The organism is Mycetocola sp. BIGb0189 (genome assembly GCF_024810155.1).
GTDB lineage: Bacteria > Actinomycetota > Actinomycetes > Actinomycetales > Microbacteriaceae > Mycetocola > Mycetocola lacteus.
The window spans coordinates 114,892-227,691 of record NZ_JANUED010000007.1; the positions used below are offsets into that span (position 1 = coordinate 114,892).

109 protein-coding genes, 1 tRNA gene and 1 pseudogene (2 of these 111 cut by a window edge) are annotated in these 112,800 nt (G+C 66.3%); 55 read left to right on the top strand and 56 right to left on the bottom strand.

The genetic code is table 11. The features are described from left to right. Positions 1-240, bottom strand: the beginning of a protein-coding gene (locus tag M2390_RS12070) for a nitroreductase family protein (RefSeq protein ID WP_259179023.1). The gene continues 351 nt to the left of window position 1, outside the view; the window shows 240 of its 591 coding nt (coding positions 1-240); it begins with the start codon at positions 238-240; the stop codon falls past the left edge of the window. A gap of 238 nt (positions 241-478) precedes the next feature. Here M2390_RS12070 and M2390_RS12075 point away from each other — a divergent pair, with 238 nt between their 5' ends. Both M2390_RS12075 and M2390_RS12080 read left to right on the top strand, forming a co-directional pair. Further along, positions 479-931: a hypothetical protein gene (locus M2390_RS12075; protein ID WP_259179024.1), complete on the top strand. Its 453-nt coding sequence runs from the start codon at positions 479-481 to the stop codon at positions 929-931. 195 nt (positions 932-1,126) lie between these two features. Next, on the top strand, positions 1,127-2,140 hold the full coding sequence (locus M2390_RS12080; protein ID WP_259179026.1) for an Abi family protein: 1,014 nt from the start codon (positions 1,127-1,129) through the stop codon (positions 2,138-2,140). 2 nt (positions 2,141-2,142) lie between these two features. Here M2390_RS12080 and acs read toward each other — a convergent pair whose 3' ends face one another. Then, positions 2,143-4,230 (bottom strand): acetate--CoA ligase, encoded by a 2,088-nt coding sequence (gene acs, locus M2390_RS12085; protein ID WP_259179028.1) that lies wholly within the window; start codon positions 4,228-4,230, stop codon positions 2,143-2,145. A 127-nt stretch (positions 4,231-4,357) separates the two neighbouring features. On the opposite strand from acs, the gene M2390_RS12090 reads away from it, so the two are divergent. Further along, positions 4,358-5,350: a malate dehydrogenase gene (locus M2390_RS12090; protein WP_259179030.1), complete on the top strand. Its 993-nt coding sequence runs from the start codon at positions 4,358-4,360 to the stop codon at positions 5,348-5,350. A gap of 133 nt (positions 5,351-5,483) precedes the next feature. On the opposite strand, the gene M2390_RS12095 is transcribed toward M2390_RS12090, so the two are convergent. Together M2390_RS12095 and M2390_RS12100 are read right to left on the bottom strand one after the other, a co-directional pair. Continuing rightward, positions 5,484-7,040: a right-handed parallel beta-helix repeat-containing protein gene (locus M2390_RS12095; protein ID WP_259179032.1), complete on the bottom strand. Its 1,557-nt coding sequence runs from the start codon at positions 7,038-7,040 to the stop codon at positions 5,484-5,486. Between the two features lie 149 nt (positions 7,041-7,189). After that, a complete protein-coding gene (locus tag M2390_RS12100; protein ID WP_310503984.1) occupies positions 7,190-8,065 on the bottom strand; it encodes a siderophore-interacting protein in 876 nt (291 codons plus the stop codon). Between the two features lie 242 nt (positions 8,066-8,307). Here M2390_RS12100 and M2390_RS12105 point away from each other — a divergent pair, with 242 nt between their 5' ends. The 3 genes from M2390_RS12105 to M2390_RS12115 all read left to right on the top strand — a co-directional run bounded on the left by M2390_RS12105 (position 8,308) and on the right by M2390_RS12115 (position 11,479). After that, complete coding sequence (locus M2390_RS12105) at positions 8,308-9,192, top strand: ABC transporter ATP-binding protein (RefSeq protein WP_259179036.1); 885 nt, start codon at positions 8,308-8,310, stop codon at positions 9,190-9,192. After that, a complete protein-coding gene (locus tag M2390_RS12110; protein WP_259179038.1) occupies positions 9,189-10,313 on the top strand; it encodes an ABC transporter permease in 1,125 nt (374 codons plus the stop codon). Before M2390_RS12105 ends, M2390_RS12110 begins: the two co-directional genes overlap by 4 nt. A gap of 92 nt (positions 10,314-10,405) precedes the next feature. Continuing rightward, on the top strand, positions 10,406-11,479 hold the full coding sequence (locus M2390_RS12115) for a low specificity L-threonine aldolase (RefSeq protein ID WP_259179040.1): 1,074 nt from the start codon (positions 10,406-10,408) through the stop codon (positions 11,477-11,479). A gap of 117 nt (positions 11,480-11,596) precedes the next feature. Here M2390_RS12115 and M2390_RS12120 read toward each other — a convergent pair whose 3' ends face one another. Further along, a complete protein-coding gene (locus M2390_RS12120; RefSeq protein WP_259179041.1) occupies positions 11,597-12,250 on the bottom strand; it encodes a TetR family transcriptional regulator in 654 nt (217 codons plus the stop codon). A 101-nt stretch (positions 12,251-12,351) separates the two neighbouring features. Between M2390_RS12120 and M2390_RS12125 the strand changes: the two genes are divergently transcribed. Continuing rightward, complete coding sequence (locus tag M2390_RS12125; protein ID WP_259179042.1) at positions 12,352-13,818, top strand: DHA2 family efflux MFS transporter permease subunit; 1,467 nt, start codon at positions 12,352-12,354, stop codon at positions 13,816-13,818. Next, positions 13,815-14,558: an SDR family NAD(P)-dependent oxidoreductase gene (locus M2390_RS12130; protein WP_259179043.1), complete on the top strand. Its 744-nt coding sequence runs from the start codon at positions 13,815-13,817 to the stop codon at positions 14,556-14,558. The genes M2390_RS12125 and M2390_RS12130 overlap by 4 nt, the downstream gene beginning before the upstream one ends. Positions 14,559-14,605: 47 nt before the next feature. On the opposite strand, the gene M2390_RS12135 is transcribed toward M2390_RS12130, so the two are convergent. Further along, on the bottom strand, positions 14,606-15,169 hold the full coding sequence (locus M2390_RS12135) for an ABATE domain-containing protein (RefSeq protein WP_259179044.1): 564 nt from the start codon (positions 15,167-15,169) through the stop codon (positions 14,606-14,608). A gap of 122 nt (positions 15,170-15,291) precedes the next feature. On the opposite strand from M2390_RS12135, the gene M2390_RS12140 reads away from it, so the two are divergent. Then, positions 15,292-16,314 carry a zinc-binding dehydrogenase gene (locus M2390_RS12140; protein ID WP_259179045.1) on the top strand — a complete coding sequence of 341 codons (1,023 nt, stop codon included), beginning with the start codon at positions 15,292-15,294 and terminating at the stop codon, positions 16,312-16,314. Positions 16,315-16,373: 59 nt separating this feature from the next. On the opposite strand, the gene M2390_RS12145 is transcribed toward M2390_RS12140, so the two are convergent. The 3 genes from M2390_RS12145 to M2390_RS12155 all read right to left on the bottom strand — a co-directional run bounded on the left by M2390_RS12145 (position 16,374) and on the right by M2390_RS12155 (position 19,396). Further along, positions 16,374-17,381 (bottom strand): aldo/keto reductase family protein, encoded by a 1,008-nt coding sequence (locus M2390_RS12145; protein ID WP_259179046.1) that lies wholly within the window; start codon positions 17,379-17,381, stop codon positions 16,374-16,376. 69 nt (positions 17,382-17,450) lie between these two features. Beyond that, positions 17,451-18,152 (bottom strand): response regulator transcription factor, encoded by a 702-nt coding sequence (locus M2390_RS12150; RefSeq protein WP_259179047.1) that lies wholly within the window; start codon positions 18,150-18,152, stop codon positions 17,451-17,453. Then, the gene (locus tag M2390_RS12155) at positions 18,149-19,396 is read right to left on the bottom strand and encodes a sensor histidine kinase (RefSeq protein WP_259179048.1); all 1,248 of its coding nucleotides are present in this window, start codon (positions 19,394-19,396) and stop codon (positions 18,149-18,151) included. The genes M2390_RS12150 and M2390_RS12155 overlap by 4 nt, the downstream gene beginning before the upstream one ends. Before the next feature lie 112 nt (positions 19,397-19,508). Here M2390_RS12155 and M2390_RS12160 point away from each other — a divergent pair, with 112 nt between their 5' ends. Beyond that, positions 19,509-20,522, top strand: coding sequence for a magnesium and cobalt transport protein CorA (locus tag M2390_RS12160; protein ID WP_259179280.1), 1,014 nt, complete (start codon positions 19,509-19,511; stop codon positions 20,520-20,522). A 40-nt stretch (positions 20,523-20,562) separates the two neighbouring features. Here M2390_RS12160 and M2390_RS12165 read toward each other — a convergent pair whose 3' ends face one another. Further along, positions 20,563-21,939 (bottom strand): M23 family metallopeptidase, encoded by a 1,377-nt coding sequence (locus tag M2390_RS12165; protein WP_259179049.1) that lies wholly within the window; start codon positions 21,937-21,939, stop codon positions 20,563-20,565. A gap of 317 nt (positions 21,940-22,256) precedes the next feature. Continuing rightward, positions 22,257-23,129 carry an exodeoxyribonuclease III gene (locus M2390_RS12170; protein WP_259179051.1) on the bottom strand — a complete coding sequence of 291 codons (873 nt, stop codon included), beginning with the start codon at positions 23,127-23,129 and terminating at the stop codon, positions 22,257-22,259. 77 nt (positions 23,130-23,206) lie between these two features. Here M2390_RS12170 and pyrE point away from each other — a divergent pair, with 77 nt between their 5' ends. Then, complete coding sequence (pyrE, locus tag M2390_RS12175) at positions 23,207-23,755, top strand: orotate phosphoribosyltransferase (protein WP_030147752.1); 549 nt, start codon at positions 23,207-23,209, stop codon at positions 23,753-23,755. Continuing rightward, positions 23,755-26,976 carry a septum formation family protein gene (locus tag M2390_RS12180; protein ID WP_259179056.1) on the top strand — a complete coding sequence of 1,074 codons (3,222 nt, stop codon included), beginning with the start codon at positions 23,755-23,757 and terminating at the stop codon, positions 26,974-26,976. Before pyrE ends, M2390_RS12180 begins: the two co-directional genes overlap by 1 nt. Positions 26,977-27,034: 58 nt before the next feature. On the opposite strand, the gene M2390_RS12185 is transcribed toward M2390_RS12180, so the two are convergent. The 3 genes from M2390_RS12185 to M2390_RS12195 all read right to left on the bottom strand — a co-directional run bounded on the left by M2390_RS12185 (position 27,035) and on the right by M2390_RS12195 (position 29,783). Further along, complete coding sequence (locus M2390_RS12185; protein WP_121687705.1) at positions 27,035-27,847, bottom strand: HAD-IIA family hydrolase; 813 nt, start codon at positions 27,845-27,847, stop codon at positions 27,035-27,037. 194 nt (positions 27,848-28,041) lie between these two features. Further along, positions 28,042-29,022, bottom strand: a complete 981-nt coding sequence (locus tag M2390_RS12190) for a hypothetical protein (RefSeq protein ID WP_259179057.1) — start codon at positions 29,020-29,022, stop codon at positions 28,042-28,044. Between the two features lie 95 nt (positions 29,023-29,117). After that, on the bottom strand, positions 29,118-29,783 hold the full coding sequence (locus M2390_RS12195; protein ID WP_187977229.1) for a metal-dependent transcriptional regulator: 666 nt from the start codon (positions 29,781-29,783) through the stop codon (positions 29,118-29,120). Between the two features lie 153 nt (positions 29,784-29,936). Here M2390_RS12195 and M2390_RS12200 point away from each other — a divergent pair, with 153 nt between their 5' ends. After that, positions 29,937-31,124: an ATP-binding protein gene (locus tag M2390_RS12200; protein ID WP_259179062.1), complete on the top strand. Its 1,188-nt coding sequence runs from the start codon at positions 29,937-29,939 to the stop codon at positions 31,122-31,124. Here the strand turns inward: M2390_RS12200 and M2390_RS12205 are convergent. Genes M2390_RS12205 through M2390_RS12215 form a run of 3 tightly spaced genes read right to left on the bottom strand, consistent with a single transcriptional unit; the run spans position 31,121 to position 33,781 of the window. Continuing rightward, a complete protein-coding gene (locus tag M2390_RS12205) occupies positions 31,121-32,020 on the bottom strand; it encodes a metal ABC transporter permease (RefSeq protein ID WP_259179064.1) in 900 nt (299 codons plus the stop codon). The genes M2390_RS12200 and M2390_RS12205 overlap by 4 nt on opposite strands. Before the next feature lie 31 nt (positions 32,021-32,051). Then, a complete protein-coding gene (locus M2390_RS12210) occupies positions 32,052-32,870 on the bottom strand; it encodes a metal ABC transporter ATP-binding protein (protein WP_259179066.1) in 819 nt (272 codons plus the stop codon). Further along, complete coding sequence (locus M2390_RS12215; RefSeq protein WP_259179067.1) at positions 32,867-33,781, bottom strand: metal ABC transporter substrate-binding protein; 915 nt, start codon at positions 33,779-33,781, stop codon at positions 32,867-32,869. The genes M2390_RS12210 and M2390_RS12215 overlap by 4 nt, the downstream gene beginning before the upstream one ends. 88 nt (positions 33,782-33,869) lie before the next feature. Here M2390_RS12215 and M2390_RS12220 point away from each other — a divergent pair, with 88 nt between their 5' ends. After that, on the top strand, positions 33,870-34,505 hold the full coding sequence (locus M2390_RS12220) for an RNA methyltransferase (protein WP_259179069.1): 636 nt from the start codon (positions 33,870-33,872) through the stop codon (positions 34,503-34,505). Positions 34,506-34,532: 27 nt separating this feature from the next. Here M2390_RS12220 and M2390_RS12225 read toward each other — a convergent pair whose 3' ends face one another. Beyond that, on the bottom strand, positions 34,533-34,892 hold the full coding sequence (locus M2390_RS12225; RefSeq protein WP_259179070.1) for an SdpI family protein: 360 nt from the start codon (positions 34,890-34,892) through the stop codon (positions 34,533-34,535). A 95-nt stretch (positions 34,893-34,987) separates the two neighbouring features. On the opposite strand from M2390_RS12225, the gene M2390_RS12230 reads away from it, so the two are divergent. From M2390_RS12230 to M2390_RS12275, 10 genes are all read left to right on the top strand, one after another. Beyond that, positions 34,988-35,692 carry an AAA family ATPase gene (locus tag M2390_RS12230; protein WP_121687698.1) on the top strand — a complete coding sequence of 235 codons (705 nt, stop codon included), beginning with the start codon at positions 34,988-34,990 and terminating at the stop codon, positions 35,690-35,692. Beyond that, positions 35,692-37,899, top strand: a complete 2,208-nt coding sequence (locus tag M2390_RS12235; protein ID WP_259179282.1) for a YhgE/Pip domain-containing protein — start codon at positions 35,692-35,694, stop codon at positions 37,897-37,899. The genes M2390_RS12230 and M2390_RS12235 overlap by 1 nt, the downstream gene beginning before the upstream one ends. Positions 37,900-37,936: 37 nt before the next feature. Beyond that, complete coding sequence (locus M2390_RS12240) at positions 37,937-38,551, top strand: TetR/AcrR family transcriptional regulator (protein ID WP_259179072.1); 615 nt, start codon at positions 37,937-37,939, stop codon at positions 38,549-38,551. Between the two features lie 258 nt (positions 38,552-38,809). Then, positions 38,810-38,882, top strand: a tRNA-Trp gene (locus M2390_RS12245). Then, a complete protein-coding gene (gene secE / locus M2390_RS12250) occupies positions 38,880-39,197 on the top strand; it encodes a preprotein translocase subunit SecE (RefSeq protein ID WP_396823073.1) in 318 nt (105 codons plus the stop codon). The genes M2390_RS12245 and secE overlap by 3 nt, the downstream gene beginning before the upstream one ends. A gap of 81 nt (positions 39,198-39,278) precedes the next feature. After that, positions 39,279-40,064, top strand: coding sequence for a transcription termination/antitermination protein NusG (nusG, locus tag M2390_RS12255; protein WP_245991912.1), 786 nt, complete (start codon positions 39,279-39,281; stop codon positions 40,062-40,064). A gap of 327 nt (positions 40,065-40,391) precedes the next feature. Beyond that, entirely contained in the window at positions 40,392-41,381 is a 990-nt protein-coding gene (locus tag M2390_RS12260) for an Abi family protein (RefSeq protein WP_259179086.1), read from the top strand. A 220-nt stretch (positions 41,382-41,601) separates the two neighbouring features. Then, a complete protein-coding gene (gene rplK / locus M2390_RS12265) occupies positions 41,602-42,030 on the top strand; it encodes a 50S ribosomal protein L11 (protein ID WP_030147769.1) in 429 nt (142 codons plus the stop codon). A 91-nt stretch (positions 42,031-42,121) separates the two neighbouring features. Further along, positions 42,122-42,811 (top strand): 50S ribosomal protein L1, encoded by a 690-nt coding sequence (gene rplA, locus M2390_RS12270; RefSeq protein WP_030147770.1) that lies wholly within the window; start codon positions 42,122-42,124, stop codon positions 42,809-42,811. 125 nt (positions 42,812-42,936) lie between these two features. Further along, the gene (locus M2390_RS12275; protein WP_259179090.1) at positions 42,937-43,818 is read left to right on the top strand and encodes a dihydrodipicolinate synthase family protein; all 882 of its coding nucleotides are present in this window, start codon (positions 42,937-42,939) and stop codon (positions 43,816-43,818) included. Between the two features lie 148 nt (positions 43,819-43,966). On the opposite strand, the gene M2390_RS12280 is transcribed toward M2390_RS12275, so the two are convergent. From M2390_RS12280 to M2390_RS12290, 3 genes are read right to left on the bottom strand one after another with little or no spacing between them, the layout of a single operon-like run. Next, positions 43,967-44,950: an NADP-dependent oxidoreductase gene (locus M2390_RS12280; protein ID WP_121687691.1), complete on the bottom strand. Its 984-nt coding sequence runs from the start codon at positions 44,948-44,950 to the stop codon at positions 43,967-43,969. A 40-nt stretch (positions 44,951-44,990) separates the two neighbouring features. Beyond that, positions 44,991-46,010, bottom strand: coding sequence for an iron chelate uptake ABC transporter family permease subunit (locus M2390_RS12285; RefSeq protein ID WP_259179093.1), 1,020 nt, complete (start codon positions 46,008-46,010; stop codon positions 44,991-44,993). Continuing rightward, complete coding sequence (locus tag M2390_RS12290; RefSeq protein WP_259179094.1) at positions 46,007-47,047, bottom strand: iron chelate uptake ABC transporter family permease subunit; 1,041 nt, start codon at positions 47,045-47,047, stop codon at positions 46,007-46,009. The genes M2390_RS12285 and M2390_RS12290 overlap by 4 nt, the downstream gene beginning before the upstream one ends. 132 nt (positions 47,048-47,179) lie before the next feature. Here M2390_RS12290 and M2390_RS12295 point away from each other — a divergent pair, with 132 nt between their 5' ends. Both M2390_RS12295 and M2390_RS12300 read left to right on the top strand, forming a co-directional pair. Next, entirely contained in the window at positions 47,180-48,208 is a 1,029-nt protein-coding gene (locus tag M2390_RS12295; protein WP_121687689.1) for an ABC transporter substrate-binding protein, read from the top strand. Between the two features lie 78 nt (positions 48,209-48,286). Continuing rightward, entirely contained in the window at positions 48,287-48,916 is a 630-nt protein-coding gene (locus M2390_RS12300) for a M15 family metallopeptidase (RefSeq protein WP_259179097.1), read from the top strand. Between the two features lie 86 nt (positions 48,917-49,002). Here M2390_RS12300 and M2390_RS12305 read toward each other — a convergent pair whose 3' ends face one another. Both M2390_RS12305 and M2390_RS12310 read right to left on the bottom strand, forming a co-directional pair. Beyond that, a complete protein-coding gene (locus M2390_RS12305; RefSeq protein WP_259179099.1) occupies positions 49,003-52,467 on the bottom strand; it encodes a hypothetical protein in 3,465 nt (1,154 codons plus the stop codon). A 116-nt stretch (positions 52,468-52,583) separates the two neighbouring features. Continuing rightward, the gene (locus tag M2390_RS12310; protein ID WP_051701725.1) at positions 52,584-53,219 is read right to left on the bottom strand and encodes a YqaJ viral recombinase family protein; all 636 of its coding nucleotides are present in this window, start codon (positions 53,217-53,219) and stop codon (positions 52,584-52,586) included. Between the two features lie 146 nt (positions 53,220-53,365). On the opposite strand from M2390_RS12310, the gene M2390_RS12315 reads away from it, so the two are divergent. Continuing rightward, positions 53,366-53,947 carry a hypothetical protein gene (locus M2390_RS12315; RefSeq protein ID WP_259179104.1) on the top strand — a complete coding sequence of 194 codons (582 nt, stop codon included), beginning with the start codon at positions 53,366-53,368 and terminating at the stop codon, positions 53,945-53,947. Positions 53,948-54,129: 182 nt separating this feature from the next. Here the strand turns inward: M2390_RS12315 and M2390_RS12320 are convergent, their stop codons facing one another. From M2390_RS12320 to M2390_RS12355, 8 genes are all read right to left on the bottom strand, one after another. Then, positions 54,130-54,756 (bottom strand): MarR family winged helix-turn-helix transcriptional regulator, encoded by a 627-nt coding sequence (locus tag M2390_RS12320; RefSeq protein ID WP_259179106.1) that lies wholly within the window; start codon positions 54,754-54,756, stop codon positions 54,130-54,132. 9 nt (positions 54,757-54,765) lie between these two features. Next, positions 54,766-56,511: an MDR family MFS transporter gene (locus M2390_RS12325; RefSeq protein WP_259179107.1), complete on the bottom strand. Its 1,746-nt coding sequence runs from the start codon at positions 56,509-56,511 to the stop codon at positions 54,766-54,768. Positions 56,512-56,660: 149 nt separating this feature from the next. Further along, complete coding sequence (locus M2390_RS12330) at positions 56,661-57,338, bottom strand: ABC transporter ATP-binding protein (RefSeq protein WP_259179108.1); 678 nt, start codon at positions 57,336-57,338, stop codon at positions 56,661-56,663. A gap of 23 nt (positions 57,339-57,361) precedes the next feature. Continuing rightward, positions 57,362-58,837, bottom strand: coding sequence for an ABC transporter permease (locus M2390_RS12335; protein WP_259179110.1), 1,476 nt, complete (start codon positions 58,835-58,837; stop codon positions 57,362-57,364). Positions 58,838-58,947: 110 nt separating this feature from the next. Further along, positions 58,948-59,613 (bottom strand): ABC transporter ATP-binding protein, encoded by a 666-nt coding sequence (locus M2390_RS12340; protein ID WP_259179112.1) that lies wholly within the window; start codon positions 59,611-59,613, stop codon positions 58,948-58,950. Beyond that, positions 59,610-60,725, bottom strand: a complete 1,116-nt coding sequence (locus tag M2390_RS12345; RefSeq protein ID WP_259179114.1) for a hypothetical protein — start codon at positions 60,723-60,725, stop codon at positions 59,610-59,612. The genes M2390_RS12340 and M2390_RS12345 overlap by 4 nt, the downstream gene beginning before the upstream one ends. Next, positions 60,709-61,653: a hypothetical protein gene (locus M2390_RS12350; protein WP_259179115.1), complete on the bottom strand. Its 945-nt coding sequence runs from the start codon at positions 61,651-61,653 to the stop codon at positions 60,709-60,711. Before M2390_RS12350 ends, M2390_RS12345 begins: the two co-directional genes overlap by 17 nt. Before the next feature lie 95 nt (positions 61,654-61,748). Next, the gene (locus tag M2390_RS12355) at positions 61,749-62,279 is read right to left on the bottom strand and encodes a hypothetical protein (protein ID WP_259179116.1); all 531 of its coding nucleotides are present in this window, start codon (positions 62,277-62,279) and stop codon (positions 61,749-61,751) included. A gap of 216 nt (positions 62,280-62,495) precedes the next feature. Between M2390_RS12355 and M2390_RS12360 the strand changes: the two genes are divergently transcribed. Both M2390_RS12360 and M2390_RS12365 read left to right on the top strand, forming a co-directional pair. Beyond that, the gene (locus M2390_RS12360) at positions 62,496-63,260 is read left to right on the top strand and encodes a response regulator transcription factor (protein WP_281272267.1); all 765 of its coding nucleotides are present in this window, start codon (positions 62,496-62,498) and stop codon (positions 63,258-63,260) included. 5 nt (positions 63,261-63,265) lie between these two features. Next, positions 63,266-64,876: a cell wall metabolism sensor histidine kinase WalK gene (locus M2390_RS12365; protein ID WP_259179119.1), complete on the top strand. Its 1,611-nt coding sequence runs from the start codon at positions 63,266-63,268 to the stop codon at positions 64,874-64,876. On the opposite strand, the gene M2390_RS12370 is transcribed toward M2390_RS12365, so the two are convergent. Then, on the bottom strand, positions 64,873-66,642 hold the full coding sequence (locus M2390_RS12370; RefSeq protein ID WP_121687682.1) for an ABC transporter ATP-binding protein: 1,770 nt from the start codon (positions 66,640-66,642) through the stop codon (positions 64,873-64,875). The genes M2390_RS12365 and M2390_RS12370 overlap by 4 nt on opposite strands. A gap of 115 nt (positions 66,643-66,757) precedes the next feature. On the opposite strand from M2390_RS12370, the gene M2390_RS12375 reads away from it, so the two are divergent. Further along, positions 66,758-67,342, top strand: coding sequence for a DUF1349 domain-containing protein (locus tag M2390_RS12375; RefSeq protein WP_259179124.1), 585 nt, complete (start codon positions 66,758-66,760; stop codon positions 67,340-67,342). Between the two features lie 12 nt (positions 67,343-67,354). Here M2390_RS12375 and M2390_RS12380 read toward each other — a convergent pair whose 3' ends face one another. The 3 genes from M2390_RS12380 to M2390_RS12390 are packed head-to-tail and all read right to left on the bottom strand — an operon-like array spanning position 67,355 to position 69,371. Beyond that, positions 67,355-67,771, bottom strand: coding sequence for an NUDIX domain-containing protein (locus M2390_RS12380; protein WP_121687679.1), 417 nt, complete (start codon positions 67,769-67,771; stop codon positions 67,355-67,357). A gap of 53 nt (positions 67,772-67,824) precedes the next feature. After that, complete coding sequence (locus tag M2390_RS12385; protein WP_259179127.1) at positions 67,825-68,937, bottom strand: DNA alkylation repair protein; 1,113 nt, start codon at positions 68,935-68,937, stop codon at positions 67,825-67,827. A 59-nt stretch (positions 68,938-68,996) separates the two neighbouring features. Continuing rightward, complete coding sequence (locus tag M2390_RS12390) at positions 68,997-69,371, bottom strand: MerR family transcriptional regulator (protein WP_259179128.1); 375 nt, start codon at positions 69,369-69,371, stop codon at positions 68,997-68,999. A 108-nt stretch (positions 69,372-69,479) separates the two neighbouring features. On the opposite strand from M2390_RS12390, the gene M2390_RS12395 reads away from it, so the two are divergent. Further along, on the top strand, positions 69,480-70,733 hold the full coding sequence (locus M2390_RS12395) for an MFS transporter (RefSeq protein ID WP_259179129.1): 1,254 nt from the start codon (positions 69,480-69,482) through the stop codon (positions 70,731-70,733). On the opposite strand, the gene M2390_RS12400 is transcribed toward M2390_RS12395, so the two are convergent. Beyond that, positions 70,730-71,098 (bottom strand): MerR family transcriptional regulator, encoded by a 369-nt coding sequence (locus M2390_RS12400; RefSeq protein WP_259179130.1) that lies wholly within the window; start codon positions 71,096-71,098, stop codon positions 70,730-70,732. The genes M2390_RS12395 and M2390_RS12400 overlap by 4 nt on opposite strands. 116 nt (positions 71,099-71,214) lie before the next feature. Here M2390_RS12400 and M2390_RS12405 point away from each other — a divergent pair, with 116 nt between their 5' ends. Then, the gene (locus M2390_RS12405) at positions 71,215-72,465 is read left to right on the top strand and encodes an MFS transporter (protein ID WP_259179131.1); all 1,251 of its coding nucleotides are present in this window, start codon (positions 71,215-71,217) and stop codon (positions 72,463-72,465) included. Positions 72,466-72,531: 66 nt separating this feature from the next. Here the strand turns inward: M2390_RS12405 and M2390_RS12410 are convergent, their stop codons facing one another. The 7 genes from M2390_RS12410 to M2390_RS12440 all read right to left on the bottom strand — a co-directional run bounded on the left by M2390_RS12410 (position 72,532) and on the right by M2390_RS12440 (position 79,395). Next, positions 72,532-73,236 (bottom strand): NADPH-dependent F420 reductase, encoded by a 705-nt coding sequence (locus M2390_RS12410; protein WP_259179134.1) that lies wholly within the window; start codon positions 73,234-73,236, stop codon positions 72,532-72,534. A 143-nt stretch (positions 73,237-73,379) separates the two neighbouring features. After that, complete coding sequence (locus M2390_RS12415) at positions 73,380-74,642, bottom strand: enterochelin esterase domain-containing protein (protein WP_259179136.1); 1,263 nt, start codon at positions 74,640-74,642, stop codon at positions 73,380-73,382. Further along, entirely contained in the window at positions 74,635-75,435 is an 801-nt protein-coding gene (locus M2390_RS12420; RefSeq protein WP_259179138.1) for an ABC transporter ATP-binding protein, read from the bottom strand. Before M2390_RS12420 ends, M2390_RS12415 begins: the two co-directional genes overlap by 8 nt. Beyond that, positions 75,432-76,484, bottom strand: a complete 1,053-nt coding sequence (locus M2390_RS12425; protein WP_259179139.1) for an iron chelate uptake ABC transporter family permease subunit — start codon at positions 76,482-76,484, stop codon at positions 75,432-75,434. Before M2390_RS12425 ends, M2390_RS12420 begins: the two co-directional genes overlap by 4 nt. Next, complete coding sequence (locus M2390_RS12430) at positions 76,481-77,491, bottom strand: iron ABC transporter permease (RefSeq protein ID WP_259179141.1); 1,011 nt, start codon at positions 77,489-77,491, stop codon at positions 76,481-76,483. The genes M2390_RS12425 and M2390_RS12430 overlap by 4 nt, the downstream gene beginning before the upstream one ends. Next, complete coding sequence (fepB, locus tag M2390_RS12435; RefSeq protein ID WP_259179143.1) at positions 77,475-78,503, bottom strand: Fe2+-enterobactin ABC transporter substrate-binding protein; 1,029 nt, start codon at positions 78,501-78,503, stop codon at positions 77,475-77,477. The genes M2390_RS12430 and fepB overlap by 17 nt, the downstream gene beginning before the upstream one ends. A 40-nt stretch (positions 78,504-78,543) precedes the next feature. Next, complete coding sequence (locus M2390_RS12440) at positions 78,544-79,395, bottom strand: siderophore-interacting protein (RefSeq protein WP_259179144.1); 852 nt, start codon at positions 79,393-79,395, stop codon at positions 78,544-78,546. 71 nt (positions 79,396-79,466) lie between these two features. Between M2390_RS12440 and M2390_RS12445 the strand changes: the two genes are divergently transcribed. After that, positions 79,467-80,234, top strand: a complete 768-nt coding sequence (locus M2390_RS12445) for an AraC family transcriptional regulator (protein WP_259179145.1) — start codon at positions 79,467-79,469, stop codon at positions 80,232-80,234. Between the two features lie 145 nt (positions 80,235-80,379). Here M2390_RS12445 and M2390_RS12450 read toward each other — a convergent pair whose 3' ends face one another. Beyond that, the gene (locus M2390_RS12450) at positions 80,380-80,934 is read right to left on the bottom strand and encodes an NADPH-dependent FMN reductase (RefSeq protein WP_187977263.1); all 555 of its coding nucleotides are present in this window, start codon (positions 80,932-80,934) and stop codon (positions 80,380-80,382) included. A gap of 248 nt (positions 80,935-81,182) precedes the next feature. Between M2390_RS12450 and M2390_RS12455 the strand changes: the two are divergent. The 6 genes and pseudogenes from M2390_RS12455 to M2390_RS12480 form a co-directional block, all read left to right on the top strand. Then, a pseudogene (locus M2390_RS12455) lies at positions 81,183-81,998 on the top strand (ABC transporter ATP-binding protein); the annotation flags it as partial. Positions 81,999-82,273: 275 nt separating this feature from the next. Further along, complete coding sequence (locus M2390_RS12460) at positions 82,274-82,960, top strand: ABC transporter permease (RefSeq protein WP_030147806.1); 687 nt, start codon at positions 82,274-82,276, stop codon at positions 82,958-82,960. After that, positions 82,953-83,666, top strand: coding sequence for an ABC transporter permease (locus tag M2390_RS12465; protein ID WP_259179150.1), 714 nt, complete (start codon positions 82,953-82,955; stop codon positions 83,664-83,666). The genes M2390_RS12460 and M2390_RS12465 overlap by 8 nt, the downstream gene beginning before the upstream one ends. Then, positions 83,663-84,595, top strand: a complete 933-nt coding sequence (locus M2390_RS12470) for an ABC transporter substrate-binding protein (RefSeq protein WP_259179151.1) — start codon at positions 83,663-83,665, stop codon at positions 84,593-84,595. The genes M2390_RS12465 and M2390_RS12470 overlap by 4 nt, the downstream gene beginning before the upstream one ends. A 170-nt stretch (positions 84,596-84,765) precedes the next feature. Continuing rightward, a complete protein-coding gene (locus M2390_RS12475; protein ID WP_259179153.1) occupies positions 84,766-85,077 on the top strand; it encodes a helix-turn-helix domain-containing protein in 312 nt (103 codons plus the stop codon). 128 nt (positions 85,078-85,205) lie between these two features. Further along, positions 85,206-85,790 (top strand): DUF3887 domain-containing protein, encoded by a 585-nt coding sequence (locus tag M2390_RS12480; protein WP_259179156.1) that lies wholly within the window; start codon positions 85,206-85,208, stop codon positions 85,788-85,790. 349 nt (positions 85,791-86,139) lie between these two features. Here the strand turns inward: M2390_RS12480 and M2390_RS12485 are convergent, their stop codons facing one another. From M2390_RS12485 to M2390_RS12490, 3 genes are read right to left on the bottom strand one after another with little or no spacing between them, the layout of a single operon-like run. Further along, entirely contained in the window at positions 86,140-87,081 is a 942-nt protein-coding gene (locus tag M2390_RS12485) for a sporulation-delaying protein SdpB family protein (protein WP_259179157.1), read from the bottom strand. A 4-nt stretch (positions 87,082-87,085) separates the two neighbouring features. Beyond that, complete coding sequence (locus M2390_RS16210) at positions 87,086-87,661, bottom strand: SdpA family antimicrobial peptide system protein (protein WP_396823050.1); 576 nt, start codon at positions 87,659-87,661, stop codon at positions 87,086-87,088. 11 nt (positions 87,662-87,672) lie between these two features. After that, positions 87,673-88,239, bottom strand: a complete 567-nt coding sequence (locus tag M2390_RS12490; protein WP_259179160.1) for a hypothetical protein — start codon at positions 88,237-88,239, stop codon at positions 87,673-87,675. Between the two features lie 266 nt (positions 88,240-88,505). Between M2390_RS12490 and M2390_RS12495 the strand changes: the two genes are divergently transcribed. Continuing rightward, positions 88,506-89,420, top strand: a complete 915-nt coding sequence (locus M2390_RS12495) for a CPBP family intramembrane glutamic endopeptidase (RefSeq protein WP_259179161.1) — start codon at positions 88,506-88,508, stop codon at positions 89,418-89,420. Positions 89,421-89,506: 86 nt separating this feature from the next. Here M2390_RS12495 and argG read toward each other — a convergent pair whose 3' ends face one another. From argG to M2390_RS12515, 4 genes are all read right to left on the bottom strand, one after another. Beyond that, the gene (argG, locus tag M2390_RS12500) at positions 89,507-90,928 is read right to left on the bottom strand and encodes an argininosuccinate synthase (protein WP_030147813.1); all 1,422 of its coding nucleotides are present in this window, start codon (positions 90,926-90,928) and stop codon (positions 89,507-89,509) included. Positions 90,929-91,129: 201 nt separating this feature from the next. Beyond that, positions 91,130-91,783: an ABC transporter ATP-binding protein gene (locus M2390_RS12505; protein WP_259179165.1), complete on the bottom strand. Its 654-nt coding sequence runs from the start codon at positions 91,781-91,783 to the stop codon at positions 91,130-91,132. Between the two features lie 12 nt (positions 91,784-91,795). After that, a complete protein-coding gene (locus tag M2390_RS12510) occupies positions 91,796-93,769 on the bottom strand; it encodes a hypothetical protein (RefSeq protein ID WP_259179168.1) in 1,974 nt (657 codons plus the stop codon). A 7-nt stretch (positions 93,770-93,776) separates the two neighbouring features. Then, positions 93,777-94,067: a lactococcin 972 family bacteriocin gene (locus M2390_RS12515; RefSeq protein WP_259179171.1), complete on the bottom strand. Its 291-nt coding sequence runs from the start codon at positions 94,065-94,067 to the stop codon at positions 93,777-93,779. Positions 94,068-94,258: 191 nt separating this feature from the next. On the opposite strand from M2390_RS12515, the gene M2390_RS12520 reads away from it, so the two are divergent. From M2390_RS12520 to M2390_RS12530, 3 genes are all read left to right on the top strand, one after another. Continuing rightward, entirely contained in the window at positions 94,259-94,738 is a 480-nt protein-coding gene (locus M2390_RS12520; RefSeq protein WP_030147820.1) for a DUF3151 domain-containing protein, read from the top strand. A gap of 111 nt (positions 94,739-94,849) precedes the next feature. After that, positions 94,850-96,136, top strand: a complete 1,287-nt coding sequence (locus M2390_RS12525; protein ID WP_030147821.1) for an adenylosuccinate synthase — start codon at positions 94,850-94,852, stop codon at positions 96,134-96,136. Between the two features lie 7 nt (positions 96,137-96,143). Further along, positions 96,144-96,893: a signal peptidase I gene (locus M2390_RS12530; protein WP_259179173.1), complete on the top strand. Its 750-nt coding sequence runs from the start codon at positions 96,144-96,146 to the stop codon at positions 96,891-96,893. On the opposite strand, the gene M2390_RS12535 is transcribed toward M2390_RS12530, so the two are convergent. Continuing rightward, positions 96,882-97,787, bottom strand: coding sequence for an alpha/beta hydrolase (locus M2390_RS12535; RefSeq protein WP_259179174.1), 906 nt, complete (start codon positions 97,785-97,787; stop codon positions 96,882-96,884). The two genes, M2390_RS12530 and M2390_RS12535, sit on opposite strands and share 12 nt — an antisense overlap. Before the next feature lie 466 nt (positions 97,788-98,253). Here M2390_RS12535 and M2390_RS12540 point away from each other — a divergent pair, with 466 nt between their 5' ends. The 6 genes from M2390_RS12540 (at position 98,254) to M2390_RS12565 (ending at position 102,876) form a co-directional block, all read left to right on the top strand. Further along, complete coding sequence (locus M2390_RS12540) at positions 98,254-98,826, top strand: alternate-type signal peptide domain-containing protein (protein ID WP_051701715.1); 573 nt, start codon at positions 98,254-98,256, stop codon at positions 98,824-98,826. A gap of 251 nt (positions 98,827-99,077) precedes the next feature. Next, positions 99,078-99,659, top strand: a complete 582-nt coding sequence (locus M2390_RS12545; RefSeq protein ID WP_259179175.1) for an alternate-type signal peptide domain-containing protein — start codon at positions 99,078-99,080, stop codon at positions 99,657-99,659. Beyond that, a complete protein-coding gene (locus M2390_RS12550) occupies positions 99,656-100,384 on the top strand; it encodes a hypothetical protein (RefSeq protein WP_259179177.1) in 729 nt (242 codons plus the stop codon). Before M2390_RS12545 ends, M2390_RS12550 begins: the two co-directional genes overlap by 4 nt. After that, positions 100,381-101,298 (top strand): hypothetical protein, encoded by a 918-nt coding sequence (locus M2390_RS12555; RefSeq protein ID WP_259179178.1) that lies wholly within the window; start codon positions 100,381-100,383, stop codon positions 101,296-101,298. The genes M2390_RS12550 and M2390_RS12555 overlap by 4 nt, the downstream gene beginning before the upstream one ends. After that, positions 101,295-101,951, top strand: coding sequence for a hypothetical protein (locus M2390_RS12560; protein ID WP_259179181.1), 657 nt, complete (start codon positions 101,295-101,297; stop codon positions 101,949-101,951). Before M2390_RS12555 ends, M2390_RS12560 begins: the two co-directional genes overlap by 4 nt. Before the next feature lie 109 nt (positions 101,952-102,060). Further along, the gene (locus M2390_RS12565) at positions 102,061-102,876 is read left to right on the top strand and encodes a response regulator transcription factor (RefSeq protein ID WP_259179184.1); all 816 of its coding nucleotides are present in this window, start codon (positions 102,061-102,063) and stop codon (positions 102,874-102,876) included. Positions 102,877-102,919: 43 nt separating this feature from the next. On the opposite strand, the gene M2390_RS12570 is transcribed toward M2390_RS12565, so the two are convergent. Beyond that, a complete protein-coding gene (locus tag M2390_RS12570) occupies positions 102,920-103,300 on the bottom strand; it encodes an Hpt domain-containing protein (RefSeq protein WP_259179185.1) in 381 nt (126 codons plus the stop codon). A 201-nt stretch (positions 103,301-103,501) separates the two neighbouring features. Between M2390_RS12570 and M2390_RS12575 the strand changes: the two genes are divergently transcribed. The 6 genes from M2390_RS12575 to M2390_RS12600 all read left to right on the top strand — a co-directional run bounded on the left by M2390_RS12575 (position 103,502) and on the right by M2390_RS12600 (position 108,786). Beyond that, the gene (locus M2390_RS12575; RefSeq protein WP_259179187.1) at positions 103,502-104,617 is read left to right on the top strand and encodes a lactonase family protein; all 1,116 of its coding nucleotides are present in this window, start codon (positions 103,502-103,504) and stop codon (positions 104,615-104,617) included. 82 nt (positions 104,618-104,699) lie between these two features. After that, positions 104,700-105,335, top strand: coding sequence for a GNAT family N-acetyltransferase (locus tag M2390_RS12580; protein WP_030147832.1), 636 nt, complete (start codon positions 104,700-104,702; stop codon positions 105,333-105,335). 154 nt (positions 105,336-105,489) lie between these two features. Next, positions 105,490-106,284, top strand: a complete 795-nt coding sequence (locus M2390_RS12585) for an ABC transporter ATP-binding protein (protein WP_396823057.1) — start codon at positions 105,490-105,492, stop codon at positions 106,282-106,284. Beyond that, positions 106,281-107,675, top strand: a complete 1,395-nt coding sequence (locus M2390_RS12590) for an FtsX-like permease family protein (protein WP_259179192.1) — start codon at positions 106,281-106,283, stop codon at positions 107,673-107,675. The genes M2390_RS12585 and M2390_RS12590 overlap by 4 nt, the downstream gene beginning before the upstream one ends. A 125-nt stretch (positions 107,676-107,800) precedes the next feature. Beyond that, positions 107,801-108,103 carry a chorismate mutase gene (locus M2390_RS12595; protein WP_121649287.1) on the top strand — a complete coding sequence of 101 codons (303 nt, stop codon included), beginning with the start codon at positions 107,801-107,803 and terminating at the stop codon, positions 108,101-108,103. 5 nt (positions 108,104-108,108) lie between these two features. After that, a complete protein-coding gene (locus M2390_RS12600) occupies positions 108,109-108,786 on the top strand; it encodes a pentapeptide repeat-containing protein (protein WP_259179196.1) in 678 nt (225 codons plus the stop codon). 59 nt (positions 108,787-108,845) lie between these two features. On the opposite strand, the gene M2390_RS12605 is transcribed toward M2390_RS12600, so the two are convergent. The 3 genes from M2390_RS12605 to M2390_RS12615 form a co-directional block, all read right to left on the bottom strand. Then, positions 108,846-109,775, bottom strand: coding sequence for an AEC family transporter (locus M2390_RS12605; protein ID WP_259179199.1), 930 nt, complete (start codon positions 109,773-109,775; stop codon positions 108,846-108,848). A 150-nt stretch (positions 109,776-109,925) separates the two neighbouring features. Then, positions 109,926-112,079: a YhgE/Pip domain-containing protein gene (locus M2390_RS12610; protein WP_259179201.1), complete on the bottom strand. Its 2,154-nt coding sequence runs from the start codon at positions 112,077-112,079 to the stop codon at positions 109,926-109,928. Next, positions 112,076-112,800 carry the 3' end of an MMPL family transporter gene (locus M2390_RS12615; protein WP_259179203.1) on the bottom strand. 2,092 nt of this gene lie beyond the right edge of the window, so the window shows 725 of its 2,817 coding nt (coding positions 2,093-2,817); the start codon falls outside the window, past its right edge; it ends in the stop codon at positions 112,076-112,078. Before M2390_RS12615 ends, M2390_RS12610 begins: the two co-directional genes overlap by 4 nt.

Genomic DNA, 112,800 nt, shown 5'->3' on the forward strand with positions numbered 1-112,800 from the left:
GCCAACCAGCGAGTCCACAACCTTCTGGAAGGACTCGGTGCCGCGACGGGCCACGATGAAGCGTGCGGGCTGGCTGTTGTTGGCGCTCGGGGACCAGCGAGCGGCCTCAAGGGCCGAGGTGAGCTTGGTCTCGTCAATGGTGGCGCCGGCGGCGTAGGCACGCGGGCTCCAGCGCTGTGCCAGCACGCTGTTGATCGGAGCGGAGGTTTCGGCGTGACGGGAGGTGTCGGTGATGGTCATGGGAGGTCCTTTCGGGCGTCTGAGCTGCCGCATGCGGGAATGGAACCCGCGGAACGATGGTTATTATGTGCGACGTGCGGCGCGATTCCGCGGGGCACGTGTAGCTGTAACCGCACATCCCCGGACCCGTATTCCCCGGATGACGAAAAAAGTTGCATAAGATTTACGAAGACTCTCTATCCCCCCTAGAGATTTCGAGATGAGGCCTCAATTTAGGCTTCGAGCCGGAAGGAAAATCATGTCGGCGGAAACCGAAGCTCGCCCCTTGCGGGCCACCGCGCGGCGTTCGGGACGCTGGTGGAAGATTGAAATTCCCGAGCTCGACACCTCGGGTCAATCGCCCACCGTGCGGGACATCCCGGAAATCGCAGCCGAGATCGCCAGCGAGTGTCTGGCCGTGGCACCCGACCGGGTGATCGTGGACACCGCGATCGAGCTCCCCGGTGACGCCGAAACCCTGTGGGCCGCGGCCGCCGCCCAGGAGGAGGCGGGCCGTGCGGCGCTGACCGAGGCCGCCCGCCTGCGCCGCGAAACGATCCGCGCACTCGCCGACCAGGGCCTGCGTCAGGCCGACATCGCGCGCCTGCTCCGGCTGACCCCGCAGCGCATCAACCAGCTGATGACCACCGAGGGCAACGGCTGCCCGACCGAGGCCGAAGCGGGAACCTGCCCGACGGAGGGCGAACTGTAGTCTGCGGTGGGACGGGATGTCCTACTTCGCCGGCGCTGTTTGCTCGGAGATGAGACGGGCGGAACTGACCACCTGAGTGTGAGTGGCATTCCACCTATTTCGACGGTTTTCGGTGGTTGGTGTGTTAGCTTGAAGGTAATCGTTCAGCCCGCCCAGCTTCTGCTGGTGTGGGCTGGATCTCTTTAACCTGGCAGCATGAGTCTCGTGTCCACTTCGCCGAAGAAGTTTCTCACCCTTGACGAACAGATTGAACTTCTGTGCGGTCGAGGGATGGTGCCGAGCCACGACATAAAACAGTGGCTCCACTCGGTGAACTACTACCGCCTGAGCGGGTACTGGCACACGTATCGGGTACTCGAAAGTAATGGTTCCGGTGTTGTGCGGCGAGCCGAGCGATTTATCGAGGGAACCAGCTTCACAACGATCGAGACCCTGTATGAATTCGACCGAAAGCTGCGCACCCTCGTACATGACGGGATCGAACGTGTCGAGGTCGCCCTGCGGAGTCATCTGAGCTACGTTCTGGGCGCATCATCGCCGATTGCGCATACGGATCGCTCATATTTTCGCGACGGCTTTGATCATGAATCGTGGATGAAAAATGCGACCTCTCGTGTTGACCGCGCGGCGCGACGTTCTCCGGTGATCGCGCATCATCGGGAAAAATATGGCGGGGTGATTCCGATTTGGGTGTTGGTTGATGTGCTCGACTTCTCGGACCTATCGATGCTGTTTGACGGAATGCGCGCGGCCGATCAATTCGCGGTCGCCGAGCGCCTGGGGATCATTATTGATCCCGCGCGGCTCAAACCCAACCAGGCAGTGAGGGCGAAGAAGAATCACCCGCTGGCACGATGGCTTGAGCAACTCACGGTTTTGCGCAACATTGGAGCGCACCACGGCCGCATGTGGAACCGGACCCTCATCCCGACGTCGACGGCTGCGCTGCGAACCGTGGAGGACCTGCATGCGCTGCCACGTGGTCAAAGCGAGCAACTATTTGGCGGGTTGACGCTGATGGCCAAGTTGATCGGCGCCGCCTCTCCCGGATCCGCCTGGGCCCAAAAGGTACGCAGGGAGATCGAACACGCCTACTCCCAGCTACCCGATCGGTCCGAGCGGGAAATGGGTTTTCCCGAGGGTTGGCGCGGGATGAGGTTGTGGTCTAATGACAAACCGGTCACGGCACCAAGCCGTTGTCCGCAGTGAGACTAGCGCTCGGCGAAGATTGCCGCGATCCGGGCGGGGACCGTGTCGTCCTGGAGGCTGGTGACGTCGCCGAGCGGGCGGGCGTCGGCGATGTCCACCAGGAGGCGGCGCATGATCTTGCCCGAGCGGGTCTTGGGCAGGTCGGGGACCAGGATGATCTCGCGTGGCTTGGCCACCGCGCCGATCTGCGCGCGGATGTGCTCCTGCAGCTCGCGGGTCACCTCGGCCGACTTGGCCGCCCAGGCAGCGGGATCCTCCTCGGCCGGACGATCATGGGACGGGATGATGAACGCGGCAATCGCCTGCCCCGTCACCGGATCGGCGATGCCCACCACCCCGGCCTCGGCCACGTGCGGGTGGGAAACCAGGGCGCTCTCGATCTCGATCGTGGACAGGCGGTGCCCGGACACGTTGATCACATCATCCACGCGGCCCAGGACCCAGATGTCGCCATCCTCATCCCACTTGGCTCCGTCGCCGGAGAAGAAGTAGCCGCGGTCGGCGAAGCGCTCCCAGTAGGCGTCGCGGTAGCGTTCGGGGTTGCCCCAGACGGTGCGGGCCAGCGAGGGGCCGGGACGGTCCACCACCAGGTATCCACCCGAACCAAAGGGCACGCGCTCGCCGTGCTCATCCACGATGATCGCGCTGAGTCCGGGCAGTGCGCGGGTCGCCGAGCCGGGCTTGAGTGTGCTCACGCCGGGCAGCGGGGCGAGCACCGCGGAGCCGGTTTCGGACTGCCACCAGGTGTCGATGATCGGCAGCTCGTCCCGGCCGAAGTTGTGGCGGAACCACACCCAGGCCTCGGGGTTGATCGCCTCGCCCACGGTGCCGAGCAGACGCAGGCTGGAGAGGTCGTAGGTGTCCGGCAGTCCCTCGGGGAACCAGCTGGCAAGGGTGCGGATCAGCGTGGGCGCGGTGTAGTAGGTCGTGACGCCGTAGCGCTCGATGATCTCCAGGTGTCGCGCGGGATGCGGGGTGTTCGGGGTGCCCTCGTAGATGACCTGGCTCAGCCCGTTGGAGAGCGGGCCGTAGATCTCGTACGTGTGTGCGGTGACCCAGGCGAGGTCGGCGGTGCACCAGTGCACGTCGCTGTCCTTTGCATCAAACACCGCCCAGTGGGTGAAGGATGCCTGGGTCAGGTATCCACCCGAGGTGTGCACCAGGCCCTTGGGCTTGCCGGTGGTGCCCGAGGTGTAGATGATAAACAGCGGGTTCTCGGCGTCAAAGAACTCGGGCTCGTGGGTGTCGGCGGCCCGGTCCACGCTCTCGTGCCACCAGACGTCGCGGCCCTCGGTCCAGTCGATCTCCGAACCGGTGCGGCGGACCACAAGGACGTGCTCGATGCTGTCCACACCCTCGACCGCGGCGTCCGCGTTGGCCTTGACCGGGACCGCGGTGCCGCGACGGTACTGCCCGTCGGTGGTGATCAGCAGCTTGGCCCGGGTGTCCTCAACCCGGAAGCGCAGTGCCTCGGCGCTGAAGCCGCCAAACACCAGCGAGTGGATCGCACCGATGCGCGCCACGGCCAGGGTTGCGATGATGGTTTCCGGGATGACCGGCAGATAGATGACCACGCGGTCGCCCCGGCCGATGCCCAGCTCGGTCAGCGCGTTGGCGGCACGGGACACTTCGCGCTGTAGCTCGGCGTAGCTGATCGCGCGGCGATCACCGGGTTCCCCCTCAAAGTACAGTGCGATCTTGTCGCCGCGGCCGGCGGCCACGTGGCGGTCCACACAGTTCACCGCGACGTTCAGCGTGCCTCCGGCAAACCAGGTGGTTTCGGGTACCGAGAGGGTCCCGTCCTTCTGCACGGTTGCGGGCTTCCAGGTGTGGACGGTGTCCCAGGGGCGTGCCCAGTCCAGGCGCGCGGCCTGCTCGGCCCAGAACGCATCGGGGTCGGCATCCGCCCGCTCGAACCAGCTCGCGTCCACGTTGGCCGAGGCCGCGAGATGCGCGGGGGCCGGGAACGCCCGGGTCTCGGCCAGCAGTGCGGCCAGCGCGGGCTCGGTGGCCGACAGCACGGAATCGGTTGCCGCCAGAATCGGCTCGAGGATGGACGGGACGGCGGGGACCGCGGGCGAGGAGGACATACTCTTTAGGGTAGGCACCGCGCCGGATGCGTGCGGATCCGTGCGTAACCGGCCGTAACGCGGATGCGCGTACGGATTGTGTAAGGATCCGGGACAGGAGCAACCTTCCCGGCCTAGACTCGGCGGTATGAGTACACAACCGGTCACCATTGCCGTGAGCGGCGCGGGCGGAAACATCGGCTACGCGCTTCTCTTCCGTCTTGCCGCGGGCGATCTGCTCGGCCCGGATACCCCGGTCCGACTGCGCCTCCTGGAGATCCCGGCCGGCGAAGCCGCCGCCGCGGGGACACAGCTGGAACTGATCGACGGGGCCTTCCCGCTGCTGGATCAGGTCAGCGTACACACCGACGCCACCGAGGCGTTCACCGATGCCAACATCGTGTTCCTGGTGGGTGCGCGGCCGCGCACCGCGGGTATGGAGCGCGCCGACCTGCTGGAGGCCAACGCGGGTATCTTCGGGCCGCAGGGTCGGGCGATCAACGATCACGCCGCCGCGGATGTGCGGGTCATCGTGGTGGGTAACCCCGCCAACACCAACGCGCTGATCGCCCAGCGCAACGCCCCCGACCTGCCCGCCGAACGCTTCACCGCGCTCACCCGGCTGGACCACAACCGGGCGGTGGGGATCCTCGCCGCCGAGGCCGGCGTCCCGGTCACCGAGGTCACCGGGATCACCGTGTGGGGCAACCACTCGCCCACCCAGTATCCCGACCTCAGCCAGGCCAGCATCGGCGAGGTGGCCGCGCTCGCCGCGGTGGATGTGGACTGGGCGCGCAGCGCGTATATCGACCGGGTGGCCAAGCGTGGGGCTGAAATCATCGCCGCGCGTGGCTCTTCCTCGGCCGCCTCCGCGGCATCCGCGGCCATCGATCACATGCGCGACTGGGTCCTCGGCACCCCCGGGGATGCCTGGACCAGCGTGGCCCTGGTGTCCGATGGATCCTACGGGGTCCCGGCCGGGTTGGTCTCCTCGTTCCCCGCCCAGTCCATCGAGGGGCGCTGGGCGATCGTTCCGGATATCGACATCGACGAGTTCTCCCGCGCCAGAATCGACGCCTCGGTGGCCGAGCTGATCGCCGAACGTGATGCGGTGGCGGCTCTCGGGCTGCTGCCGGACTAGGCCATCCCGATCCGGCGCATGCCGAGAGCGGCGGCGTCCATGCGGATCGTCACCGGGTCTCCCCGGGGCACCAAAAACACGGCGGCGGCCGGGAGGAAACCCTCCCGGCCGCCGCCGCGTGTGTGGGGTGCGACTAGGCTGCGTCCGCCTGCGAGCGACGACGACGCACCAGACCGAGCGCCGCGGCACCGATCAGCAGCAGGATGCCGCCGGCAACGCCGAGGCCCAGCACGCCATCGGCACCGGTGGAGGCCAGGGCTGCCGGGGTACCGGCGGCGACCGGCTGGGCCGCGGTGACGGCCACGGCGATCACGGCCACCGTCTTTGAGGTCTGACCCTGGAAGACGATGTGGTGCTCACCCGCGGGAAGCTTGGAGAGGTCGGCACCCGCGACCACGACGGCACCGTCCACAACCGGGAAGCTACCGAGCAGGGTCGGGGTCGAGTATGCGTAGACATCCACAAACGCGTCGTTTGCGCTCCACGGCAGGGTTGCGGTGAAGGGAGCGGCCGGGTTGAGCTTGGTCAGGTCGACGCCCGGGGCCGCCTGCACCGAGGCGGTGGTGGCGGCGACGTTCAGGCCGAGGTCCTTGACCAGGTTCAGCAGTGCGTTGGTGTTACCCGCGGGGGCCGGGGCCGGAGCGGCCGGGGTCTCGGTGGGCTTGGGGGTCTGGCTCGGCTGGGTGCTGGGCGTCGGGGTCGGGGTCGGCTCTACCGTGGGCTCGACGGTCGGAGTCGGCGTGGGCTCCGGGGTGGGCTCAACGGTCGGCTCGACCGTGGGGGTCGGGGTGGGCTCCGGCGTGGTGACCGGTGCCTCAACCGTGACGCCCGGCAGCAGGTCCGCGGCAACGATCGCCCGCGGCTGGGCGAGCGCCAGGGTGGCGTCGGCGGCCACGGTGACGGCCGAGGTGTCGAGCACCAGGATGCCCGCCTTGTCCGAAACCGGTGCGGGTGCGGTGCCCACGGTGATGGTGCCGAGAGCAACCGGGCCACCCTGCGCGCCGGTCACCTTGGCGGTGTTGCCGGTGTCACCAAACTGCACGTTGTAGGCGTTGTCGGTGAAGGCGTTGGCCGCACCCACGAAGCTCACGTTATCGATGTTGTCGGTGGTGTTCTGCGAGCTCTTGGTATAGAACGCGATGCCGGCCCAGCCGTTGTGCTGCGCCTGGACGTTGCTGATGGTGATGTCACCGGAGATGACCGGGCTGGTCGGGGTGTAGCGGTTGGTGATCGCGATACCGTTCTTGCCGAACTCCCGCACCCCGATGTCCTCGAGGGTCAGCCCGCGGGCACCGTTGGCGTCGATGCCGGTGGCGTTGGGGCGCGCGGCATCCGAGTCGGCACCGGTGATCGAGAGGTGCTTGAGGGCAACATCGCTCACGTTGGTCAGGTCGATGGTCTTCGAGGACCCGGCCGAGCGGATCTCGGTGCCGCGTCCGGCGGCACCCTCGATGGTCACCGGCTTGCTGATGCGTAGATCCTCGCGGAACGTGCCCGCGGCCAGCTGGAGCGTGGCTCCGGCCGGGGCGGCGTTCAGCGCCGCCTGGATCGAGTCACCCGCGGCCACGGTGATGGTGTCGGCGGGGAGTGCCTGGGCGGTGAGCGGTGCCGCGAGCAGCAGCGCCGCGGCACCCAGGGCGGCGGCCGGCGCAAACGCGCGCAGGGGCCGCCGAATAACGGGGGAGGTCATGGTTATCCGTTCGTTGGGGGAAGAGCTCCGGGTATTCCCGTCCCGGCGCTCCTACCCCAATGAATACTCCCAATATTTCACCGTGTCAATGCGTGCCGTAGCAAACGGTGACCGGCGCATGAACGCCGTGTTTCCGCGGCATTACGGGTCTAGTTCTCGGCCTTACCGATCCGCCAGTATCCCATGAAGGCCACCCGTCGACGATCCACGCCCTGGGCGGTGACCAGGGTGCGCCGTAGCTGCTTAATCACGCCCGATTCTCCGGCCAGCCACGCATAGAACTCACCCGAGTCCTCATCGGTGGGGGTCTCCCAGAGAATGTCGGTGTCAACGTCCACGTCGGCCAGCTTCTGCGCGCGGGGAGCCCGGGCGGCCTCGATCAGGTCGCCGTGTCCGGCGATCCATTCATCCATCGCCCGGATCAGGCCCGCGCCGTGCTCGGCACCCTCGCGGGCGATCAGCGTGACGGTGACACCCGCCGGATGCTCCAGCTCAAGGGCATCCTCGGCGGTGGGGACCTCGATCAGCGCGTCGCCGACCGCATCCGCGGGCAGGTCGCGCAGGATCCCGGCAATCGCGGGCAGTGCGGTCTCGTCCCCCGCCAGGAGGAGACGGGTGGCATCCCCCGGGTGCCAGTCGATGCCGATGGCGGATTCCAGACTGCGTGCGTCCGGCCCCACCAGGTACACCTCGTCGCCGGGCCGCGCGGTCAGCAGCCACTTTCCGGCCGGGCCCACCTCGGAGCCCTCGGGGACCGAGTGCACCACGAAGTCCACATCGACCTCGCCGAGTGCCGGTCGTACGTCGCGCACGGTGTAGGTGCGGAACGGCGCACGCTCCTCCTCGGGGAGGTCGCGCCAGAACTCCCACCAGGCGTTGCCGTCGAGGTTCGGCAGCGTAAACAGGGGCTGTCCGGGCAGCGGGAAAAGGATCTTGATGCGCTGATCCAGCAGGTCGGTGCCGAAGAATTGCAGCTCATCATCCCGGAAGGTGACCCGGGTGAAGTGCGGTGAGAGCTCGGTCACCGCCGAGACTTTGGCGGGCCAGGGGTGGTAGGCGGGGCGATCGGTACGGACCAAAACCTGCGTTTCTCCTAAGCTGAGCATTACCTAACTCTAGGCGAATCTCTGGGGAAACCCAATCCTCCGTTCCGGCCGTTTTATGCCGCGTATCCGCCATTCGGCGGAGGGGGAAAATCCGCCGGGTGAGGGACGACCCGCACGGTGTCGCCCGAATAGCCTGGGGTGACAACACGATTGGAGGGCCCATGCTGGAGATACGCGGCATCAATAAATCCTTTGCCACCCGTCAGGTGCTCACAAACATGAGCTTCACCATCGAGCCCGGCCGGATGACCGGTTTTGTGGGCGGCAACGGTGCCGGCAAAACCACCACGATGCGCATCCTGCTCGGCGTGTTGGAGGCCGACAGCGGCGAGGTGCTGCTGGATGGCTCCCCACTCTCGGAGCAGGATCGCCGCCGAATCGGGTACATGCCCGAGGAACGTGGGCTCTACCCCAAGATGAAGGTCGCCGAGCAGATCACCTATTTCGCGCGCCTGCACGGTCTCGGTGTCGAGACCGCCAAGCGCAACACCGAGCGCCTGCTCGATCAGCTGGGTCTGGGCGAGCGCGGTGGCGACACCATCGAGAGCCTGTCGCTGGGAAACCAGCAGCGTGCGCAGATCGCCGCCGCGCTGGTGCATGATCCGCTGGCCCTCGTGCTGGATGAGCCCTTCTCGGGCCTCGACCCGCTCGCGGTGGATGTGGTCCTCGCGGTGCTCAAGGAGCGCGCAAACGCCGGGGTTCCGGTGCTGTTCTCCAGCCACCAGCTCGACATCGTTGAGCGTCTCTGCGACGACATCGTGATCATCTCCGGCGGTCAGGTCCGCGCGGTTGGCTCGGCCCAGAGCCTGCGCGACGCCCACCGCGGTAACCGCTTTAGCCTGGAGGGCGAAGCGGACGGTGGCTGGGTGCGCGAGGTCCCCGGAATCTCGGTCCTGAGCTTTGACGGTGGACACGTCGAATTCGACGCCGACACCGCCGAGCGCGCGCAGCTGGTGCTGCGTGGTGCCCTCGAACGCGGCCCGGTGCACGCGTTCACCCCCGTTCGTCCCTCGCTCGCCCAGATCTATCGGGAGGTAGTCCAGTGAGTACCACACGCCCAGTAACCCCCGCCACCCCCTCGGTTCTGTCCACCACCTGGCTGGTCGCCGAGCGGGAGATGACCCAGCGTCTGCGCAGCAAGGCGTTCCTATTCTCCTCCGCCTCGTTGATCGTGCTGGTGCTGATCGGTGTGCTGCTCAGCGGGTTTGCCGCGGGCGGCGGGTTCTCCGGTGACGAGAAGACCCGGGTGGCCGCGGCCGGTCCGGTGGCCGCGATCCTGGACACCAAAACCTTCGACGTGGAAAGCGTCGCCAGCAACGAGGATGCCCGCGCCCTGGTACGTGAGGGCAAGGTGGATGCTGCGGTGATCGCCGAGCAGCCGACCCAGAAAAACCCCACCGGGGTCACCATCATCGCCCAGGAGAAGGCACCCGATGCGCTGACCGATGCGCTGACCCTGCGTCCGCAGGTTGAGCTGCTGGGTGGCGACGGCGTGACCGGCCCGCTGCGCTTCATCATGGCGCTGGCGTTCGGGTTGATCTTCATGATGTCGGCGGTCACCTTCGGCAGCGTGATTGCCCAGTCGGTGGTTGAGGAAAAGTCGACCCGGATCGTCGAGATCCTGATGTCCACGATCTCCGTTCGCGTGCTGCTCGCCGGAAAGGTGCTGGGGAACTCGCTGCTGGCCTTTGCCCAGGTTGCGGCGATTGCGGCGGTCGCGATCGTCGGCCTCTCGGCCACCGGTCAGGACGCGCTGCTGGCCGGAGTCGGGGCGCCGATCATCTGGTTTGTAGTGTTCTTCATCTTCGGATTTGTGCTGCTGGCGGCGCTGTTTGCGGGCCTGGCCTCGCTGGTGTCACGCCAGGAGGATGTGGGCTCGGCGATCACCCCGGTGACCATGCTGGTGATGATTCCCTACTTCGGGGTCGCCTTCTTCAACGACAACCCGGTGGTCATGACCGTGCTCAGCTACGTGCCCTTCTCCGCCCCGGTGGGGATGCCCGTGCGCCTGTTCTTCGGTGACGCGCAGTGGTGGGAGCCGCTGGTGGCCCTGGCCATCCTGCTGGTGTCGGTGATCCTGGTGATCCTGCTGGCCGCCCGCATCTACCGCGGATCGCTGCTGCACACCGGTGGCAAGCTCAAGCTCAGCGAGGCGCTGCGCGGCTAGATCCAGGCGCGAAAGTGGCGGCGTTCTTCAGGACGCCGCCACTTTTGTGTTCCCGTGGCGAGCCCGGCAAAATTCGTGATTGCATAGAGGGTATGACCTCCGCACTGCACGATTCCTCCGTTCGCCACTTCGCCTCCGACAACTACGCCGGAGCTCACCCCGAGGTGTTGGAGGCGCTGGTCGCCGCCAACGGTGGACACCAGTCGGCCTACGGTGACGACGTGTATACGGCGCGTCTCGGCGAGGTGATGCGTGGGCACTTTGGCGAGCGGGCGCAGGTGTTCCCGGTGTTCAACGGGACCGGCGCCAACGTGCTCAGCCTGCAGTCGGTGGTGCCGCGCTGGGGTGCCGTGATCACCGCGGCCTCCGCCCACATCAACACCGATGAGTGTGGTGCCCCCGAGCGGGTCGGCGGGCTCAAGCTGCTGCCGGTCGCGACCCCGGACGGCAAGCTGACCCCCGAGCTGATCGCGACCGAGGCTTACGGGTTCGGAGACGTACACCGGGCCGAGCCGCATGCGGTGTCGATCACCCAGTCCACCGAGTTTGGGACCCTGTACACCCCCGATGAAATCGCCGCGATCGCCGAGTTTGCGCACTCCCGGGGCCTCGCGCTGCACCTCGATGGTGCCCGGATCGCCAACGCCGCTGCCGCACTGAACCTGCCGCTGCGCGCCTTCACCACGGACGCCGGGGTCGACGTGGTGTCCTTCGGCGGAACCAAGAACGGCCTGGTCTTCGGGGAGGCCGTGGTGGTCCTGAACCCCGAGCGTGCCCACGGCGTGGACTACCTGCGCAAGATGAACATGCAGCTGGCCTCGAAGCTGCGCTTTGTCTCGGCTCAGCTGGTCGCGCTGCTCGAAGGAGACCTGTGGCTGCGCGGTGCCGCCCACGCCAACGCGATGGCCGCGCGTCTGCGTGCGGGGCTGGAGACGAAAATCGCCGCCGGTGAAATCACCGGCCTGTCCTTCGCCCAGGACACTCAGGTCAACGGCATCTTCGCCTCCCTGCCCGCGGCGGCCGCCGAGAAGGTGCGCGAGTCCTTCCGCTTCTACGACTGGGATGCATCCCTCGAGCAGGTGCGCTGGATGACCGCCTTCGACACCACCGAGGCCGATGTGGATGCCTTCATCGCGGCGATCGCCGAGGCGCTGCCCGCCCGATAGCGGCAGCTAAGGTTCTCAGAATCCCTGATTCACACAAAATCCTCACCGTGTGTGGGGATTTTGTGGTTTCAGCGGCGGATGTTTTGACCGGAACGGACCCGCGAATCGTTACGACGTTTAGGCGTCTGTTCTTTCTCCCGCCACCAGGGCGTTGCGGGCGTTGATCAGGCGGGTGTGGGCGTCGGCCAGGGTTTCGCGGGGGGCATCCTCGGGCTGTTGGACCCAGCCGTCGAATGCGGTGCGCAGGGTGAAGGTGGCCAGGTGGACGGCGATCCACGCCTCACTGATCCCACCGGCGAGGGGATAGCGGTCGGCGATTTCCGCGGCCAGTAGGCGATCGTTTTCATCCTCATGGCGCAGGGATGCGGCGCGCAGACTCGCGTTATCAAGCATCAGCGTGCGCACGCGAATCAGCTGGCTGCGCACGGCACCGTCATAGCGTTCCAGCTCCACCAGGACCGCATGTAGGGCCGCTTCAATCTGAGGAAGCAGCGGTTTTTCGGGCGTCAGGGTGGCCAGCAGGTCGCGCATGATGGGGCCAAACACCGGCTGCCCATCCACCGCGGCCGCCTCCTTGGATGGGAAGTAACGGAAGAACGTGCGCACCGAGATCCCCGCGGCCTCGGCAATATCGGCCACCGTGGTGTGCTCCACGCCCTGGGTTTCAAAAAGGGTGATCGCCGCGTCGCCGATTGCGGCACTGGTTTCCAGGCGTCGGCGCTCGCGCAGGTCGAGGCCCGGGGAGTCCGGGGTGGGGAAGAGTGTGGTCACGATGCTCCTTGCTTGGAATTAGCTTAGCGCAGCATATTGTCATCTTGCGACATCATGGCACGGTGTGACACGGTTAACGCACCAACACCGAAGGACTCCCCATGACCGCAACCCCGCGCGCCCAGATCGCGCAGCCCACCCCACCCGCCTCGGCCGCTCGCGCGACCAATCCGCGTCCGATCATCGCGCTGCTGCTCATTGCCGCATTCGTGATGATCCTCAACGAGACGATCATGGGGGTGGCCCTGCCGCACCTCATGCGTGACTTTGCCATCGATGCGGGAACCGCCCAGTGGCTTGCCACCGGCTTCATGCTCACGATGGCCGTGGTCATCCCGACCAGCGGCTTCCTACTCAACCGCTTCCCGCTGCGCGGACTTGCGATCACCGCTATCGCCGTCTTCACCGCGGGGACCCTGCTTGCCGCCCTGGCCCCGAGCTTCGCGGTGCTCCTGATGGCCCGCGTGCTGCAGGCCGTGGGCACCGCGATCATGACGCCGCTGCTCAGCACCACAATCCTGAACGTGGTGTCGGCCGAAAAGCGCGGCCGCACGATGGGTGGGATCGCCATCGTGATGGCCGCCGCCCCGGCGATTGGCCCCACCGTCTCCGGCCTGATCCTCAACAACCTCAGCTGGCGCTGGATGTTCTGGTTTGTGTTCCCGGTGGCCGCCGCGACCCTGATCGCCGCGATCTTCACGATGCGCAACCTCACCGAGCGTCGCCCGGCGAGCCTCGACATCCTCTCCACCGTGCTCTCGGCGCTGGGTTTCGCGGGCCTGATCTACGGCATCAGCAGCCTGGGCGAGGAGGCGACCGGGCACGCGGGCGTCTCGCCGCTGGTTCCGCTGGGCGTGGGCGTGATCTCGCTTGGCCTGTTCATCTGGCGTCAGCTGGTGCTGCAGCGCACCGATTCGGCACTGCTGGATCTGCGCACGTTCACCAACCGCTCGTTCACCATCGCCGTGATTCTGGTGTTCTTTAGCATGCTGGCTCTGTTTGGCGCTCTGATCGTACTGCCGCTCTTTGTACAGAACGTGCTCGGCCTGACCGCGCTGCAAACCGGGCTGATGATGCTGCCCGGTGGGCTGATCATGGGCATCTTCGCCCCGGTGTCCGGTGCCCTCTCCGACCGTTTCGGGCCGCGCTGGATCGTGCTGTTTGGCACCGTCGTGTCCTCGCTCGCGCTCTGGCTGTTCTCGGGGACCGTGGGCGCCGGCACCGAGTCCTGGCACATCGTCCTCCTGCTGATGCTGCTCAACGCCGGGCTCGGCTTCACCCTGACCCCGCTGCTTTCCTCGGCGCTGGGAAGTCTGCGTCCCTCGCTTTACGCCCACGGCAGCGCGACCGTCAATACCCTGCAGCAGGTGGCCGGGGCCACCGGAACGGCCCTGTTCATCACGCTGATGACCAATGAGACCACGCGTCACCTGACCTCGGGCGAGAACCCGCTCCTGGCCGGTGCCGCGGGAGCGCACGCCGCGTTTACCGGGGGCGCGATCCTGTCGCTCCTGGCCATCGTGCTGGCGCTGTTTATTCGCAACCCACACAAGGAGGAAGCACAGTGAAACTAGACGGCAAGGTCGCCATTATTACCGGAGGCGCGGGCGGGATCGGGCTCGGACTGACGCGGGTGTTTGTGCGCGAGGGCGCACGGGTGCTGTTCGTAGATACCAGCCGTGAGGCAGGGCTCGCGCTCGAGGCCGAGTTGGGCGAGCGCGCGGTGTTCCACCATCGAGACCTGTCCACCGAGGGTGCGGCCGAGGCCATTCGTGAGGCCGCACTGATCGCCTTTGGGCGGCTGGACGTGCTGGTGAATAATGCCAACCGTTCGACCCCGGCACCACTACTCGACACCACCCCGGAGATCTGGGCGCAGGCGTTCGGGTCGAGTTTCACCCCCACCCAGCGCCTGATGATGGTCTGCCACGATCTGCTTGCGGAATCCGGCGGATCGATCATCAACTTCGCCTCGGGGGCCGGACTCACCGGGAGCCCCACCCAGGGGGCGTATGCGGCGGCGAAGGAGGCGATCCGCGGGGTGTCCCGGGTCGCGGCCAACGAGTGGGGGCCCGAGGGCATCCGGGTCAACGTGGTCTGCCCCTACGCGCTCACCGAGGGTGTGAAGTGGTGGACCGAAAACTATCCCGAGCAGGCGGCCGCGGCCCTGGCGAGTGTGCCGCTGGGACGGATCGGCGATGTTGAGACCGATATCGCCCCCGCCGTGGTGTTCCTGGCCGGGGATGATTCGCGCTACATCACCGGGCAGACCCTGATGATCGACGGTGGAGGTCTCATGGTCCGCTAGCGCAGGTTCGCGGGTGTCGTCGGGGCGTGGCCCGGCGGCACCCGTTTTTATGCCCGGGCGGCGTCCCCGCCCTGGCGTTTGCGATAGGCGCGCATATTGACCTGCGCCGCGCAGCCCGGTCCGCAGTACAGGCCCGAGCCGTTGCGGGAGTTGTCGCGGAAACCCGAGTGGCAGGTGTGGTTGCTGCAGGTCTTGAAGCGCACCCATTCGCGCGGATTGGAGGCCACCGTGGCCACCCGGGCCAGCAGGGTGCCGATACCGCCGGCCATCCCCGTCTGGGTGCCCACGAGCTCCATACCCGCCGGGGTGAGCCGGGGCATGAGTGGATGCAGCGCGGCGATGCGTTCGATCGCGGCGGTGGCCGATCCGGTATCCGTGTCCTTGGCCGGGTGAAGGTGGGAGGCCAGGATGGCGGTGACCGCGTCGCGCAGTTCGCGCACCGTCCAGACCTCGGCCTCGGAGACCCGGGTGTCCTCGGGGATCAGGCCCGCCCGGTAAAACCAGGCGCGGGTGGACTCGGGATCGGCGAAGCTCTCGGCGGCATGGGTGCCCGCCCGTGTGCCCACCAGGTCGACGATGAGGGTGCCGAGGTCGGTCGCTGGGGTACTCATGGAACGAGGGTATCAGGTTATTGGCAAACATTTTTTATGTGAAACAAATTGACGTTGAAGTTTAATAAGTTATTGTTAAACGGCTTTAGTCAATAACATTCAACCTTCGCGAAAGGGCCTCCGTGTCTGCCGAAACCACCACCTACCGTGCCGTTGCCGTCGCCGCCGATGGCTCCCTGAAACTCGTCCATCGCCCGCTGCGCGATCCCGCCGCCGGGCAGGTCCGCCTCCGCGTGGAGGCCTGTGGAATCTGTCACACCGACGGCCTGGCGGTCCACGAACACCCCGAATCCGAGCCCGGAATGGTGCCCGGACACGAGGTGGTCGGCGTGATCGACGCGCTCGGCGAAGACGTCACCGGCTGGCGGATTGGAGACCGGGTGGGCGTCGGCTTCCTTGGCGGGCACTGCGGTGCCTGCGATCCCTGCCGCCGCGGCGACTTCGTGCACTGCGCCGACCAGCCGCTGACCGGCGTCACCGTGGACGGCGGTTACGCCGAGGTGATGATCGCCCGGGCCAGCGGCCTGGTCGCGATCCCCGAGACCCTCGCCTCCGATGTGGCCGCGCCGCTGCTGTGCGCGGGTATCACCACCTACAACGCGATCCTCAAGGCGGACGTGCTCCCCGGGTCCACCGTGGCGATTCAGGGAATCGGCGGTCTCGGCCACCTCGGTGTGCAGTACGCCCACCACCTGGGAATGCGCACGATTGCGATCGCCCGCGGCACCGAGAAGGCCGACTTTGCCCGTGAGCTCGGGGCCGACCACTATGTGGACGCGCAGGATCCGGCGGCCGCCGTCGCCGAGCTCACCGCACTCGGCGGGGCCGATCTGGTGGTCGCCACCGCGGCGTCCGGTGCCTCCTCCTCGGCGCTGATCGCCGGGATCGCGACCAACGGCACGCTGATGGTTGTCGGGGCGTCCTCGGACCCGGTATCCGTCTCCACCTCGGACCTGGTGATGCGCGGCATTCGGGTGCGCGGCTCGCTCACCGGCAGCCCGATTGAGAACGAGGATAACCTCGCCTTCGCTGCCCGGCACGGCGTACGTCCGATGATCGAGACCGCCACGCTGGAGGATGCCGCCCCGGCGTTTGCGCGGATGTCCTCGGGGGCCGCGCGCTTCCGGATGGTCCTGGTCCCCTAGTCCCTGAAATGCGTGTGGCCCCGGAGAATCCCCGGGGCCACACGCATGATGTGGAGCGTTTAGGACGGGCGACCGGCCGGCGATGCCAGCTTGGCCGGGTCAAACTCGGCCACCGGACGCAGCGCGGTGTCGATCGCGGCGAGCACGTCGGCGTCGAGCTTCACGCCGGCGGCGCGGGCGTTATCGGCCACCTGCTCGGGACGCGAAGCTCCCACGATTGCACCGGCGATGTTCTTGTTCTGCAGCACCCAGGCCACGGCCAGCTGCGCCGGGGTCAGGCCGAGGTCTGCGGCGATCGGCACGAAGCCGGTCTGCACGGCGGTCAGGATCTCCTCGGTGAGGTAGCTCTTGATCATGTTGGCACCGCCCTTTTCGTCGGCGGCGCGGCTACCCGCGGGAGCGGCGGCACCGGGCAGGTACTTGCCGGTGAGCACACCCTGGGCGACCGGAGACCAGACGATCTGAGAGATGCCCAGCTCCTCGGAGGCGGGCACAACCTCGGCCTCGATGACCCGCCACAGGGCGGAGTACTGCGGCTGGTTCGAGATCAGCGAGAAGCCCAGGTCCTTGGCGAGGGCCTGACCGGCGCGCAGCTGGTCGGCGCTCCACTCCGAGGTGCCGATGTAGAGGGCCTTACCCTGGCGCACGATGTCGGCAAAGGCCTGCATCGTCTCCTCAAGCGGGGTCTCGTAATCGAAGCGGTGAGCCTGGTACAGGTCGACATAGTCGGTACCCAGGCGCGTGAGCGAACCGTTGATCGACTCCATGATGTGCTTCCGGCTGAGACCAGAGTCGTTGTGGCCCTTGGGCCCGGTGGGCCAGTACACCTTCGTCAGAATCTCCAGCGATTCGCGACGCTGACCCTTGAGGGCCTCACCGAGAACCACCTCGGCGGCGGTGTTGGCGTAGGTGTCGGCGGTGTCAAAGGTTGAGATGCCGGCTTCGAGGGCCGCCTGCACGCTGCGAATCGCGATGTCGTTTTCGACCTGCGAGGCGTGGGTCAGCCAGTTACCAAAAATGATCTCCGAGATCTTGAGACCGCTGTTTCCGAGATATCTGAATTCCATTTCTTGAGCGTACCGCTCGCGCCGTGGCGATGACCGGTTGTGGCGCTCGCTTTGAGCGAACGCCCGCGGTTAGGATGCGGAGCCCGGGGACTCCTGCCGCGCGCTTCCGGGGACAACCAGGCCGTGCTCGTAGGCGAACACCACAGCCTGGATGCGATCACGTACCCCGAGTTTTTGCAGAACCCGCGAAACGTGGGTTTTCACCGTTGCCTCGCCCACATAGAGGGTGCCGGCGATCTCCTGGTTGCTGAGCCCCCGAGCCAGCAACTCCAACACCTCGCGCTCGCGTTCGGTGAGCTCGGTAACCGGCGGGACCGCGGCCGGTGCGGATGGGGTCTCGGACCGGGCCTGTGCCGGGGCGAACCGCTCGATGACGCGTCGGGTGAGCGCCGGGGAGAGCAGGGCGTCCCCGCCGTGTACCACCCGGACCGCGTCGATCAGCTCTTCGGGGGACGAGTTTTTGAGCAGGAACCCGGAGGCACCGGCCTCCAGGGCTGCAAACAGGTAGGCGTCCTCGTTGAAGGTGGTGAGGACCAGGATCGCCGCCGCACCCGCGCGCAGTTTTTCGGTGGCGGCGAGCCCGTCCATCCCCGGCATCTGGATGTCCATGCAGATCACATCGGGCTTCAGCGCTTCGGCGGCGGCGATGGCCTCCAATCCGTTCGAGGCTTCGCCCACCACCTCCATATCGGGCTGGGTGCCCAGGATGATGCGGAAGCCGGCGCGCAGGAGAGCCTGATCATCCACCAGCAGAATGCGAATAGGGCTCATCGGATGACTCCTTCGGGAAGGGCGGCGAGGTCGTAGGGGACAAAGGCGCGCACCAGATATCCGCCGCGGGTACGCGGTCCGTATTCGAGCCGGCCCTCGACCGCGGCGATCCGTTCCCGCATCCCGAGCTGGCCGTGTCCGGACTGCGGATGGGGCACCGGCATCGCCCCGGTGTTGGCGATTTCCAACTCGACCCCGTCGCTCAGATAGCGCAGGCGCACATCGGCGGTGGCCGCGTGGCCGCCATGCTTGCGGGCGTTGGTCAGGGACTCCTGGGCGACCCGGTACAGCGTGAAACCGGTGAGGCTGGAAACCGGCACCTCGGTGCCCTGAATCTCAAACCGGGTCGGGAGACCCGCGTCCTCGCTGGCGCGAATCAGGGCGGGGAGACCGGACAGGCTCACCGTGGAGGGGGCGTCCTCGAGGCCCGGGGTAGCTTCTCGCAGCGTGCCCACCAGTCCGCGGAGCTCGCTGATGGCCAGGCGCGCACTGGTCTCGACCTGGTGCAGGGCGGTGCGGGCGGCGTCGGGGTCGCTATCCAGCACCATTCGTGCGGCACCCGCCTGCACCCCCATCAGCGAGACATGGTGGGCGACAACATCGTGTAGTTCGCGGGCGATACGCACCCGTTCCAGCGCGACCGCCTGGCTGGAGCTGAGAGCCCGCTCGTGTTCGAGCTCGGTGGTGAGTGCGCGCAGCTGACGCTCTCGCAGGCGCACCCGATAGGCAATCTCGCCCATGACATAGGCCCCGGCGAAGTAGAGGACGTTGATCAGAATCTGCGCGAGCATAAACGCGACCAGCGGGGAGAGCGCCCCCACCTGAGGGAGTCCGGAGACGAGGTGGGTGCTGGTGGACTGAATGAACATGCCCACCACCAGGAACACAAACATTCCGGCGATCATGAGCATGCGCATCAGCCGGGCGCGATCCCGATTCTCCACCACGGCGCCGACGGTGTAGATCGAGAGGAACAGGACCACATTGGCGAGGAGCTGTTCGGCGACACCCAGGAGGGCGGCCACCACGAAGATGATTCCGGCCGTGAACATCACCAGGACTGGATAGCTGCGCCGCCACGCCAGCGTGGCGCACAGACACAGCGAGGTAACCACGCCCACCCACAGCGGCGCCGGATGAGCGAAGATCCCCATCTGCTGGTAGAGCGCCAGACTGAGGAGGGCACAGACAAACAGCACGGCCGCTAGGACACGGTCAAACCTGATCTCGGCACGGGTAGGCATAGCTTCAGCCTAGGTGACGGTTGTGCTTGGCCGCCCCCACGTGGCGATCAGCGAGTGTGCAGGGGAACTGGGCTACGGTGAGAATCGACGGCGGATGTGGGAGGAAACCAACATGGTCATGATCGACAATGCTGTGTACGTGGCGGGTGTCCGAGTGGCGTCTCCGCTGGGAATTGACCAGACTCTGCCGGCCCTGGAATCTCATCCCGATGGGTTCGCCTGGATGGGGCTGTACCGCCCGGACACCGCTGAGCTGCACGCGCTGGCCACCGATTTTGGGGTGCATGAGCTGATCGTCGAGGACGCCTCCCAGGGTCATCAGCGTCCCAAGTTCGAGCGCTACGGCGAGACCACGCTCACCGTGCTGCGGTCGGCACGCTACGTGGACGCCGAGGAGCGGGTGGACTTCGGCGAGGTGCACGTGATTACCGGACCGCGCACGGCGATTGTGATCCGTCACTCCGAAGCCCCCAACTTTGCCGAGACCAGGCGTGGCCTCGAGGCCGAACCGTCACGGCTGGCCGAGGGCCCCCAGGCCGTGCTGTTCGCGGTCCTGGACGAGATCGTCGACGGCTATGAGCCGGTGCTCGCCGGGCTGGAAAACGATATCGACGAGATTGAGGACGCCCTGTTTTCGGGCGGGCATGAGCAATCTCAGCGCATCTATGAACTCTCCCGCGAGGTGATCGCGTTTCAGCGGGCGGCGACCCCGCTGCCCGGCATGCTGGTGTCGATGGCCGCGCGGTTGCCGGCCGACGCGATCGAACAGCGCAGAGCCCTGCGCGATGTGGGCGACCATGTGACGCGGGTCATCGAGCGTGCCAGCGCCTATCGCAGCCTGCTGGAAAACGCGCTCACCGTGAATGCGGCCCTGGTGGGGCAGCGTCAAAACGATGAGACCCGGATCCTCACCGAGGCGAGCCTGCGGCAGAGCGAGGAGATGAAAAAGATCTCCAGCTGGGCGGCGATCATCTTTGCCCCGAGCCTGATCGGGTCGGTGTACGGCATGAACTTCCACAACATGCCCGAGCTGAGCTGGGAGTGGGGATACCCGTTCTCGATCGCCCTCATGGTGGGATTTGCCGGGCTGCTCTACGGCATCTTCAAAAAGAAGCACTGGCTGTAACCGGCTACTCCGTGCATCTCAGGAGCGTGGCGGGCGCTGGTTAGACCGGGACGCCCTTGCTGCGCAGGAATGCGGCGGGATCGGTCATCTGGCCGTCGATTTCGATCTTGAGGTCGAGGTGGGGACCACTGACCACACCGGTCGCGCCCACACCCGCGAGGATCTGTCCGGCCTCGACGGTCTGGCCAACCTTGACCTCGGCGGAGCCGGTGAGCAGGTGCCCGTACAGCGAAACCTCGCCGTTGCCGTGATCCACGATCACTCGGTTACCGAATGCCCCGGCGTTGCCCACGAAGGTCACGGTGCCACCAAAGATAGCGCGGACCGGGGTGCCCGAGGCACCGGCGAAGTCCATGCCCTCATGGAAGCTGTTGGAGCAGCCGACGCTGTTACAGATCAGACCGCGCGGACCGTACGGCGAGGTGATCGGGCCGGGCAGCGGACGCCACCAACCCAGTGCCGACGGTCCCGCATACGCTTCGAGAGCGCTGGAGGCGTTGTAGCCGGTGGGGGCCATCGCGCCGCGGCTGGTCTCGTAGGTGCCACGGTCGATATCTTCCACCGCCGCCGAGGCGCTCACGGTCAGGGTCTGCGGTGCCTTGGACTCACCGCGGATCAGCTGCATGGCCGAGTACCCGGTGGGACCGGCGGCGGAGGCCGAGGAGTCGATTGCAAAGGCGGGGAGTGCGGCGGTTCCAAACAGGGCGGGAACGATCAGCGCGGAGAAGACGGCCCGGCGCAGCGGACGACGCGCAGCCCGCGGGCCCTGGGGGCGACCGGTGCGGTGAGCGGAGGCGGAACGCGGGGCGCGTGTTCCGCGCTTCTGACGAGGCGTGTGGGTGTCGGTCTGCGGCTGCTCGGAACGGGCATCCTCGGTGCGGGCGGCGGCGGGTGCTGTCTGGCCGGCCGCGGGCACGCCACTAAAAATCTCGTCAAAGGTGGGAACGCTGAAGCTGGGGGCGGCGGTCGGTGTGCGTGGGGCCGGAGGCGTCGCCTGCTCTGCCTGGGGTGCGGTGGGACGTGCCGCGGGTACCGTCGTTTCGGCGATGGCCGCGGGGGCCGAGTCTGCGTGTTCGGTGACCGAGGGTGCGTGGGTTTCGGCGACCGCGGGTGCCGGAGCGATGAATGCGGCCGCGGCGGTTTCGGCGAGCGACTCGGTGACCGCGTGGGTTGCGGCGGGCCGGGTGGGTGCCTGGGCCGGAGCGGGGGCCGAACCGGCGATGCCGGTGGCCACCGAGGCGACGCCGTGATCTTCAATCGGATCGAGCGCGCTGGTGGGGCTCGGGGAGGCGGCAGCCGGAACCGGGGTGACGTGTGTTGTGGCGGTGGGGACCGGGGTCGCGGGGGCGGCCGCGGCACTTTCGGCCTCACGGGCAGCACGCAGTGCGCGACGTGAGGGCAGGGGTGCAGTAGCCACCCGTTCGCTCTCGGGTGTCGTGCTCTGGTTCACTGAGTTGCTCCAAAAAGGGCATGGCTACCGCGGGTAGTCACACCGGGTGGGTGATCAAGATGGGGGTGTTGCGGAAGGGGGGAGAGCCCCGTTGAGGGGCATCTTTTCGCAACGGCTAGAGCCAAGACTAACGGAATCTCGCGGATTTTGCCTGGTAAATTCCACAAAAGTAACAAAACCATAACGGCATACCCCGGAATTCCGCGGATCCCCGGGTGATATTTAAAAAACGGATGCGACTAATAACGTACGTAATCTGACAACACCTGTTTTCTATAGGATGACTAGCCGAAGATCATCGGCATGTCGTCATCCTCGCCCTCCAGGACCACATCCACCACCACCGGAACGTGGTCGCTGGGGCCATCGCCCTTGCGCTCATCACGGTGGATCGAGGCATCGGTGACCAGGTCGGCGAATCCGCGGGAGCCGAGGATAAAGTCGATGCGCATACCCTCGTTTCGCGGGAACCGCAGCTGGGTGTAGTCCCAGAAGGTGTAGCCCTCGGGAACCAGCGGTCGCACCACATCGGTCAGCCCGGCGGCCTCGAACGCGTGGAATGCCGCACGCTCCTCGGGGGAGACGTGGGTCGAGGACCCGACGGTGAAGCTGGGATCACCCATATCCGCATCAAACGGTGCCACGTTCCAGTCACCCATCAGCGCGAGGGGAAGATCGGGATCCGCCGCGAGCCAGCGCTCCGTGTCGGCACGCAGGGCGTCGAGCCAGGCGAGCTTATAGTGCCAGTGCGGATCGTCAAGCCCGCGACCGTTGGGCACATACAGGCTGTACAGGCGCAGGCCGTCGATGGTGGCACCCAGCGCGCGCGCCTCAAGTGGATAACCCTCGGCATCGGTTCCGGGAGCGGTGGGATCCAGCGGGACCGGAGGCTTCTTGGCGAACCCGGGCATCCCGGAAAACTCGTGGGTGACCTCGCTCATGGGCAGACGGCTGGCGATGGCCACACCATTCCACTGATTCAGCCCGTGGATCTCCACCTCATATCCGGCGGCGGTAAACGCCTCCAGGGGGAACTGCGCGGGCTTGCACTTGATCTCCTGCATCGCCAACACATCGATGTCCTCGCGGACAAGCCAGTCCACCACACGGTCGACGCGGGCACGGATTGAGTTGACGTTCCAGGTGGCGATTCGCATACCTCCACCGTAGCGCCCCGCGCGTTATACACGCGGGTACCGTGCGCGCGGGTGCGCCGCACCGTAAACTAGGGTCCGTGACCGACGCACGTGAAAAACTTATTGAATTTATTAAGGCCGATGCCGTGTTCCACGGCGACTTCACGCTCACCAGCGGGAAGAAGGCTACCTACTATGTTGACCTTCGCCGGGTGAGCCTGGACCACCGGGTTGCTCCGCTGATCGGTCAGGTCATGATCGACCTGATCGCCGACATCCCGGACGTGGTGGCCGTAGGTGGTCTCACCATGGGTGCCGACCCCATCGCCTCCGCCGTGCTGCACCAGGGTGCCGCCCGCGGTCTGAGCTATGACGCCTTCGTGGTGCGCAAGGAGCCCAAGGACCACGGCCGCGGCCGCCAGATTGAGGGCCCGGACCTCGAGGGCAAGCGCGTTATCGTGCTCGAGGACACCTCGACCACCGGCGGATCGCCGCTGCAGGCCATCGAGGCGCTGAAGAAGGTTGGTGCCGTGATCGCCGGTGTCGCCGTGGTGGTAGACCGTAACACCGGTGCCAAGGAAATCATCGAGGCCGAGGGGTACCCGTACTTCTCCGCCATCGGTCTGTCGGACCTGGGGCTCGAGTAGTGGCCGGGGACAACGGGCGGACCCCCGAGAACCACGATTCCGAGCCGCTGCACACCCCCGCCCGCGCGGGTGAGGAGGAAGCGAGCCCGGTGATCCCGGCCACCTCGGGGGACCCGTTGTCCCCGACCGACCCCGATTCAGCAGCCGAAGCCGAATCGGCAGCCGAACCGGGCTCGGCAGTAGAGCCCGATTCGGTAGTCGACTCCGACTCCGCACTCGATTCGGCAGCTGAACCCGATTCCGACTCCGGTCCGCTCGGCACCGAGTGGCTGATGGCCGCGCTGGCCAACACCGACACGATCGAGCTTTCCAGCATCTATGAGGCCCTCGGCGAGGAACCGCCCGCGGACTCCGAGGCCGAGGATGGTTCGGAGAGTGTGTACGAGGCCCTCGTGCATGAGTCGGGTGAGGTGGTGCCTCCGACCGAGGTGATCCCCGTGATTGCGGCGGAAGATCTGCCCGCTCAGCGGCCCGAGCCCGCGGCCGTGTTTGCGCCGGTCCCCGTGCCCGTGGTGGAGCCCGGGGTTGAGGTCGATCATGAGGCTGAGCTTAATGCTGAGCCTGGGGCTGGGCCCGAGTCTGGGCTTGAGGCTGGGCCCGAGCCTGACGTTGAGCCCGAGACTGCCCTGCCTGAGCCGACTCGGGCGGTACCGTCCGGTCACGCGGTTCCGGCCGCGTCCACCAATTTTGATGAGCTGATCGCGGTCCCGACCGAGACCGCGGCTCTGCACCTCCCCTCCGTGGGGTCCGCGTTCCCGCTGGCTGGGATTGGGCCGCTGGCACCGGAGGGCGACGGGGAAGACGCCGTGCCCGCCAGCGCCGTCGCGTCAGCTCCTGCCGCGTCACCTCCCGACGTGTCTGCTCCCGACGATGCCGCCCGCGAAGGTGCTGCCGTCGCCGAACGAGTGGCGAGTACCGACACCATGCATGACGCGGTGGATGCGGATATCGCCCCCGCTGCGGATGCGCCCACCGAAGCCTTCTCGCTCGCTGACATTGCCGAGCCCGTCTCCGTTGCCGAGCCTACCTCCGAGGCTGCGCCCGCCGATGTCGCCGTGCATGCCGATGCTGTCGAGCCGGCCACGTCCGAAGCGTCGGAACCGACGGCCGAGAACTGGGACCAGACCCATCTGCGTGCCGAGCCGATCACCGTGATTCGTCCCGATGACGCGCCCCCGCTGCCGCATCGTACCGAGCTGCGCGCGGCCGCCGAGGCTGCCGAAGCCGAACGTCAGGCCCAGCGCGCGGCCGACGACGCCGCGGCCGAAGCCCTAGGCGAAGTTTCACGCGGATCGGTGCCCGAGCAGCTCGAAGACACCGTCGCGCCGGAAACCCCGATCTCCGGCGACTTCCACGACACCAACGCGTCCGCGCTGCCGATTATCCGCACCGCGTCGAGCCCGCAGCTACCCGCCGATCCGCACGCCCGCGTCGAGGTTCCAGGCACCGCCGACTTCGATGATGAGCCCGCCTTCAGCGTGGGGGAATCCACCCCGTCGATCCTGATGCCCGTGGTGGGAGACACACGCCCCGATGATGACGCGGCTCCGGCTGCATTCAACTGGGGACTCACTCCGAATGATCAGCTGGACCCCAGCATCCACGCCGATGAGCGCCCCGCAGCCACCGCGGAACCTTCGGCCGACGAGGCTCCAACCATCGCGACTCCGATGCTTCCGGTTCCCCCGGTTGTTTCGCCGTCTGCGCCGGAGGCGGCCCCACCCGTGCCGGTGGTGAGCCCCGAACCTGAACCGGTCTCCGAGATTCCCCCCGCGGCGGCACCGGCCGCCGCGGGATTCTGGAGCGTCGCCGGCCCGGCCCCCGAGGCCGTGGCACCCGTGGCCGCGGAAGCCGTGACTTCGGAACCCGCGATCTCGGAATACGAAGCCGCGGCACCCGTGGCCGCGACCCAGGAACCCTCCAACCCGGACGCCGAGACTACCGATTCTGAGCGGGCAGCGAGCGGGCTGATCGCCCCCGAGCCGGCCCTCGCTCCCGCTGCCCCCGAAACCCTGGCTGCGCCGGAAACCCTGGCTGCGCCGGTGCCCGCCGTCGCTCCGGCGGTTCCCGCCGGTGAGGCCAGCGTGCGTGACCTGGTTGCCCGTGTGCGCGACCGCCGCGGTGAAGGTGATGCAGCGGCTCCCGTGGAGGCGCCGGTCGAAGCTTTCGCCGCCTCCGCGGAGGACACCCACACCGCACCGATCGATCAGGCGCTCCTGGCCGAGCTGATCCGCGATCAGGCGCCGGTGGTGCCGAGCGCCGCCGAGGAGGCCGCCGCAGGTGCAGATGCTCCCGCAGGTGCGGATACTCCCGCAGGCGAGGATGCACCCGACACCGAGGACGTCGTCGCGGGTATGGATGCCACGGTTTCGGCGACCATTGTGCCGCCGATCACCGGCTCAATCGAACTGCCCCCGCTGACCAGTGAGATTCCACTGCCCCGCGCCGCGGCGAACCTGACGACAGATCCTGAAACGGCCCTGTTCCCGGTCCCGGTGCCCACCGGCGGATCCGCGGAGGCCGACTCTCCGAAGCTCGCCCATGGGTCCGCAGCGTCCGACTCTCCGAAGTACACCAGCGGGTCTGGGATCTCCGCGGAGCCCAAGTCTCCGAGCGAGTCCTCCGCCTCCCAGCCTCCCGCGCCTCCGCGCGCGAACAAGCCCGGTGGGGGCACCTCGGGTGGTCGTGGTTCGGGACGTCGAACCGGGCTGCTGGTGGGAATCGGCGCGGGATTCCTCGCGCTCCTGGGCGTGCTGTTCTTCCTGAGCAACACGCTTGCGGGAGGATTCGCGCTTCCCACATCCTCTGCCTCCAGCGCGGCACCGAGTCCCACGGCCACCCAGGAAACCCCGGATGCGGCCGCGCCGCACGCATGGAATACGCTGACCGGTGGCGAGTGCATCGCCCCGTTCACCGACGCCTGGGCAACCGAGTTCACCGTAGTCGACTGTGCCCAACCGCATGCGGCCCAGCTCCTGGCACCGGTGGCGATCGCCGCCGAATCGGATGCATCGTTCCCCGGGGAGGCAAGCATTGTGGCCGGATCGGCGCTGGCCTGTTCGGCGCCCGAACGTATCACGGTTGGGGAGTACACCGACCTGCAGGTTCAGGCTACGTTCCCGATCACCGAGCAGCAGTGGAACGACGGACAGCGCAGTTACCTGTGCTTCGTGACCCGCAGCGGTGGCGAGCCGCTGACCACGAGCGTACTGCCCGGCTAGGTCCCGACAGCAGAAAACCCCGGCCGAGAATCTCGACCGGGGTTTTATGCTGTGTGAGCTAGGCGATGGGCTCGTAGTTTTCGCTTTCCACGGGCGGGTGCAGCAGGTCCTTGACGCTGTTCAGGATCTCGTCCGGGCGGAACGGGTAGCGACCGATCTCCTCGTCATCACTGATGCCGGTGAGGACCAGAACGGTGTGCAGGCCCGCCTCGATGCCGGCGACGATGTCGGTGTCCATGCGGTCACCGATCATGCCGGTGTTCTCCGAGTGGGCGCCGATCTTGTTGAGGGCGGAACGGAACATCATCGGGTTGGGCTTGCCCACCACGTAGGGCTCAAAGCCGGTGGCCTTGGTGATCAGCGCGGTGATCGCGCCGGTCGCGGGCAGCGGACCCTCGCGGCTCGGGCCGGTGGCGTCGGGGTTGGTGGAGATGAACTTGGCACCGCCACTGATCAGGCGGATGGCCTTGGTGATCGCCTCGAATGAGTAGTTGCGGGTCTCGCCCACCACCACGTAGTCGGGGTTGGTTTCGGTCATGATGAAGCCGGCCTCGTGCAGCGCGGTGGTGATGCCGGCCTCGCCGATCACAAATGCGGTGCCGCCCGGCTTCTGGCTCTTCAGGAAGGCGGCGGTGGCGAGGGCCGAGGTCCAGATGCGGTCCTCGGGGACCTCGAGACCCGAGGAGCGCAGGCGCGCACTCAGGTCACGCGGGGTGAAGATGGAGTTGTTGGTGAGCACCAGGTAGGGCTTGCCCTCGTTACGCCACTGCTCAAGGAGCTCGGCGGCTCCGGGGATGGCGCGGTTCTCGTGCACGAGAACGCCGTCCATGTCGGTCAGCCAACATTCGACTTCGGCGCGCTTCTGCGTCATCGGTACTGCTCCCTCTACTGGGTGAACGGGTCACTCCCAGTCTATGGGACCACGATGCCCGGGCGGCTGCACGGTTTCCCCGAAGAGTGGCCGTCGGGCGCGTCGGATCGGGGGCTCACCCGGCCGGGCGTCCGGTCTTGCCGGTGGGGAGCCTGGCTCCGCCTAGGCAGGGATTCGGGGGAGAGTGGTTCCGCTTAGGCCCGGGTCTGACCTCGGCGTCGGAGCAGCCCGACGCCGGCGAGAAGGCTGGCCCCGGCAGCGACCAACAGGAGCGGGAGGGTCCCGGCACCGGTTTCGGCAAGGCCGGCAGCCCCGGTACCCGCGCCCGCGGTGGCCTGCGCGGTCGCGGACGCCTGAGGCACCGCGCTGGTGGCCGAGGTGCTTGGGGTGGGTTGCGTCGTGTTTCCCGGGGTGGGGAGCACGGTGTTGCCGGGGGTGGGACTCGGGCTGGTGACCGGGTCGGCGAGGGTCACGGTGCATCCGGCCATGCTCATCCGGACCTCTTCATCGCGGGTCCAGCTTCCGGGCAGAACCCCGTGGGTCGCCCCGAAGAAGGACACATCCGCACCCTCGATCAGCGTAAATTCGCCGCGCGCCTCGGCCGGTGCGGTGAGGGTCAGTTCGAGTACGCTGGCGGCGTCGTCGGCGTCCAGGAAGGGGAACGCGGCCGGTTCGGGCAGCGACCCGTCGGGGCGGGTGCGGGCGTCGAGATCATGGGTCCACACCACGCGTACCGGGTCTGCTGCGGACACGGATACGGTTTCCCAGGGGGCCGCGGGGTTGTGCAGGAGCCGGGTCACCCGAAAGCCGCCGGGTGCCGTCTCGTCGAATTCGGTCTCGATCGACTGTGAGAGGGTGGGGGCGCCCACGCGCACATCAGGGGCGATGTTCAGCGTATTGGTGCCGGTGCGGAAGTCGAGCGGGATCGGGTCGTAGGCCTCGGTTCCGTCCTCGAGCGTGGTGGTGGCGGCCAGGATATTTGTGTCCACAAAGGTCACCCCGAACGTGCGCGGCCCGGTCTGCGTCACCGTATAGACCCGGTTTCCACCGGAGGGCACCGTGCACACGGTGTCGCCGACGGCGGCTTCGGCCGGGGTGGGCGCACCCGCGACCGCGGCACCGGCAAGCAGCACACCACCGAGGAGAACGAGGGGCAGGCGGGCGTGAGAGCGCATGGATACTCCGCAGAATTCGGGTGAACGGATGCGGGGGCATCCTTGGCCGATGCTACGTTGCGTCGCGTAATCGCGACCAGCCCTCGAATGGGGGGCTAGTCCTCCTGTGCCACCCAGATCATCTCATCGGCCCCGATCGACAGCACGATATTGGTATTGTCCGCGCGCAGCACCGGGGTCGGCGATAGGGTCACCAGGGTGATGGTGCTCCCCGGCCCGATCCCGTGCTCGGCCAGCTGGCGCAGCATCTCGGGGTCTCGGTCGCGGATACGCACCACGGTGACCTCGCTGCCCGGGGCGCAGTGCGCCAGGGTTGTGGCGTTGGGGCGGATGACCTCACCGTCGGCGGTGGGGATCAGATCGCCGTGGGGGTCGATGGTGGGGTTGCCCAGGCGTTCGGCGATGGCGTCCAGCAGGCGGTCGCTGATCGAGTGCTCCAGCACCTCGGCCTCATCGTGCACCTCGTCCCAGGTGTAGCCCATCTCGTTCACGAGCCAGGTTTCGATCAGCCGATGCCGGCGAATCACCGCCAGGGCCCGCAGACGTCCGGTCTCGGTGAGGCTGATCGCCCCGTACCGTACGTGGTCGGCGAGGCCCGCGGCGGCAAGCTTCTTGACCATCTCGGTCACGGTTGAGGGGGCCAGGCCCAGCCGGGTCGCGAGCACCGAGGGGGTGATCGGGGCATCCTGCCACTCGGTGAACGAGTAGATGGTTTTCAGGTAGTCCTCGTGGGCGTCCTCATAGCGGGTGCTCAGCGGCATCGGGCTCTCCTCGGTGGCCCGCACCGGGTAGCGGGTCCGTATCCAGGGTACCCGGACCCTTGCGAATTGCCGGGAGGGGTGGTGAACTGGGCTCGAAGCCACATAAACAAAATAAATAAGAAACATAAAATAAATACGATTCGGGGCATAACTATGGACGAAGCGACTGACGAGCAGTACACGAGTCCGTTTAGCCCTGGATATGGCAAACAGCCGTTGGTCTTCGGTGGACACGAGCGGGAAATCGTGGAGCTGACCGATGTATTTGACTCGCTGGATTTCGGGGAGAATCACTCGGTCCTCCTCTCGGGGCTTCGCGGTGCGGGAAAGACCTCGATGCTGTCTCTCTTGCAGAACGCCGCGGCCGATCGTGGATGGCTAGTGATCAGCGAGGATGCCAGTCGCGGGCTCATGAAGCGTGTCATGAACTCGACCATCCCCACCCTGATTGGTGGACTTGAGTCCTCCACGAAGGCGCGTTTGACCGGGTTCAACCTCTGGAAATTCGGTGCCAACTGGGAGTACGAAGACCGTGCTCGAGAAGCCGTGCCGCAGCTCCGTAACGATCTCGTAGCCCTCTCGGCCGCGCGAGACGGTCGTGGGATTCTGATCACCATCGACGAGGTATCCTCGGGCAAGGTTCGTCTGCGCGAGCTCTCGGAGTTTGCGGTGCAGGTTTCGCATGCCCTCAATGACGGCGCAAACATCATGATCGTCTTCGCCGGGATCAAGGTTGATATCGACGAACTGATCAAGCAGGAGCACACAACTTTTCTGCGTCGCTCCCGTGACCTGGATTTTCGTCGCCTGAGCCCGTCGGAAACCCGGCGAGTGCTTGCCGAGACCAGCGAGTTGGGCGGACGGCGAATCGAGCCGGCGGCATTGGAGCTGCTGGTGTCGATTAGCCAGGGATACCCCTATCTGGTGCAGCTTGCCGGTGATTATGCGTGGCGCAACAACCAGACTGCCCGGATAATTACGCTTCCCGATGCCAAGGTGGCGCTCGACCGTGCTATTCGGGCGGTGCAGAGTCGCGTCATTAGCAAGGTTTATCTCGACCTTTCCGATCAGGATCGCGAGTTTCTCGCCGCGATGGCGGTGGACGAGGGTCGCACCCGCACCGCCGACATTCGTGATCGAATGCAGGTGTCCGACCAGTACGTCCAGATTTATCGGCGTCGGCTCATTGATAGCGGGTATGTGCAGCCGGATGGTCACGGGTATGTGCGGTTCTCCTTGCCCTATCTCGACCGTTACATTCGCACCGTTGTGGGGATCACCCCGGACCCTGAGGATGATGTACCGGATGAGTGGGCGCATTATCCGGCACCCGAACTTTAGGCCGTTGCCGCCACGGGTGATTCCGGCGCCCGCGAGGTCTGTGCCGCCCGCCGAGAGCGCAGCATGTTGGGCAATAGGCCGCCGCGTGGGCCGAGGATCAGCGCGAGCATAAACAGCGCGGCCTGGGTCAGGACAACGACCCCGCCCACCGAGGCGTTGAGATAGTACGCCGCATAGACGCCCACCATCGAGGAGAGCAGCGCGGAGACCACGGCGATGGGCAGGATGCGGGACATGCGCCCGCTCACCAGCAGTGCGGTTGCCCCGGGGATGATGAGCATCGCGACCACCAGGATGATCCCCACCGTCTGCAGGGTGATGACCACTACCAGGGCCAGGATCAGCAGCAACAGGATCCGCAGCCCGCGCACCCGGATACCCAGGGTGTGTGCCTGAACCGGATCGAACGCGTACAGGGTCAGGTCGCGTCGCTTGAGCAGGAGTACCGCGCCGCTGGCGAAACCCACGATCGCGACCAGCAGCAGATCGTTCACGCCGACCCCCAGAATGTTGCCAAACAGGATGTGGTTGAGATCCACCTGACTGGGGAACACCGAGTTGACGGCGATCCCCAGCGCAAACAGGCTGGTGAACACCACGCCGATCGTGGTGTCGGATTTCAGGGTCGTGCGTGATTGAAGGGCACCGATCAGCCCGACCGCCCCGGCCCCAAAGATGAAGGCACCGAGGGCAAAGGGCACCCCGATCATGTGGGCGAAGACCACGCCGGGAAACACCGCGTGGGAGACCGCGTCGCCCATCAGCGACCAGCCGATCTGCACGAGCCAGCAGGAGAGTAGTGCACACACACTCGCCGAGATCAGGGTGGCCACCAGGGCGCGGGACATGAAGCCGTGGCTGAGGGGCTCGGTAAACCAGGTGAGGATGTCGGTCATGCTGAATCTCCAGAGCTCGGGGAAAGGCGGATCACGGGGCAACACCGAAGGTGAGGGCCAGGTTTTCCGGACGTAGGGCGGTGGCGGGGTCGCCGTGGAAAAGGATCCGCTTGTTCAGCAGGATCACCTCGTCGCACAGTTCGGGGATTCCGGCGAGGTCGTGGGTGGCCACCAGCAGGCTGCGGCCCTCGTCGCGCAGTTCGCGCAGGACGCCGGTGATCAGGGTTTGCGAGACCGCATCGACCCCGCCGAAGGGCTCATCCAGCAGCAGGATGCGCGCATCCTGGACGATGCCGCGTGCCACAAACGCCCGTTTGCGCTGCCCGCCGGACAGTGCCCCGATGGGACGGTCGGCGAGCTCGGTCAGGCCCACCCGCTCCAGGGCGGCGGCAACCGCCGTGCGATCGGTGGCGCGGGGCCGACGGGTGAACCCCAGGTGGCCGAAGCGTCCGAGCATCACGACCTCACGCACGCTGATCGGGAAATCGCGATCGATCACCTCGGTCTGCGGGACAAACGCCACCAGCCCCGCGGTGCGGGCGGCGGCCGGGTCTTTCCCCAGCAGGCGGATCTCGCCGCGTGCGCCGGGCAGCATACCGATCAGCGCCGAGAAGAGGGTGGATTTGCCCGAGCCGTTCATCCCGACCAGCCCGGTGACGCTGCCTGGAGCGAGGTCAAGGGTGACCCCGGAGAGGGCGATCACCGACCCGTAGGCCACGTGCAGGTCACATACGTGGATCGCGGCGGCGCTCGCCGGGGCCGTCGGGGTGCGCGGATCGCCCGCGAGATCGGCGCTGGCGCTGGCGGGGCCGGGGCCGGCTGGGTGGCGCCGCGAGGTGCGGGCGCTCATCGGCTCAGCCCGTCGGCGATGAGGTCGAGGTCATAGCGCAGCAGTTCGAGATAGCTGCCAACCGGCGGACCATCGGAGAGCGAGTCGACATACAGTGGTCCGGTCAGGGTGGCGCCGGTCGCCGCGGCCACCTCGCGCTGGGCCTTATCGCTCACCGTGGACTCGCAGAACACCGTGGGGACCTGGCGTTCGCGCACCTGGGCGATCAGATCGGCCATCTGCTGCGGGGTGCCCTCGTTTTCCTGGTTGACCGCCCACAGGTAGCCCTCCTCTAATCCGGCGTCCCGGGCGAGATAGCTGAAGGCACCCTCGCAGGTGGCCAGGAAGCGCCGATCCGCGGGGATCGTGGACAGTCGCTCGCTCAGCCCGTCCCGCACCTCGCCGATCCGCGCGGCATAGGCCTCGCCGCGGCGGGTGAACTCCTCGGCGTGCTCGGGTACCAGATCACCGAGGGCGCGGGCAATGTTGTGCACGTAGACCTGTCCGGCAGCCGGGGACATCCAGGCGTGCGGGTTGGGAGCGCCGGCCTTATCGCCGACGGTGATCAGGATCGGATCAATCCCCTCGCTGAGCACCACCCGCGGCACGTTCGGGGTGAACTGGTCAAACCAGCCCTCCAGTGCGAAGCCGTTTTCCAGCAGCAGTGAGGCACCGGCCACATTGCGAATGTCGTGAGGCGTGGGCTCATAGCCGTGGACCTCGGCACCGGGTTTGGTGATCGATTCGACCCGGACGCGGTCTCCACCCACCTCGCGGGCCATATCGGCGATCACCGTGAAGCTGGTGAGGACGAGGGGTTTTTCTCCGGCGGTGGGCGCTGTGTGGCCGCCCTCGTCCAGCAGGGAACAGCCGGTGAGGCCGAGGGCGGTCAGGGCGGTGAGGGCGATCAGGCGCAGGGTTGGTCGGGTCATGGAGAAACCATAGCTTAACTTTTCGGTGCACCGAAAACTTTCCGTGGCCGATGCCGGAATTTCGATCCGAGACGGCTACGCTTAGAGGATGACCGAGCCGCAGGATGCCCCGACCCATGAACTCTCCACCGCCGGAGTGGGGCCGTGGGTGGGTGAGTGGCCCGAGGAGGACCACTTCGATCACGAGCTGCTGCAGCACGGTGACACCCGCAATGTGATCGACCGTTACCGGTTCTGGAAGATGGAGGCGATCGTCGCCGACCTCGACGAGCACCGCCACCCGTTCCACGTGGCCATCGAAAACTGGCAGCACGATATGAACATCGGCTCGATCGTGCGCAGCGCCAACGCATTCGGCGCGGACACCGTGCACATCGTGGGTCGTCGGCGCTGGAATAAGCGCGGGGCGATGGTGACCGATCGCTACCAGCACGTCATCCACCATGAGTCGATCGAGGCCCTGGTTGCCTGGTGCGCCGCCGAAAACCTGCCGATCATCGGCATCGATAACGTGCCCGGATCGGTGATCCTGGAAACCTTCGAGCTACCCGAGCGCTGCCTGATGCTCTTTGGCCAGGAGGGCCCGGGCCTCTCGCCCGAGGCGATTGCCGCCTCCGAGTCCGTGGTGGAAATCACCCAGTTCGGCTCCACCCGCTCGATCAACGCGTCGGCCGCCGCCGCGGTGACGATGCACGCGTGGGTCATGCAGCACGTCGCGTTCTAGTGGCGGTGCCTGCGGGCGAGTAATGTTCTAGGCTTCGGCGGCGGCCGCTTTTTCGGCCGCGCGTGTGCCGATGCCCAGGCTGCCCGCGACCCAGGCGAGGATCCAGCCACCCCCCACGAGAACCACGATATAGCCGGTCTCGATTGGGATAAACGCGGCAATGACGCCGCTAATTGTCGCGCCGATTCCGCCGATCATCGTGGGCTTTGCGACCGCGCGATGCGCTGCTTCCCAGGCCGCATCGGATTGCAGGGTCGTCGGGTTGCGCACGCCCATCAGCGTGTTGCGCGTGAGTTTGCCCTGGCCTCCGCGCCACCCCATCCAGGTGATGAAGATTCCTCCGATCGTGATGGGGATCGCGGTCAGCAATGACGTCAGTGTCTCCATGCCACAACCCTATGGTCTCAGCGCATAACTTGCGATTTTTGTACCGACGAGTCTAAACTGACTAGTCAGTACAAAAGATGAGAAAGGTCACGATAGTGACGGCACTGCTTCAGGCGAATGACATCGCCCTTAACGCGGCTCGTGGTTCGGTCTACGGCCCCCTCAATTTCACCCTCGACGCACCCTTCGGTGTGGTGACCGGTACCCGCGGCAGCGGCAAGACCTGCTTCCTGCTCACCGCGGCGGGCCGGATGAAGCCCAGTTCGGGCACCCTCACCGTGCGCGGTGCCGAGGGGCTGAGCGCCCTGCGCAACCAGAGCGCCATCGCCGGTTTCGACGGGATTGACACCCTGGAGGAGGCCGTCACCGTCGGTGATGCGGTCACCGAGCGCGCCCGCTGGAACGCCCCCTGGTACGCCCTGGTGCGCCGATTTGACGACGTCGCCGTGGTGCGGGCGCTGGTTCCCGCGTTTGGATCCCACCCGATCCCCGCCGCCAAAACCATGATCTGGGACCTCGATGAGGACACCAAGCTGCTGCTGCGCATCGGCCTGGCCCTGATGGACGCCCCCGACGTGCTGATCGTGGACGGCATCGACCACGTGCACGACCTGCGCGCCCAGGCCGCCGTGATCACCCGCCTGGGCGAAATCGCCGCCTCGGGCATCGGCGTCCTGGTTTCCGCCTCCGCTTTTGAACCCGCACTGTATGCCGGAGTGAGCGTCCCGGTCACCGAAATCCCGGTGTCCCAGACCTCCCCGGCCCCCCACGCTCAGACCCTCCTGGAGGAACTCGTATGATGTCGCTCGCGTCCGCGGGGACCGAATTGACCCGCTTTAAAAAAGGCACGCTACCCAAGATCTCCCTCGTGGTTTTGCTGTTCATTCCGCTGATCTACGGCGCCCTCTACCTCTGGGCCTTCTGGGCACCCACCGACGAGATGAAGAACCTGCCGGTGGCCCTGGTGAACGAGGACAGCGGTGCCACCATGGACGACGGAACCCGGGTCAACGCCGGGGATAAGGTCGTCGATAAGGTACTCGAGGGTGGCGACCTCAAGTGGAGCAAGGTGGACGCCGACACCGCCCGTAAGGGTGTGTCCGATGGTACCTACTACTTCTCGGTCACCATCCCCAAGGACTTCTCGGCCTCGGCCGTCTCGGTCGCCGATGACAAGCCCGAGCAGGCCAAGATCGACGTCGAATTCAACGACGCCAACAACTTCCTCGCCTCGACCCTCGGTCAGAGCGCGATGACGCTCCTGCGCAACGCCGTGACCGAGCAGGTCAGCGAGCAGACTGCCAACACGATGCTGGTGGGCGTGAGTACCCTGGCCGACGGCGTGCGTCAGGCCGCCGACGGCGCGGGTGAACTCTCCGATGGCGCGGGTGCGCTGAACGAGGGTGCGGGTGAACTCGTGGTGGGTCTCAACACCCTCGCCGATGGATCCGGCAAGCTCTCCGATGGTGCGGGAACCCTGGCCAGCGGAACCGACACCCTGGGTGCGGGAACCAAGACCCTCGCCGATGGTGTGAGCAAGGCCGCAACCGGCGCGGGCACCCTCGCCGGCGGTGCCAAGACCCTCTCCGACGGACTCGGCCAGCTCGCCGAGAAGACCCCGGCCCTCGGTGCCGGTGCCTCCGAACTGAACACCCAGGCGGCGGCCCTGCCGGGCCAGGCGGCTCAGCTTAACGACGGCGCTCAGGCCCTGGCGGCCGGTGTGGGCACGCTGCACACCGGCGCGGAGCAGACCGCGCAGCTGGCCGGAGCGATCCGCGACGCGATGGCCAACCCGGCCACCCAGAACATGACCGTGGCTCAGTTCAACGAGTTCCTCGCGAGCAAGGGCATCCCGATGGACAAGCTCGCCGGTGCAACCGCCGGAATTTCCGCCGGAACCGCCCAGGATTCCACGCTTGCCGCGGGTGCCACCAAGCTCGCCGGGGGAACCGCCCAGCTGACGCAGAAGGTCCCGGCCCTCCAGCAGGGCATCGGATCCCTCGCCGCCGGTGCCACCGGTGTGAACGACGCCGTACAGAAGCTCAACACCGGTGCCGGAACCCTGTCCTCGGGCGCGGGAACCCTCGCGTCGAGCCTGAACCAGGCCGTCCCCGGTGCCAACCAGCTCGCCGACGGTGCCGCCAAGCTCAACACCGGTGCGCACACCCTGGCCGATTCCTCGGTTCAGCTGGCCGACGGTGCCCGCAGCGCCGCGACCGGCGGCGAAACCCTGACCGACGGCACGCAGAAGCTTGCCGAGGGTAGCGATGAGCTGGCCACCAAGCTGGGCGAGGGTGCCGAAAAGGCTCCCGACTACTCGACCGCTCGCATCGATCGCACCGCACCCGTGGTTGCGAATCCGGTTGGATTGGCCACCACCAACGAGAACAAGGCCGCCAGCTTCGGTGAGGGCTTCGCGCCCTTCTTCATCGCCCTGGCCGCGTTCGTGGGTGCGCTGATCACCTGGCTGATTCTCCGTGCGCTGCCCACCCGCGCCCTCGCCGGGCGTACCTCGGGCCTGCGTGCTGCACTGACCGGATTCATTCCGGCCGCCGCGATTGGCCTCGGCCAGGTGGTCATCATGATGCTGGTACTCGTCTACGGCATCGGCCTGCAGCCGGTCTACTGGGTCGCCACCGCGGCGTTTATGTACCTGACCACGCTGGCGTTCCTTGCTCTGCAGCAGATGTTCATCGTGCTGCTGGGTAGTGCAACGGGCCGCGTGGTGAGCCTGGTCCTGCTGATGCTGCAGCTGAGCTCCTCGGGTGGAACCTACCCGGTGGAGACCACCCCCGGCTTCTTCCAGATCCTGCATCCGGTGATGCCCGCGACCTATGTGGTCAACGGACTGCGCCAGCTGATTACCGGAGGCGTCGACGCCCGCTTCTGGATCGCCCTGGCCTATATGATCGGACTACTGGTGATCAGCTTCGCGATCTCCGCCTATGCTGCCGGTCGCCAGAAGGTATGGACCATGAAGCGGCTCAGCCCGGAACTCGCGATCTAATCGCCGGTCGATGTCCATCCGTGTGAAGGAGTTTGTGATGAGCGCAATCAGCCCGGAGGCACCCCTGGTGCCCAAGGTCTCCAAAACCAAGCGTGCGATCCTGGATGCCGCCCTTGAGCTTTCGGCTCGGGGCGGGATCACCGGGACCACGATGGATGATGTGGCGCTCGAGGCGGGCGTGGCCAAGGGCAGCGTCTACTACAACTTCACCTCCAAGGACCAGCTGTTTGAAGCCCTGATGGACGACGGTCTTGGCCAGTTCCACGCGTTCCTCCTCGGAGTGCGCGGGGACCTGGTTGGGCCCGCGGCCCTGCGTGCCTTGGTCGAGGGCACCCTCGATCGGATCCGCGACAATCAGGCGATGGCCAAGCTGTTGGTGGCCGAACTGTTCCGCACCGACCGGATGTGGCGGGAGTCGCTGACGATCGTGCGAAACCGCCTGATCGGTGTGTTTGCCGATGTTCTTCAGGACATCGATGGCGGCACGTCGGTGGCCGCCGAGATTCGCGCGAGTGCGATCTTCGGAGCGGTGCTGGTGGCGGGACTGGAGTGGGTCGTGTTTGATCCCGAACGCTCCCGCGACGAAACCGCCGAGGCAATTCTCAGCGTATTCTCGCCCGCCTACATCACCGGAATGTCCGTCGCCGGATAGTTGCGAGCTCGTTTCGCGCCGCGGGTCCCGAGTTTTCTCGGGGCTCGCGGCGCTGTTGAGGCGGGTGGCGGCGATGATGCGCCCGGTGTGCGCACACAAAAGTGGTGTCGACTTTACTTCGCCGGTATTTGTCCCCTAGACTTGCGGCGTAGGAGAAACCTGACAAGCTTTTCTGCGCCCTTTTTTCACCGATTCGGTGAGTCGGGGTTCGGCACTGTAAGGTAGGTTTCACATCCTGTGATCGACAATTCGATTCATAGGGCGGTGGCTCAATTGGTAGAGCAGCGGTCTCCAAAACCGCAGGTTGCAGGTTCGAGTCCTGTCCGCCCTGCGCGTCGGTGTCTTAGAAACACCGACACATGAAAGGTGTGAACACGTGGTCGCAAACGTAATCGACGAACCCAGTGAGGAAATCGTCGCTGCTGCAAAGCAGGCGCGCGCCCAGAAGCGCGGACCGTTTGCCGGGATCATCCTCTTCCTCAAGCAGGTAATTGCGGAGCTGAAGAAGGTTGTTACCCCGACCCGCAAGGAGCTGATCAACTTCACGCTCGTTGTGCTGGTGTTTGTTCTCATCATGATGGGTCTCGTCTACGGCGTAGACATGCTGTTCGCCGCCCTGGTGAACTGGGTCTTCGGCGCACCGTAGGCCCTCGCGATTTCGGATGGATCCGTGCATCGCGCACCCGCCCGTCCGTGAAGCGACAACTTACGTAAGGAATGAGATCAGGTGTCAGAGAATCTGAACGAGAACAGCGTGACCGAGGCTGAGACCCCCGTCGAGGCTGTCGAGTCCGCTGAGACCGAGACGGTAACCGACGAGGTTGCAGAGGTTGAGACCGAGGCTGTAGAAGCTGACGCCGAGACCGAAGAGTCCGACGAAGAGGCCGAGGCCCCCGTCGAGCTCGATCCCTACGAGGCTTTCCGCCTGGAGCTGCGCACGCAGCCGGGTAAGTGGTATGTCATTCACTCCTACGCCGGTTTCGAGCGCAAGGTGAAGGCCAACATCGAGCAGCGTAAGGGCACGCTGGATGTGGCCGAGTACATCTACCAGATTGAAGTCCCCATGGAAGACGTGGTGGAAATCAAGAACGGTCAGCGCAAGATGGTCACCCGCGTGCGGATCCCCGGATACGTACTCGTGCGGATGGACCTGAACGAGGACAGCTGGTCGGTTGTTCGTCACACCCCGGGTGTGACCGGCTTCGTGGGCAACGCCCACAACCCGACCCCGCTGCGCTTCGAAGAGGCATTCAACATGCTCAAGAGCCTGGTTGAGGTCGCCGAGGTTGCCGCCAGCAAGGCCGCGGGTAAGCCGGTTCAGAACCGCACCGTCACCGCTGAGATCGACTTCGAGATCGGCGAGACCATCACCATCAAGGAGGGTTCGTTCGCGGGCCTGCCGGGTTCGATCTCCGAGATCAAGCCGGAGAGCGGCAAGCTCACCGTTCTGGTTTCGCTGTTCGAGCGCGAGACTCCGGTGGAGCTGAGCTTCGACCAGGTCACCAAGCTCTAGTTTTTACTTCTCAACGCCCCGTCACTTTTTGAAGTGGCGGGGCGTTGTTGTTTTCGGGGGCAGGTTCTCGGCGGCGTCCGCTATGACCTAAATGTGGACACCGGCGTACTTCTCCCGGCTACCGCCGCCCGGCACCTCATGGAGCGGATCGTCACGGCGTAGCGGTCATTTCGCTGAGGCCACGCACACCGCTACTGTAAATCCACTATGAGGAGAGCTCTCCAGTTGAGAGACTTCTTTTGTTTCGATGCGCGTGTTAGTCTCGGTAACACATGATCGGTCCGCTCGCCTCACGGCTCGGGCCGATTTTCTTTGGGGGTGAAGAACATGGTTGCGTACACAAAGAAGTGGCTCTCTCTTGACGCACAGGTTGCGCGGTTAGCGGCCAAGGGGTTGCAGTTTGAAGAGGCAAGGGAATGTGCGCAGGTTCTGCGCGCGATTGGCTACTATCGATTTTCCGGCTATCTCTATCCATTTCGGAGATCGGAATGGGATTTTGATGGACATAGGACGGTGTTCGTAAGGGTCTTGGACGAAGTACGGGACGGCGTCACCTTGGCTGACGTAGTGGACGTCATTGAGTTTGATCGAGGACTGCGGGCTTTAGTCCTTGACGGGGTAGAACGTATCGAAGTTGCGTTGAGGATGCAGCTTGGATACGTCCTCGGACGATCCTCTGGAACCGCTCATCTCGAGGAGGCAGCCTTTACCGATCAGTTTTGTGACCGAACCGAAATTCGCGATGATGGCCTTCCCGCTGAATCGAAGCACCAACGGTGGCAGCAAAAGGTTTCCCGCCACGCTGCTGCTTCCGGCGAGCCTTTTGTCGCTCATTTCCGGGAGAAGTATGACGATGAATTGCCCATCTGGATTCTTACCGAAGTGATGGAGTTTGGGCACATATCCAGTGTGTATCCGGGCTTGAGGAACGACCTAGCGACGGAGATTGCTCAGCACTTTGGCGTTCCTACCAAAAAGATCATGAATAGCTGGATTGCATCCCTTAACTATGTGCGCAATGTGGCGGCGCATCAGGGAAGGCTGTTTAATAGAAAACTCGTAGTGGCACCCAAACGCCCCTCCTCAGCGGCGGTACCACTGCTTGGTCACCTTCACGATGTGGAGACGGCCAAGCGCACCTTTGGTGTATACAACATGCTCGCGGTGATCGCGTATCTGTTGCGCTCAATCGAGCCTAACGGCGACTGGAACCGACGAGTTTCGGCGTACTTGGGTCGGTTCCCAACGTCGTCCTCTCTCACCATCGAATCGCTTGGTGCGCCAATCAATTGGTCCCAGTTGCAGCTCTGGGAGTAACTGAGTGTCGCGGCCGTGCAGGATGTGGTCTGCTCGACCCGGGTGAACCGTACTCAAATCTCAGATGAGACTCGCGATCTGGGGCCTGATCGCGTAGACTTGATCGGGTTTGCGTCTTCTGGCGCTTACCCCACGGTTTTTTACACCACCGCGGCCCACCGGGTCGGCGGGAGAGCAGCGGGCAACCGCCCGTTACTCGATCACTAAAGAAGGAAATAACATGGCACCGAAGAAGAAGGTCACGGGTCTGATCAAGCTGCAGATCCAGGCTGGCGCCGCTAACCCGGCACCGCCGATCGGTCCGGCACTGGGTCAGCACGGCGTGAACATCATGGAGTTCTGCAAGGCTTACAACGCGGCCACCGAGTCGCAGCGCGGAAACGTGATCCCGGTTGAGATCACCGTGTACGAGGACCGCTCGTTCACCTTCATCCTGAAGACCCCGCCGGCAGCGGAGCTCATCAAGAAGGCCGCTGGCGTTGCCAAGGGCTCGGGCACCCCGCACACCGTCAAGGTTGCGAAGATCACGATGGACCAGGTTCGTCAGATCGCCGAGACCAAGAAGGCCGACCTGAACGCCAACGACATCGACGCAGCAGCGAAGATCATCGCTGGTACCGCGCGTTCGATGGGTATCACCGTCGAGTAGTCGTTCGCTTCCGCGAGCAACACCCTCAACTTTTCAATACAGTGGCAGCGCCGGCCAGGCGCAAATGACCACGTTCTCACTAGGAGAAAAAATGGCACAGAAGTCTAAGGCCTACCGGGCCGCGGCAGCGAAGGTTGCTGCCGACACCGTTTACACCCCCGCTGACGCGGTAGCTCTCGCCAAGGAGACCGCTGCTGCAAAGGCAAACTCGACCGTTGAGGTTGCCCTCAAGCTCGGTGTTGACCCCCGCAAGGCAGACCAGATGGTTCGTGGAACCGTCATCCTGCCCCACGGAACCGGTAAGACCGCCCGCGTTATCGTCTTCGCAACCGGTCCGGCCGCCGAGGCCGCACTGGCCGCTGGCGCCGACGAGGTTGGTGGCGACGAGCTGATCGAGAAGGTGGCCGCTGGTTACACCTCGTTCGACTCCGCCGTGTCGACCCCCGAGCTCATGGGTAAGGTCGGTCGTCTGGGTAAGGTCCTGGGTCCGCGTGGCCTGATGCCGAACCCGAAGACCGGTACCGTGACCCCGGACACCGCCAAGGCAGTGTCCGAGATCAAGGGTGGAAAGATCGAGTTCCGCGTTGACAAGCACTCCAACGTGCACTTCGTTGTGGGCAAGGCATCGTTCTCGGCTGAGCAGCTGAACGAGAACATCTCGGCCGCTCTGGAAGAGATCGTTCGTCTGAAGCCGTCGAGCTCGAAGGGCCGTTACATCACCAAGGGTGCCGTTTCGACCACCTTCGGTCCCGGCATCCCGCTGGACGTCAACAGCATCTAATTTCGGTTTCACTGAGATTATTACCGGGCCATCCGCTTTTGCGGGTGGCCCGGTTTTGCATGCGTTTTGGGGGTCGATTCGAGCGGATTCAGCGCATCCCCACGCGTGTCGCGTAGAGTTGACCGATGACAGCCTCCCCTTTTACCGGCCTCATCGCATACCCCATCACCCCGCTGGACGCCGCCCAGAACCCAGACCTGGTCGCGCTCGAGCAGATCATTTCTCCGCTTCCAGGCCACGGCATCGATGCCGTTACCGTGCTGGCAACCTCCGGCTCCGGGGTCAGCTTTGAAGCCCACGAGCATGCGGCGATCATCGCCCAGGCCGTGACCGCCGCCGACGGCCGCATGCCCGTCTATGCCGGGATCACCGCCCACTCGACCCCCGCGGTCATCGCACGCGCCCAGGCCGCCGAGGAGGCCGGTGCCGCCGGCGTCATCCTCGCCCCCTTCAGCTACCTCCCCATCGGCGACAGCGAGGTGCGCGAGCTCGTGGCCCGCGTGTGTGACGTGGTGGATCTCCCGCTGGCCTTCTACAACAAGCCCGCACAGCTCGGTTACGACATCAGCGCCGACACCCTCGACTATCTGGTGACCCACGCCAACCTGCGGGCGATCAAGGAACCCTCCCGCCTGCCGGGACGTGACCGGGACGCGCTGGAAACCCGCCTCGCCGAACTGCGATCCGCGGGCGGACCCGGCTTCTCGATCGGCCTGAGCGGTGACCTCGGTCTGCTGGATGATCCGCCCACCGTGGATGCCTGGCACACCGGCCTCGCGGCCCTTCTGCCCGCCGAGTACCGTGCGGTCTGGACCCAGAGTCCCGATGCTCCCGCCGCCCGGGTGGCACTGCGCCGCCTCGCCGAGGCTCTCGCGGCCGGGCAGAGCCCACTGGGCGGCCTGCACGCGGCCGCACGCGCGCAGGGAACCCCGACCGCCGACCCACGCGGCCCGGCGCTGCCGGCCACCGCCGAAGAGACCGCGGCCATCACCGCGTCGCTGTCCTAGTTGCTGGAGGCTCGGTGCCCGGCGGACACCGACGGCCCTCCGGGAACTCGTCCGAGCCTCGGCGCAGGGCAGCTCAGGGCTCGTGGATCCGTGCCCTGTCGAACGGGTAGGAGTCTGCCCGAGAAAACCGGGCGGGTGGCACCGCGCGCTACGGAATCGAGATCGCGATCTTGCCGCGGGTGTGCCCGGCCTCCAGCGCCTCATGGGCCTCGACAATGCGCTCGAGCGGATAGGTATCGGCGAGCACCACGCGCAGCTGGTCCGACTCGATCAGCGCGGTGATCTGCTCGAGCACGCGTGCATCGGGGGACACCTTATAGTGGGTGCCGCGCACGCCCGCGGCCTCCGCCTCGGCGGCGAATTCGGGCCAGCTGCCCGAGGGGACGTTGACGATGACGCCGCCCTCGACGATGACGCCGAGCGAGCGGCTGCCGGTGTTCGCGTGCACGTTACCGATCAGGTCGATCACCGCATCCACCGGGGCGAGGCCGTCCTCGAAGTTCCGCGCGGTGTAGTCGATGACCTCGGCGGCTCCCAGCTCGCGCAGGAAGTCGAGGTTGTGGGCGGAACCGGTGGCGATCACGTGCGCCCCGCGCAGCGCGGCGAGCTGGACCGCAAAGTGCCCCACACCTCCGGCACCGGCGTGGATCAGCACCCGCTGGCCCGATTCGATCTCGGCGGCATCCAGCGCGCCCCAGGCGGTCATCGCCGCCAGCGGCACGGCCGCGGCCTCGGTGAAGGAGAGATTGTCGGGCTTGGGCGCGATCGAGAGCGAGGGCGCGGCGACGTACTGCGCATAGGATCCACTCACCCGCGGCACCGGCAGCATCCCATAGACCTCGGTGCCTGGCTGCAGCGGGTGGGCCTCATAGGGAGCGCGCACCACCACCCCGGCAAAGTCGGATCCGATCAGCGCCGGATAGCGCACGATCCCCGAGGCGACCCCGCGACCGGCGCGCGTCTTGGTGTCGATCGGGTTCAGGGCCGAGGCGTGCACCCGTACCAGCACCTCATCGGAGAGGGCGAAGGGCACCGAAACCTCGTCGGTGAGGCGCAGGTTTTGTGCGGGACCGGGGGTGTCATACACGGCGGCAAGCATGGTGTGCGGGCGCGGGGAGTCTGCGGAGGTCATGCAACGAGTCTGCCACTTTCTTGCAGCATGCGAAAGCGTGTTACCGCAGTCGTTTGGACCCCTCGCGGCCCAGCAGCCAGAGCAGGTAAACACCGCCCAGACACACGGTCACCAGGCCCACCGGGAGCTGGATCGGGGCAAACATGCGCTGCGCCAGCAGGTCCGCGGTGACCAGCAGGAACGCGCCCATGCAGGCGGCGGGGATCAGCGCGATTCCGGCGCTTCCGGTGAGTCTGCGGGCCAGCTGCGGCGCGACCAGCGCTACAAACGCGATCGGCCCGGCCACCGCGGTCACCGCCGCCGTGAGCGCGACCGCGAGGACCACCAGGATCAGCCGTGCCCGCTCGGTCCGCACCCCCAGGGCCTGCGCCGCGTCGTCGCCAAGCTCCAGCATGCCCAGGGTGCGGCCGCCGGCCAGGGTCAGCGCGAGCACCGGCAGGATCACCAGGATCGCCGGCAGCGCCTGCGCCCAGGTGGTACCGCCCAGCGAGCCTGCACCCCATACCGCGGCGGCCATCGCGACCTCGATGTCGGCGCGCAGCACGAGCCACTGGTTGATCGCGGCCAGGGCGGCGCTGATGCCGATACCCACCAGGATCAGCCGGTAGCCGTGGGAGCCGCGTCGCCAGGCCAGGAAGTAGATCAGCAGCGCGGTGCCCAGGCCACCGGCCAGCGCGCCGATCGAGGTGGCCACGTAGCTGCCACCCACGAGCATGATCGCCAGCAGTGCGCCCGTGTAGGCGCCGGTGCCGAAACCGATCACGTCGGGGCTGCCCAGCGGATTACGGGTCAGCGATTGGAAGACTCCGCCGCTCACGCCGAGCGCCGCTCCGAAAACGATGGCGGCCAAGGCCCGCGGTGCACGCCAGGACAGCACGATCGAGCGCTCCAGATCGCTGCCGCCGCCAAAGAGCACACCGAGCACCCGGTCGGGTCCCAGCGGGTAGTCGCCGCTGCCGATCATGATGATGCCCACCAGTAGGGCCAAGACCAGCAGGATCACACACACGATCAGTGTGCGGGTCCGCGAACGGCTGCGCACGCGATGGGTCACACTCACAGTCCCGCCACCTTTTTTCGACGGGCCAGGTAGACCAGGACGGGCGCGCCGATCAGCGCGCAGGTGACACCGGCCTCAAGCTCGCCGGGAAGAATGACGCGGCCGATCACATCGGCGATCAGCAGGATGATCGGGGCCAGCACCGCCGAGAACACCAGTAGCCAGCGCTGATCGGTGCCGCTGATACGGCGGGCCAGGTGCGGGGCCATCAGCCCCAGAAAGCCGATTGCGCCCACCGCGGCGGTTGCGGAGCCGGCCAGCACGGTGATCGCCAGCAGAATCAGCACGCGTGAGCGTCCCGGATGGTAGCCGAGTCCGCGAGCGGCATCCTCACCGAGGGCCAGGGCGTTCAGCCCGCGACCGGTAAATGCGGCCAGCAGCAAGCCGATGCCCACGGTGATCGCGACCGGGGCCAGTAGGTCGCTCCCGCGGTCGGCGAGCGAGCCCACGGTCCAGGCGCGCAGCTGGTCAAAGGCGCTGGGGTTGAGTAGGGCGAGCCCGGTTCCGATCCCCGAGAGGACCGCGCCCAGCGCGACCCCGGAGAGCACCAGTCGGGCGGGATCCAGGCGGCGGGTGCCGCGCATCCCGATCAGCGAGACCAGGGCCGCGGCCGCCAGTGCTCCCGCAAACGCAAACCACACGTAGCCGCTGTAGGCGGTGATTCCAAAGGTGCCCACGGCCAGCACGATCGCCAGCGAGGCCCCGGCATTCACGCCGAGGAGTCCGGGCTCGGCCAGCGGATTCCGGGTGAACGCCTGCACCAGGGCCCCGGCAACCCCGAGGGCGGCCCCGGCCAGGATCCCCAGGATTGCTCGCGGGAGGCGCGAGCCGAGGATGATCGCCTGATCGGGGGAGCCATCCGGGGCAAACAGCGCCGCCCACACGGTGTGCGGCGGGATCGCCTTGGATCCGATCAGGAGCGAGCCCAGCGCGATCAGCGCCAGCAGCGCGAGGGCACCGATCAGCAGGGTAACCTTCCGCCCGGTGTGCTGCCGGGTACGGGTCGGAGTGGATGCCGGAGCGGGGGCAGACGCCACTCGAGGAACCTCCCGTTTGGATGCGGATAAACCAGTGGCCAGTCTAACCCGCGTTTTGCCGTCACACAGTCGGTCCTAAGGTTGGCAAGGCTTACCTGGCCTGTCGAGAAAATCTAGGCTACGTTCGAGGTGATGTATGAATTACGAAAGAAGCGAGCGCTCCAGGCCGCGGCCGTTGCCCTCCTGATTGCACTGACGGCTGGCTGCGCCCAGACCGATGGGGGTGGACTCAAGTCCGGGTCGGGGAACACCGATGTCGCGACCGGCGGCGCCCACTTCAAGACCGCCGATGAGGAGACCGCCAAGCTCGGCAGCACGGCCAAGCCCGGCGTCTTCCCGCGCGAGGTGAAGCACTCCGAGGGAACCACGGAGATCAAGACCAAGCCCAAGCGGGTGGTGGTCCTGGACACCGGCGAGCTCGACGATGTGCTGGCACTCGGGATCACCCCGGTTGGCATCCCCTCCACCGAGGGCGCCAACTCGATCCCCGGATACCTGGCCGATAAGGTCAAAAAGGCCACCTCGATTGGCACCATCCAGCAGCCCAACCTCGAAGCCATCGCCGCGCTCAAGCCCGACCTGATCCTCGGTTCCAAGCTGCGGGCGGACAAGCTGTATCCGCAGCTCGCGCAGATCGCCCCGACCGTGTTCTCGATCCGCCCGGGTTTCCCGTGGAAGGAAAACCTGCGCCTGGTTGCCGCGGCCACCGGTGATGAGGACAAGGCCGTGAGCCTGCTCAACGACTATCAGGCCGAGGCCGATAAGCTGCGCGCCGACATCCCCGGCAATCCCACCATCTCGCTGCTGCGCTTCATGCCGCAGAAGACCCGCCTGTACGGCAACGCCTCGCTGATCGGCGTGATTCTCAAGGACGTGGGTCTCGCCCGGCCCAAGATCCAGGACATCGACGAGCTGGCCACCGAGATCTCCTCGGAGAACCTCGCCCAGGCCGATGGCGATTGGATCTTCTACACCAGCTACGGCACCCCCGAGGCGACCGGTGAGACCGCGGCCCTGGCCGGTCCGATCTGGCCCACCCTCACCGCCGTCAAGGACAAGCACGTGCAGCGGGTGGACGATGACGTCTGGTACCTGGGCCTCGGCCCGATCGGCGCGGGCAAGATCCTGAAGGATCTGCGTTCGTACCTGGTTACCAAGTAGCGCCGCCCGGCACCGCCCCGACACCGTCCGGTGTCGGGGCGGTGTTGTTTGTGGGGGCAATGGACTAGCCTGTAGGGCGTGATCACGCTGATATCCGCCCCCTCCGTCGCCAGTATCCCGGTCGAGGAAAACGGAGAGGCGCTGGTGGAGCTTGCGGACTTCGGGGTGCTCTGCCGCCCGAATATCGGGGCCGGATCGCGGGTGCGGTTTGAACTGGCTCGGCGCCTCCGCGCCGCCGATCAGGCGCTGCCGGTGGGCTATCACCTGTGTGTGGCCGAGGGGCTGCGTCCGGTGGAAACCCAGCGAGCCATCATCGAGACGTATCTGGCGGCGTTACGGATCGAGTTTCCCGAGGCCGATGCTGCCACCCTGGATGAACTCAGCGCACGCTATGTTGCACCCGTTTCGGTGGCCCCCCACGTGGCCGGGGCCGCGGTGGACCTCACCCTGGTGAACGACGCGGGAATCGAGCTGGATATGGGCACCGCGATCGACGCGACCCCCGAGCAGAGCGCCGGCGCCGTCCGCTTTGCCGCGAAAAACATCTCGGTGTCCGCGCGGGCGAATCGCGAGCTGCTGGCTCGGGCGCTCGGCGCGGCGGGACTGGAAAACTACCCGCATGAGTGGTGGCACTGGAGCTATGGCGACCGCTACTGGGCGCATCTGACCGGTGCGGCCCACGCGGTGTATGGGCCGGTTGCGGACTAGCCGAAAAACGGCCTCGACGGTGCCCTCCCACGAATGGTGGTTCGTGGGATGGCACCGTGTGGCCGCCGTGAAGTTCCCGGCGGCCCCTACCGCGATGTGCGGGAGCGGGTGGCGCGTCTGATCAGGGCGGTGCCTCCGATGAGGATCAGAAGAGCGCCCCACGCGAGGGACAGGGACGCTGACTGATCGCGTCCGGTGTGGGCCAGGGTCTCCCTACTGTCCCCGCGGGGGAGAGCCGGGGATGGCGATTCGGGAGTGGAGGGGGCACCCGGGGTCGAGCTTGCCACCGGGGTTGGGGAGCCAGACGGTGCGGGCGTGCCCGGACCGGTGGGTGTGCCCGGACTGGACGGCGTGCCTGGACCGGTGGGTGTGCCCGGATCCGTCGGGGTGGGCGAGGGGCTCGGCGTCGGTCCCGTCTCGCCGCCCGGATCGGGCATCGTGGGGGCAAACACCGTGAACGTCAGGGACACCGCTCCCGGATCCGAAGTCACCACCGCGGTGCCAACCGGGAACGAGTGGGGGAGCTCAATGCTCGCCTCGAACGCACCCCTATCATTCGGGGTGACCTCCACGATGGTCTCGTCCGCTGCCGGGGGTACGGCACCGAGGGCTCGGGCGGCCGCGGGTGCGAGGGAACGCAGGCTCAGGGTGACGTGCTCACCCGGTTCAAACCCCGTTCCGCTGATCAGAAGCGGCGTGCCGGGGGTCGGGCGCGAGGTTGTCACGTGCAGTGCGGCATCGACATAGGGTGCCGGGGCAACGGGTGGGGTGGGAACGCTGCGTGCCACCGGGTCTGTCGCAGCATATCCCTCGGCCTCGCCTCGGGCGATCGCGTTCACCCGCTTTCCCACGTGTTCCGGGCCGAGCAGCAGGGTGTCGCCGTGCCCCAGAACGGTTCCAAAATCGTCGATCCACGACCACTCATACGCCGCGGTTTCCGGAACCCACGCCGTCGAGGTCGCGTGCAGGATGTTCCCCGCTCGCACGCTTGTGCCTACCGGTTCACCATCCACGGTGATGGTCACGGTTCCGGGTACCAGGAGTGCCGGACCGATGATTCCCAGGTCGTGCCGTGCACTGGTGAGGGGGTCGAACCCGAGTTTTGTGGCGGAGAATGAGACGCTCAGGCGCTTGCCCGCCATTGCCGGGGTGAGGTCGAGCTGGGGGTCGGTGGCCCCGGGAATTTCAGTGTCGTCGAGGAACCACGTGGGGGTTTCCGTGTCGGGGGTAGTTCCCCACCCCGTTGCCGTGGCCTCTACCTGCTTGGCAACCGTGGGTGTGCCGGTTGTTTCGATGCGCGGCTCGGTGAATTCCGCCGGCAGAACCCGGGACGGGGAGGACGTGGCGGTTGTGATTCCGGTGAAATTAGGGGCGTTGCTCGCGACCGTCACGGTGAGTGCTGAACCGACCCAGCCCGGGCTCACCGTGAGCGTCTGTGCCGTTTCCTCGGTGAGGACCTTTCCGTCACGTTCCCAACGGAAGGTGAGGCTGTCGGCAGGGAGGTTCGTGTCCACGGTTGCCTGGAGAAGTGTGCCCGCCCGAACCTCAGATGGGATCACGGCATCGATTTTTGCCACCTCGGTGACCACTCGGCCGTTACTGGGAGCCTGTCCGGAAATCGGAAGGTGCTGGTAGGCGGATGCAGTGACGTCGGCGCTGATCTCCATTCCGCGATGTTCCGAGGTCAGCGTCAGTGCGCCCTGGGTGCCCAGACGCTGAGGTTGACCACCGGGCATTTTTCCGTACCAGATCACGCTGGTGGAGGCTCCAGAAACAGGAAAGCTGGAGACGGCACCTGAGGTTACCGTCAGGACGCTGCCCACTCGCAAATTCCCATCTATGCGGGGGTTGATGCTCTTGAAATTGTATTTCTCTACCCGGATAGAGAGGGAGATGAGCTTATCGGGGTATCCCGGTGCGTGAATGGTGACGTTGGCGGTGAGGATTGTTGGCACCTCGGTCACATGGAGCTTGCGTGCCAGGTTGCTTCCGTCCGGGCTTCTTCCCTTCCCGATCCATTCCACCGTGTATGTGGCACCCGACACGGCGCTGGGGAGCAGTTCGACCGTGGGCTCAAACCCGGCGTTTCCCGTGTAATCGACGCGGGTCCAATCGGGATGGATGCCCAACCCCACCGGAGTGGTCTCGGGCGAGGTGATCTCCGTTCCCACCGTGTGTGCGCTCGCCGGGATCAGGCGCACCGAGAACGTGTGACCCAGATCATCGGCCACCGGTGTGTAGGTTTCGGCCTCGGCCCCGGGAATGACGTTTCCATCGCGCATCCAGACGAATGAGAGTCCCCGTGCCGTGGGGTAGTTCGGGTGCTGAACGATTGCCGTGAGCGGGTTGCCCACGCGGGGGTCTCCCTCGATTCGCGCCGTGAACGCCGAGACGGGCTCGGGGAGCCGGGGAATGGCGAGACCCTGGCTGGTTGCGGACGAGGCGAGTTGCCCCTCTCGGGATCCGGTAACGGTGGCGGTGATCGTCGTACCAGCCTCGGCTTCGGTGAGGGCCAGTGTGGGACCCGTGGCACCGGTGATGACGCCTCCCGGTTGTTTCGACCAGCCGTAGGTGAGCCGCACATCAGGTTCCCATCCCGAGATAATCGCGGTGAGGGTCTCGCCGACCCTCGCGGTTCCGGAAACCTGTACGGTTCCCACCCGCACCTTTTTGACGGAGATGACCGTACTCTGGTTGCCATCCCGGAAGCCGGGGATCTGGATTCTTGCGTGCACGGTGATCCCCGCGTCAATCTGAGCCTGGGTGGGAGTGAAGGACGTCTCGGTGATCTGTGGGGGAATATCGAACCGCGGGGGTGTGGCCCAGCCCTTAGGGAAGGAAGTGGTCTGCGTGTGCACGATCTCCGCACCCGCCCTCCAGGTCCAGTCCACGGTTTGGGGAGGAAGGTTTGTTCCCGTGGCCTGGGACTCGACAACGGGCTGGTAGTTCAGGAAGCCGAAGATGCTGTCACCGGCGGTGGCCTGCACGCGAATGCTCCGTCCCGCGGCTGCGGGGTCCGGGGTGAGACGCGCAAGCGAGAGCTCAACCTCGGGCGCGGGCAGCGGTTCATTCGCGGTGAGCGTGAACCCGTCCGACCAGTAGATTTTGTTGTTACCGCCGAGCTGCAGGCCGGGCCGCACCCGCACCGAGATGGTTTTTCCTCCGTAGGGAGAATGGACCGGGAGGCTGTAAACACCCGAGATGCCGGTGAGGAGCGTATCGCCGGCATACCAGTCGGTGGTGACAACACTCGGGGAGTTGTTGTCGGCCCAGACGAGATCGGTGATGTAACACTCCCACCGGCGCTGCCACATGATCAGCTGGGCGTCGCAGGTGAGGCGGGGGGTGTGTCCGGCTTTGAGCCTGATCTGCAGGTTGGGATCCGTCGTTGAGGGCTCGTCTGCCAGGGCTCGTACCTGCGTCGGTGTGGCTGCCGTGGTCGGCAGCGCCTGAGCGGAGGCGATGTTTCCTCCGAGGGCGAGCGCAACGGTGAGCGCGAAGGCGAAGAGAGGGGTGAGGAGCAGTCGTAGTCGTGGTAGTGCCGTGGACATCAGGGACCCTTCGGGAGCGGACGGACCGGATCACCCACAGACATTACACTATAAATTGTCACGTTTTGCAGTTATGCGTGCGCACACCCGCCCCCCGTTAGGGTGTAAGGCGCTCGCTACGGCGCGTAGGGCGCGATGGGCTCCAGGTGCTCGTATCCCTCGGGCATCGGAATGAAGGTGCGGCGGTGCAGCTCGTTGATCAGGTCGTTGGCCAGGCCCACGAGCTTGTTAATCTCGACCTCATCGCGGTCGATCCAGCGGCACAGCGGCTCCTCGCCCACCGGCACAAAATTCTTGTGTTCCTCCCAGACCACGAGGGTCCGCTCGGCCCCCAGCACGTACTGCTGCCACCAGATCTGTCGCATATAGTTACGCGGGACGCTGCGCCACGGCTTGGTGGTGGTCTTGATCTCGGAGAGGATGACCGTGCCTTCGGGGGTCATCGTGATGCCATCCGGGGTGGCCAGGTGACGCTTTTCCCACTCCGAGTGGTAGAGCCCCGAGGAGGGCTGGATGCCGTGGGTTGCGGCGACCCAGGCGGCGATCTCGGGTTCGCGGCGGCGGCCGTGCTCGGTGAATGCGTTGCCGGAGAATCCGGTCCCGTAGAGCTTCGCCTCGGCGGCGGTCTGGATCGAGCGCGGGGTGGACAGCTTGGCCACATCCGTCGCGGTAATGCCTCGCGCCCGGGCCCGGAGCCACGCGACCCGGTCGGTTGAGTCGGCTACGAAGCGTTCCTGATATCCAGATGTCACCCCTCTATTGTCCCCCCAATCCGCGGCGGCGATGACCACCGGGGCCGCGCGCCGCCGGGAAACCGGTCCGATCGGTTACCGGTAATTCGGGTGCTGTTCACCGCGAAAACCAGCCGATGTCGGTGGTTCGTGACACCGTAGATGCTATGGGACGAGACATCGCGGTGCACGTTGGCCCGACCTCTTCGGAGGCCGAGCGTCGTGGTGCGGCCGCCGCGGCCGCATCCTGGCTGGGAGCCGGCCAGCAGGTGGGACTCGTGGTATCCACGAGCCACACGTCCGAATCCGATCGTGCGCTGGTGCGTGCGGTTACCGAACGGATCCCGGTCCGCAGCGCCTGGGCGCACAGCGTGCGTCACGGTGCGGCCACCGAGGGCCTGGACGCGATCATCGTGGTGGCTCCGGACGCGGAGCTGCTCGAGTGGGTGATCGACCGGTTTGGTGCACGGCCCGGCTCGGGTCCCGCCATCGTGGTGCTGGGAGCCTCCGGACCCGCCGTGCAGGCGCTGCTGGCCCGCGGGTCCCGTCCGCTTCCCGTGGCGTATGAGTCGCGGATCCCGGCCACCCGTGAGGTGGCGGCTTCGCGAGCCTCCCTGGCCCCGGTATCGCTGGGCTCAGTATCCCCGGACTCGGCATCGCTAGATTCGGTCCTGTTGGATGCGGCCCCCGCGCCGTTCGCGCGGCGCTGGGCCGCACCCTTTGGGCTCGCGGCCCGCATCGGGGCGTAGCGACAGGACAAACAGACGGCGTGGGTCGTGCCCCGGGTTTCCGGAAGGCACGGCCCACGCCGTCTATCTGTGTTGAGGTACTGCGTGTGCCAAAGCGCGGTGCGCGCCCCGGCACCGTGCTGCGTGAGGTGTGGCGCTGTTCGGGATGCCGTGCGTGCCGGGAGTGCAGCGCCCTGCGTGCGCTAGACCAGCCCGGTGAGCTCGCGCAGCATGTGCGAGAGTCGGGCGATGTCCTCGGTCTCCCAGTCCCGCATGTTTTCGTAGAGGCGGCTGCGGCCGGCCTCGCGTAGCTCCTGAATGCCGGCGATGGCCGCATCGGTGGCCGAGAGGTTGATCACCCGGCCGTCGTGTACATCGGGGGTGCGCACGATCAGGTCGTGTTCTACCAGCTGTCGGATCAGCCGGCTCGTGGTGCTACGGTCGCTCCCCAGCAGCTCGGCCAGCTCGCCGGCCTGGAGTGAGCCATGCGAGATGATCGTGCCGAGGGCCTTATAGGCACCGGGCTGGAGGCCCGGACGTAGCAGCTCGGCACGCTCACGAATGGTGGTGCGCACGCGGGCAAACAGTCCGATCAGGGTGTGTTCCAGATCGGCGACGGCGGCGTTGAACTCCGGATCGGAGGAGTTGATCACGGTCACCGGGGCGCACAGCGGTTCATGCGGTGCGGGGAGGGTCGCGGCATCGCTCGCGGCGGGCACCTCGTGTTTTGAGGTGTCCGCCGCGGCCCGCCGCACGGCCTCGGCGGCGCTGTCGCGCTCCGAGGCCCGTGCGTTGTCGGCGGGGATGCGGGTGGGGGTGTCCACGGTCATGACGCCAGTTTAGTTGTCCGCGTCGCTACGGCGCGTGCCGTCGGGGTTCAGCGTGGAAATCGTTCCGGTGGTGGCCACCAGGTCGCCCTGGGCACCGATGCTGGCCTCACCCACGGCGATCAGGTTTTCCCCGGCGGCGGCAGCCTCGGCCCCGGCTACGGACTGGGCGTCCTCGCCGTTCTTCAGGCGCTCGGTTGCGGTCTGGGTGCTGAGTGAACGGTTGGGCAGGAAGACGATCGCCAGCACGGTGATCAGTGCGAGCGGGGCCGCGAGCAGGAAGATGTCGGCGACACCCTGACCGTAGACGGACTCGATGATCACGCGGATACCGTCGGGCATCTCGGCCACCTTGGGCAGGACGCCGCTCTGCAGCTGCTTGCCCACGGCCTCGCCGGCCGGGCCCAGGTGAACCAGGGCCGTCTGAATGTCCGCGGCCTTGGCGGTGATGCCGTCGGCGATCTTGGTGGCCAGGACCGAACCCAGCACCGAGATACCGATGGTTCCACCGAGGCTCCGGAAGAAGGTCACGCCGGAGCTGGCGACACCGATTTCCTTGGGGGAGACGGTGTTCTGGACGATCAGCACGAGGTTCTGCATGACCATACCCACACCCACACCGAGGATGAACATGTAGATCGAGACGACCACGTAGTTGGTGTCGTACTTGATGGTTCCCATCAGGAACATGCCCACGGTCAGCGCAATCGAGCCGAAGACCATGTAGCCCTTCCACTTACCAAACTTGCTGATCAGCATGCCCACGAAGGTCGAGGAGAGCAGCAGGCCGCCGATCATCGGCAGGGTCAGCAGACCCGACTGGGTCGGGGTCGCGCCACGGGCGAGCTGCATGTACTGGCCCAGGAAGACCGAGGTACCAAACATCGCCACACCCACCGAGATCGAGGCGATCACGGCGAGGCTGAAGGTCGGGTTCTTGAACAGGCTCATTGGGATGATCGGGTTCTCGACCTTGACCTCAACGATCACGGCGAGGATCAGCATGAGAACCGCGCCGCCCACCATGACAAAGCTGGTGGTGGAGTCCCAGTCGAAATCGTGTCCGGCCAGGGTGACCCAGATCAGCAGCAGCGAGATGCCGCCGGCGATGAGGATCATGCCGAGGTAGTCGATCTTGACCTTGATCTTCTCCAGGGTCGGCAGGTTCAGGTTGCGCTGCAGCAGGAAGATCGCGGCGATCGCGAAGGGCAGGGCCACAAAGAAGTTCCAGCGCCAGCCGATGGCGTCGGTGATCACGCCACCCAGCAGCGGGCCACCCACGGTACCCACGGCCATGACGGCACCGAAGAGGCCCATGTAGCGGCCACGCTCACGCGGGCTGATGATGTCGGCCATGATGATCTGGCTGAGGGCCGCCAGGCCACCACCACCCAGACCCTGCATGACGCGGAAGATAATCAGGGTCTCGGTATTCTGCGAGAACCCGGCCAGTGCCGAACCGAGCACAAAGATGACCAGTGCGATCTGGATCAGCAGCTTGCGGTTGGTGATGTCGGCGAACTTGCCCCAGATCGGGGTGGACACCGTGGTGGCCAGCAGGGTCGAGGTGATGACCCAGGTGAAGGCGGCCTGGTTACCGCCGAGGTCCGAGATGATTCGCGGCATCGACGTGGAGACCACGGTTCCGGCGAGGATCGAGACAAACATACCCATGAGGAGCCCGGATAGGGCCCGCATCACGGCGGGATGAGACATTGCGGCGGGGGACTGCGCCGTATCGGTGGTTGTTGCTGACATGTGTTGTGCGTACTCCGAGCGCTTCGTTAATATCCTTGCGAAAAGTCAACTATATGCCGATCATTGATCTATGTCAACTAAGTGCGGACTCGGTCCCCGTGCACGCCAACGGCCGCCCACCCGAGGGTGAGCGGCCGTTGAGGAGCCCGCTATTTATCGCCGATCTCGGTGATGCCACCGCCGCCGAGGTGCAGGCGGCGCGGGGCGCGTTTCGCGACCGCCGAGTCGTGCGTGACGATGATCATGGTCAGACCCTGATCGCGCCAGAGGCCCTCGAGCAGCGCCAGCACGTCGTCCCGGGTGTCCTCATCGAGGTTGCCGGTGGGCTCATCGGCAAGGATGACGGTGGGGTTTTTGACCAGTGCGCGGGCGATGGCCACGCGCTGCTGCTGACCGCCGGAGAGCTCGCTCGGCCGGTGATCGATGCGGTCATCCAGCCTCACCTGCGCGAGCGCGGTGCGCGCCCGGCTGCGCCGTTCGGCCGCCGGGATACCGAGCGGGACCAGGGCGGTCTCGACGTTTTCGCCGGCGGTCATCGTGGGCAGCAGGTTAAAGCCCTGGAACACAAAGCCGATCCGTTCGGCGCGGGCCTTGGCGCGGCGGCGCTCGCCGAGGGTGGAGAGGTCGTCCCCGGCGAGGTGGATCGATCCGGTGGTGGGCCGATCCAGCGCTCCGAGCATCTGCAGCAGGGTGGACTTGCCGCCGCCGGTGGGGCCCTGGATCGCGATGAACTCGCCATCCTCGATCCGCAGGTCCACATCCTTGAGCGGGGTCACCGGTCCGCGGGCGGTTTTATAGGTCTTGGTCAGACTCGTGAGGGTGTACATGGTTTCTCCTAGGCGTAGTGGGGCTAGACGATCGCGCGCAGGGCCGCGGCCGGGCTGAGGCGTGCCGCACGCCAGCCGCCAATGGCACCGGCGAGCAGCCCGGCGAGGACGGCGAGGCCGACTGCGATCAGGATCAGCGAGAGATCAAAGGGCAGGTGCAGCGCGATGTTGGTGGTGTGCTCGGCTGCCGCACGGGCACCCTCGCCGGTTCCGGTACCCGCCCCGGTACCGGCTCCCGCTCCGCCACCGAATCCGCCGCCACCCTCGCCGCCGCCCCCGAACCCGCGTCCGGCAGCCCGGGTTGAGGCTCCCACGGTCGGGGCAATCGCGTTGACAATCATGGTGCCGACCAGGCCGAGGACCACACCAACAATCGCGCCGAACAGTGCCTGCACCACCGATTCCCCGGCCACCTGTCCGACCACGCGGCGGTTGCTCCAGCCGATGGCCTTGAGGGTGCCAAACTCGCGGGTGCGGCGGGTTACGCCGGAGACCGTAAAGAGGATCGCCAGCAGTACGGCGGCCGCCAGGACAATGATCGAGAGCCAGGTGCCGAGGGAGGAGACCAGGCTGGCCGCGCTGCCGAGGGATCCGGAGATGCCGGCGGCGAGGTCAGCCTGGGTCGAGACCTTGGTTCCGGCCAGTGCCTTGGTAAGCGCGGCGCTGGTTGCGGGGATCGTATCGGCCGAGGTGGCCTGGACGTAAATCGTGCTGACCTTGCCGGTTTCACCGGAGAGCTGCTGGGCAACCCCCAGCGGGATGTAGACGTTGGCTGCGCCGGGATCACCCGAGTCGTCGACGATCCCGACAATCGAGAATGCGGTGCCGCCGAGCGAGACGGTCCCGCCCACGGCGAGGCTCGCGGTGGTCGCGTAGGTCGAGTCGAGGACGGCGACGTTCGCGGTCGCATCCGAGGTGGCCAGCGCGCGGCCCGAGGTGGTTTTGTCTCCGGCGATCGGACCGATCGTGGCGGCCGGGTCGAGGCCCAGCACCGAGATCGTGTCCACGTTGAAGTTGCCGCCGCCGGTGCGGCCGCCCTCCACCTCGCCGCGGCGGTTCTCGGTGCCCGGCGTCGCGCCGGAGAAGGTGCCGCCAAAGGTGATGTTGTTGAGGGCCAGGGCACCGCTGGCGTCCTTAACGCCGGTCACGGTGCCGGCGGTCTTGACCAGGGTCTGGTCCAGGGTTCCGGCTCCGCGGGCGGCAACCAGGCGGGAGGTGGACACGTTGGTGTCGCCGCCGGTGCCGGGCGCTCCGCCGGCGAAGCTGAACTGCTGTCCGGTTCCGGGGGCGGTGCCGGGGGCCTGGGGTTCGGCGGTCACGGTGACGTCGGTGCCGACGCCGTAGAGTCCGGTCAGCACCTTGGACTGGGCGTTGGCGATTCCGGCGGAGACCCCGCCGACGAGCACCACGAGGGCGATCGCGAGTGCGAGCCCGAGGGACACGATGAGGGTTTGTTTTTTACGCCCGAGGAGCTCTCGGCGCAGGGAGGTCAGGAACACTGCTGGGTCTCGCTTTCCGCGGCCGGGTGCCGCGAAACCGAACCTAGGCAGCGTCCCTGTGCCCAGATCAAGGGGAGGCTATGCGTAACTTATGAATCTTTATGTTTTGTTTATGGGAGGTGGATCAGGCGGTCGCAGCGGTCTAGAACGTCGAGGTCGTGGGAGGCCAGGATGACCCCGGTGCCCGCATCTGCCCTGGCGCGAAGGAGGGTGGCAAGGGCTGCGGCCGCCTCCGCATCGAGGGAGGCAGTGGGTTCATCGGCGATCAGGATGTCCGGCTCGCGAATGAGTGCTCGTGCCAGGGCGACCCGCTGCCGCTGCCCGCCCGAGAGGGTGTCCACTGGACGCTCCGGGGACAGGCCGCCGAGTCCGACGACAGCTAAAACTCGCTGGGTGCGACCTTTGCGTTCGGCCCGACTCGGGGCAGGACGCAGAAAACGCAGCGGAAGATCGATGTTCGCTCCCACCGATTCGTCATTCAGGAGATCCCCGGTCTGGGCGAGATATCCGATGTGGGCGTTGCGGATTCGGGCGAGGGCCCGCGGGTCACCCACATGCGCGCGCTCACCCAGCACGCTGAGGGTGCCCTCCTGCGGGGCGCTCAACCCGGCCAGGATGCGCAGAAGTGTGGTTTTTCCGGTGCCGGAGGGGCCGCCTACCCCGATCATTTCTCCCCGGTGTAGGTACAGCGAGAACCCGTCCAGAATAACGCGGAGACCAGCCCCATCGGGATAGACCTGGGTGAGACGATCGGCGTGGAGAAGGGGTGCGATCATGAGGAACCTTTGAGTTGAAATGCTCGGGTGAGTGCGCGGGAAAACGGAACAGCGATGAGGAGATGCAAAATCAAGGCAACGGCCACGGGGGCTGCCAGTGCGGCCGGGGGAAGCAGCGGCGGCCAATCCGCCGGGAGATAGGCAAGCCAACCGACTGTGTATCCGGTCAGGAGCGGGAGATCCACGCCGAGGGTGAGGGTCACTTGCATGCGTATTCGCAGCGCGCTTGCCCGCGCTCCCTGCCGAAATTCGATGCGATACCGCGCCAGCATGCGCTCTCGAAGTCTTCGAGCCGCGGCCACAACCACGAGGCTGCCCAGGATTAGTGTGGTGAGGGTCAACCCGAGTGCTAGGGCATCACTCAGCGCACCCGATCGAGAGCGTTGAAAGCTCGTCGCCGCGACCGCTTCAAAACGGCGCCCGGTGTGAGCCTGCTCCTCGGCCGTATTCATCGCCGCGGTGAGGGTGTCAAGGGTGTCTGGCGAGCATGCGCACCGGATACTCCGGGCGAGCTCATCCGCCCGCCCGCCGTTCATCAGTCCGAGCGCTGTGGCACCGGCCGGGCTCACCCACAGCACGGGGTCTGCAGTGGGTGCGCCCACCACGGCCGGGGCCTGACCCGAGCCGCGCAGCAGCGTGAGCGTGCCGAGTCGAGTGGGACCAATCCTCGCCAGATCTGCCGGGGAACCCCAGTACAGGGCCTCGGTGTCTCCGGGGGGCGCCTGGCCTGTGGCCTCGGCGGCCCCTGTGCTGATCAGGATACGCAGGATGCCGACCCGTGCGAGTACGGGATTGGCGAAGACCTGGGTGAGGTAATCAACGCCGAGGACAAGGGAGAGATCGGCGCGCTCGCCGAGTGCATCTAAAAGCGGGGCAGTTGCGGGAAGTCGGGTGGCGTCCCGAACGTCACGGCCGATCCGGGCCTGTGGGTCGATGACGCGGAAGCCGCTGAGATTATGGGCGGTGTCGCGGACGCTATCCGACGACCCTGAAAACGCAAACGTTGCAAAGCTTGCGATCAGTCCCGCGGTGAGCCCGAGGATTACCGTGGAGGTGATGATCCACCCCGTGGCACCCCGCAGATCACGCCCCAATCTAGTGCGGGACGACATGGCGAAGCCTCGTGGTGTTCCAGCGGATCGCGATTGCCGTCTGGATGGTCAGCGTGAGTGCGTGCAGAACGAGCGCCGAGGCAAGAGCCGAGGCGATATAAGGGGCGGATGACAGCACCAGATCGCGAACCCCGAACAAGGTGGCCGCGACCAGCACCGTGCCGATGAGGGTGCCGGCAACACCCGAACGCAGCAGGAGTAGGAGCTGGTCCCGGCGCACAATCTCACGGGTCGCACCCGCGCTCACCCACACTTGGTAGCGATCGTGCTCTCTGCCCAGGAGGGAGCCCGCGGTGAGGAGCGGTCCCAGTATCACAATTGCGCCCAGCCCCTGAGCGATCATCCCGAACGGGCTTGCCGCCCCGCGGGTAATGAGTGCCCACGGGGTGGAATCCGGTTCAAATGAGACCCCGACAATCCGCATTCCGCCGCGCTCAAACACCTCGATGAACGGGGATACTGTGTCCTCATTCACGCCAAAAATACGGTAGATACCGGGGCCAAACGGGAGCGCCTCCGGCGTGAACAGCAGCGCGGGTGGGCGACCCTCAAACGTGGTTTCGGTGGGGATGAAGCGACCCTGTTTTCTGGTTGGGGTGATGGTCGCCGCAAGAATCGTGGGGTCCGGAGAGCCGGGAAAATCCGTCGCAACGAGGACCCGCGCACCGGGCTGATCCGAGCGTAGGGGTGTTGCAACGCCGATCCGGTTTGCCGGATCAAAAACGCTCACCAGCCCGGTCTCGTACCAACGGGAATACGCAATCGTGGCCCCCGCCTCGCGGGCGGCTCTCGAAAGCGCGGGGGAGAGTGGCAGCGGGGCGGCGTCCACGTCCGGTCCGATGACGGTGAGCCTGGCCGTGGGATCGCTTGATCCCAGTTTCATCGCCGTGGCACCCGTGGAATTCTCGATCAGCAGGAGCGCCAGCATGCTCCAAAACACGACCCCGAGCACCCCGCACGCGAGAAGCGGAAGTGCCGGGACGCGCCAGTATGCAGCAGAGCGCACCATTATCCCGAGCCGATTCAGCAGACTTGGGGATTGACCGTGCCAAAGTCCCAGCGGAACTCGGTCGGTGTTGCCCACGGGTTGAGTGTGTCCATCACGATGCTGACTTTCACCTTCCCCGGAGTCCAACTGCAACTACCGTTGTTCGCGGCGTAGGCAACCTGCCAGTCGTTGACGTTCGCGCCGTCGCGCATGTACTTGTGTTGGGCGCTGATGTATCTACTGCCCTGATACACGTTGCCAGCCGCGTAGCTCTGCCCGATGTATCGAACCGAGGAGTCATGAGTCGAGGAGACGAAACTACTTCCTCTGTCCACGCGGTACTCATTTGAGAGTGGGCGGGGCCCGTCATCGGAGGAGTATCTTTCAAGCGTGAAGCTCCCTGATTCCCAGGTCAGCCCCTCTTCGGGCCCGTATGCGCGCTCGTCTATTGTGATGTTCGATGGTGGCTCGGAGGGCTGGCTCTCTGTTGAATCTGTAGAGGCTGCGGGAAGACCCGTGAAGGCGAGAGTGGCCGTGATGGCCGCTGCCGCGGAGATGAACGTCATGATTACTCCCTTGATTGATTTCCGATAGGGCACGCAAACGCACGAGCGGAGATGGGGGGAGAGGCGTGTGAGGGGCCGGTAATGGCGACGCTAGACCCGAACACCTGGGTTCGGTCTGTACGCCCGGAACATCGCACCGGCGGACATTTTTGCCTCGTACAGTCCACATCCACGCTGCGCATAGGTTTCTCATAGGTTTGCGCGGATACTGGAGGAATGAGCGATAGCAGCAGCTTTAGACCCGCCGTGCCCCTGAGCGCGATGACCCGTGCCGATGGTGGGGCCCTGCGCATCCTCGTGGTGGATGATGAGCCCTCCCTGACCGATCTGCTGCGCATGGCGCTGCGGTATGAGGGCTGGGAGGTGGAGACCGCCGGGGACGGCGCGACCGCGCTGGCCACCGCCCGCAAATTCAATCCCGACCTGGTCATCCTGGACATCATGCTGCCCGACCTCGACGGCCTGAGCATCCTCGGTCGTCTGCGCGCCCGCGACGCCGACCTGCCCGTCCTCTTTCTTACCGCCAAGGATGCCCTCGATGATCGCATCGCCGGGCTCACCGCGGGCGGGGACGACTACGTCACCAAGCCCTTCAGCCTCGAGGAACTCGTCGCGCGCATCCGCGGCCTGCTGCGCCGCGCGGCCCTGGTCACCCCCGAGCAGGTCGGTCCGCTGGTGCAGGTGGGCGACCTGATCCTCAACGAGGACTCCCACGAGGTGGAGCGCGGCGGCGTGCCCATCGACCTCACCGCGACCGAGTTTGAGCTGCTGCGCTACCTGATGCGTAATCCGCGCCGACTGCTCTCCAAGATGCAGATCCTCGACCGCGTCTGGAACTACGAGTTCGACGGTCGCACCAGCATCGTGGAGCTCTACATCTCCTATCTGCGTCGCAAGATCGATGCGGGCCGCGAGCCGATGATCCACACCTCCCGGGGCGTGGGCTACATGATCAAACCGGCGCGGGTCGCCGGCGAGTGAGCGACATGGCCACCGCGGCTCTCGCGGACATCCCGCCGCGTCCACCCCTCCCCGCCGGCACCAAGAAGCGGCGGGTACTGACGCTGCGCCAGCGGATTCTGCTGATCGTGATCGCCGGCATCGCGCTGGCCTCGACCCTGATCGGCGGGGCCGCGGTCTTGACCGTGGGCAACCTGCTGGAAAACCGGGTGGATGAGCAGTTACAGCACCTGGTGCAGCGACCCGACCGCAATCCGGGGGTCGCCGATCCCCAAAACCAGTCGTTCCTCGGCGACCCGGGCACCGGCCCCGGCGCGCTCGGCGTGCTCGTCGTGGACGGCGTGGCCGTGCGCTCGGCCGCGCTCAGCGCCGACGCGGTCCCCGAACCCCTGGACGATGCCCAAAACCGCGCGATCCTGGCTGCCCTGGGCAAAAACGAACCGGTCACCGTGAACATCCCGGGCCTCGGCAACTACCGCATCCTGGCTCGGGACGTGCAGGTCTTGGTCTCTCAGACCACCCTGCGCCCGGGCGTGAGCGTGGTGGGGCTGCCGATGGCCGCGACCGAGCTGACCCTCTCCCAGCTGACCCGGGCGATTCTGGCGCTGGCCGGTGCCGTTCTGCTGCTGACAGTGGGGGCCGCCTACCTGGTGATCCGGCTGGCGCTGCGTCCGCTGGACCGGGTGGCGGCGACGGCCGCCGAGGTATCTCGGCTCTCGCTGGGAACCCCGATGGACGAGGACTCCGACGGGACCGAAACCTCCGAATCCGCCCGTCGTGCCGAGCAGGCCGAGGACCGGACCGAGGCGGCGCTGCGGGTCCGTGTGCCCGAAAAGGACGCCGACGAGCGCACCGAGGTGGGCCGCGTGGGTGCCTCACTCAACCGGATGCTCGGGCACGTGGAGGAGTCGCTGCGGGTACGCCGCGCGGGCGAGGTGAAGCTGCGAAGGTTCGTCTCGGATGCCAGCCACGAGCTGCGCACCCCGCTGGCCTCGATCCGCGGCTACTCCGAGCTGGCCCGCCGGATCGGCGGGGATCTGCCCGAGGACATCGCGTACTCGCTCGAGCGGATCGGATCCGAGTCGATTCGGATGACCGGCATCGTCGAGGATCTGCTGCTGCTCGCCCGCCTGGACGAGGGGCGCGAGCTGACCCAGCGTCCGGTGGACCTCACCGACATCGTGTTCCATGCGGTGAACGATGCGCGTGCGGCCGGTCCCGAACATCCGCTGGACTTCGAGGGCCCCAACACCCCGATTCGGGTGCTGGGGGATGCGCCGCGGATTCAGCAGGTCATCGTCAACCTACTTGCCAACGCCCGCGTGCACACCCCGGCCGGTACCCACATCGGAGCCCGGCTTGCGGTGGTGGACGGTGAGGCGGTGATCGAGGTGCGCGATGATGGCCCCGGGGTCTCCGAGAAGGTTCGCGACCACGTGTTTGAACGCTTCGTCCGCGGGGACGAGTCCCGCACCCGCACGGCCGGCGGGAGCGGAACCTCGGGGCTCGGGCTGTCGATCGTCGCCGCGGTGGTGCAGGCCCATGGCGGCCGGGTTGCGCTGGACTCCGAACCCGGCAACACGGTCTTCACGATCACGCTGCCGCTGCTGGAGGAAGACGCCGAACGCCCGATCTAGCCGTTCTGCGCCTCGTGCAGGCGGGCATAGTGTCCGCCGAGCTTGAGCAGCTGCTCGTGGCTGCCGATCTCGACGATCTTGCCGCGGGCCAGCACCACGATCCGGTCGGCCGAGCGGATGGTGGACAGGCGGTGGGCGACGATCAGGGTGGTCCGATCGCGCAGCAGCGTGTCCAGCGCGTCCTTGATGTGGGACTCGGATTCGGAGTCCAGCGCCGAGGTCGCCTCATCGAGGAACAGGATCCGCGGATCCCGCACCAGCGCCCGGGCGATCGCCAGGCGCTGCCGCTGACCGCCGGACAGGCTCGCCCCGCGCTCACCGACAACCGTGTCCCACCCCTGGGGCAGGTTCTCGATGATGTCCATCGCGTGGGCATCGGTCAGCGCCTTGAGCACGCGCTCATCGGTGACGTTTTCCAGGCCGTAGGTGATGTTGTCGCGCACGGTCCCGTCAAAGAGCACCGACTCCTGCGGCACCACCGACACGAACCGGCGCACCTCGCGCAGATCGAGGGATTCCAGGTCGCGTCCATCCAGCAGGATGCGTCCGCTGGTGGGGCGCAGGAAGCCCAGCACGAGGTTCAGCATCGTGGATTTTCCCGACCCCGAGGGGCCCACAAACGCGATGGTTTCGCCGGGGTTCACGGTCAGGTTAACGCCGTCGATGGCGACTCGGGGGTCCCCGGGGAAGCGGAAGCGAATGTCCTCGAAGCGCAGCTCGCCCTCGACATCGGTGATGTGGGACTTGCCGTCGTTCTCCTCCACATCGGGATCCTGCAACACCTCGCCCACCGAGCGGATCGACTCCAGGCCGCGGGTGAACACGGGCACCAGGCTCAGCAGGGTCACGATGCCGCCGGTGAGGATCGTGAAGTAGGTGCTCAGCAGCACCACCTGACCCGGGGTGATCGGCAGCAGACCGGTGAGGGAGGCGGCGGCCGCGGCCACCAGGCAGAAGACGCCGAGCAGCTGGTAGGCGACCCAGGACATCGCGCCGAACCGGCCGTTGAGCACGTCGAGGTTGATCCCCGCGCTGCGCACCTCCTCGGTGCGGTGGGAGACGCGTTCCACGGCGACCTTTTCCAGGCCGTGGGCGCGGGTGATCGGGATCAGCGTGGCCATCTCGCCCACCCCCTTGGAAAACTGCTCAACCTGGCGGCGGAAGTCCTCGTTGCGGTGGCGTGAGCGGGCGCGCACGTAGCGCATCAGGAGCACGGCGATCGGCACGGTCAGCGCGAACACCAGCACAAACGCCGGCACCTGGATCGCGGTCATGATGATCGCACCGGTCAGCGCGGCCACCGCCGAGAGGGCGGCGGGGAAGGCCTGCTGCATCATCAGCTCGACGTTTTCCACGTCGCGGACCACCTTGGTCTGGATGACCGCGGCGCTCGCCCGGGAGTGGTAGCCGATCGAGAGGGACTGCAGGTGCTCGGTCAGGGTGTTGCGCAGATCGGCGGCGATCCGGCGGGTGACCGTGCTAAAGAGGCGGGTGAAGGCCATATGTAGTGGATAGTTCTGCAGAAGCAGCACAACGGCGAGACCCGCGGCAATCGCGAGTTCGGTGAGGGAGCGGCGATCAACCACGATGTCGATCACCCGTGCGGTAATCACCGGCATCAGCCACAGCGGGCTGTCCTTCACGATGAAGGCGAGCGCGGCCAGCAGCAGCTTGCCGCGGTGCGGGCGCAGCAGGCCGAGGAACGCGCGGCCGGGATTGTGTCCGAGCGGCGGCAGCGGGATGGGGGAGGTGTGGGGTGCGTTCACGAGGTTCCGGTTTATGGGTCGATGGTCGATTCACGAGAGTACTCGCTTTTGCCCGAGTCGGCGATAGCCTACTGAGAGCGACCAATCCTCGGATCGCGCGAGTAAAGGAGCCCCGATGACCGACCGCTTGATCCCCTGGAGTGCCGGAACCTGGACCACCGCGCCGGTGTCCGCCACGCAGACCGACGCCGGTCTCGTCGTGGAGGCGGTGGAGGGCAGTGATGCCTGGCGGCACACCTCCTACGGGTTTGTGCACGATACCGAGCACGCGCTGATCACGCCGTTTGCGGTGGGTCGCGCGGTCGAGGTGTCCTTCAGCGCCGAGTTCTCCGAACAGTTTGACCAGGCGGGCGTGTTTCTGCGGGCGGCCGAGGACACCTGGATCAAGGCGGGTGTCGAGTTCGCCGACGGTGCGCTCCAGCTCGGCGCGGTCGTGACCCACGTCAACTCCGACTGGTCGGTGGCACCGGTCCCCGAGTGGAACGCCCGCGTCATCACGATCCGGGTGAGCCGCGACGAGACCTCGGTCACCGTGCGCGCCCGGGTGGATGCCGAACCGTGGCGTCTGGTGCGCGTGGCACCGCTCGCAGGCTCACTCGCCGTGTCCGCCGGACCGCTGATCTGCGCGCCGACTCGCTCTGGTTTCTCGGCCACCTTCCTCGGCTGGGCCGAGAACGCCGCGGACGCCGAGCTGCACTAGGGTTCGGCGGCCCTAGCCGCGCGCTTCCAGCGCCGCCACCGCCTGCACCGTTGCCACTGTGAGCGGGCTCGGCAGGGCGTCGAGGGGGAACCAGTCCAACCCGTCGTGCTTGTGCGGCTCGACCAGGTGCGGGGTGCCGGTGAAGGTGGGTGCCAGGTGGACCGGGGCGATCCAATGGGTGCCCGCCTCGGTGTCGATCTGATCCACCACACACAGCAGCGTGGTGTCGCCGAGGGTGATGCCCAACTCTTCGGCAATCTCGCGGGCAATCGCCGCGGGAACGGTTTCGCCCGGGTCAACCTTGCCGCCGGGCAGCCCCCAGAAACCGGCTTCGGGTTCGCGCCTGCGGCGGATCAGCAGCAGCTTGTCATCCCGAAGAATCGCGGCACCGCAACCCACACGGGGTTCGGACTGGACGGGCTGGGTCATGACAAACCTCCGAGCGAGACAAACGTGGGCGTACCGAGCCTATCGGGACCGGATCAGTCGGCGTCTAGCTCGAAGGCCGCCTGCTCGAACGCGACCCCGTTCACCTGGAGTGCCACCGCGTGCGTGCCTGGGTGATAGCGCCGGGTTGTGATCGGCTTGAATGAGTGCTCCTTGGCAACCCGGATGCGCTCGCCGGGGGCCAGCGTGCGGGTCACCAGCTTGAAGGTCTTGGGGGCCAGGGTTCCGTTGGCCTTCTGGAAGTGGATCACATAGTCGATCGCCAGCTTGGTGGCGCTCGAACCGGTGTTGGTGACGGTCGCCGAGAAGCCGATCTTCCCGCCCGCGGGCACCCGCTCGGTGGTCAGTTCCAACGCGCTCACCTCTGCCGCCGCGGAGGCGAAGCCCAGCTGGGCGAGAGCCGTCGGGTCACCCTTTTTGATCAGGGTGCGCAGCGCGTGCTTGACCAGCCAGGCGGTGTTGTCGTCGGGATCGGCGAGCCAGGCGGCCGTGGTTTCGGTCACCAGGTCGGGGCGGTGTCGGGCAATGTCGTTGAGGTGGTTGGCCACCGAGCGGCGCACGTACTCGCTGGGATCGCGGTAGAGCGCGTGCAGGATCGGCAGGATCGGCAGGGTCGATTCGGGTTCGGCGATGATCTGCGGCACCCGCACACCCCACGGCAGATACGCGCGGGTTCCCTCGGAGGCGAGGCGACGTACGTGCTCATCCGGGTGGGATGTCCAGGTCTGGATGATGCCCAGCGCCCGGTGCAGGTCGTGCCGCAGCAGCCCGCGGATCCCCCACTCGGCGGTGAGACCCGGGGTCAGCGCCGCCTGAAGCGCGAGCGCTTCGGGTAGGTGGGTATCGGGATCGGTGGCCAGGGCGCGTGAGGTCACGGCCTCGGTGAGCGGCCAGACACCCCAACCGGTCGGCGGCGTGGGTGCCTCGGCGGTCGCGTGAACGAGGCGCGACAGCACCGCGAAGTCGCCGGGCACATCGGCCAGAATGGCATCGCGAATCAGGTCGGTGCGCTCGCGCAGGGTGAGCGGGCTCAGGGTGTCCGCATCGATCGCGGTGAGCGCGGGGGAGTGCTCCAGCCCGGCCTCTCGCAGCGAGGTTTCCAGCGCGCGCAGCGCCTGGTGGCCGAGCAGTTCATCGGCAAAGGGCATGGGATCTCCCGGGGGTGAGGTGTGCGCTCAGCCTAGTCGCGGCGTGTGACACCCGGGTTTTACCGTGTTCGATCACCCGAGGGGCAGGTGTGCTCCAGGTAGCCCTCTATCGCCATCAAACTCGCACTCATCAGAAGCTGACGCTCCCGCAGCCGGTCGCGATAGTCTTCCAGCTCGGCTCGGATCTCTTCGGTAAGCGGGGTATCCAAAATCGGAAGATCGGGGTCGATCCGGGGCAGGAGCATCCGGATCAGTCGCGTCGGTACCCCGGCAGCAAGCAGACAGCGAATCGTTCCAACCACACACACCGACGTCTCCGTAAATGTGCGGTAGCCGTTCGTATCGCGTCCGGAAACCAGGAGGCCCTGTGTTTCGTAATAGCGCAGGAGACGAGCCGGGGTGTCGGTTCGAGTTGCGAGCTCTCCGATATACATGGGTTCCGATCTCTGGGGGCGTTCCGCGCATATAACCACGGCGGCATGAAGCGCATTCCCGTTCTCGGTTTGACCCTGTCACTAGTGACAACCCCTCAGGCTAGCCGCATGCGTTTTTTACAGGGCCCCGTAGCCCGCACCGTCAATCCACTCCCCGTGGCGATCCTGCTCGCCGGTGTGGGGTTTATCATCCTGGTTACCGAGGTCCTCCCGGCCGGTCTGCTGCCACAGGTCGCCCACGGCCTTGCCGTCTCCGAATCGCTCGCCGGGCAGGGGATCGTGACCTTCGCGCTGGGATGCATCGTCGCGGCAATTCCGCTCACCCGGGCGGCGGCCGGCTGGGATAGACGTACCCTGCTGCTGGGAGTCCTGATCGTTTCCGCGGTGGCGAATCTGGGCACGGCGCTCGCACCCGAAATCATCACCCACCTCATCACCCGGTTTGGGGCGGGGCTGGCGGCCGGGGCAATGTGGGCGATGTTCCCCGGATACGTCCGCGGGTTTACCCCGCCCGCGCGATTAGCCTCCACACTCAGCGTGGCATTCCTCGGAGTGACCCTGGCCTTTGCCCTCGGTGTCCCGCTGGGAACGATACTCGGGGAAATGGTGGGATGGCGTGCGGTCTTTCTGATTATCTCCGGGCTGACGGGCGCGGTGGGACTCGTCGCGGTCATCATCGCACCCCGGGTCCCCGGAGCCACCCGCGGCGCGGACAATCGCCTGCCCGCCGAGCAGGGCATCGGAGCCGCCCTTCGCCGTTCGGCCGTGCTGCTGGTCCTTGTCGCGGTGGTGCTGATCGTGGTGGGGCAGAGCCTGGGGTATACCTATCTGGCCCCGATTCTGGTCTCGGGCGGGGTGACGCTCGGCGCGAGTCTGGTGTTTGGAGTGTTCGGAATCGCCTCCGTCCTCGGGACCATCGGGTCCGGCCGTTTCGCCGATCGTCACCTCACCGGAACGGTGACGGTGTCACTCGTGGCCGGCACGCTTGGACTTGCCGGGCTGGGCCTCGCCTCGATTCCCGGATGGGTGCCGGCGGAGATGAGTAGCCCGCTGGTTATCGCTTCGGCGATGTGCTGGGGATACTCGTTCGGCGGCTATTCGATGCTGTTTCAAGTAGTGGTGGCTCGGGCGGGCGGACCGGCGGCGGATGCGGCACAGTCCGTGATGGTGACCGTATGGAACCTGTCCATTGCGCTGGGCGGCCTGATCGGCGGCCTCCTGCTGGCGGGGATCGGCGCCGCCTACCTCCTGCCGATTGCGGCGATACTCATGGCGCTTTCACTACCACCGGTGCTCCGCGTCCTCGCCAAGATCAGAGCCGAGGACTCGACGCGCGTCGACGCTTGCCCCTCCAACCGCTAGTGCGCGGTGGTGCAGGTGCGATCCAGATACTCATCGATCGCGGTGAGGCTCGCGCTCACCCGCACCTGCCGCTCATACAGGCGCTGCCGGTAGCCCTCCAACTCGGTGCGGATCTCCGGGTCGATCGGGGTGTCAAACACCGACTTTTCGGGGTCCACACTCGGCAGCAGCAGCGGAATTAGCCGGGTGGGAACCCCGGCACCAAGCAGGCATCGAATCTTGTTGACGGTGTCCACCGCGGTCTCGGCATCGTAGATGCGATAGTCGTTGGAGTCCCGCCCGGCATGCAGCAGACCCTGCTCCTCGTAGTAGCGCAGCAGGCGCGGCGAGGTGTCGGTGCGGGTGGCAAGCTCGCCGATTTGCATGAGGCTCCTTCGGGGCGGATGTACCGGGCATAACCGCGGGGTCCCCGTGCCCATTCCCGCGGGTGGGCGAGGCGCGCTTGACCCTGCCACTAGTGGTAGCCGTTCATGCTGGGGCCATGAGTTCTTTTGTGGGCCGGAGTGCCCGCCCCGTCCGTCCCCTCCCCGCCGCGATTCTGCTGGCCGGCGTGGGCTTTATTACGCTGCTCACCGAGATCCTGCCCGCCGGTCTGCTGCCCCAGATTGCCCGGGACCTCGGCGTCTCGGTGTCTCTCGCCGGACAGGGGATCGTGGCGTTTGCGATCGGCTGCATCGTCGCCGCGATTCCGCTGACCCGGGCCACCGCCACCTGGAATCGTCGTTCGCTGCTGATCGGGGTGCTGGTGGTCTCGGCGCTGGCCAACCTCGGCACTGCGGTGGCTCCGGAAATCATCACCCATCTGGGCACCCGCTTTGTGGCGGGGCTGGCCGCGGGGGTGGTGTGGGCGATGATCCCCGGTTATGTTCGCGGCTTTACCGGACCCGGCCGTCTTGGCGCGACGCTCGGTGTCGCGTTTATCGGCGGAACCATGTCGTTTGCCGTCGGGGTGCCGCTGGGGACGCTGCTTGGGACGAGTATGGGGTGGCGGGCGGTCTTCGCGATCATCGCCGGCATCACCGTGATCGTGGGCGTGATTGCCGCGCTGGGTGCCCCGCGTGTTCCCGGCATTCACCGGGGAGCGGATGCGCGCATCCCCGTCGAGCAGGGCTTGGCCGCCGCGCTGCGCACCCCCGCGGTGCTGCTGGTTCTGGCCGCGGTCGCCCTGAGCGTGATCGGCCAGAACCTCGGCTACACCTACCTCACCCCGATCCTCGATCTCGGCGGGGTGAGCCTGAACCCGAGCCTGGTGTTTGGTTTGTTCGGGGCCGCCTCGATTATCGGCACGTTCGGGTCGGGCCGGCTCTCGGACCGCTACCTCACCGCGACCCTGGTCGCCGCCATCACCGCGGGCATCATCGGATTGGCCGGGATCGCGCTGGCCGCCTGGCCGGGGCTAGTGCCCACCTCCGTCGGCACCGTGCTGTTGATCATCGGAGCGCTAGCCTGGGGCTACGCGTTCGGCGGGTACTCGGTGCTGTTCCAGGTGGTGATGGCGCGGGCCGGCGGGCGGGCGGCCGATGCCGCCCAGTCCATGCTGGTCACCGTCTGGAACCTCTCGATCGCGCTCGGTGGTCTGATCGGCGGACTGTTACTCGCGGGCATTGGCGCGCTGGTACTGCTGCCGATTGCCGCGGTGCTGATGCTGCTGGCGCTGATCCCGGTGCTGCGGGTGCTCGCCGGATTCCGGGCCGAGGATGCGGCGGTGCTGCGGGAGCCCGTGGCGGTCTAAGCCCCGCCCGCCTCACAGCGCAATCGTCCCCCGAAACCCACTGGTTTCGGGGGACGATTCGTGGTTCTAGACGGTGCGGGCACCGGTGTCCACGCGGGTCGCGGCGGCGATCGTTTCGCGCAGGGATTCGGCCGAGACCGGACGCGAGTCCTCACCGCCGGCATCGGTGGTGTCGGGGTCGAAGTAGGGGGTCGTGTAGGCGATGGAGTCGGTTTCCACCCGCCAGGTTTCGGCCAGCGGGGTGACCGGGACCGCATCCCAGCCCAGGGTATCCAGCAGCGCGGTGGCCTCGGCGAGGGCCTCGGGATCATCGGATCCCAGCGGAAGAGCCGAGCGATCCTCGGCCCCGGCCGGACGTGCAAGCTGGGGCAGGTGACGGGCGGCGATGTTGTTGAAACCCTTCACATACCGGCTGCCGACGAGGTGTGCCGAGAGCAGCTCGCTCACGGTGGTCTGATTGGAGTCGAGCTCGGGGATGCGGCCATCACGCGAGGGGTAATAGTTGCTGGTGTCGATCACAACCTTGCCCGCGAGGATCTCGGCCGGGAACTCCCGGGTTGCGACCAGTGGGATGGTGAGCACCACGATGTCCTGCGCGGCCGCCTCGGCCACGGTCCCGGCCGAGATATGGTCGCCGAGTTCGGCCACCTTGTCTGTGAGGGATTCCGGGCCGCGCGAGTTTGCCAGCACGGTCTGGACGCCCGCGCGCTGCGCGAGGGTCGCGACCGCGGTGCCGATGTGTCCGCTGCCGATAATGCCGAGTGTGGTCATGATGATCCTTCCGACGTGCGCCGAGGCGCGTTCTCCGGGCGCGCATGCGGAGCCGGTTGTGGAGGACCATAACGACCACGGACCGCGCCGGATTCCCGGATGACCGATTATGACCGGGCGACGGATCTCTCGGCGGACCGACATCACGCTCCTGCAGGGTGCAGCGCCTCCTCCAACGCCGTGAACAGCCCGTGCGACCACCAGGCGAAATCGTGGCCGCCGCGTACCTCCCGGTAGCTCACCGGGTACCCCGCGGCGCGCGCCCGGTCGCGCAGTAGGCGGCCCTGCGGGACCAGGATCCCCTCCTCGGAGCCCAGCTGCATGATCAGCCGGCCGGTCTGGGGCCCGGGTCTCCGGCTCGCCAGGCGCTCGCTGACGTCACCGGGTTCCTCGGCATGCGGGCTGGGCTCGGTGTCCGCGCGGAAGTGGAAGGATCCCGACTGCACGATTCCGGTGTGCGCGATATCCGGGTGTTCAAGTACCAGGGCCCCCGCGGCCAGGCCGCCGTAGCTCTGCCCGGCCACGATGATCCTCGCCGGATCAAGCACCTGCCCCAGCGTCTCGGCCACCGCGGGCAGCACCTCGATCCGCAGGATCGCGGCGATCCGCTCGGGGTGGGGGAGATCGCTCTGCCGATCCTCGGGGGAGATCGCCGATACCATCGCCACCGCGAGACCCGGTGCGCCAAACCGGTCGAGGGCGTCGGGGAGGTTCAGGGCGTCCCAGCGGTCCCCATCAAAGAGGACCAGCAGCCGGTTGACCGCCTCGGGCGGGGTGTAGAGAAAGACCGTGCGCGCGGGGGAGACGTGCGGCTCGGTACGCAGGGTGCGGCGCTCGCCGCGGTGGCGGGCGGGAAGCGCCGGGTCCCAGGCCGCATGCGCGGCAAAGCCGGGCATCACGAGCATCGAGGAGGTTTCGCCCAGCGGATGCGGGAGTGTGCGCGGATTACGGGGATCGGGCACCCCGCGCTCATGGATCCGCTTCCAACCGGGGCGCGCGGCCCCCACGTCGCGCGGAATATGAGTGTCGGTGACAAACCGGTACCCGGCCAGGATGTCCTCGGGCAGCAGGTAGCTGATGTGGCGAATGCGGGTTCCGGGGATGCGTTCCAGCAGGGCCGGCGTGATGTCGTGACGATGCGCATCGGTGAGCGAGTTGATGTGCACCATGACCTCGGGCTCATCCCCCTCCCAGAGGAAGGTGACCTCGCGCAGCGCGGTGCCCTCCACGACCCGAGCCTCCCCGAGCGCCGGGGAGATGGACACCTCGGCCCAAAAGTCCTCCTCGGTTGCCGGGGGCATCGCCACCCCGCTCAGCCGCCGCTGCCACCCGGCAAGCCAGGCGGGGGCGGCCGGAAGCGGGGCACCACTCGGCGCGGTCGGGGTGGGGGCAAGTTCGTTATCCACGGGCGGGAAGCTCCTTCTCGGTGGGGACAATCAGCGGGCGTCCGGTGACCGAATCGGGAATCACCAGCGCATCCACGTTGAAGACGCTGCGCACAATCTCCGAGGTCACCACCTCCTCGGGACTGCCCGTGGCGATCACGCGGCCCTCGTTCAGCGCGATTACGTGATCGGCATAGCGGGCGGCCTGGTTGAGGTCGTGCAGCACGGCGACCAGGGTCTTGCCCTCGTTTTGGACGAGGGAGCGGCACAGGCGCAGGGTGTCCAACTGGTGGGAGAGATCAAGGTAGGTGGTGGGCTCATCCAGCAGCACGAGCGGGGTCTGCTGGGCGAGTACCATCGCCAGCCAGACGCGCTGGCGCTGTCCGCCAGAGAGCTCATCCACGTTCCGCTGGGCGAGGTGGGTAACCCCGGTAGCCTCCATCGCGTAGCGGGTGGCCTCGCGATCATCCTCGCTCCAGCGGCGCAGCAGGCCCTGATGGGCGAAGCGTCCGCGGGAGATCAGGTCGAGCACCGAGATGCCGTGCGGGGCGACCGATCCCTGCGGGAGCAGACCCAGCCGGCGGGCGACCGTGCGGGTGTCCAGCGCGTGGATGTCCGCACCGTCCAGCAGGACCTGGCCCGCCCGCGGCCGGGTGAGCCGGGAGAGCGCGCTGAGCAGGGTGGATTTACCGCAGGCGTTGGGGCCGATGATCACCGTGAAGCGTCCGTCGGGGATGTCCACGCTGAGGTTTTCGGCCACCACGGTGGCGTCATAGCCGAGGGTCACGCCTCGGGCCTGGAGGGGAATGGTCATGGTGTCTTTCGGAGGAGGAGCCAGAGCAGGTAGAAGCCGCCGAGTACGCCGGTCATCAGTCCCACCGGGAGCTTGGCGGAGATCGGCAGAACCTGGCCGAGCAGGTCGGCGGCCAGCAGCAGGGTCGCGCCGAGGCACGCCGATGCCGCCAGCGGGACGTGAGAGACCCGCACCAGGCGGCGGGCGAGGTGCGGGGCGGCGAGGGCAACAAAGCCGATCGGTCCGGTCGCCGCGGTGGCCAGGCCCACCAGGGCAACCCCGGCCCCCATCGTGAGCAGCCGCACCCGCTCGGTCTTGACGCCGAGCTGGCGGGCGAGCCCCTCATCGAATTCCAGCGCGTTGAGGTGCCGGGCCCCGAGGATCAGCGCGGGCAGCAGCAGGACCAGCGCGATCCCCACGGTGGCCACGTTGTCCCATCCGCGCAGGTTGAGCGTGCCGGTGAGCCACATCTGTGCACCGATCGCGATATCCGCGTGCCCGCGGGTCAGCAGAATCACGGTGACCGCCTGAAGCAGCGCGCCCACCCCGATACCCACCAGGATCAGGCGCTGACCGTCGGTCTCGCCGTTCTTGCGGGCGAGGACGTAGACGGCGATCGCGGTGACCAGCCCGCCGGCAATCGAGGCGAGGCCCACGGCCACCACCCCGGCCCCGGCGAGCATGATCGCCGCGACCGCGCCGGTGGCGGCCCCCGAGGTGAATCCGATCAGGTCGGGAGAACCCAGTGCGTTCCGGGAGAGCGACTGAAACACCGCACCGGAGATCGCCAGGCACGCGCCGGTGAACAGGCCGGTGAGGACCCGGGGCATCCGAATCTCCCAGACGATCGAGGTCGCGGCGGGATCGCCCTGCCCGATCAGGATCGTCCACAGCTCCCCGGGGGAGAGTTCCAGCTTGCCCTGGCTGAGCGAGGCAAACCCCACGGCCAGCGCGATTACGATCAGCACCGCGCAGCTGATCACCGTGCGCGGATGCCAGCGCAGGCTGATCCGCCCGTGGTTCAGGGTCAGCGCCCGAAATCCCGGGGCCAGGGTGCCTTGCGGGGTCACAGCTGCACCAGCTTTCGACGACGCACGATAAAGATAAACACGGGGGCTCCGATCAGGGCCATGACGATCGCGGCCTGCAGCTCGCTGGGCCAGAGGATCAGGCGGCCGAGGATATCGGCGGCCAGCAGGAGGTCGGCGGAGAGGATCATCGAGGTGGGCAGCAGCCAGCGATGATCCGGTCCCACCAGGGTGCGGGCGAGCATCGGGGCGGCGAGGCCCACGAAGCTGATCGGCCCGGCTAGCGCGGTGGCCCCACCGGCGAGCATCACGATGCAGATGCCGGTGAGCAGGGTGATCCGCCGGGGCGAGGCCCCCACCGCGCGGCTGAGGTCCTGTCCGAGGGCGGCCGCATTGAGTGAGCGCCCCAGCAGCAGGGCGAGGATCAGGCCCGCGGCGATGGCGAGTCCCGGGGTGAGGATCGCATCCCACGGGCGACCCTGCAGCGAGCCGGCATCCCACGCCCGAAACGAGGTGAACGCCGTGGGCACGTTGAGGAGCAGGGCCGAGGTGTAGGCCCCGAGGATCGCCCCGGTCGCCGCCCCGGCGAGCACCAGCCGCACCGGATTACTCGGGGTGCGCAGGGCTCCGCCGAGGGTAAACACCAGGACCGAGGCGGCGGCCGCTCCGGCGAAGGCCAGCAGGATGCCGCCGAAGCCGGAGACCGCCGGGAAAAACACCAGCCCGGTCACCACGCCCGCGGCGGCCCCGGCGTTGATCCCGAGCAGTCCGGGCTCGGCCAGTGGATTGCGGGTCAGCGCCTGCATCGCCGCCCCGGCCACGCCGAGGGCGCAGCCGGCCAGGATCCCGATGACCGTGCGCGGGAAGCGCAGGTGGGCGAGGATCACATGGTCATTGTTCTTGGGGTCAAAGTCGGTGAGCGCTCGCCACAGCGTCCCGAACTCGATCACGTGAGAACCGGTGGCGAAGCTGAGGATCACCAGGATGATCAGCAGTACTCCGCCACCGGTCAGAACCCACGTGAGGTTTCGTTTACGCTCGGAAGGCATTGACGAGGGTGTTTGCAACTTCCAGCGCACTGTAATAGTCGATGCGGAAGGAGTTCAGACCCAGCGGCACCACGGTGCCGCCGTTCAGCGCGGGGATGTTGGCAAAGGCCGGGGCCGATACCAGCTTCTCCTTGGTGGCATCATCGGCGCTCACCAGCAGCACGGTCGGGGCGGTCAGCGAGACCACCGCGTTCTCGGCGGAGAGGAACTGGAAGTCCTTGCGATCCGAGGCGGCGGGCTTGTCGCCGGGGAACTCGGGGTTGGTGATGGGCAGACCCAGCTCGGTCAGCAGCGCGTTGTGCGGTCCGGTGGTCAGTGCAAACGCGGTGTCCTCCTGGGCGCCGTTGAAGACCACTGCCTGCACGTTCCCGGTAGGTGCGGCGATCTTGGCCTTGGCCTCGGCGATCTTGCCCGAGAAGTCACTGATGGTCTCATCCACCTGCTTCTCCAGACCCAGTGCCGGACCGAGCTGCTTGGCGATGTCCTCCCAGCTCTGCGTGCTGTAGTTCAGCGCGATGGTCGGGGCAATCTTGCTCAGCTGCTCATAGGCATCCTTGGTGCTGTCGGCACCGGTCATCGAGATGACGATCAGGTCGGGCTTGGCCGCGGTGACCGATTCCAGGTCCAGTTCCAGGTTGGGGTAGAGCACGTCCACACCCCGCTTGCTGGCCACCTCGCCCCACTGGTCGAAGAACCCGTTCTTGTCCAGGCCGTTGCCGGGGGTTCCGGCGGCGGAGGCGGCGATCGGGGCGTCGATTGCGAGCAGGGTTCCGGTGAGGGTCAGCGAGGTGGAGACAACCTTCTTGGGCTGCGCGGGGATGGTGGTTTTACCGAGTTCATGGGTGATGGTGCGGGGCCAGACACCCGAGTCCGCACCGTCCGATGCGGTGGTGGCCTCACCGGTGGATCCGCTCGCCGGGGCGCAGGCCGCCAGCGAGGCGGTCAGCCCGAGGGCCAGCGCCAGGGCACCGAGGGTTTTGAGCAGCCGCGAGCGGCGCACGGATGTGGTCATGGGGTCTCCAAATCGTTGGGGTATTGCGGGGAAAGTGGTGTTAGTTCTGGGGATCTTCGGCGTCCAGGGGCGCATGGTGATCAAGATCGGCGATCCCGCGCTTCCAGTAGCCGGACACATCGATCTGATCGCGGTGCAGGCCGCGCTCGCCGAGGAGGTGCCGGCGCAGCGGGATCAGGGCGCTCGCCTCCCCGGCCACCCAGACGAAGCTCGCGGAGAGATCGCCCGGGCACGCGGTAATCGCGGCGGCAAGGCTCTCCCCGGCACCGCGATCCAGCCAGGTGACCGTGGTGTTTTCCCGGTGCGGCAGCTCGATTCGCGCGGCGGGGCTTTCCACCTCGGCAAAAACCGTGAGGTGGGCGCAGGCCGGGGCCTCCTCGATCCAGCGGGCCAGGGCGGGCAGGGCCGTCTCATCGGCGCCGATGAGATAGTGCTGATAGTTTTCGGGGAAGAGCTCGGAACCGCGCGGCCCGAGCACCCCCACGGTGTCACCGACGGTGGCCCGGGCCACCCAGGCGCCCACCGGACCGTGCGGGTGTTCGACGCCCCACAGCACCAGCTCGGCCGGGGCCTGGGCGGTGGCCGGGTGGAACGCGCGCACCGTGTAGTCGCGGGAGCTCCAGGCGCCACCGTTCAGGGGTGCGGCGATGCGCTCATCCACAATCCGCGGAACCGACAGCACTCCGGTCTGCGCATCGGGCACGATCAGCTTGACGTGTTCGGCCATGCCGCCGCGCACCGAGACCAGCGGTGCAGCCTCGAAGTCGCCGTGCAGGCGCAGCTCGATCAGCGAGGCCGAGAGGCGACGGATCGCGTGCACCGTCAGCGTGCGGGCATGGAGCGGGTGCCTGACCCGGGTGGTGCCCGGGTGGACACGGTGCTGCTGGGTCAAAACCCACCTCTTTCGGGGACTAAAATTCCGGTGAGCTTTTAGGTTAGGCGAGCCTATGTTTTAATATTTTGGTGGGATGGACATCGGGACTTCGAGTTTTGGACACCGCGGGTACAGCCCCGGTCGAGACGGCCGCCGTCGCGCCGAATTCCTGGGGGTACGCGCATGAGAGCCACGAGCTCACCTGGGTGATCAGCGGTGGCGCGACCCTGATTCTGGATGGCGCACACTTCCGGGTGGATCCCGAGCGTGCACTGTGGATCCCGGCCGGGCTCGCGCACGAGGTGCGTCCGGATCCCGGCTCGCTGCTGCTACCGCTGTATATCCAGGTCGCCGAGTTTGGGACCGCCAAGACCCGGGTGCGGGCGATTTCGCGTACGCCGGAGATCGAGGAGGTGGGCCGCGTGCTGTTGCAGCCCGGGCTCACCACCGCGAGTGAGCGGGCCGCGAAGATCGCCCAGCTGCGGCGCTGCGTGTGTGCCGAGGTGCCCGCCGCCGGGCCGCGCTATCCGGCCGATCCGCGAGCCCTGGGGGTGGCCCGCTCGCTGGCCGCGTTCCCCGCTTCGCCGCTCAGCATGGAGCAGTGGGCGCAGCGTGCGATGGTCTCGGCGCGCACCCTACAGCGCCACTTTGTGGACGAGACCGGTTTCACCTTTGGGCAGTGGCGAACCCACATGCGCATGGCCGCGGCGAGTGATCTGCTGCGTGCCGGACACGCGGTCTCCTATGTGGCGGTCCAGGTGGGATATACCAATCCGCCGGCGTTCACCACGGCGTTTGGGCGCGAGTTCGGGATGCCGCCCAGCGCGCTGCATCCCGAGACTGCCGCCGCACGCTAACGAGGTGGACTGCCGCCGCCGCGAAGCGCTGTCGACGGGTCCGCTCACGGCCGTGGTTGCGGGCGCGAAAAAGCCCGGGCACACGCTGTGCCCGGGCTTTAGCACCGATATTCGGGTTCGGTAGGTGTCGCTGGGGGGAAGAAAACTACTTGGCGACGTGCGCGGCGACGAAGGCTGCGTAGCCCTCGAGCCATGCCTTGAGGAACGCGGCGGTTCCCTCGTTGGTGACCTCGCCGGTCTCGGTGATCAGGCCCTCGGTGAACTGCAGGTAGATCTCGGGCTGGTTGAACAGCGCGGCGTCGGAGAAGTTCAGGATGCCCTTGAGGTGCTGCTGGGCAACGGCGGTGCCCACGGCACCGATCGAGGCACCCACCACGGCGGAGGGCTTGCCCAGGGAGTTCTGACCCCAGGGGCGGCTGGCCCAGTCGATGGCGTTCTTCAGCGCGCCGGGAATGGAGCGGTTGTACTCGGGGGTTACGTACAGCAGAGCGTCGGAAGCGTTGATCGCGTCCTTGAGGGCGACGGCCTCGGCGGGGTAAGCGCCATCCAGGTCGTGGTTGTACAGCGGCAGGTCCTTGATCTCGATCTCGTGGAATTCGAGGTTCGCCGGGGCGAGGGCCTTCAGTGCAAGGGCGAGCTTGCGGTTGATGGAGTTGGCGGACAGGCTGCCAACGATGTAACCGATGCGATAGGTGGTCATGATGACCCTTTCTTATTCCGAATACTTACCACGGTGCTCCGGGAAGTCCATTCATATGAAACTAAACCGGGAGGGGTTCCATTCCCTCATTCCAAACTTTTTCAAAAATTTTTGAGATCCGCATCAATCCGCGGATAGATCGGCTCCGAATAGATGACAAAACGGGAACAATTCACACAATGTCGGAGGGCAGTGTCTACGCTAGGTACTCACAACCGCACGCAAAACGTGCGAGATGGGGATGATCTGTGATCGAGTTTGACGGAATTTCGAAACGCTTCCCGGATGGCACCCTCGCGGTGGACCACTTCTCGCTGCGCCTGCCCTCACGCGAAATCACCGTGTTTGTGGGATCCTCGGGGAGCGGTAAGACCACCCTGCTGCGGATGATCAACCGCATGGTGGAACCCACCTCGGGTCGCATCCTGATCGACGATGAGGACGTCGCCAGCCTCAACCCGGTGACCCTGCGCCGCCGGATCGGCTACGTGATGCAGAACTCCGGTCTGCTGCCGCACCGCACGGTGCTGCAAAACATTGCGACCGTGCCGCTGCTCAATCGTGTGCCCAAGGCCGAGGCCGTGGCGCGCGCCCATGAGCTCATGGAAACCGTGGGGCTGGATTCGGCGCTGGCCAAGCGTTACCCGGCCGAACTCTCGGGTGGACAGCAGCAGCGGGTGGGGGTGGCCCGCGGGCTCGCCGTGAACCCGAACATCCTGCTGATGGACGAGCCCTTTGGTGCGGTGGACCCGATCGTCCGCCGCGAGCTTCAGGAGGAGCTGCTGCGCATCCAGCGCGAGCTGGCCAAAACCATCGTGTTTGTGACCCACGATATTGATGAGGCGTTCCTGCTCGGGGACCACGTGACGATCCTCTCCCGGGGCGGACACGTGGCCCAGCACGGCAGCCCGGACGAGATTCTCTCCAACCCGGCCAGCGAGTTTGTGGCCGACTTCATCGGTGCCGACCGCGGCCGCCGCGCGCTGACCCTGCGTCAGAGCGAGGGGCGCACGCTCGTCGTGGACGGGACCGGTCGCATCGCCGGTGTGCTCGGTGCCGAAACCGCGACCGGCCCGGTCTCGGTGGGTGCGGGCGGACGCGATGAGCACCTGGGCGAGATCACGCTGGGTACCGAGGCGGCAGACCTGCCGGACCTGGATACTTCTTCGCCGAATTCGGGGGAGCTTGGCTCGTCCTCTGAGGCTCCGGAGGTGGATACCACTTCGCCGAATTCGGGGGAGCTTGGCTCCGAGAATGAGGCCCCGGAGGTGGATACCACTTCGCCGAATTCGGGGGAGCTTGGCTCCGAGAATGAGGTTCCGGAGGTGGATACCACTCGATGAGTTGGCTCTTCGAGAACCTCTCCGATGTGTGGGCCCTGGTGCTCACACACGTGGCGCTGAGCGTGCCGCCGATCCTGCTGGGGCTGATCATCTCGGTCCCGCTGGGCTGGGTCGCGCACCGCTATCGCTGGGGTCGCGGAACCCTGCTGACCATCGCCGGGCTGCTCTATACGATCCCGTCGCTGGCGCTGATCATCGCGATGCCCACGATCCTCGGCACTCAGATCCTCGACCCGATCAACCTGATCGCCGCGCTGACCCTGTACGCGGTCGCGCTGCTCGTGCGCACCGCCGCCGACGCGTTCGACCAGGTTTCGCCGCAGGTGCTGGATGCCGCGACCGCGCTGGGCTACGGCCCCTGGCGGCGCTTCTGGCAGGTCCAGTTGCCGCTGGCCGGACCGATCATCATCGCCGGGACCCGCGTGGTTTCCAGCAGTACGGTGAGCCTGGTCACGCTGGGCGCGCTGGTGGGAATGAGTGGGCTGGGCTACCTGTTTACCGATGGTACCCAGCGTTCGTTCCCGTTTGAGATCGGCGTGGGCATCGTGGGCACGGTCCTGATCGCGCTGATCTTCGACCTGATCATCGTGCTGATCGGCAAGGCGCTGCTGCCCTGGTCGCGCACGCGCCGGGTGCGCAACAAGACCAATGCGGAGACCCTGGAGGTGACCACGAATGCTTGACGGCCTGAACTGGTTGCTGGATCCCGCACACTGGACCGGCTCACGCGGGATTCCCACGCGGCTGCTGGAGCACCTGGCAATCACCGGGATGACCCTGCTGATCGCCGGGGTGATCGCGCTGGCCGCCGGCCTGGCGATCGGTCACACCCGCCGCGGCCGCGGACTCGTGGTGGGCCTGAGCGGCGCGCTGCGCGCGATGCCGACCCTGGGTCTGCTGGTGTTTATCGCCGTACAGTTCGGCTTCGGGGTGCGCCTGGCGATCATCCCCACGCTGATCGTGCTGGTGGTTCTGGCCATTCCGCCGATCCTCGCCGGGGCGTATGCCGGGATCGAGTCGGTGGATCCGGCCACCGTGGACGCCTCGCGCGCGCTGGGCCTGACCGAGTGGCAGATCCTCTGGCGGGTGGAGTTCCCGCTGGCGCTGCCGCTGATCGTGGGTGGGCTGCGCTCGGCGATGCTGCAGGTGGTCGCGACCGCCACGGTCGCCGCCTATATATCCCTCGGTGGCCTGGGGCGCTTCCTGTTTGATGCGCTGCCGCTGCGGGACTATCCGCAGATGCTCGCCGGCGCGCTCCTGGTGGCGGCGCTGGCTCTGATTCTTGACCTTCTATTCCTGCTTGTGGGTAAGGCGGTGCTCCCCGCGGGGGTGCGCGCGGCCCGCGGCAATCGACGCAGTAAAACCCCTACCGAGAGGACAGCAGCATGAATATTCGTGGAGCAAAACGGGGACTGACCCTGGCCCTGGCCGCCGGCGCGATTTTTGCCCTCAGCGCCTGCGCCAGTGGCGACCCGCTGAGTGGTGGCGGCAGCAGCGCCGCCGGAGACACCATCGCTATCGGCTCGGCGGCCTTCGCCGAGAACGAGATCATCGCGCAGATTTACGCGCAGGCGCTCGAGGCCAAGGACATCAAGGTCGACTTCAAGGGTCAGATCGGCCAGCGCGACGTCTACCTGAAGGCCCTGGAAGACGGATCCCTCGACATCGTGCCCGAGTATTCGGGTAACCTGCTGCAGGCATTCGACAAGGACTCCAAGGCGTCGACCTCCGAGGAGGTCGAGAAGGCCCTGGGCACCGCGCTGACCAATGGTCTCGCGGTCCTCAAGGCGTCGCCGGCGGAGAATAAGGACTCCTATAACGTCACCAAGGAGTTCAGCGAGCAGAACAACGTGAAGAGCCTCGCGGACCTCGCGGGCCTTGACCGCGACCTGACCGTGGGTGGTAACCCCGAGCTGGAGCAGCGTCCCTACGGTCCTCCCGGACTGGAGTCGATCTACGGTCTGAGCGCCGCCAAGATCAAGTTTGTGCCGCTGAGCGACTCGGGTGGGCCGCTGACCGTGGGTGCGCTGAAGGATGGCACCGTGGACCTCGCGGATATCTTCTCGACCACCCCGGCGATCAAGGAGAACGGCTTCGTGACCCTTGAGGACCCGAAGAACATGATTCTGCCGCAGAACGTCATTCCGCTGGTGAGCAAGAAGGCCAACACGGACAAGGTTGCCGAGGTGCTCAACAAGGTTTCGGCCGAGCTGACCACCGAGGACCTGATCGAGCTCAACGGCAAGAACCAGGGGACCGAGAAGGCCAGCCCCAAGCAGCTGGCCACCGACTGGCTCAAGGAAAAGAAGCTGATCTAGTTTCACCTGCTTAAACAAACTGCCCGCCCGGATCGTGATCCGGGCGGGCAATCCGTTTTGTTCCTGCAGGTGGGAATCGAAAAGACAGTATCTTTTCGTCATATTGACGAGTAACATCTCCCTTAATCGACTTTCTGCCTATCCGGCTCGTCGTTATCTGAGGAGTTTTCATGGCTGTTGAGCTGTCGGTACCCGTCGTCCAGGCCGCCAAAAGCATGGGCGAAGACCTCGCGGGATGGCGCAAGATCCTCGGACTCACCACCACCCAGGTGGCTGAGCGGGCAGATATCAGTCGGGACACCCTGCGCAAGGTTGAGCATGGCGACCCCACGGTGAGCTTCCATGTTGTGCTGCGCGTCGCGCGGGCGCTGGGCGTCCTGAAGACCCTGGCCGATGCGCTCGATCCGCTGAGCACCGACCTCGGCCGTGCCCGCGCCGGGCTGCTCAACCGAAAGCGCGTGCGACAGCCCTCATCGAAGTAGCGCGATCGACGCGCCCTGCTGTCTGCGCACGTGGGTCACTCGCTCCATTTTGTTTTCTTCGATAAACAGCCCTGCTGGTTTGAGTTCAGTGTTGACCGAGTGCTACGTGTAAAGGTAATATTTACAATATGGCAAATGAAGATCTGTTGAAACTCGCGATAGATGCAGTTGTTACCGCGCCTGCGGCCAGCGTGCATCGCATTGCTGCATTGGATGCGCTTCGAGTCCTTGCAGATTCAACGTTGCATGTGGAGGTATCCAAGGCGCGTGAAGAGAACGTTACGTGGTCCGCGATTGGGCAGAGCCTTGGAGTAACGAGGCAAGCCGCTTTCCAGCGGTTTGGTACGGGTAACAAAGAGCAGGAACGGAAAGGTGAGATTATGTCGAAGACGCTGTTGTTGGAGGTTCCGGAGCATGCGAAGAAAATCGTGCGCGCAGTCGCATCATCAGAAACCGGAGATGCTATCTCTACCTACTTTGGGGCGGAGGCGATCGCCGTGTTGACGCCAGAGAAACTCGATACCGTTTGGGCGGGGCTCCTTGCTTCGTTTGGTAAGTGGGAGGGATTTGGCGAGGGTTCTGCTCTGGTGCTGGGCGAGTATGTTGTTGACGAAACCCGATTGGAATTTGAAGCGGGCGCTGTGACTTTTCGGACCTCGTGGAGCGCAGATGGAAAGATTGCAGGCCTCTTTTTCTTACCCGTTGCCGGCTGACAATGCGCGCCCGCCAGTTGGGCTTTGAAGCGACCATTGCGGGCGGTGCCGCCGCCGCATCATGGTTTGTCTCTCCGGAAGCGGGTGTGTCCTTGCACTGGAGCCCTGATCAAGAGTATGTTTGGCGCTCACCTGCGGGGCTCTATGCGCTCATAGTGGCCGTGGCTGTAGTTGTGCTGGGTCGATTAGTCACAGCGTTCGCGAACTCCAAATTATCGGTGGAGCGTGAGCCGTGGCGAGCAGAAATTGCGTTAGGACTCGCGTCTATTTCGTTTGCTGGGGTTCAAAATGTTGGGGATAGCGTGACGCTATTGTCAATCATCGTGGCCTGTGCCGTGGGTCTTGTCTGCTATTGGGCCACTGGACGCTTGTTCGGCAATTCTTCGACGCGGACATCGTCTTGATCATGTGGAGTCCTGCGCGTGTGTATCGACGATACTGGTAGTGATGCAGCAATAATCACGGCACCACACATGATGAGGCCAAAGCTCCAGAGTCCAAGTGCAATTATGATTCCGACATGTAGCACTATTGCCAGGATGACGGAGACCCGTCTCAGGGGTGTAGTGCCGAGTATCAATACCGCGATGAGTACTTCGATGATGATCGTGCCCCAGGTGAGAGCCGCGGTCCCTAATGGTACGTTGGTGACTGATTTCAGCAGGTCCCCCACAAACCCGGTTGCGCCAAAGAAATGTTGGCGGCTGATGTAGAACATTGCGCTTCCGTTGATCCAGTCTGCGACGCCAAGCTTTGCCAGGGCGCTGTGCAAATAGATTCCGGCAATTTGGGATCGGAGCACCCACTGTATGGCGGCCGCAATTCCGTCACTTCGTTTTAGCGGTTCGCGGCTGCCGGGCTCGAGGCGGGCGGGCCAGGACCATTTTCTTCCATCCGCGAGGCAGAGCGGGATTAAGAGGATCGTGGTAGCGGCAAGTACGGCTTCCCCTCCATCCGGAAGGCTGGTCGCGTGTAGGAACGAAATCGTGACCCAGGCGTGGGGGACGGCGGTCCACCGAGGACGCCACCCCAAAGCTACGAGTAGAAGGATCACGATCGAGATGACTCGGCCGGTGGAGAATCCTGTGGGAGAGCCTCCTCCAATGCAGTAAGCGGAAATCGTAAAAGCGCCCGAGCAAGATGGTTCTGCGCCCCCACCAACAGGAACCGTCAGCGCCCACGCGGGGGTAAGTAGGAGAACGCTGAGCTGCGCAAATGCGAGAATCGTTCGTCCGAATGTGTATGTATTCTCTATTTTCCGGGTGAAAAACTTTGGCCCAAAGGGGTTCAATTTTCTACCTTCTGCAATCTATCGTCACGTAAGCAATTCGCTCCGCTGTATGCGGCCCATCGACTAGCTCTCGGAAGCTCCATGCCACAGGTTTCTCCTGAAGCAAGATCACATCGCCACAGAGCGAGGGGTGGGGAACCGGGGTCTTGATGCGCTCGAGTCGATTAGATTTCGTGTAGCAGGCTTGAGGGAGGTCGCCCGGCGTGCACTCCACCCAGGTTGCATCAGTGCTGAGGGCCGCAAGCTCTGGCCCCTGCGCTCGTTGAGTTCTTGTGAGCCCCCAAAGGTTTTCAACCTTTGACTGCGGCGTGGTCTGGAGAGAGGTCAACCCACTTGCCGTGGGTCGATATGCGACGATTTCGATGTCTTGTGGGTCCTTACTGAAGAATGCCCAGCCCTGGGGGAACACGGCGCTGACAAAACTCAGAATTTGAGGGTTCGAAGAAGGCTTCAGTACGTTGCTGGGGTATGAAGCGGCCACGGTCGTAAGCAGCAGCAAACCAGCCAGGCCCACCGTTAACCAGAAGGCACGGTGAGCCTGGGCATCAGTGCTGCGCTCCCCGGATGGAGCGGGATTCATTGTTCGTTCTTCTAGCGCAGTGCGGTGAGCGTTGCGGCAATTTCGTCTTGCGAGAATCGTGAAGTGCTGTTGTCGCCACGGTAGGCAACCACGACTACCACGGCGCCGGCAACAACGAGCTCGATAGCGACGAGCACGTTGACGATTCCCCAGATGACGCAGTTTGTAGAAATGTCGCCGGGAATCTGGTCCTGCGCAACCTTTTCGAGGGTCCCCGTGAACGATTTCAGACCCTGCCGAATCTTATAGGGGTTACCCGAAAGCACAGCCTTAGCAACGTGAGTTCGGAAATTCGGATCTGCTGCCACGATCTGTCCCGTTGCGGCAGTCACGGTTTCAGGTGAGACGGTTTGTGATTTGAGGCCGAGTTTCTTCACCTCGGAGGGGTTGTTCTTCGCAACTGCCCCGCTTCCGAAGACTAGGAATTCGACGACGTCAGCGTCCGTATATGCATCAGTCGTTGACGAGGCGTTTTCGATCTTCGTCGGCGCTGTCGCAGCGGATGCAACGTTTACTGAGCCAAAGATAAGTGCGGTCCCGGTGATGAGGCCAAGCGATATCTTTATGAATCTGTGCATTTCATCTCCTATAGCAATCTATGCGGCCTCGTAATTCGAAGTCGTAGATCGGAGTGTATCGTTAATATTTACAAGTATCGACAATATTTACGCACAAATTTGAAGCAGTGACCGTACCTCTTTCTAACGCGAACTTTTAAAAGTTTGCACCGATGGTGGACAGTCGGCAAAGCCATCCGCGATAATCGGGAACCATTATGTCTGACACCGGTGTGAGCGAAAACAACTTTCCGAAAGCCGAAACGCGGCCCGACCGAGTAGCGCGCGTGCCCTGGGCCGCGGTCATCGTTTTTACGGTGGTGGCCTGGGCGCTGGCCTGGCTGATCATCCTGCCGCTGTGGCTGACCGAGACGGACAGCCCGGTGTACCCGCTCCTGGGCGGAGTCCTACCCGCGGCGATGATGTTCACTCCGCTGCTCGCAGTCCTCGTGGTGGTGTTCGCGATGAAGGTGCCGCGCGGGGAACGCCTGCGTTTCCTCGGCATCTGGCCGCTGCGCCCGGCCAAGCGCGTGGTGTGGTTCACGGTGTTGGCGGCGTTCGTGCCGCTGCTGCTGGTTGCCGCCTGCCTGGGTATCTCGGCGCTGTTTGGATGGGTCACCCTCGACCTGGTGAGCTTCTCCGGCTTCCGGGCGATGCTCGGCTCCACGCTGCCCGTGGATGAGTCGCTGATCGGGACGATCGTTATCGCGCAGATTCTCTCCATCCCGCTCGGTGCCCTATTCAACGCGATTCCCGCGTTCGGCGAGGAAATCGGCTGGCGAGGATGGCTGCTGCCGGCGCTGCGTCCGCTGGGTATCTGGCCCGCGCTGATCCTCAGCGGCGTGATCTGGGGCGTCTGGCACGCGCCGGTTACCCTACTGGGCCACAACTTCAACCAGCCCGATCTCTGGGGTGTGCTGACGATGGTGGTCGGCTGTGTGCTGTGGGGCATGCTGTTCGGCTGGGTGCGGCTGCGCACTGGCTCGATCTGGCCCGCGGTCATCGGCCACGGTGCCCTCAACGCCTCGGCGGGCCTGATCTTCCTGCTCTCGGCGGCGGGTGCCCCGATGAACCTGACCCTGGTGAACCCGCTGGGGGTTTCGGGATGGATCGTCATCGCGATCATCGTGTTGGTCCTGGCCCTCACCGGCCAGTTCAAGCAGGAGCCGCAGCTCGCGCCCAAACGCATCCCGAGCGTCTAACCCACGCAAAACAAACTGCCCGCCCGGATCATGATCCGGGCGGGCAGTGTGTTTGGGGGCGTGAGCCCGGCGCAGACGAGTGGCGACTAGTCGGTGCCGGTCTCGAACGCGGCCGAGAGGCCCAGGGTGTCGGCGTCGGCGTCGATGCCACCAACGGCCTCGGCGATCTTCGCCGCGGCACCCTGCTCCAGCTCACCGACCAGCTCGGCGGTGGCGCCGCCGACGAGGCCGAGGGCCGCGTACTGCTCGAGGCGGGCACGCGAGTCGGCGATGTCGAGGTTGCGCATGGTCAGCTGACCGATACGGTCCTCCGGGCCAAACGCGGCACCGACGGTCCGCTCCATCGAGAGCTTCTCGGGGTGGTAGCTGAGGTTCGGACCCGTGGTGTTCAGGATCGTGTAGTCGTCGCCGCGACGCAGTCGCAGGGTGACCTCACCGGTGATGGCCGAGCCAACCCAGCGCTGCAGCGACTCGCGCAGCATCAGGGCCTGCGGGTCGAGCCAGCGGCCCTCATACATCAGGCGACCGAGCTTGCGACCGTCGGTGTGGTAGCTGGTGAGGGTGTCCTCGTTGTGGATCGCGTTGACCAAGCGCTCATAGGTGATGTGCAGCAGCGCCATACCCGGAGCCTCGTAGATACCGCGAGACTTGGCCTCGATGATGCGGTTCTCGATCTGGTCGGAGGTGCCCAGGCCGTGACGGCCACCGATGGCGTTGGCCTCGTAAACCAGGGCAACCGGGTCGGTGTACTCGACGCCGTTGATCGCGACCGGGCGGCCGGCCTCGAAACGAACCGACACCTCCTCGGTGGCGATCTCGACGTCTTCGCGCCAGGCGGCGACACCCATGATGGGCTCGACGATGTCGAGGCCGGCGTCGAGGAACTCAAGCTTCTTCGCCTCGTGGGTGGCACCCCAGATGTTTGCGTCGGTCGAGTAGGCCTTCTCGGCGGAGTCGCGGTAGGGGTAGCCGTGCTCGACGAGCCACTCGCTCATCTCCTGGCGTCCACCCAGCTCCTCCACAAACTGGCTGTCGAGCCAGGGCTTGTAGATGCGCAGTGCGGGGTTGGCCATCAGGCCGTAGCGGTAGAACCGCTCAATGTCGTTGCCCTTATAGGTGGATCCGTCGCCCCAGATCTCCACGCCGTCCTCCTTCATGGCGCGGACCAGCAGGGTGCCGGTCACGGCGCGGCCGAGGGGGGTGGTGTTGAAGTAGGTCTTGCCGCCGGAGCGCACGTTGAAGGCACCGGTCTGGAGGGCGATGAAGCCCTCCTCCACGAGTGCACGCTTGGCGTCGACAAAGCGGGCCAGCTCGGCACCGTACTCGAGGGCACGGGCGGTGACGCCGTCAATGTCGGGCTCGTCGTACTGACCGATATCGGCGGTGTAGGTGCAGGGGATCGCGCCCTTGTCGCGCATCCACGCGACTGCACAGGAGGTATCGAGGCCGCCGGAGAAGGCAATACCGACGCGCTCGCCTACGGGGAGAGAAGAAAGAACCTTGGACATGTCTTTATCCTAGGTGCGCGGCGAGCCTCCGCGCACCTGCAGACGGGATGCAGCCCCGGAAAATCGTGCAGCTCTGGGGTATGAGCGGCGGTCAACGGGAGGGAAAGCGGTACCCAATGGCAGCGAAAAGGCCGGTTCGCACGTGGTACGCGGTCGGAACTCGCTGCCGGAGGACTCCGGGGCAAGCCAAAACGGGCACACCTAGTCGAGCCTGGGTCCGGGTCCCAAACGGACCCGCGCATCGCAGCGTGGGATCAGATCCTCATCATGGGTGGCGATCACGACCGCGGCCCCGCGTTCGGCTTCCCCCAGGAGGAACGCGGTGACCAGTTCGCGGTTTTCCCGGTCCAGGGAGGCCGTGGGCTCATCCGCAAAGATCACATCCGCCGCCCGAAACATTGCGCGGGCGAGGCCGACGCGCTGTTTCTCGCCGCCGCTGAGGGCGGATACGCGTTCCTGAGCCCGATCGGGTAGTCCCACCCGTTCCAGAATGGGCAGAATTTTTGAGGCCTCTCGCCGCCTGCGCCAGAACGGTGGCAATCGGGAGAGCATCACGTTATAGGCGACGCTCTCCTCCTCGATCAGCCCATAGTCCTGGAAAACGAAGGCCGCATGGTGTTGCCAAAACGCGCGTCTCCGAGCATCTTTCCATCGTCGAGTCTCCCTTCCATTCACAGTGAGGGTCCCGTGCCCAATCGGAACGAGTAGGCCAAGCACGTTGAGCAGGGTGGTTTTCCCCGAACCACTGGGCCCCACCAGCGCCAGCGTCTGTCCCGGAATCACGTGGGCGTTGACGTCTTCAAGGACCGTGCGTCCGGCGATGGTCACGCTGATGTCGGAGGCGACAATTTCCATGATTTCCTTTGGCTACGTCGTGCGATTGATTCGAGAATTAAACGTGGTTGCCGCCGCACGACGGTGCAACAGCAGGGTCGGGGCGAGATAGAGCGGAAGGGCGAGCAGCGCCCACACCGCCGAGATATCGCCGAATCGCGGCAGCACGAGGGCCAGCGTCACCAGCGCGGCCAGCGCCGCCTCCCAGCAGATCCGGCCCGAGAGTATCCGTCGCCAGGTCCACCCTGAGGTCCGCTGCACGAAGAGCCGCCGCGATCGGGTGAGCGCGGCAATCCACGCCGACACCGCGACACTGGTGAGGAGCGCGAGCAACACCAGTAGCGCCGAGAGGGTGAGTGTTTGCGCCACCATGCCCTGTTGCTGAGCCGAATACAGACCGGCATCGGACACCCGATCCACCGAGCGAACGTGGCTGCCAAGTGGCTGTTTCCTGAGGAATGCCTGCACCCACGCCGAGTCCCCAAAGATGAGGTTTCCCGAGCTGATTGTGGATTCCAGGAAGCCGTCGGTGAAGGTGCTGGTGACGCTGTCGGTGACCAGTATCAGGGGACGGTTCAGCAGGCGCAGCTCTCCCAGCACGGGCGAGATTCCCGGGAACGGTTCGGTGCCCGTGTACCGAAACGCGGGCAGCACGGTTTCTCGGCCCGCGTCCGTGCGCCCGGCTCGATTCCACAGCGGGAACGAATCGGAGAGATAGCGTGACAGATTTGTGGGGAGCTGGGCATCTGAGACCGGTTCGCCCTGGGCACCGAGTGGGCGCGCACTACCGGGAGTGAAACCGAGGGCCGGCCCAACAGCATCAAGGTAGGTGCGGTTAACCATGACGATGCCGTCATACCCGTTCGCCGCCAGTGTTTCGTTATCCGCGGCTCCCTGCGCGTAGGCGAACGCCAGGCTTCCCCTCTCATCCGCGTCTCTGGCCAGATCGGTGAGACCGGCGGGAAGCGAGTCGCCGTCTGAGGGCCCACCTAGGCGCAGCGAAACGTACCGATCCAGGGACGCCCAACTCGTTTGCTGACGTGTGAAATTCGAGGATTCCTGCGCGGCCGACACCACCGGGGGCAGAAGCAGAGCGACCAGCAAAAGCGTGGCAATTTTCAGGACCTCGGCCATGGTCGCAAAGTGTCCCTCGGGCGGCCGACGCGAGGCGATGGTTGCAATCGAAGGCCAGGTGAGTGCACTCGTGAGGAGCCCGGCGATCACCATCGCCACGAGCGATACGGTGATGAGCCCACCCAGCGCCCACACAAAGGGAGCGAGGGATGAGATTCTGCCCGAGCCGATCACTAACGCGACCGATATCAGCGCGGCACCGATGACCGGAAGGAGACAGATCCGCAGGAGGCTCCCCAAATCATCAACCAGGATTCTCCGCTTCGACGTTCCGCACAGGATTTTGAGGGCGCGGGCTCGGGCGCGTAGCGCATACCAACAGATGCTGACGGTGACCAGCAGAATCAGGCAGGTGAGCAGGGGCAACCAAGCCCCGGTGTTGAGCAGGGCATATCCCAGAATCGTGCCAGCATCCCTCTGCTGGACCGTGAAGATGGCACCGGAGCTTTTGAGCCACGAGTCCAGGGCTGCTACCGCGCTCGTGCTCCCAGAATAGACAAGGGTGCCATCGAGCGGGGTGTCACCGAGGTCGGCGGCTGAGCGCAGCTGTCCCGTCACCCCCGGGCGAATCCAGTTGAGGGTTTGCGGTCGTGCCGGTGCATCGGGGCCAAAGATGAGGAGGGACCTGGTGGAGAGAAAATCACGCGGTCCGGCGACCACCTTAGCCAGGCGGAGTCCCGAGCCTGAGGCAAGGGCATCCAGGCCGGCTACCAGTTCGTCCTTATTTAGGGGGGACTGGGTGAAGTTCACGCTCGCTGTGTACTCGGCACCGTCGGGGAATCCGTCCTCCTCCGCCATAACGTAGAGCGCCGAGATGACGGCGAGGAACAGGGTGACGCCGGCCGCCGTCACCCGGACGAGGATCCTCAGCATCGGCTAGCTAGCACACTCGGTAGTAGTACTTATTATTGGTCCATGGCGTCGCATTGATTGCAGCATTGGACCATTCATTTGCAGCAATATCAATCGTTTTGTAGTCAGCCCAATCATTCTTGACTGTCGAGCCGTGGCACCGATTTACGTAATAGTCCGAGTACGCACGGACCCCTGCGGACATTCCGTAGTTCCAGGTTCCACCTTCAACGGGCTTCGCCGCATATGCGTAGGTGAGACTTGCGCCGGAGAGAACGCCGGTGAGAATCACCGCCGAGAGTATCTTTCGAGTGAACATGATTTTCCCTTCGTGGTGGCCGCAACGTTGCGGTTGGGGATGAGCGTAGGCCCGCACGGAATGGATAGCTCCTGATTTTGGGAAGATATCAAGCGTGGGTGAGGTGGATTTTTACGTTCCGCCGCCTGCGAGAAACCGGGAAAAATCGGCCGGGGGAGGACGTGTCGGGCATCCCGCGGTAGGCTGGAGGGGTGACAGAACATAACCTGCTCGGAATCCCGGAAACCCGCCTCCCGGAAGAACCGGAGGTTAGCCGCGCCCTGGAGAAGGCCGTGGGCATCGACGAACTCGAAGCGATCGTCGCCGCACACCCGTCGTCCTCGCTTGCCTGGGCCGCCCTGGCACAGGCCGCCGCGAACTCCGAGCGTCCGATCACCGGATACGCCTACGCCCGCGTCGCCTACCACCGTGGGCTTGATTCGCTGCGTAAGGCCGGCTGGCGTGGACAGGGCCCGATCCCCTGGTCGCATGAGCCCAACCGCGGAGTCCTGCGCGCGCTCTACCTGCTGCGCCGCGCGGCCCTGGACATCGGCGAAACCGCCGAGGTCACCCGCCTCACCGAGTTCCTGCGTGACGCCGATGAAACCGCCATCGCGCAGATTGAGAACGAAAACGTGCCGGCCGAACCCGCACCGACCACCGAGGCATTCTTTATTCGCGGCCTGGATTAGGCCGTCGTCACGGGTCAAGAGGACCGTCACCGCAACACCATTTTGTGAGCGCGCCCGAAAGCGCCTCCACCACAAATTTGTACGTGCAGCACCGAAAGAGGGAACACCACCATGCCGGGAATTGTGATCGTAGGAGCCCAGTGGGGCGACGAGGGTAAGGGGAAGGCTACCGACCTCCTCGGCTCGCGCATCGACTACGTGGTCAAGTTCAACGGCGGGAACAACGCCGGTCACACCGTGGTGGTGGGCAACGAAAAGTATGCCCTGCACCTGCTGCCCTCGGGCATCCTGACCCCCGGCGTGACCCCCGTCATCGCCAACGGTGTTGTCGTGGACCTCTCGGTTCTGTTCCAGGAGCTTGAGGCTCTCTCGGCTCGTGGCGTGGACGTGTCCAAGCTGCGTATCAGCGCCAACGCGCACATCATCACCCACTACCACCGCACCCTGGACAAGGTGACCGAGCGCTTCCTGGGTAAGCGCCAGATCGGTACCACCGGTCGCGGTATCGGTCCGGCCTACGCCGACAAGATCAACCGCGTGGGCATCCGCGTGCAGGACCTGTTCGATGAGAACATCCTGCGTCAGAAGGTTGAGGGTGCCCTCGGCGTCAAGAACCACCTGCTGCTCAAGGTCTACAACCGTCGCGCGATCACCGTGGACGAGATCATGGAAGACCTGCTCAGCTACACCGAGCGTCTGCGCCCCATGGTTGTTGACGCCTCGCTCGAGCTCAACCGTGCCCTGGAGCGCGGCGAGAACGTGCTCTTCGAGGGTGGCCAGGCCACCATGCTCGACATCGACCACGGCACCTACCCGTTCGTGACCTCCTCGTCGGCAACCTCGGGTGGCGCCGCCACCGGTTCCGGTGTGGCCCCGAACAAGCTGGACCGCATCATCGGCATCGTCAAGGCCTACACCACCCGCGTGGGTGCCGGCCCCTTCCCGACCGAGCTGTTTGATGCCTCGGGTGACTACCTGCGCGCCAAGGGCTTCGAGTTCGGCACCACCACCGGCCGTCCGCGCCGTGTGGGCTGGTATGACGCCCCGATCGCCCGCTACACCTCGCGTATCAACGGTGTCACCGACTTCGTGCTGACCAAGCTCGACATCCTCGACGAGCTCAAGACCATCCCGGTCTGTGTCGCCTATGAGGTAGACGGCGTGCGCCACGACGAGGTTCCGGTCTCGCAGACCGACTTCCACCATGCAACCCCCATCTATGAGGAGTTCCCCGGCTGGGAGACCGACATCAGCGGCATCCGTGAGTTCGATGACCTGCCCGAGAACGCACGCAACTACGTGCTCGCCCTGGAGAAGATGAGCGGTTCGCGCATCTCCGCCATCGGCGTGGGCCCGGGCCGCGACGCCATCATCGTGCGTCACGACCTGATCGACTAGGCCAGACATGACGAACGACCCCGCCATCCCGGAACGTGAACCGGTGAGCCGCCCCGAGGCGCGCACATCGGATGAACCCGGGGAGGCGGGGCCGTTTGCGTCGGTGCCCGCGGAAGGCACTGCTCCCACTCCCGCGGAAGCGGACGGAACCGCCCCCGCCGAGCCTGTCGCGGGCGAGACTGACGAGCCCGCGGTCGGTGCCGAAACACCCGCTCCGCGCTCCCGCGGACGCCGCATCGCCGGACTGATCACCAAGGTCATCTCCTGGATCGTGATCGGTGCCGCCGTCCTGCTGATCGTCGCCTTTGTGCTTGTCCCGCGCGTCACCGGAGCAACCCCCTACACGGTGCTGACCGGGTCGATGCGCCCCAACATGCCCCCGGGAACCACGGTGGTGGTGCGCCCGATCGACTTCGACGCGATCCGCGTGGGCGACGTCATCACCTACCAGATCGCCTCCGGCAAACCCGAGGTGGTGACCCACCGGGTGATCGCCGTCAACGTGACCCAGGACGGTCCGCGCCTACAGACCAAGGGCGATGCAAACCCCGCGCCGGATCCGAACCCCGTCCGCCCCGAACAGGTGCGTGGCAAGGTCTGGTACTGGGCACCTTTTGTGGGGTACCTCAGCCAGGGAATCCAGTCCGACACCCGTACCTGGGTGGCTCGTGGGATCGGCATCGCCCTGATCGGCTACGCCGCGGTTGTGGTCGTGGGTGCCGTGCGGGGTCGCGCCCGTCGCCGCCTAGAGCAGTGAGTCCTTGGCGAGAACTTCCCGAAGCACGGTGACGGTGCGCTCCAGCGCCTCCCGACCCGCGGGCCCACCCGACGGATCCTTGAAGTACTGAATGTAGCCGTGCGTGGCGTCTTCGGAGACGATCAGGGTGGTCGGAATCCCTGCGGCTTCCAGGAGCGTGGCAAACTGCCGGCTGTCGTCCAGGAGTGGATCGAGGGTGCCCACGGCGAGGATCGTGGGAGGCATCCCCTCCACGCTGCCCAGCAGGGGCGAGATGCGCGGATCCCCGAGGGAGATGTCCGACCCGAGATAGGCGGCATCCACCCCGCGCATCACCTCATGGGTGGGGAAGTACTGGTCGCCCAGTCGCGCCCAGGAATCCGTAATCGTTCTAAAGTCCAGGAGCGGATAGAACAGGAACTGCGCGACGAATCCCGCCTGTCCCGTATCCCGAGCCTGTGCCACCGCGAGCGGCGCGAGGTTTCCGCCCGCGCTGTCGCCACCGATCACGATACGGGTGGGGTCGATCCTCAACTCCTCGGCGTGCGCCCGTGCCCACAGCGAAACCGCGGAGACATCATCGAGACCGGCGGGGAAGGGATTCTCCGGGGCCAGCCGATAGTCAACCGCGAGTACGGTCGCCGAAACCCCGAGCGCGAGTGCCCGGGCGAGGACGTCGTGGGTTTCAAGGTCCCCCGACACGAATCCGCCCCCGTGGATGAAGATGATCAGTGGAAGGATCTGGTCCGAGTCCGTGGGGCGATACTCTCGCACCCGGATTTCTCGATCGGGTCCGCTCGCCGGAATCTGTCGTGTGCGCACGATGCTCACCGCATCGGCGGCACCCGCCATCGAGTTCTGCGCGGAATACGACTCGCGCATTCCCCGGGCAAACTCCATATTCGTCTCGGTCATGATCTATCCCCTATTCACATCGATTGATCCCACTTCGTGGGTTGTGACGTAAATAAGCGTTCACTGTACGGGAAAATTCCCACCTCGGATGGGGGCATCCTGCGCCGAGCGTGCGGTTGGGGGACCCGACGGACCTAATCTTGAGGTTTCCTTGAGCTAACGATGTCCCCCGCGCCAAAAATTGCGAAATGTTGTCACGATTACGTCGGTCATCTTGAGCCGGGATCGCAATTATTGAGTCAACGGCAAGCGAGACCGGCCCGAACCGGTCAGACACCAGGATGTAACCCGAAATTGCATCCACCCGAGGACAACCCGAGGACAACCCGAAATTGCTCTCACAGCCGAGGACAACCCGAAACTGTTCTCATCGAAAACCACCCGAAATCGTTTTCATCGCCGTCACCCACCCGAAGCAGTACTCGTCACCTCCCCCCCAAGACGACCTCCCCCCAAAGGACTTGCCATGAAGAAGACCACCACCGCTGCAATCGCCGCTACCCTCGGCGCAGCACTCCTGCTCGGCGGCGCCGGCACCCTGGCCTACTGGACGGACACCAAGGACGCCCAGGCTCAGACCATCAACTCGGGAAGCCTCGAGCTGGGCCAGATCGGTTCCGCCAACTGGAGCGTGCAGCACGTTGTGGGAAACACGAAGACCCAGCCCACCCAGGTTGACCCCTCGTCGTTCCGCATCGTTCCCGGTGACGTCCTCACCACCACCGTCAATGTTCCGGTAACCCTGACCGGAAACGACATCAAGGCCAGCCTCAAGGTTGACCAGCTGCGTTGGGAAGCCAGCTCGCTGCGCGACAAGCTCTCGGTTGCGGTTGTCAGCATCAAGGGCCAGACCCCGGTTGATGGTGCGGTTACCCTGACCAGCACCAACGGCCAGAGCACCGTCAACGTGCCCGTCGTGATCGCGGTGACCTACAAGTGGGATGGCGAGACTCCGGTCGCCGCCAACCGTGGCGAAATCAGCAACAGCGCAACCCTGCAGGCCAAGTACACCCTCACCCAGGTTGCCGCCGGCCAGTAACAAGACTCGTGACCCTCGCTGAATCCCCCTTCGGGCGGAGGTCACGGATACGTCCCCACAGCAATATCGTGTGACGTATCACCCGGTGTGCGGGCTTCGGCCCCGCCGGATGGGACACAGCATCCCCCTGCTGTTGCCCCGGTCTGAGCTCAGCTCGACAAAACGGATCGGCCTCGTGAGTATTCCCCCCTAACATCCTCACGGGGCCGATCCCATACCCTCCTACTTTTGCCCCGAACGAAAGGCTCAGCGTGCGCAAGCTCATCACCGCCGCCATCGCCGCCGTTTTCGGGGCCGCGCTGCTCATGGGTGGTGCCGGAACACTGGCGTTCTGGACCGATACCAAGGATGCGGCACCGCTGAGAATCCAGTCGGGATCGTTGAGCCTGGGCAACGTGGGCGGAGCCACCACCGCGTGGACCCTCGGACAGGACGTGCCCCAGGGTCGCGGATCCGCCGCGATCGCCTACACCGGTCAGGCCCTCGTCCCCGGCGACGTGCTCACCGGCACCGTCAACGTTCCGGTTGAACTGATCGGTACCGACATGCGCGCAAGCCTCACCGTTTCGGCTCTCAGCGTCACCGGTAGCACCGCTTCCGCCGCGGATGCCGCCCTCGCCAAGACCCTGGTGACACGCGTGGTGAGCGTGGGCAGCGCCACGACCATTACCGCAGGAATTTCCCCCGCCGGCACCGTGAATGCCGGGGATCGTACCGTTCCCGTGGTGGTCAGCGTGACCCTGCCCTGGGAAACGACCACCGCGATGTCCGGTAGCGTAAAGCTCGCGATGACCTACACCCTGACCCAGCAGCCGATCGGAGCCGCCTCGTGAGCACCGACCCGCAACGGCCCGCTCCGGAAGCCGAGTCCGTAGCGACTCCCGAACCCGCAGCGGTGAAGGAGTCCCTCTTCCGTCGCCTGTTCCGAACCCGCAGCGCCCGGGTCTGGACCGTCGCGGTCCTCGCCGCCCTGACCGGGGTTGCCCTCCTGGGTGGACCCGGCACGATCGCGTACCTCAACGATCAGGCCAGCGGCCCCACCGCCACTATTTCGGCGGCCTCGGGGATCTCGGCAACCGCAACCGCAACCGTCGACACCGTCACCACCGGCACCTCCCGCACGATCGTCGCGGCCCCCGGCACCGGCATCGTGCCGGGTGTGCGCGCCCAGCGCATCCGCTTCGTGGTGACCGCGGCCCCCGCGAACCCGGTGCAGACCGAAATATCGGGCACCATCACCGCGACCGCCACCGACCTCGGCGTGACCATGTACGGTCGTGGTGCGCTCAAGATTGGTGCCGAGGGAACGGCCGGATGCACCGTGTCTGGTGCACAGCTTTCGGCGGGAAAGATCACCGCCACGCTAGCCCAGGCCCCGAACACCACGCTCAAGCCCGGTGCCAGCTGCACCATCGACGTCACCGTGGCCGTGCCCGCGACCGCCGATGACGGCGGCGACGTGGCCCGGGAACTGCGCGAGCTCAAGTCCAGCCCGCTGGCCGCCTTCAAGCTCGATGCCACCCTGACCCAGGTACCCCGATCGGAGGAACGACCGTGAAGTTTCGTCCCCGACTGATCGCCCTCGGTGTGGGCCTCGCCCTCGCCGCCGTGGGCATCCCCACCGCCGTGACCGGCGCGTACCTGACCACCACCGTAACCGCGGGCGCCGATACCGCGCTGGGTACCTGGTGCTCGGTCCCGGACCCGGCCAAGAAGTCTAACGTCTACGCCCTCTCCGACTTCCAGAGTGTGGGATCCTCCCGCGTGCTGATCGTGCCCGTGGTGCGCAGCGCGCAGTTTGCCTCCACCGAGGGTATCGCCAACACCACCGACGGCCTCGGGGTTCGCCTCTGGGGCTGTGCCGATAAGATCCCCGCGGGATCGGTCCGGGTCAGCGCCTGGCGCGGAACCGGTGCGCCGGCGGCCGGCGACTGGAGCGTGGCACCCGCCGGGGGAAACCTGGCAGCCGCCAGGCTGAACCCCGCCGGGGCGCTCGGTTCCTCGCTGCGCGCACTCGCCGGCGGTACCGATGGGCAGGCCATCGACCCGGCCACCGGCGTGGCCGCATCCACCTCGCGCTACTCCTGGCTGGTGGATTCCACCCGCAACCGTGGGAACCAGGCCGGCGCGGTGCCCGCCTGTGGCGGGACCAACTGCGTGGTTGCCCCGGCCGGCGCCGCCACGCTCGACTCGGTATTCTCCGGTAATGCCGCGGCCGCACCGTCCGGTGCCGTGCACGGCAACTCGGCCGTCTATCTCGCGGGCAACTACTATGCGCCCGGCGGCACCTGGCCCAAAACCCCCGCCGGTACCGACGCGCCCGCGTCCGCACACCCCACCGTACTGACCCCGCCCGCCGCGGGAACCAACCCGCTTGAGGACACCACCGGCAGCGTGCTGCAGTGGGTTGTCCTGGAGTGGACCGGTGCCCAGGTCCCGCCGAGCTTTGAGATTGAGGTGTTCGCCGGATGAGCCTGCGCAGCGTACTCACCGGAAGCCTGCTGGCCGCGACGCTGATTGTGGCGTTGCCCGGTGCCGCCTTTGCCTCTCCGGAGGACCGGTCGATCGAGCTGACCGGCAGCGGCCAGGGGGAGCTGGGCGACATGTTTGGCGCGCAGATCCTGATCCCCGGCAGCAAGATTTCGGCCGATTTCAACGTCGTGCGTCGAGGTGGAGGCGTATCCACGCTTTCGCTGGCACTGTTTGCCGACATGGATCCGCGGGGTCCGCTGGGACAGTCGGCGCGCGTGAGCGTGCGTACCCCCACCGCGCAGGAAAACGCGGTCCTGGGCGACCTGCTCCAGGAGGGCAGCGTCATGGATCTGGGGACCGGTGCCGACCAGGTCACCCCGGTGCATCTGGAAATCTCGCTTCCCGGCGAATCGGGCAACGGCACGATGGACCGCACGGTGCCGTTCAAGATTCGGGTCACCGCTCAGGACCGAACCGCACTGCCCGACGCCAACGGCAACGGTAGCCACCCCGTGGCGGCCGGACACGGTGGCGGATGGCTCTCGGAAACCGGTGCTTCCCCGGCCCCGTGGCTGTGGGGTGCGGGTGGCGCGATCGCGGCCGGAGCCCTGGTGCTCCTGGGACGGCGACGCCGCTCAACTTCCCAGAAATAAGACCCCCATTCGGGGTACACAACTGGGTGCCTGGTGCGCTTCTCTCCATCGGGAGGTAGGCTGAAAGAACGGCGTTTTTCCCCCGCCGTAGCCAGGGAGTACCACCAGGATGACCACCGAGCCGATCCGCACCGCGGTCGTGATCGAAGATGACCCCGATATTCGCGGTCTGATCACGACGATTTTGACGCAGGCGGGATTCGCCGTAGCCAGTTCACCCAGTGGGATTGAGGGTGTGGAGCTGGTGCGCACCGAACGGCCCAGCATCGTGACGCTGGATATCGGACTGCTGGATATCGATGGACTCGAGGTGGCTCGTCGCATCCGACTCTTCAGCGACTGCTATATCGTGATGCTCACCGCGCAGGCCGATGAGGTCGACGTGCTGTTCGGGCTGGAATCCGGCGCCGATGACTATCTGGCCAAGCCCTTCCGCCCGCGCGAACTGCGGGCGCGCATAGAGGCCATGCTGCGTCGACCCCGTGGTGGTGCCGCAGAGGTTCCGGCTGCCGTCCCGGCCGCCGCGTCAACCGCATCCCCCGCGGTCGCTGCCGCACCCGTGGTGGCCGAGGCTCCGGTCTCGGACCGGGTGTCCAGCCACAACGGGCTGATCCTGGACCGCGATACCCGCACCGTTGAGTGCCGCGGCCTCACCATCGCGCTCACCCGTACCGAGTTTGACCTGCTGGCTTCGCTGCTGGCCTCGGGGCGTCGCGTGCGCTCCAAGGCAGACCTGGTGCGTGAGCTGCGCTCCGGTGAATACGTGGTCAGCGACTACGTCAGCGAGTCCGAGGAACGCTCAATCGAGGTGCACTTCGGTAACCTTCGACGCAAGCTCGGCGACGACGTACGCCAGCCCGAATGGGTGGAAACCGTGCGGGGCGTGGGATACCGGATGGCACCCGCGCGAGTCGACGCGGTTTAGCTCCGCATCCAGAGCGGAACCCACACCGGGCGGTGGGGTATTGCTAGGCGAATGCCGGCCCGCTGAGATAGGCGCGCAGGGCCTCGATGGTTTCGATCCCGCTCACCCGCAGCGCACGGAGGTTCTCCTCAACGCGGTCGGGGTGCCCCTCGCTCAGCGTGCACTCAATTCCGGTGGCGATGGCGGTGAGGCGCTTGGCACCCACCATCGCGCTCGACGTACGAATGCTCAGCACGCTATCGCGTGCGTGCAGCACATCCGAGTGCAGAATGCTCTGCTCGAGGGCCGCGATCCGCTCGGGCCAACGCTCACAAAACGAGTGCAGGAAGGCGCGGGTCGCGGCGAGGTCGCCATTTAACGCGGCGCCGAGCCGCTCAATCTCCGCGTGTTCGAGGAGCGGATGGTCTGTGGGGTCAACGCACATGACGCTCCTCCTGATGAAACGCCCCCGGAACTGGGGGTCTTGCCTACTCTCCCCAATAATTACGGGTCCGACTCAAGATTGAGCGCTCACGAACCTCAAGACTGCCGCAGGTTCTGGAAAAATGGATGACATCCGCGTCCGGTAGCATGTGGACATGGAACAGCGAGAGTTCACGGTTTTGACGTCCGCGCGGGCACCACGATGAGCGGCGCACGCTTCTGGTCGGGCTCCTATACGAAGGATGCCAACGCCCCGGGCACGGGAATTACCGCACTGGGATCGCGATCCGATGGATCGCTGGTTCCCGGTGCCGAAACCGCCGCGGATTCCCCCTCCTTCCTCGCCGCACACCCCACCCTGCCGGTGTTCTATGCGGCCCTGGAGTTCTCCGGGCGGGTGCAGGCGTACCGCGCCGGTGAGCGCGCCGTGCGCTTCGGCCCGGCCCGCGCCTCCGCCGACTCGGTGTGCCACCTCACGGTAACCGCCGACGGTGCGCTGCTGATTGCCACCGGTTACGGGGACGGCCGGGTCCTCGCCTACCCGCTGGGGGCCGACGGGGCGATTCTCGCCGACGCCGCCGATCCGGTGGCCTCGATCGACCCGCACCGCAATCCCTTCACCGACGGCGAGCTGACCGGCGGTCCCGGACCCACCTCATTTACCGACTTCACCCTCGCCTCCCACGTGGCCGAGGCTGCGCCGGCCCGCCCCTCACACGCCCACGCGAGCGTCGAGCTGGCCGACGGGCGCATTCTCTCCACCGACCTGGGACATGACGCGCTGCGCTTCTGGAAGCGTACGGGCACCGGGCTCGCCCTGGATCGCACGCTGGCGCTGCCGCTCGGTGTGGGGCCGCGTCACCTGATCGCCCACCCCAGCGGGCACGTACACGTGGTCACCGAACGCAGTATCGAGATCTTCACCATCGCCCCGGCCGACGCCGGAAACTGGCGTGTGGTGGCTGCGGTCTCGGCGACCGCCGACGGTGCCGAGGAGCAGGACGCCGCGGCCGAGCTCTCGCAGAACGCCGCGGGGGATCGCCTCTATGCGGGCATCCGCGGGAGCGATCGGATTTCGACCCTCGAAGTGTCCGGCAACGGCCAGACCGTGCGCCCCATTGCCGACACCGAGAGCGGAGGCCGCTGGCCGCGCCACCACCTGCTCGCCGGTGATCTGCTGCACGTGGCCCACGAACACTCGCACCAGATCACCACGCTGCGTCTGGATGCGCGCGGGGTTCCGGGACGTCCGGTGGGGCACGCCGACGTCGGTGCACCCACGTGTGTGCTGGCCGACCCCTCGGCGGTATCCGCATAAATTCGGCCGGAGAACGATAAACGGGGCGTAAACGATGCCGACACAGCGTCGGTCAGGGGTCGTTGTGGCCTACAATCGTGAGATGACAGCACGGATCCCCGCACCCGAACCGCTCATCGGCCGCTTCATCCGCCTCGACGTGATGACCGACGAAGACCTGCCGGATCTGTGGAAGGCCATCGGCCGGCCCCAGGTATTTGCGGACGGCTACGGGGGCGGGCTGGCGGCGCTGCCCAAGGACCTGGCCGGATTCAAAAAGTTCGCCTCGCGCTACTACAGCCGCACTCGCAAGAATGTGTACACCGTGCGCCTGGTCGGCGGCGACGCCGACGGAACCGTGGTGGGTACCACTACCCTCGGAGACTTCGACCTGCCCCGGGAGGCCGCCCACATCGGCTGGACCGCCTATGACCCGGCCGTCTGGGGCACCGCGGTCAACGCCGAGGCCAAGCTGCTGCTGCTGAACCTGGCCTTTTCCAGCGGATTCGGCCGCGTCCGCATTCAGGCCGATGCGCTCAACGATCACTCGCGGGCGGCGATCCTCAAGCTCGGTGCCAAGTTCGAGGGGCTGCTGCGCCGTGACCAGCGTCGCGCCGACGGCACCTGGCGGACCACGGCGATCTACTCGGTGATCGTGGATGAGTGGCCCGATGTGCGGCACGGACTGGAAACCCGCCTGGCTCGGTGGACCCGACCGGTGGATCTGCGCGCCGCCTAGGACCTCCGGACCGGCACGGTCAGATCGGGCGACGGATCTGCGCGCAGCCTAGTCCCGCACCATCCGCAAGCATCGGGGCGGATACCTCTGCCGGATGACGGGGTTCCCTCGCCCGGTCGATGCCCCGCTCCGGGTGTGCGCGGAGGATGGAAACATGAACAATTTCCACTCCGTGCCCACGCACACAGTGCTCAGCGCCGCAAACCTGGTTAAGGTATACGGCGGGAAAACCCGCGCCCTCGCCGGCGTTGACCTCGCGCTTTCGGCCGGAGAGTCCGTCGCCATCATGGGTGCCTCCGGCTCGGGAAAAACCACCCTGCTGCACACCCTCGCCGGGATCATCGTGCCCGATGGTGGCCGGGTCACCTTCAACGGCCCGGTCGGTCCAATCGAGGTCAGCGCCCTCAACGACCGTGAACGCTCCAAGCTGCGCCGGGAATCCTTCGGTTTTGTGTTTCAGCAGGGACTGCTGGTCCCCGAGCTCACCGCGACCGAAAACGTCGCGCTTCCGATGATGCTGGCGGGATATCCGCGGGCCGAGAGTGAAACCCACGCCCGGCGCTGGCTGGACGCCCTGGGTCTGCTCGGGCTCGGGGATCGCCGCATCGGCGAGCTCTCCGGTGGTCAGGCTCAGCGAGTTGCGATCGCCCGTGCCCAGGTCACCGGAGCCTCGATCATCTTCGCCGACGAGCCCACCGGCGCCCTGGACTCGCAGACCTCCGCCGACGTGATGGACGCACTCCTGCACTCCACCGTGGGTCAGGGCCACACCCTGGTGGTGGTCACCCATGATCGCGAGGTGGCCGCGCGCTGCGACCGCATCATCCACATCCGCGACGGCCGCGTGCACACCGACCCGGGACACCCGGGCGACTCCACGGCCTCGGCACAGCCCGCCCCGGCCTTTATCGGCGAGGGCTGGGACCGTCCGACGGGAGAAACCCGATGACCACGACCCAGACCACCTTCCCCACGCCGCTGCCCGTTCGGGCCCGCCGCCGGGTGCCGGTCCTCCGGCTGACCTGGATGCTGGCGCGCCCCGGAACCCAGAGCCCCGCGGCCCTGATTTTGCCTGCCGTGGCCTTCGGTGTGACCAGTGCACTGCTGGTGATTGTGGCCGGCGGTACCGCGATGTTCTGGCGGATCACCGGGGATGAGGCGATCATGTACCGGATCCTGAGTACCCTCGCGCTCTCCCTGCTGATCGTTCCCCTGCTGGGGCTCGGGGCGGCGGCGGCCCGGCTCTCCGCCCGCCGCCGCGACGACCGACTGGCCTCGCTGCGGCTGATCGGCGCAACCGGCGCCGATGTGACCCGGATCACCGTCCTGGAATCCACGGTCATCGCCCTGCTCGGCGCAATCGGCGGGGTACTCCTGGCGCTGGCCACCAGCCCGCTGGTGGGATTGATCTCCTTCCGCGGGCACCCGATCGGTGCCGAGGAGCTGTGGATCGGACCCGGACCGATGGCGCTGATCATTGCCGGGGTAACCCTGCTGGCCGCAATCAGCTCGGTGGTTGGTCTGCGCCGCGTGGTCATCTCGCCGCTGGGGGTTCGCACTCGGCAGCGGAAGCCGCAGCCGCACTGGGTACGCCCGCTGATCGCGCTGGCCGCGCTGATCGTCATCTCGATGGTGCTGCAGAGCCTGGGGGCACTGAACGTCGAGGTGGGGATCGCGCTGGCCATCGGCGGTGCCGTTGCGATTGGCCTGGCCGTGCTCGGCCTGGTGGGACCGTGGCTGCTCTCGGTGTGGGCAAAACTACAGCTGCGCCGGGCGAAGACGGTCCCCCAGCTGATCACTGCCCGTGCGATCCTCGACAACCCCGGTGCCATCTGGCGTCAGGTCGGGGGCGTGGCGATGACCTCATTTGTGGCCGTGGTCGCCGGAAGCGGGATCGGTCTGGTGCTGGCGATTGACGACGGGACTAACGGGGCCGACGGGTTTGAGACCCTGCCGATGGACATCTTTACCGGCATCGTTGTGGTGCTGATCGGATCCTTCCTGATGGTCGCCGTCTCGGTGGGCATCAACCAGGCAGCCCTGGTGATGGATCGTCGCGACATTGCCGTGAGTCTGGATCGCCTGGGCATGCCCCGGGAGATGATCGAGTCGGCCCGCTCCCGGCAGGCGATTGCGCCGGTGCTGGTAGTCTCGATCACCGCCGCCATCATCGGCGGCGTGGTGATCTTCCCCCTCACCGGCATGGCGCTCTTGCTCAGCCCGAGCACGATCGGCGTGGTCCTGGCCAGCATCCTGATCGGACTCACCCTGGTGTGGCTGGCCGTGCGAGCCACCCGCCCGATCCAGCGGGTTGTGCTGGCACAACCCGAGCGGGCCTAGCCCGGGGCCAACCCACTCTCGAGCGGCCCTAGCCCGGAGCCAACCCACTCTCGAGCGGGCCTAAACTAGGCAAACTCATACCCCGGGCGGACGCGATTGTCTGCCCGGGGTATTAGATTATATGCATGGCCGAATTGACCCCTCAGGAACAGCTGAACCGCCTGCGTAGCAGCATCGACAACATCGACTCCGCGTTGATTCATATGCTCGCCGAACGCTTCCGATGCACCCAGGCGGTGGGAGAGCTCAAGGCCGAACACCAGATGCCCGCCTCCGACCCCGACCGCGAAAAGCGTCAGGTTGCCCGTCTGCGGGCCCTCGCCGAGGACGCTCAGCTGGATCCGGCCTTCGCCGAGAAGTGGTTCAACTTCGTTGTGGCCGAGGTAATTCAGCACCACGTGACCCTCGCCGAAGCACGCGAGGCTTAGACTCCGTGGTACGGACTTCACCGTCGAAGTCGGGTGGCCTGCGCGCCCCCGAATTCGATCCCGCACCGCTGGACCACCTGGAATCCGGGATGGACTCCGAGGTGCGCGCGGGCGAGCGGCTGGACTCGCTCCGATTTGTTGATGTTGATCTCAGCGGCGCTCCCCTGGCCGGACTCGACCTGACCGAGTGTGAGTTCCTGGGTGTGGAACTCGATGGTGCGGATCTGCGCGGATTCCGGGCGATTGATAGCCGCTTCGAACGGGTTAATGCGCCGGTGCTCAAGGTTGCGCGCTCGCAGTTCCGTGAGGTGCGCATCGAGGGCTCTCGCTTTGGTTCTGCCGAGGCTTACGATGCGGGCTGGGAGGCGGTCCACTTTATCGGGTGCAAGATCGGTTACCTGAACCTGCGCTCGGCGATGATCACCAATATGGCCTTCACCGACTGCACGATCGATGAGCTGGACCTGGGCGGTGCCACCGTCTCCCGGCTGGCCTTCCCCGGGACCCAGGTGCACACCCTGGATATCACCGGGGCGCGCCTGGACAACGTGGATCTGCGCGGGCTGGAACCGCGGGTGCTCAACGGGATCGAATCCCTCGCCGGGAGCGTGATGACCGAGGCGCAGTTCGCCTGGATCGCACCGCTGCTGGCCACGCATCTCGGGGTGACCCTCACCGCATAGCGGCCCGCCCACGCCACCGACGTTGATGGTGTGTCACCCCTTCACCGCGTAGACCGTTTCTACATCATCAGGGCGGCGATCAGGCTGAGTGCCGGAACCGCGAGCACCGTGGTGAGCAGCACGGTGTCGCGGGAGGCGACCATCCCCACACCGTAGCGGCTGGCGAAGTTGTAGACGTTCTGGGCGGTGGGCAGCGCCGAAATCATCACGGCGGCGGTGAGCTCGGGACCGGAGATCCCCAGCACCAGCACGCCGAAGCCCAGCGCAAGCGCGGGCATCACCGCGACCTTGATCAGGCTCGCTAGGATAATCTCCCCGGTATGTTCCCCGGCCGCGAGGGGTTTGGAGCCGTGCAGGGACATCCCGAACGCGATCAGAATCATCGGGATCGCGGCCCCGCCGATGATGTGGAACGGCTCGAACACGGCCTCGGGGACGGGGATCTCGGAGACCGCGACGAGCACGCCCAGAGCCGAGGCGATAACCATCGGATTGCGGAAGGGCTGGCTGAGGATTCCGCGCAGTGTGACCCGGCCCGAGGTGCCCAGGTCCAGCACAACCAGCACGATCGGGTTGAGGATGAGCAGCTGGAACAGCAGGACCGGGACCACCTCGGCGTAGTCCCCAAACACGTAGAGCGCGACCGGAAGCCCGATGTTATTGGCGTTCAGCAGCGAGGCCGACAGCGCGCCGAGGGCCTGCTCGGGAACCGTGCGCTTTTTCCCGCGCCGCACGAGTGGTGCCAGCAGCAGGAAGAGCCCGGCGGCACCAAATGCGGTCATCGCGGCCAGGGGAAGCCGGCTGGAGAACATCGTGGCGATCTCCGCGTGCGCGAGCGTATAGAACAGCAGCGCCGGCGTGGCCACAAAAAACGCGACCCGGTTGAGGACAAACTGTCCCTGCGGACCGGCGGCACCCGAGCGGGCCAGGAGATATCCGGCAAGGATGACGACCGCAATGATCCCGAATCCGGTGAGTACGCCGCCCATCCCCACACCCTATCGGGACGGGCGTGCATGATGGTGCAGCCGCCGCGGGGGTTTGTTCATCCGCCGGACAAACAGGCCCGGATAGACCGGCCAGACAAAACGACGCCGGGTGGTACGAAATCCGTACCACCCGGCGTCGTCTGGGGTGCGCTAGATGCGAGCCTCTACCGGTTCCGGCCGGCGTCGAGCCCGTGCCGCGGCGAACGTGCTGACCAGCAGCGCGCCCACGGTCCACAGCACCAGCACGGTGATCGAGCCGGCGGGGGAGCCGTCTCCGGTGATCGCCCGCAGGGCGTCGCTGGCGGGTCCGACCGGCATCCAGCCGACGGCCGACTGCAGCAGGGCCGGGGCGGTCGCGATGATGCCGCTGGCCAGGACCACGATTGCGACGATCATCGAGATGAATTTCCCCACGCCGCCCAGCAGCGCGCCGAGCGCCTGGTTGGTGGCGGCGAAGGCGACACCGGCGAGCATCGCGATCGCGGCGAATCCGGCCCAGGGCCAGAAGTCGATCTTGAGTAGGGGTGCCAGTACCGCGGCGACCAGCAGACCCTGACCGGCGCCGAGCAGGGCACCCGGCCAGAACGCACGCAGCGCGAGCAGCGGGGACGGGCGGGTGGAGCCGTGCGCGCCGATCGGCAGCGGACGCAGCACCAGGAAGGTTGCCAGCGCGCCGAGCCACAGGGCGAGCACCGCGTAGAACGGGGCTCCCTGCGCGCCGAGTGCGCCGCCGAGGCTCTCGGTGGCGTTCTCCTTGCCGCCGGTGCGGATCGGATCGGCGACCACGCTGGAGAGCTTCTCACGCTGCTGCTTCGAGTAGCTGGGCAGTTGGTCCACCGCGGTCTTCAGGCCGTCGGCAAGCTGCACCGCACCGCCCTCAAGGGAGGTGGCACCCTCGGTCAGCGGAGTGAAGCCCTCGCCGAGCTGCGAGATTCCGGTGCTCAGCTTGGTCGCTCCGTCGGCAAGGCCGGAGGAACCGGCCTGCAGCTTGTGGGTTCCATCGGCGAGGCCGGCGGCACCCTGGGCGAGACCCGCGGCACCGGTGTTGAGCTTGCCAGCGCCGTCGGCGAGGCCGGCGGCACCGGTGGCGAGCTGGCCGCTGGCGGCGGCCAGGGCGGCGACGCCGTCGATGGCCGAGGGCTGACCGGGAGCGGCGGGCTTGGTCAGTCCGTCGAGCAGTCCGTTGACGCCGGCGGCGAGGCCGGGGTTCTGCGCGGTTCCGTTACCCTTGATGGCGATTTCGGCACCGGCCAGACGCGCGATCGCGCCGCTGGGGTCGGAGGGACCGCCCACCACACCGGCAAGCTGCTCGCAGAAGGTCTGGCTCGCGCCGCTGCTTGCGCACTCGGCGGCGAGCTGACCGAGCTGACCGGCAACCGCGGTATTCCCGGTCACCAGCTGGCTGGTCTGGCCCAGGCCCGCGCGCAGCGGGGCCTCACCCTGCTTGATGCCCTGCAGGCCGCCGCTCAGCGCGTTCAGCCCATCGTGCAGCTGGCTGGCACCACCGGCGAGCTGCTGCGCGCCCTGGGCCAGCGGTCCGGTTCCCTGGGCGAGCTGCCCGGCACCCGAGCTCAGCTGGTCGGCACCGGACGCGAGGGCGCCGACACCGGTGTTGAGCTGCCCGGCACCATCGGCCAGTGCGCCGGCACCCGTGCCCAGCTGGGTCACGCCCTCGCCCACCTGGCCGAGTCCGCCGCTGAGCTTGCCCGCGCCGTCGGCGAGCTGGCTGGCTCCGTCGGAGGCCTTACCGATCTGCTCGCCGAGGGTGTTGAAGCCCACGTAGATGTTGTCGAGGTACGTCTCGGTCAGCTGCTTTCCGCTGAGCGAGGCGGCGGTGTTGGCCACGGTCTGGCTGATCGCACCATCCACCAGCTTGGCGGCGTCGCTCGTGGTCACGTCGATCACGGCCTCGCGCGGCTTGTCCCCGGAGATCGAGGTCGCGGCGGCGGAGAAGTCCTTGGGGATCGTCACCACGGCCACGTACTCACCCGAGGCGAGTCCGCTGCGGGCGTCATCGGCGTCGGTGATGGTCCAGTCGTAGTTGGTCTCGGTCTTGCCCGGTGCGGACACCAGACCCGCGGTCAGCTGACGCCCCAGGGGCACCAGCTGACCGTTCACGGTGACCGGCTTGTCTTCATTCACGATCGCGGCGCGGACGTTGTGCAGGCGGCTGGAGGGATCCCACAGCGCCCACACCAGGATGCCCGCGATCACCAGCGGCACCAGGACCAGCCCGATGATCGAGAGGACGCGGCGACGCGGGGTGCGCCCCGGCCGCTGCAGGAGGTCGGTTAGTGAGCTCATGCGAGCACCTCGGATTTCACGGTCGAGAGGGTCATCGAAACCACCGTCGCCGCGGGGGCGACGCACTCGGCCGCGATGGCCGGGTCGGTGGTTCCCAGAATCAGGGTGAGCGGCCGACTTGCGGCCACCCGGGCGCGGGCGGCTTCGAGCCGGTCGCGCAGGCGGGATCGGGTGATCGGATCCAGGTGGTCCACCCCGTCGATCGCCAGGATCTCCGGGTTCTCGGCGAGCAGCGCCTCAAAGGCCCGCTCGCTGGTGTGGCTGATATCCACCCAGGCCGCACGGCGACGCACGGCCCCGGCATGGGTCGGCAGCACGCGTCCGGTGACCTTGAGGATGCCCTCGGTCACCTCCTGGCGGCCGGTCAGCGTCAACAGGGTCTGGGACACCGCGGACGCCGGTCCCGAAACCGTGAGCACGTCGCCGGGTCGAACCGAGACACCCACCGGGGCGAACTGGTCGCCGGCGGGACGCAGGTCCGCCCCCACGATCGCGTCGGTGTTGCCGGGCTCGGGCCACTCGCGCAGCTTGATGTCGTGGGACAGGCTCTCGCCCTCCACGTCGAAGGACGGCAGGATCTTGTCGAGCCAGCGCGGCATCTTCCAGGCACGGTCGCCGAGCAGTGCGAGCACCGCGGGGACCAGCATCATGCGGACGATAAAGGCATCCACGGCCACACCCACGGCCAGGCCCAGGGCGATCGGCTTGATGTTGTTATCGC

Excerpts from the sequence above, each read along its gene's own strand:
- M2390_RS12145 (WP_259179046.1), bottom strand. The coding sequence starts at position 17,381 with ATGGAATTCAGATATCTCGGAAACAGCGGTCTCAAGATCTCGGAGATC.
- M2390_RS12525 (WP_030147821.1), top strand. The coding sequence starts at position 94,850 with ATGCCGGGAATTGTGATCGTAGGAGCCCAGTGGGGCGACGAGGGTAAG.
- rplK (WP_030147769.1), top strand. The coding sequence starts at position 41,602 with ATGGCACCGAAGAAGAAGGTCACGGGTCTGATCAAGCTGCAGATCCAG.
- M2390_RS12155 (WP_259179048.1), bottom strand. The coding sequence starts at position 19,396 with ATGCCTACCCGTGCCGAGATCAGGTTTGACCGTGTCCTAGCGGCCGTG.
- M2390_RS12380 (WP_121687679.1), bottom strand. The coding sequence starts at position 67,771 with ATGACCCAGCCCGTCCAGTCCGAACCCCGTGTGGGTTGCGGTGCCGCG.
- M2390_RS12465 (WP_259179150.1), top strand. The coding sequence starts at position 82,953 with ATGCTTGACGGCCTGAACTGGTTGCTGGATCCCGCACACTGGACCGGC.
- M2390_RS12605 (WP_259179199.1), bottom strand. The coding sequence starts at position 109,775 with ATGGGCGGCGTACTCACCGGATTCGGGATCATTGCGGTCGTCATCCTT.
- fepB (WP_259179143.1), bottom strand. The coding sequence starts at position 78,503 with ATGACCACATCCGTGCGCCGCTCGCGGCTGCTCAAAACCCTCGGTGCC.
- M2390_RS12395 (WP_259179129.1), top strand. The coding sequence starts at position 69,480 with ATGCGTTTTTTACAGGGCCCCGTAGCCCGCACCGTCAATCCACTCCCC.
- M2390_RS12390 (WP_259179128.1), bottom strand. The coding sequence starts at position 69,371 with ATGTATATCGGAGAGCTCGCAACTCGAACCGACACCCCGGCTCGTCTC.
- M2390_RS12125 (WP_259179042.1), top strand. The coding sequence starts at position 12,352 with ATGACCGCAACCCCGCGCGCCCAGATCGCGCAGCCCACCCCACCCGCC.
- rplA (WP_030147770.1), top strand. The coding sequence starts at position 42,122 with ATGGCACAGAAGTCTAAGGCCTACCGGGCCGCGGCAGCGAAGGTTGCT.
- M2390_RS12280 (WP_121687691.1), bottom strand. The coding sequence starts at position 44,950 with ATGACCTCCGCAGACTCCCCGCGCCCGCACACCATGCTTGCCGCCGTG.
- M2390_RS12170 (WP_259179051.1), bottom strand. The coding sequence starts at position 23,129 with ATGCGAATCGCCACCTGGAACGTCAACTCAATCCGTGCCCGCGTCGAC.
- M2390_RS12190 (WP_259179057.1), bottom strand. The coding sequence starts at position 29,022 with ATGCGCTCTCACGCCCGCCTGCCCCTCGTTCTCCTCGGTGGTGTGCTG.
- M2390_RS12560 (WP_259179181.1), top strand. The coding sequence starts at position 101,295 with ATGAGCCTGCGCAGCGTACTCACCGGAAGCCTGCTGGCCGCGACGCTG.
- M2390_RS12385 (WP_259179127.1), bottom strand. The coding sequence starts at position 68,937 with ATGCCCTTTGCCGATGAACTGCTCGGCCACCAGGCGCTGCGCGCGCTG.
- M2390_RS12450 (WP_187977263.1), bottom strand. The coding sequence starts at position 80,934 with ATGACCACCTATCGCATCGGTTACATCGTTGGCAGCCTGTCCGCCAAC.
- acs (WP_259179028.1), bottom strand. The coding sequence starts at position 4,230 with ATGTCCTCCTCGCCCGCGGTCCCCGCCGTCCCGTCCATCCTCGAGCCG.
- M2390_RS12325 (WP_259179107.1), bottom strand. The coding sequence starts at position 56,511 with ATGTCAGCAACAACCACCGATACGGCGCAGTCCCCCGCCGCAATGTCT.
- M2390_RS12475 (WP_259179153.1), top strand. The coding sequence starts at position 84,766 with ATGGCTGTTGAGCTGTCGGTACCCGTCGTCCAGGCCGCCAAAAGCATG.
- M2390_RS12220 (WP_259179069.1), top strand. The coding sequence starts at position 33,870 with ATGACCGAGCCGCAGGATGCCCCGACCCATGAACTCTCCACCGCCGGA.
- M2390_RS12575 (WP_259179187.1), top strand. The coding sequence starts at position 103,502 with ATGAGCGGCGCACGCTTCTGGTCGGGCTCCTATACGAAGGATGCCAAC.
- M2390_RS12570 (WP_259179185.1), bottom strand. The coding sequence starts at position 103,300 with ATGTGCGTTGACCCCACAGACCATCCGCTCCTCGAACACGCGGAGATT.
- M2390_RS12150 (WP_259179047.1), bottom strand. The coding sequence starts at position 18,152 with ATGAGCCCTATTCGCATTCTGCTGGTGGATGATCAGGCTCTCCTGCGC.
- M2390_RS12210 (WP_259179066.1), bottom strand. The coding sequence starts at position 32,870 with ATGAGCGCCCGCACCTCGCGGCGCCACCCAGCCGGCCCCGGCCCCGCC.
- M2390_RS12295 (WP_121687689.1), top strand. The coding sequence starts at position 47,180 with ATGTATGAATTACGAAAGAAGCGAGCGCTCCAGGCCGCGGCCGTTGCC.
- M2390_RS12340 (WP_259179112.1), bottom strand. The coding sequence starts at position 59,613 with ATGATCGCACCCCTTCTCCACGCCGATCGTCTCACCCAGGTCTATCCC.
- M2390_RS12160 (WP_259179280.1), top strand. The coding sequence starts at position 19,509 with ATGGTCATGATCGACAATGCTGTGTACGTGGCGGGTGTCCGAGTGGCG.
- M2390_RS12580 (WP_030147832.1), top strand. The coding sequence starts at position 104,700 with ATGACAGCACGGATCCCCGCACCCGAACCGCTCATCGGCCGCTTCATC.
- M2390_RS12205 (WP_259179064.1), bottom strand. The coding sequence starts at position 32,020 with ATGACCGACATCCTCACCTGGTTTACCGAGCCCCTCAGCCACGGCTTC.
- M2390_RS12095 (WP_259179032.1), bottom strand. The coding sequence starts at position 7,040 with ATGACCTCCCCCGTTATTCGGCGGCCCCTGCGCGCGTTTGCGCCGGCC.
- M2390_RS12240 (WP_259179072.1), top strand. The coding sequence starts at position 37,937 with ATGAGCGCAATCAGCCCGGAGGCACCCCTGGTGCCCAAGGTCTCCAAA.
- M2390_RS12185 (WP_121687705.1), bottom strand. The coding sequence starts at position 27,847 with ATGACGCAGAAGCGCGCCGAAGTCGAATGTTGGCTGACCGACATGGAC.
- M2390_RS12585 (WP_396823057.1), top strand. The coding sequence starts at position 105,490 with ATGAACAATTTCCACTCCGTGCCCACGCACACAGTGCTCAGCGCCGCA.
- M2390_RS12505 (WP_259179165.1), bottom strand. The coding sequence starts at position 91,783 with ATGGAAATTGTCGCCTCCGACATCAGCGTGACCATCGCCGGACGCACG.
- argG (WP_030147813.1), bottom strand. The coding sequence starts at position 90,928 with ATGTCCAAGGTTCTTTCTTCTCTCCCCGTAGGCGAGCGCGTCGGTATT.
- M2390_RS12075 (WP_259179024.1), top strand. The coding sequence starts at position 479 with ATGTCGGCGGAAACCGAAGCTCGCCCCTTGCGGGCCACCGCGCGGCGT.
- M2390_RS12595 (WP_121649287.1), top strand. The coding sequence starts at position 107,801 with ATGGCCGAATTGACCCCTCAGGAACAGCTGAACCGCCTGCGTAGCAGC.
- M2390_RS12195 (WP_187977229.1), bottom strand. The coding sequence starts at position 29,783 with ATGCCGCTGAGCACCCGCTATGAGGACGCCCACGAGGACTACCTGAAA.
- M2390_RS12515 (WP_259179171.1), bottom strand. The coding sequence starts at position 94,067 with ATGTTCACTCGAAAGATACTCTCGGCGGTGATTCTCACCGGCGTTCTC.
- M2390_RS12430 (WP_259179141.1), bottom strand. The coding sequence starts at position 77,491 with ATGCCTTCCGAGCGTAAACGAAACCTCACGTGGGTTCTGACCGGTGGC.
- M2390_RS12235 (WP_259179282.1), top strand. The coding sequence starts at position 35,692 with ATGTCGCTCGCGTCCGCGGGGACCGAATTGACCCGCTTTAAAAAAGGC.
- M2390_RS12330 (WP_259179108.1), bottom strand. The coding sequence starts at position 57,338 with ATGTACACCCTCACGAGTCTGACCAAGACCTATAAAACCGCCCGCGGA.
- M2390_RS12565 (WP_259179184.1), top strand. The coding sequence starts at position 102,061 with ATGACCACCGAGCCGATCCGCACCGCGGTCGTGATCGAAGATGACCCC.
- M2390_RS12225 (WP_259179070.1), bottom strand. The coding sequence starts at position 34,892 with ATGGAGACACTGACGTCATTGCTGACCGCGATCCCCATCACGATCGGA.
- M2390_RS12460 (WP_030147806.1), top strand. The coding sequence starts at position 82,274 with ATGAGTTGGCTCTTCGAGAACCTCTCCGATGTGTGGGCCCTGGTGCTC.
- M2390_RS12275 (WP_259179090.1), top strand. The coding sequence starts at position 42,937 with ATGACAGCCTCCCCTTTTACCGGCCTCATCGCATACCCCATCACCCCG.
- M2390_RS12490 (WP_259179160.1), bottom strand. The coding sequence starts at position 88,239 with ATGCACAGATTCATAAAGATATCGCTTGGCCTCATCACCGGGACCGCA.
- M2390_RS12530 (WP_259179173.1), top strand. The coding sequence starts at position 96,144 with ATGACGAACGACCCCGCCATCCCGGAACGTGAACCGGTGAGCCGCCCC.
- M2390_RS12105 (WP_259179036.1), top strand. The coding sequence starts at position 8,308 with ATGCTGGAGATACGCGGCATCAATAAATCCTTTGCCACCCGTCAGGTG.
- M2390_RS16210 (WP_396823050.1), bottom strand. The coding sequence starts at position 87,661 with ATGAATCCCGCTCCATCCGGGGAGCGCAGCACTGATGCCCAGGCTCAC.
- M2390_RS12480 (WP_259179156.1), top strand. The coding sequence starts at position 85,206 with ATGGCAAATGAAGATCTGTTGAAACTCGCGATAGATGCAGTTGTTACC.
- M2390_RS12080 (WP_259179026.1), top strand. The coding sequence starts at position 1,127 with ATGAGTCTCGTGTCCACTTCGCCGAAGAAGTTTCTCACCCTTGACGAA.
- M2390_RS12135 (WP_259179044.1), bottom strand. The coding sequence starts at position 15,169 with ATGAGTACCCCAGCGACCGACCTCGGCACCCTCATCGTCGACCTGGTG.
- M2390_RS12540 (WP_051701715.1), top strand. The coding sequence starts at position 98,254 with ATGAAGAAGACCACCACCGCTGCAATCGCCGCTACCCTCGGCGCAGCA.
- M2390_RS12200 (WP_259179062.1), top strand. The coding sequence starts at position 29,937 with ATGGACGAAGCGACTGACGAGCAGTACACGAGTCCGTTTAGCCCTGGA.
- M2390_RS12260 (WP_259179086.1), top strand. The coding sequence starts at position 40,392 with ATGGTTGCGTACACAAAGAAGTGGCTCTCTCTTGACGCACAGGTTGCG.
- M2390_RS12375 (WP_259179124.1), top strand. The coding sequence starts at position 66,758 with ATGACCGACCGCTTGATCCCCTGGAGTGCCGGAACCTGGACCACCGCG.
- M2390_RS12305 (WP_259179099.1), bottom strand. The coding sequence starts at position 52,467 with ATGTCCACGGCACTACCACGACTACGACTGCTCCTCACCCCTCTCTTC.
- M2390_RS12610 (WP_259179201.1), bottom strand. The coding sequence starts at position 112,079 with ATGAGCTCACTAACCGACCTCCTGCAGCGGCCGGGGCGCACCCCGCGT.
- M2390_RS12400 (WP_259179130.1), bottom strand. The coding sequence starts at position 71,098 with ATGCAAATCGGCGAGCTTGCCACCCGCACCGACACCTCGCCGCGCCTG.
- M2390_RS12320 (WP_259179106.1), bottom strand. The coding sequence starts at position 54,756 with ATGACCGTGGACACCCCCACCCGCATCCCCGCCGACAACGCACGGGCC.
- M2390_RS12090 (WP_259179030.1), top strand. The coding sequence starts at position 4,358 with ATGAGTACACAACCGGTCACCATTGCCGTGAGCGGCGCGGGCGGAAAC.
- M2390_RS12405 (WP_259179131.1), top strand. The coding sequence starts at position 71,215 with ATGAGTTCTTTTGTGGGCCGGAGTGCCCGCCCCGTCCGTCCCCTCCCC.
- M2390_RS12350 (WP_259179115.1), bottom strand. The coding sequence starts at position 61,653 with ATGCTGGCGCTCCTGCTGATCGAGAATTCCACGGGTGCCACGGCGATG.
- M2390_RS12115 (WP_259179040.1), top strand. The coding sequence starts at position 10,406 with ATGACCTCCGCACTGCACGATTCCTCCGTTCGCCACTTCGCCTCCGAC.
- M2390_RS12410 (WP_259179134.1), bottom strand. The coding sequence starts at position 73,236 with ATGACCACACTCGGCATTATCGGCAGCGGACACATCGGCACCGCGGTC.
- M2390_RS12510 (WP_259179168.1), bottom strand. The coding sequence starts at position 93,769 with ATGCTGAGGATCCTCGTCCGGGTGACGGCGGCCGGCGTCACCCTGTTC.
- M2390_RS12420 (WP_259179138.1), bottom strand. The coding sequence starts at position 75,435 with ATGACCATTCCCCTCCAGGCCCGAGGCGTGACCCTCGGCTATGACGCC.
- M2390_RS12590 (WP_259179192.1), top strand. The coding sequence starts at position 106,281 with ATGACCACGACCCAGACCACCTTCCCCACGCCGCTGCCCGTTCGGGCC.
- M2390_RS12315 (WP_259179104.1), top strand. The coding sequence starts at position 53,366 with ATGGGACGAGACATCGCGGTGCACGTTGGCCCGACCTCTTCGGAGGCC.
- M2390_RS12365 (WP_259179119.1), top strand. The coding sequence starts at position 63,266 with ATGGCCACCGCGGCTCTCGCGGACATCCCGCCGCGTCCACCCCTCCCC.
- M2390_RS12345 (WP_259179114.1), bottom strand. The coding sequence starts at position 60,725 with ATGTCGTCCCGCACTAGATTGGGGCGTGATCTGCGGGGTGCCACGGGG.
- M2390_RS12470 (WP_259179151.1), top strand. The coding sequence starts at position 83,663 with ATGAATATTCGTGGAGCAAAACGGGGACTGACCCTGGCCCTGGCCGCC.
- M2390_RS12360 (WP_281272267.1), top strand. The coding sequence starts at position 62,496 with ATGAGCGATAGCAGCAGCTTTAGACCCGCCGTGCCCCTGAGCGCGATG.
- M2390_RS12535 (WP_259179174.1), bottom strand. The coding sequence starts at position 97,787 with ATGACCGAGACGAATATGGAGTTTGCCCGGGGAATGCGCGAGTCGTAT.
- M2390_RS12355 (WP_259179116.1), bottom strand. The coding sequence starts at position 62,279 with ATGACGTTCATCTCCGCGGCAGCGGCCATCACGGCCACTCTCGCCTTC.
- M2390_RS12215 (WP_259179067.1), bottom strand. The coding sequence starts at position 33,781 with ATGACCCGACCAACCCTGCGCCTGATCGCCCTCACCGCCCTGACCGCC.